This is a genomic window from Fructobacillus broussonetiae (genome assembly GCF_018437275.1).
Lineage (GTDB): Bacteria > Bacillota > Bacilli > Lactobacillales > Lactobacillaceae > Fructobacillus > Fructobacillus broussonetiae.
This window is the reverse complement of record NZ_JAAMFK010000001.1, coordinates 172,660-288,002: the sequence shown is the minus strand read 5'-3', so window position 1 is coordinate 288,002 and position 115,343 is coordinate 172,660. Positions and strand designations below refer to the sequence as shown.

Annotated in this window: 118 protein-coding genes, 1 tRNA gene, 2 pseudogenes, 1 riboswitch and 1 other annotated feature (2 of these 123 only partly in view); of the genes and pseudogenes, 97 read left to right on the top strand and 24 right to left on the bottom strand. The window is 46.2% G+C overall.

Annotated elements, in window-relative coordinates; genetic code table 11:
* The 3 genes in view from G6R29_RS01415 to trmB are tightly spaced (at most 14 nt apart) and all read left to right on the top strand, a layout consistent with a single transcriptional unit that may run on beyond the window.
* Positions 1-645, top strand: the 3' portion of a protein-coding gene (locus tag G6R29_RS01415; protein ID WP_213808572.1) for an ABC transporter ATP-binding protein. Its footprint begins 66 nt before the window's first position; 645 of the gene's 711 nt are visible here — the last part of the coding sequence; its start codon lies off the left edge, out of view; the stop codon is at positions 643-645.
* A complete protein-coding gene (locus G6R29_RS01410) occupies positions 642-1,892 on the top strand; it encodes an ABC transporter permease (RefSeq protein WP_213808571.1) in 1,251 nt (416 codons plus the stop codon). Before G6R29_RS01415 ends, G6R29_RS01410 begins: the two co-directional genes overlap by 4 nt.
* Before the next feature lie 14 nt (positions 1,893-1,906).
* Positions 1,907-2,566 carry a tRNA (guanosine(46)-N7)-methyltransferase TrmB gene (trmB, locus tag G6R29_RS01405; protein WP_213808570.1) on the top strand — a complete coding sequence of 220 codons (660 nt, stop codon included), beginning with the start codon at positions 1,907-1,909 and terminating at the stop codon, positions 2,564-2,566.
* A gap of 52 nt (positions 2,567-2,618) precedes the next feature.
* Here trmB and G6R29_RS01400 read toward each other — a convergent pair whose 3' ends face one another.
* Entirely contained in the window at positions 2,619-2,873 is a 255-nt protein-coding gene (locus tag G6R29_RS01400) for a hypothetical protein (protein WP_213808569.1), read from the bottom strand.
* A gap of 320 nt (positions 2,874-3,193) precedes the next feature.
* Positions 3,194-3,267, bottom strand: a tRNA-Arg gene (locus tag G6R29_RS01395).
* 184 nt (positions 3,268-3,451) lie between these two features.
* On the opposite strand from G6R29_RS01395, the gene G6R29_RS01390 reads away from it, so the two are divergent.
* The 19 genes from G6R29_RS01390 (at position 3,452) to G6R29_RS01300 (ending at position 22,474) form a co-directional block, all read left to right on the top strand.
* Entirely contained in the window at positions 3,452-3,778 is a 327-nt protein-coding gene (locus tag G6R29_RS01390) for a DMT family transporter (protein WP_213808568.1), read from the top strand.
* Positions 3,779-3,821: 43 nt separating this feature from the next.
* A complete protein-coding gene (gene pnuC, locus G6R29_RS01385; RefSeq protein ID WP_213808567.1) occupies positions 3,822-4,592 on the top strand; it encodes a nicotinamide riboside transporter PnuC in 771 nt (256 codons plus the stop codon).
* 363 nt (positions 4,593-4,955) lie between these two features.
* Positions 4,956-5,384, top strand: a complete 429-nt coding sequence (locus G6R29_RS01380) for a hypothetical protein (protein ID WP_213808566.1) — start codon at positions 4,956-4,958, stop codon at positions 5,382-5,384.
* A gap of 52 nt (positions 5,385-5,436) precedes the next feature.
* Positions 5,437-5,513: a sequence feature (ribosomal protein L21 leader region), on the top strand.
* A 13-nt stretch (positions 5,514-5,526) separates the two neighbouring features.
* Positions 5,527-5,826: a 50S ribosomal protein L21 gene (gene rplU, locus G6R29_RS01375; RefSeq protein WP_010690655.1), complete on the top strand. Its 300-nt coding sequence runs from the start codon at positions 5,527-5,529 to the stop codon at positions 5,824-5,826.
* Positions 5,827-5,853: 27 nt separating this feature from the next.
* Positions 5,854-6,165, top strand: a complete 312-nt coding sequence (gene rpmA, locus G6R29_RS01370; protein WP_274381040.1) for a 50S ribosomal protein L27 — start codon at positions 5,854-5,856, stop codon at positions 6,163-6,165.
* 123 nt (positions 6,166-6,288) lie between these two features.
* Positions 6,289-7,392 carry a M24 family metallopeptidase gene (locus tag G6R29_RS01365; protein ID WP_213808565.1) on the top strand — a complete coding sequence of 368 codons (1,104 nt, stop codon included), beginning with the start codon at positions 6,289-6,291 and terminating at the stop codon, positions 7,390-7,392.
* A 106-nt stretch (positions 7,393-7,498) separates the two neighbouring features.
* Positions 7,499-8,848, top strand: a complete 1,350-nt coding sequence (locus G6R29_RS01360; RefSeq protein ID WP_213808564.1) for a bifunctional metallophosphatase/5'-nucleotidase — start codon at positions 7,499-7,501, stop codon at positions 8,846-8,848.
* Positions 8,849-8,864: 16 nt separating this feature from the next.
* On the top strand, positions 8,865-9,836 hold the full coding sequence (locus tag G6R29_RS01355; RefSeq protein WP_213808563.1) for a YutD family protein: 972 nt from the start codon (positions 8,865-8,867) through the stop codon (positions 9,834-9,836).
* Positions 9,837-9,950: 114 nt separating this feature from the next.
* Positions 9,951-10,508, top strand: coding sequence for a biotin transporter BioY (locus tag G6R29_RS01350; protein ID WP_213808562.1), 558 nt, complete (start codon positions 9,951-9,953; stop codon positions 10,506-10,508).
* 29 nt (positions 10,509-10,537) lie between these two features.
* Positions 10,538-11,560: a biotin--[acetyl-CoA-carboxylase] ligase gene (locus G6R29_RS01345; protein WP_213808561.1), complete on the top strand. Its 1,023-nt coding sequence runs from the start codon at positions 10,538-10,540 to the stop codon at positions 11,558-11,560.
* Positions 11,561-11,624: 64 nt separating this feature from the next.
* Positions 11,625-12,224, top strand: a complete 600-nt coding sequence (locus G6R29_RS01340; protein WP_213808560.1) for a non-canonical purine NTP pyrophosphatase — start codon at positions 11,625-11,627, stop codon at positions 12,222-12,224.
* A 177-nt stretch (positions 12,225-12,401) separates the two neighbouring features.
* On the top strand, positions 12,402-13,433 hold the full coding sequence (locus G6R29_RS01335) for a tRNA dihydrouridine synthase (RefSeq protein ID WP_213808559.1): 1,032 nt from the start codon (positions 12,402-12,404) through the stop codon (positions 13,431-13,433).
* 178 nt (positions 13,434-13,611) lie between these two features.
* On the top strand, positions 13,612-14,760 hold the full coding sequence (locus G6R29_RS01330) for a cation:proton antiporter (RefSeq protein ID WP_213808558.1): 1,149 nt from the start codon (positions 13,612-13,614) through the stop codon (positions 14,758-14,760).
* 202 nt (positions 14,761-14,962) lie between these two features.
* Entirely contained in the window at positions 14,963-16,498 is a 1,536-nt protein-coding gene (gene murE, locus G6R29_RS01325; protein WP_213808557.1) for a UDP-N-acetylmuramyl-tripeptide synthetase, read from the top strand.
* Between the two features lie 3 nt (positions 16,499-16,501).
* Positions 16,502-17,737 carry a bifunctional phosphopantothenoylcysteine decarboxylase/phosphopantothenate--cysteine ligase CoaBC gene (gene coaBC, locus G6R29_RS01320; RefSeq protein WP_213808556.1) on the top strand — a complete coding sequence of 412 codons (1,236 nt, stop codon included), beginning with the start codon at positions 16,502-16,504 and terminating at the stop codon, positions 17,735-17,737.
* A gap of 40 nt (positions 17,738-17,777) precedes the next feature.
* Positions 17,778-18,029, top strand: a complete 252-nt coding sequence (locus G6R29_RS01315; RefSeq protein WP_213808555.1) for a hypothetical protein — start codon at positions 17,778-17,780, stop codon at positions 18,027-18,029.
* 218 nt (positions 18,030-18,247) lie between these two features.
* Positions 18,248-19,939, top strand: coding sequence for an arginine--tRNA ligase (gene argS, locus G6R29_RS01310; protein ID WP_213808554.1), 1,692 nt, complete (start codon positions 18,248-18,250; stop codon positions 19,937-19,939).
* Between the two features lie 66 nt (positions 19,940-20,005).
* Positions 20,006-22,075: a PBP1A family penicillin-binding protein gene (locus tag G6R29_RS01305; protein ID WP_213808553.1), complete on the top strand. Its 2,070-nt coding sequence runs from the start codon at positions 20,006-20,008 to the stop codon at positions 22,073-22,075.
* 42 nt (positions 22,076-22,117) lie between these two features.
* A complete protein-coding gene (locus G6R29_RS01300; RefSeq protein WP_213808552.1) occupies positions 22,118-22,474 on the top strand; it encodes a YlbF/YmcA family competence regulator in 357 nt (118 codons plus the stop codon).
* Between the two features lie 115 nt (positions 22,475-22,589).
* On the opposite strand, the gene lexA is transcribed toward G6R29_RS01300, so the two are convergent.
* Complete coding sequence (lexA, locus tag G6R29_RS01295) at positions 22,590-23,222, bottom strand: transcriptional repressor LexA (protein ID WP_213808551.1); 633 nt, start codon at positions 23,220-23,222, stop codon at positions 22,590-22,592.
* Positions 23,223-23,417: 195 nt separating this feature from the next.
* Here lexA and G6R29_RS01290 point away from each other — a divergent pair, with 195 nt between their 5' ends.
* Positions 23,418-23,639: a YneF family protein gene (locus G6R29_RS01290; RefSeq protein WP_213808550.1), complete on the top strand. Its 222-nt coding sequence runs from the start codon at positions 23,418-23,420 to the stop codon at positions 23,637-23,639.
* Between the two features lie 118 nt (positions 23,640-23,757).
* Here G6R29_RS01290 and G6R29_RS01285 read toward each other — a convergent pair whose 3' ends face one another.
* Entirely contained in the window at positions 23,758-24,387 is a 630-nt protein-coding gene (locus G6R29_RS01285) for a lysophospholipid acyltransferase family protein (protein WP_213808549.1), read from the bottom strand.
* A 63-nt stretch (positions 24,388-24,450) separates the two neighbouring features.
* Here G6R29_RS01285 and G6R29_RS01280 point away from each other — a divergent pair, with 63 nt between their 5' ends.
* The 23 genes from G6R29_RS01280 (at position 24,451) to G6R29_RS01170 (ending at position 49,149) form a co-directional block, all read left to right on the top strand.
* Positions 24,451-25,218 (top strand): tRNA1(Val) (adenine(37)-N6)-methyltransferase, encoded by a 768-nt coding sequence (locus tag G6R29_RS01280; protein WP_213808548.1) that lies wholly within the window; start codon positions 24,451-24,453, stop codon positions 25,216-25,218.
* A gap of 14 nt (positions 25,219-25,232) precedes the next feature.
* Positions 25,233-25,526, top strand: a complete 294-nt coding sequence (locus G6R29_RS01275) for a GIY-YIG nuclease family protein (RefSeq protein ID WP_213808547.1) — start codon at positions 25,233-25,235, stop codon at positions 25,524-25,526.
* Between the two features lie 153 nt (positions 25,527-25,679).
* A complete protein-coding gene (rpsB, locus tag G6R29_RS01270; protein ID WP_213808546.1) occupies positions 25,680-26,453 on the top strand; it encodes a 30S ribosomal protein S2 in 774 nt (257 codons plus the stop codon).
* Between the two features lie 91 nt (positions 26,454-26,544).
* Positions 26,545-27,423, top strand: a complete 879-nt coding sequence (gene tsf / locus G6R29_RS01265) for a translation elongation factor Ts (RefSeq protein WP_213808545.1) — start codon at positions 26,545-26,547, stop codon at positions 27,421-27,423.
* Positions 27,424-27,523: 100 nt separating this feature from the next.
* Positions 27,524-28,249: a UMP kinase gene (gene pyrH, locus G6R29_RS01260; RefSeq protein ID WP_213808544.1), complete on the top strand. Its 726-nt coding sequence runs from the start codon at positions 27,524-27,526 to the stop codon at positions 28,247-28,249.
* Between the two features lie 2 nt (positions 28,250-28,251).
* The gene (gene frr, locus G6R29_RS01255) at positions 28,252-28,797 is read left to right on the top strand and encodes a ribosome recycling factor (protein ID WP_213808543.1); all 546 of its coding nucleotides are present in this window, start codon (positions 28,252-28,254) and stop codon (positions 28,795-28,797) included.
* 282 nt (positions 28,798-29,079) lie between these two features.
* Complete coding sequence (locus tag G6R29_RS01250) at positions 29,080-30,456, top strand: DUF2130 domain-containing protein (protein ID WP_213808542.1); 1,377 nt, start codon at positions 29,080-29,082, stop codon at positions 30,454-30,456.
* 67 nt (positions 30,457-30,523) lie between these two features.
* Positions 30,524-31,471 (top strand): glycine--tRNA ligase subunit alpha, encoded by a 948-nt coding sequence (glyQ, locus tag G6R29_RS01245; RefSeq protein ID WP_213808541.1) that lies wholly within the window; start codon positions 30,524-30,526, stop codon positions 31,469-31,471.
* Entirely contained in the window at positions 31,471-33,528 is a 2,058-nt protein-coding gene (gene glyS, locus G6R29_RS01240) for a glycine--tRNA ligase subunit beta (RefSeq protein WP_213808540.1), read from the top strand. Before glyQ ends, glyS begins: the two co-directional genes overlap by 1 nt.
* A gap of 197 nt (positions 33,529-33,725) precedes the next feature.
* Complete coding sequence (locus G6R29_RS01235; protein ID WP_213808539.1) at positions 33,726-35,486, top strand: DUF262 domain-containing protein; 1,761 nt, start codon at positions 33,726-33,728, stop codon at positions 35,484-35,486.
* Positions 35,487-35,590: 104 nt separating this feature from the next.
* Positions 35,591-35,845 carry a hypothetical protein gene (locus tag G6R29_RS01230; protein ID WP_213808538.1) on the top strand — a complete coding sequence of 85 codons (255 nt, stop codon included), beginning with the start codon at positions 35,591-35,593 and terminating at the stop codon, positions 35,843-35,845.
* A 1,265-nt stretch (positions 35,846-37,110) separates the two neighbouring features.
* Entirely contained in the window at positions 37,111-38,964 is a 1,854-nt protein-coding gene (gene lepA / locus G6R29_RS01225) for a translation elongation factor 4 (protein ID WP_213808537.1), read from the top strand.
* A gap of 210 nt (positions 38,965-39,174) precedes the next feature.
* Positions 39,175-40,380 carry a zinc-binding alcohol dehydrogenase family protein gene (locus tag G6R29_RS01220; RefSeq protein ID WP_213808536.1) on the top strand — a complete coding sequence of 402 codons (1,206 nt, stop codon included), beginning with the start codon at positions 39,175-39,177 and terminating at the stop codon, positions 40,378-40,380.
* Between the two features lie 148 nt (positions 40,381-40,528).
* The gene (gene prmA / locus G6R29_RS01215) at positions 40,529-41,416 is read left to right on the top strand and encodes a 50S ribosomal protein L11 methyltransferase (protein ID WP_213808535.1); all 888 of its coding nucleotides are present in this window, start codon (positions 40,529-40,531) and stop codon (positions 41,414-41,416) included.
* Positions 41,417-41,418: 2 nt separating this feature from the next.
* Entirely contained in the window at positions 41,419-42,159 is a 741-nt protein-coding gene (locus G6R29_RS01210; protein WP_213808534.1) for an RsmE family RNA methyltransferase, read from the top strand.
* A 132-nt stretch (positions 42,160-42,291) separates the two neighbouring features.
* Positions 42,292-42,684 carry a hypothetical protein gene (locus tag G6R29_RS01205; RefSeq protein WP_213808533.1) on the top strand — a complete coding sequence of 131 codons (393 nt, stop codon included), beginning with the start codon at positions 42,292-42,294 and terminating at the stop codon, positions 42,682-42,684.
* A 98-nt stretch (positions 42,685-42,782) separates the two neighbouring features.
* The gene (locus G6R29_RS01200) at positions 42,783-44,408 is read left to right on the top strand and encodes an ABC-F family ATP-binding cassette domain-containing protein (protein ID WP_213808532.1); all 1,626 of its coding nucleotides are present in this window, start codon (positions 42,783-42,785) and stop codon (positions 44,406-44,408) included.
* Between the two features lie 53 nt (positions 44,409-44,461).
* Positions 44,462-45,655, top strand: a complete 1,194-nt coding sequence (locus tag G6R29_RS01195; protein WP_213808531.1) for a hydroxymethylglutaryl-CoA synthase — start codon at positions 44,462-44,464, stop codon at positions 45,653-45,655.
* 176 nt (positions 45,656-45,831) lie between these two features.
* Positions 45,832-46,275, top strand: coding sequence for a nucleoside 2-deoxyribosyltransferase (locus tag G6R29_RS01190; protein ID WP_213808530.1), 444 nt, complete (start codon positions 45,832-45,834; stop codon positions 46,273-46,275).
* Between the two features lie 82 nt (positions 46,276-46,357).
* A complete protein-coding gene (locus tag G6R29_RS01185) occupies positions 46,358-46,624 on the top strand; it encodes an ACT domain-containing protein (RefSeq protein WP_213808529.1) in 267 nt (88 codons plus the stop codon).
* Positions 46,625-46,653: 29 nt separating this feature from the next.
* Positions 46,654-47,997: a PFL family protein gene (locus G6R29_RS01180; protein ID WP_213808528.1), complete on the top strand. Its 1,344-nt coding sequence runs from the start codon at positions 46,654-46,656 to the stop codon at positions 47,995-47,997.
* Between the two features lie 236 nt (positions 47,998-48,233).
* Entirely contained in the window at positions 48,234-48,812 is a 579-nt protein-coding gene (locus tag G6R29_RS01175; protein WP_213808527.1) for a hypothetical protein, read from the top strand.
* Positions 48,805-49,149: a type II toxin-antitoxin system RelE/ParE family toxin gene (locus tag G6R29_RS01170; protein WP_213808526.1), complete on the top strand. Its 345-nt coding sequence runs from the start codon at positions 48,805-48,807 to the stop codon at positions 49,147-49,149. The genes G6R29_RS01175 and G6R29_RS01170 overlap by 8 nt, the downstream gene beginning before the upstream one ends.
* A gap of 53 nt (positions 49,150-49,202) precedes the next feature.
* Here G6R29_RS01170 and G6R29_RS01165 read toward each other — a convergent pair whose 3' ends face one another.
* Positions 49,203-49,451 carry a hypothetical protein gene (locus G6R29_RS01165; RefSeq protein ID WP_213808525.1) on the bottom strand — a complete coding sequence of 83 codons (249 nt, stop codon included), beginning with the start codon at positions 49,449-49,451 and terminating at the stop codon, positions 49,203-49,205.
* Positions 49,452-49,599: 148 nt separating this feature from the next.
* On the opposite strand from G6R29_RS01165, the gene xerC reads away from it, so the two are divergent.
* From xerC to G6R29_RS01140, 5 genes are all read left to right on the top strand, one after another.
* Positions 49,600-50,514, top strand: a complete 915-nt coding sequence (gene xerC / locus G6R29_RS01160; protein ID WP_213808524.1) for a tyrosine recombinase XerC — start codon at positions 49,600-49,602, stop codon at positions 50,512-50,514.
* An 81-nt stretch (positions 50,515-50,595) separates the two neighbouring features.
* Positions 50,596-51,471, top strand: coding sequence for an aldose 1-epimerase family protein (locus G6R29_RS01155; RefSeq protein WP_213808523.1), 876 nt, complete (start codon positions 50,596-50,598; stop codon positions 51,469-51,471).
* 52 nt (positions 51,472-51,523) lie between these two features.
* Positions 51,524-52,408 carry a type I 3-dehydroquinate dehydratase gene (locus G6R29_RS01150; RefSeq protein ID WP_213808522.1) on the top strand — a complete coding sequence of 295 codons (885 nt, stop codon included), beginning with the start codon at positions 51,524-51,526 and terminating at the stop codon, positions 52,406-52,408.
* 240 nt (positions 52,409-52,648) lie between these two features.
* Positions 52,649-52,891 carry a type II toxin-antitoxin system Phd/YefM family antitoxin gene (locus tag G6R29_RS01145; RefSeq protein ID WP_213808521.1) on the top strand — a complete coding sequence of 81 codons (243 nt, stop codon included), beginning with the start codon at positions 52,649-52,651 and terminating at the stop codon, positions 52,889-52,891.
* Complete coding sequence (locus tag G6R29_RS01140; RefSeq protein WP_420798069.1) at positions 52,891-53,133, top strand: Txe/YoeB family addiction module toxin; 243 nt, start codon at positions 52,891-52,893, stop codon at positions 53,131-53,133. Before G6R29_RS01145 ends, G6R29_RS01140 begins: the two co-directional genes overlap by 1 nt.
* 59 nt (positions 53,134-53,192) lie before the next feature.
* Here the strand turns inward: G6R29_RS01140 and G6R29_RS01135 are convergent, their stop codons facing one another.
* On the bottom strand, positions 53,193-54,041 hold the full coding sequence (locus G6R29_RS01135; protein WP_213808520.1) for an N-acetylmuramoyl-L-alanine amidase family protein: 849 nt from the start codon (positions 54,039-54,041) through the stop codon (positions 53,193-53,195).
* A 112-nt stretch (positions 54,042-54,153) separates the two neighbouring features.
* Between G6R29_RS01135 and G6R29_RS01130 the strand changes: the two genes are divergently transcribed.
* From G6R29_RS01130 to G6R29_RS01115, 4 genes are all read left to right on the top strand, one after another.
* Positions 54,154-56,067 (top strand): ABC-F family ATP-binding cassette domain-containing protein, encoded by a 1,914-nt coding sequence (locus G6R29_RS01130; RefSeq protein WP_213808519.1) that lies wholly within the window; start codon positions 54,154-54,156, stop codon positions 56,065-56,067.
* Positions 56,068-56,146: 79 nt separating this feature from the next.
* Positions 56,147-57,037 (top strand): DNA-processing protein DprA, encoded by an 891-nt coding sequence (gene dprA / locus G6R29_RS01125; protein WP_213808518.1) that lies wholly within the window; start codon positions 56,147-56,149, stop codon positions 57,035-57,037.
* 130 nt (positions 57,038-57,167) lie between these two features.
* On the top strand, positions 57,168-59,270 hold the full coding sequence (gene topA, locus G6R29_RS01120) for a type I DNA topoisomerase (protein WP_213808517.1): 2,103 nt from the start codon (positions 57,168-57,170) through the stop codon (positions 59,268-59,270).
* Positions 59,271-59,348: 78 nt separating this feature from the next.
* Positions 59,349-60,164 carry a hydroxymethylpyrimidine/phosphomethylpyrimidine kinase gene (locus G6R29_RS01115; RefSeq protein WP_213808516.1) on the top strand — a complete coding sequence of 272 codons (816 nt, stop codon included), beginning with the start codon at positions 59,349-59,351 and terminating at the stop codon, positions 60,162-60,164.
* Between the two features lie 53 nt (positions 60,165-60,217).
* On the opposite strand, the gene G6R29_RS01110 is transcribed toward G6R29_RS01115, so the two are convergent.
* Both G6R29_RS01110 and G6R29_RS01105 read right to left on the bottom strand, forming a co-directional pair.
* A complete protein-coding gene (locus G6R29_RS01110; protein ID WP_213808515.1) occupies positions 60,218-61,003 on the bottom strand; it encodes a glucose-1-dehydrogenase in 786 nt (261 codons plus the stop codon).
* A gap of 77 nt (positions 61,004-61,080) precedes the next feature.
* Complete coding sequence (locus tag G6R29_RS01105; protein WP_213808514.1) at positions 61,081-61,629, bottom strand: helix-turn-helix domain-containing protein; 549 nt, start codon at positions 61,627-61,629, stop codon at positions 61,081-61,083.
* 175 nt (positions 61,630-61,804) lie between these two features.
* Here G6R29_RS01105 and G6R29_RS01100 point away from each other — a divergent pair, with 175 nt between their 5' ends.
* From G6R29_RS01100 to pepT, 13 genes are all read left to right on the top strand, one after another.
* Positions 61,805-63,067: a tetratricopeptide repeat protein gene (locus tag G6R29_RS01100; RefSeq protein WP_213808513.1), complete on the top strand. Its 1,263-nt coding sequence runs from the start codon at positions 61,805-61,807 to the stop codon at positions 63,065-63,067.
* Between the two features lie 121 nt (positions 63,068-63,188).
* Positions 63,189-64,394, top strand: coding sequence for a CCA tRNA nucleotidyltransferase (locus G6R29_RS01095; protein ID WP_213808512.1), 1,206 nt, complete (start codon positions 63,189-63,191; stop codon positions 64,392-64,394).
* Positions 64,391-64,915 (top strand): dihydrofolate reductase, encoded by a 525-nt coding sequence (locus G6R29_RS01090; protein WP_213808511.1) that lies wholly within the window; start codon positions 64,391-64,393, stop codon positions 64,913-64,915. Before G6R29_RS01095 ends, G6R29_RS01090 begins: the two co-directional genes overlap by 4 nt.
* Positions 64,902-65,756 carry a DegV family protein gene (locus G6R29_RS01085; protein WP_213808510.1) on the top strand — a complete coding sequence of 285 codons (855 nt, stop codon included), beginning with the start codon at positions 64,902-64,904 and terminating at the stop codon, positions 65,754-65,756. The genes G6R29_RS01090 and G6R29_RS01085 overlap by 14 nt, the downstream gene beginning before the upstream one ends.
* A 12-nt stretch (positions 65,757-65,768) precedes the next feature.
* Positions 65,769-66,344 carry a YpmS family protein gene (locus tag G6R29_RS01080; RefSeq protein ID WP_213808509.1) on the top strand — a complete coding sequence of 192 codons (576 nt, stop codon included), beginning with the start codon at positions 65,769-65,771 and terminating at the stop codon, positions 66,342-66,344.
* Positions 66,334-66,561, top strand: a complete 228-nt coding sequence (locus G6R29_RS01075) for a YozE family protein (RefSeq protein WP_213808508.1) — start codon at positions 66,334-66,336, stop codon at positions 66,559-66,561. The genes G6R29_RS01080 and G6R29_RS01075 overlap by 11 nt, the downstream gene beginning before the upstream one ends.
* Positions 66,562-66,577: 16 nt before the next feature.
* On the top strand, positions 66,578-67,426 hold the full coding sequence (gene ylqF / locus G6R29_RS01070) for a ribosome biogenesis GTPase YlqF (protein WP_213808507.1): 849 nt from the start codon (positions 66,578-66,580) through the stop codon (positions 67,424-67,426).
* Positions 67,419-68,189 (top strand): ribonuclease HII, encoded by a 771-nt coding sequence (locus tag G6R29_RS01065; protein ID WP_213808506.1) that lies wholly within the window; start codon positions 67,419-67,421, stop codon positions 68,187-68,189. Before ylqF ends, G6R29_RS01065 begins: the two co-directional genes overlap by 8 nt.
* 139 nt (positions 68,190-68,328) lie before the next feature.
* Positions 68,329-68,550 (top strand): hypothetical protein, encoded by a 222-nt coding sequence (locus G6R29_RS01060; RefSeq protein ID WP_213808505.1) that lies wholly within the window; start codon positions 68,329-68,331, stop codon positions 68,548-68,550.
* Between the two features lie 2 nt (positions 68,551-68,552).
* Positions 68,553-68,975 (top strand): type II toxin-antitoxin system PemK/MazF family toxin, encoded by a 423-nt coding sequence (locus G6R29_RS01055; RefSeq protein WP_213808504.1) that lies wholly within the window; start codon positions 68,553-68,555, stop codon positions 68,973-68,975.
* A 38-nt stretch (positions 68,976-69,013) separates the two neighbouring features.
* The gene (locus tag G6R29_RS01050) at positions 69,014-69,706 is read left to right on the top strand and encodes a tRNA (adenine(22)-N(1))-methyltransferase (RefSeq protein WP_213808503.1); all 693 of its coding nucleotides are present in this window, start codon (positions 69,014-69,016) and stop codon (positions 69,704-69,706) included.
* The gene (locus tag G6R29_RS01045) at positions 69,699-70,490 is read left to right on the top strand and encodes a Nif3-like dinuclear metal center hexameric protein (RefSeq protein WP_213808502.1); all 792 of its coding nucleotides are present in this window, start codon (positions 69,699-69,701) and stop codon (positions 70,488-70,490) included. The genes G6R29_RS01050 and G6R29_RS01045 overlap by 8 nt, the downstream gene beginning before the upstream one ends.
* Positions 70,491-70,608: 118 nt before the next feature.
* Positions 70,609-71,850 carry a peptidase T gene (gene pepT / locus G6R29_RS01040; protein WP_213808501.1) on the top strand — a complete coding sequence of 414 codons (1,242 nt, stop codon included), beginning with the start codon at positions 70,609-70,611 and terminating at the stop codon, positions 71,848-71,850.
* A 150-nt stretch (positions 71,851-72,000) separates the two neighbouring features.
* On the opposite strand, the gene G6R29_RS01035 is transcribed toward pepT, so the two are convergent.
* Positions 72,001-72,186 carry a YjzD family protein gene (locus G6R29_RS01035; RefSeq protein WP_213808500.1) on the bottom strand — a complete coding sequence of 62 codons (186 nt, stop codon included), beginning with the start codon at positions 72,184-72,186 and terminating at the stop codon, positions 72,001-72,003.
* Positions 72,187-72,388: 202 nt separating this feature from the next.
* Between G6R29_RS01035 and G6R29_RS01030 the strand changes: the two genes are divergently transcribed.
* The 17 genes from G6R29_RS01030 (at position 72,389) to G6R29_RS00950 (ending at position 90,567) form a co-directional block, all read left to right on the top strand.
* A complete protein-coding gene (locus tag G6R29_RS01030; RefSeq protein WP_213808499.1) occupies positions 72,389-75,853 on the top strand; it encodes a DNA polymerase III subunit alpha in 3,465 nt (1,154 codons plus the stop codon).
* Between the two features lie 94 nt (positions 75,854-75,947).
* Positions 75,948-77,327: a pyruvate kinase gene (pyk, locus tag G6R29_RS01025; RefSeq protein WP_213808498.1), complete on the top strand. Its 1,380-nt coding sequence runs from the start codon at positions 75,948-75,950 to the stop codon at positions 77,325-77,327.
* 93 nt (positions 77,328-77,420) lie between these two features.
* Positions 77,421-78,422 carry a PhoH family protein gene (locus G6R29_RS01020; RefSeq protein ID WP_213808497.1) on the top strand — a complete coding sequence of 334 codons (1,002 nt, stop codon included), beginning with the start codon at positions 77,421-77,423 and terminating at the stop codon, positions 78,420-78,422.
* A complete protein-coding gene (gene ybeY, locus G6R29_RS01015; RefSeq protein ID WP_213808496.1) occupies positions 78,422-78,904 on the top strand; it encodes an rRNA maturation RNase YbeY in 483 nt (160 codons plus the stop codon). Before G6R29_RS01020 ends, ybeY begins: the two co-directional genes overlap by 1 nt.
* Positions 78,882-79,412 (top strand): diacylglycerol kinase family protein, encoded by a 531-nt coding sequence (locus tag G6R29_RS01010; RefSeq protein ID WP_238476844.1) that lies wholly within the window; start codon positions 78,882-78,884, stop codon positions 79,410-79,412. Before ybeY ends, G6R29_RS01010 begins: the two co-directional genes overlap by 23 nt.
* Before the next feature lie 3 nt (positions 79,413-79,415).
* Positions 79,416-80,327: a GTPase Era gene (gene era / locus G6R29_RS01005; protein WP_213808495.1), complete on the top strand. Its 912-nt coding sequence runs from the start codon at positions 79,416-79,418 to the stop codon at positions 80,325-80,327.
* A gap of 80 nt (positions 80,328-80,407) precedes the next feature.
* Positions 80,408-81,193 carry a DNA repair protein RecO gene (gene recO / locus G6R29_RS01000; protein ID WP_213808494.1) on the top strand — a complete coding sequence of 262 codons (786 nt, stop codon included), beginning with the start codon at positions 80,408-80,410 and terminating at the stop codon, positions 81,191-81,193.
* Positions 81,194-81,196: 3 nt separating this feature from the next.
* On the top strand, positions 81,197-82,162 hold the full coding sequence (locus tag G6R29_RS00995) for an asparaginase (RefSeq protein ID WP_213808493.1): 966 nt from the start codon (positions 81,197-81,199) through the stop codon (positions 82,160-82,162).
* A 175-nt stretch (positions 82,163-82,337) separates the two neighbouring features.
* Positions 82,338-83,570 carry a serine hydroxymethyltransferase gene (gene glyA / locus G6R29_RS00990; protein ID WP_213808492.1) on the top strand — a complete coding sequence of 411 codons (1,233 nt, stop codon included), beginning with the start codon at positions 82,338-82,340 and terminating at the stop codon, positions 83,568-83,570.
* A 24-nt stretch (positions 83,571-83,594) separates the two neighbouring features.
* Complete coding sequence (locus G6R29_RS00985) at positions 83,595-84,191, top strand: 5-formyltetrahydrofolate cyclo-ligase (protein WP_213808491.1); 597 nt, start codon at positions 83,595-83,597, stop codon at positions 84,189-84,191.
* A gap of 110 nt (positions 84,192-84,301) precedes the next feature.
* Positions 84,302-85,651 (top strand): Y-family DNA polymerase, encoded by a 1,350-nt coding sequence (locus tag G6R29_RS00980; RefSeq protein ID WP_213808490.1) that lies wholly within the window; start codon positions 84,302-84,304, stop codon positions 85,649-85,651.
* Complete coding sequence (locus G6R29_RS00975; protein WP_213808489.1) at positions 85,644-86,045, top strand: hypothetical protein; 402 nt, start codon at positions 85,644-85,646, stop codon at positions 86,043-86,045. The genes G6R29_RS00980 and G6R29_RS00975 overlap by 8 nt, the downstream gene beginning before the upstream one ends.
* Positions 86,029-86,289: a hypothetical protein gene (locus G6R29_RS00970; RefSeq protein WP_213808488.1), complete on the top strand. Its 261-nt coding sequence runs from the start codon at positions 86,029-86,031 to the stop codon at positions 86,287-86,289. The genes G6R29_RS00975 and G6R29_RS00970 overlap by 17 nt, the downstream gene beginning before the upstream one ends.
* An 88-nt stretch (positions 86,290-86,377) precedes the next feature.
* The gene (gene spxB, locus G6R29_RS00965) at positions 86,378-88,195 is read left to right on the top strand and encodes a pyruvate oxidase (protein ID WP_213808487.1); all 1,818 of its coding nucleotides are present in this window, start codon (positions 86,378-86,380) and stop codon (positions 88,193-88,195) included.
* Between the two features lie 119 nt (positions 88,196-88,314).
* Complete coding sequence (locus G6R29_RS00960; RefSeq protein WP_213808486.1) at positions 88,315-89,034, top strand: 2,3-bisphosphoglycerate-dependent phosphoglycerate mutase; 720 nt, start codon at positions 88,315-88,317, stop codon at positions 89,032-89,034.
* A gap of 103 nt (positions 89,035-89,137) precedes the next feature.
* Positions 89,138-89,794 (top strand): nitroreductase, encoded by a 657-nt coding sequence (locus G6R29_RS00955; RefSeq protein WP_213808485.1) that lies wholly within the window; start codon positions 89,138-89,140, stop codon positions 89,792-89,794.
* A gap of 119 nt (positions 89,795-89,913) precedes the next feature.
* Positions 89,914-90,567, top strand: coding sequence for an SDR family oxidoreductase (locus G6R29_RS00950; protein ID WP_213808484.1), 654 nt, complete (start codon positions 89,914-89,916; stop codon positions 90,565-90,567).
* Between the two features lie 77 nt (positions 90,568-90,644).
* On the opposite strand, the gene G6R29_RS00945 is transcribed toward G6R29_RS00950, so the two are convergent.
* Entirely contained in the window at positions 90,645-91,343 is a 699-nt protein-coding gene (locus G6R29_RS00945; RefSeq protein ID WP_213808483.1) for a YjjG family noncanonical pyrimidine nucleotidase, read from the bottom strand.
* 186 nt (positions 91,344-91,529) lie between these two features.
* Between G6R29_RS00945 and G6R29_RS00940 the strand changes: the two genes are divergently transcribed.
* The 4 genes from G6R29_RS00940 (at position 91,530) to G6R29_RS00925 (ending at position 96,086) form a co-directional block, all read left to right on the top strand.
* Positions 91,530-92,525 carry a YeiH family protein gene (locus G6R29_RS00940; protein WP_213808482.1) on the top strand — a complete coding sequence of 332 codons (996 nt, stop codon included), beginning with the start codon at positions 91,530-91,532 and terminating at the stop codon, positions 92,523-92,525.
* Between the two features lie 338 nt (positions 92,526-92,863).
* Positions 92,864-93,055: a hypothetical protein gene (locus G6R29_RS00935; RefSeq protein ID WP_213808481.1), complete on the top strand. Its 192-nt coding sequence runs from the start codon at positions 92,864-92,866 to the stop codon at positions 93,053-93,055.
* A gap of 167 nt (positions 93,056-93,222) precedes the next feature.
* Positions 93,223-93,471, top strand: coding sequence for a hypothetical protein (locus tag G6R29_RS00930; protein ID WP_213808480.1), 249 nt, complete (start codon positions 93,223-93,225; stop codon positions 93,469-93,471).
* The gene (locus G6R29_RS00925) at positions 93,468-96,086 is read left to right on the top strand and encodes an AAA domain-containing protein (protein WP_213808479.1); all 2,619 of its coding nucleotides are present in this window, start codon (positions 93,468-93,470) and stop codon (positions 96,084-96,086) included. The genes G6R29_RS00930 and G6R29_RS00925 overlap by 4 nt, the downstream gene beginning before the upstream one ends.
* Positions 96,087-96,191: 105 nt before the next feature.
* Here the strand turns inward: G6R29_RS00925 and G6R29_RS00920 are convergent, their stop codons facing one another.
* On the bottom strand, positions 96,192-96,500 hold the full coding sequence (locus G6R29_RS00920) for a heavy metal-binding domain-containing protein (RefSeq protein ID WP_213808478.1): 309 nt from the start codon (positions 96,498-96,500) through the stop codon (positions 96,192-96,194).
* A gap of 257 nt (positions 96,501-96,757) precedes the next feature.
* On the opposite strand from G6R29_RS00920, the gene G6R29_RS00915 reads away from it, so the two are divergent.
* The gene (locus G6R29_RS00915; RefSeq protein ID WP_213808477.1) at positions 96,758-98,176 is read left to right on the top strand and encodes an MDR family MFS transporter; all 1,419 of its coding nucleotides are present in this window, start codon (positions 96,758-96,760) and stop codon (positions 98,174-98,176) included.
* Positions 98,177-98,261: 85 nt separating this feature from the next.
* Here the strand turns inward: G6R29_RS00915 and G6R29_RS00910 are convergent, their stop codons facing one another.
* The gene (locus G6R29_RS00910; protein WP_213808476.1) at positions 98,262-98,687 is read right to left on the bottom strand and encodes a MarR family winged helix-turn-helix transcriptional regulator; all 426 of its coding nucleotides are present in this window, start codon (positions 98,685-98,687) and stop codon (positions 98,262-98,264) included.
* A 192-nt stretch (positions 98,688-98,879) separates the two neighbouring features.
* Complete coding sequence (locus G6R29_RS00905; RefSeq protein WP_213808475.1) at positions 98,880-100,427, bottom strand: multicopper oxidase family protein; 1,548 nt, start codon at positions 100,425-100,427, stop codon at positions 98,880-98,882.
* Between the two features lie 150 nt (positions 100,428-100,577).
* Here G6R29_RS00905 and G6R29_RS00900 point away from each other — a divergent pair, with 150 nt between their 5' ends.
* Positions 100,578-100,739 carry a hypothetical protein gene (locus G6R29_RS00900; RefSeq protein ID WP_213808474.1) on the top strand — a complete coding sequence of 54 codons (162 nt, stop codon included), beginning with the start codon at positions 100,578-100,580 and terminating at the stop codon, positions 100,737-100,739.
* Positions 100,740-100,952: 213 nt separating this feature from the next.
* Here G6R29_RS00900 and G6R29_RS00895 read toward each other — a convergent pair whose 3' ends face one another.
* Positions 100,953-101,420 (bottom strand): DUF2798 domain-containing protein, encoded by a 468-nt coding sequence (locus tag G6R29_RS00895; RefSeq protein ID WP_213808473.1) that lies wholly within the window; start codon positions 101,418-101,420, stop codon positions 100,953-100,955.
* Positions 101,421-101,609: 189 nt separating this feature from the next.
* Here G6R29_RS00895 and G6R29_RS00890 point away from each other — a divergent pair, with 189 nt between their 5' ends.
* Both G6R29_RS00890 and G6R29_RS00885 read left to right on the top strand, forming a co-directional pair.
* A complete protein-coding gene (locus G6R29_RS00890) occupies positions 101,610-102,263 on the top strand; it encodes an NAD(P)-dependent oxidoreductase (protein WP_213808472.1) in 654 nt (217 codons plus the stop codon).
* 20 nt (positions 102,264-102,283) lie between these two features.
* Positions 102,284-102,424: a hypothetical protein gene (locus G6R29_RS00885; RefSeq protein ID WP_213808471.1), complete on the top strand. Its 141-nt coding sequence runs from the start codon at positions 102,284-102,286 to the stop codon at positions 102,422-102,424.
* A gap of 339 nt (positions 102,425-102,763) precedes the next feature.
* Here G6R29_RS00885 and G6R29_RS06505 read toward each other — a convergent pair whose 3' ends face one another.
* The 9 genes from G6R29_RS06505 to lysA form a co-directional block, all read right to left on the bottom strand.
* Entirely contained in the window at positions 102,764-102,979 is a 216-nt protein-coding gene (locus tag G6R29_RS06505) for a hypothetical protein (protein WP_238476843.1), read from the bottom strand.
* 157 nt (positions 102,980-103,136) lie between these two features.
* Complete coding sequence (locus G6R29_RS00875; RefSeq protein ID WP_213808470.1) at positions 103,137-103,340, bottom strand: hypothetical protein; 204 nt, start codon at positions 103,338-103,340, stop codon at positions 103,137-103,139.
* A gap of 134 nt (positions 103,341-103,474) precedes the next feature.
* Complete coding sequence (locus G6R29_RS00870; protein WP_213808469.1) at positions 103,475-104,533, bottom strand: aspartate-semialdehyde dehydrogenase; 1,059 nt, start codon at positions 104,531-104,533, stop codon at positions 103,475-103,477.
* Between the two features lies 1 nt (position 104,534).
* Positions 104,535-105,719 (bottom strand): aminotransferase class I/II-fold pyridoxal phosphate-dependent enzyme, encoded by a 1,185-nt coding sequence (locus tag G6R29_RS00865; RefSeq protein WP_213808468.1) that lies wholly within the window; start codon positions 105,717-105,719, stop codon positions 104,535-104,537.
* A 24-nt stretch (positions 105,720-105,743) separates the two neighbouring features.
* Positions 105,744-106,496, bottom strand: a complete 753-nt coding sequence (gene dapB / locus G6R29_RS00860; protein WP_213808467.1) for a 4-hydroxy-tetrahydrodipicolinate reductase — start codon at positions 106,494-106,496, stop codon at positions 105,744-105,746.
* On the bottom strand, positions 106,493-107,377 hold the full coding sequence (dapA, locus tag G6R29_RS00855) for a 4-hydroxy-tetrahydrodipicolinate synthase (RefSeq protein ID WP_213808466.1): 885 nt from the start codon (positions 107,375-107,377) through the stop codon (positions 106,493-106,495). The genes dapB and dapA overlap by 4 nt, the downstream gene beginning before the upstream one ends.
* Positions 107,370-108,533: an N-acetyldiaminopimelate deacetylase gene (locus tag G6R29_RS00850; RefSeq protein WP_213808465.1), complete on the bottom strand. Its 1,164-nt coding sequence runs from the start codon at positions 108,531-108,533 to the stop codon at positions 107,370-107,372. The genes dapA and G6R29_RS00850 overlap by 8 nt, the downstream gene beginning before the upstream one ends.
* Positions 108,534-108,539: 6 nt before the next feature.
* Entirely contained in the window at positions 108,540-109,244 is a 705-nt protein-coding gene (dapD, locus tag G6R29_RS00845; RefSeq protein WP_213808464.1) for a 2,3,4,5-tetrahydropyridine-2,6-dicarboxylate N-acetyltransferase, read from the bottom strand.
* A gap of 185 nt (positions 109,245-109,429) precedes the next feature.
* On the bottom strand, positions 109,430-110,752 hold the full coding sequence (gene lysA, locus G6R29_RS00840) for a diaminopimelate decarboxylase (protein ID WP_213808463.1): 1,323 nt from the start codon (positions 110,750-110,752) through the stop codon (positions 109,430-109,432).
* Between the two features lie 109 nt (positions 110,753-110,861).
* A riboswitch (Lysine riboswitch) is annotated at positions 110,862-111,040 on the bottom strand.
* Between the two features lie 176 nt (positions 111,041-111,216).
* Between lysA and G6R29_RS00835 the strand changes: the two genes are divergently transcribed.
* The 4 genes and pseudogenes from G6R29_RS00835 to G6R29_RS00820 all read left to right on the top strand — a co-directional run bounded on the left by G6R29_RS00835 (position 111,217) and on the right by G6R29_RS00820 (position 115,188).
* Positions 111,217-112,590: an aspartate kinase gene (locus G6R29_RS00835; RefSeq protein ID WP_213808462.1), complete on the top strand. Its 1,374-nt coding sequence runs from the start codon at positions 111,217-111,219 to the stop codon at positions 112,588-112,590.
* Positions 112,583-113,587: a diaminopimelate epimerase gene (dapF, locus tag G6R29_RS00830; RefSeq protein ID WP_213808461.1), complete on the top strand. Its 1,005-nt coding sequence runs from the start codon at positions 112,583-112,585 to the stop codon at positions 113,585-113,587. The genes G6R29_RS00835 and dapF overlap by 8 nt, the downstream gene beginning before the upstream one ends.
* A gap of 172 nt (positions 113,588-113,759) precedes the next feature.
* Positions 113,760-114,931: pseudogene (locus G6R29_RS00825) on the top strand (ammonium transporter).
* Between the two features lie 68 nt (positions 114,932-114,999).
* Positions 115,000-115,188 (top strand): DUF2798 domain-containing protein, encoded by a 189-nt coding sequence (locus tag G6R29_RS00820; protein WP_213808460.1) that lies wholly within the window; start codon positions 115,000-115,002, stop codon positions 115,186-115,188.
* Between the two features lie 9 nt (positions 115,189-115,197).
* On the opposite strand, the pseudogene G6R29_RS06630 reads toward G6R29_RS00820, so the two are convergent.
* Positions 115,198-115,343: pseudogene (locus G6R29_RS06630) on the bottom strand (transposase); its annotated part runs 223 nt beyond the window's last position; the annotation flags it as partial.

Sequence of the window (115,343 nt, the reverse complement as noted above, 5' to 3'; positions counted from 1 at the left end):
TTTTCAGTACCAAACGGCCAAATTGTTGCGCTGGTTGGACTAAACGGCGCAGGGAAGTCCACGACCTTGAAGCAGGTCATCGGACAGGGCCGCCTCTTGGGTGGTTCAATCAGCCTTGATGGCCGTGACCTGACCAGTCAACCATTTGAATACAAGCAACTGTTGGCTTACATTCCAGAACAACCCATCCTATACGATGAGTTGACGCTGGCTGAGCACTTGCACTTGATGCTTGAAGCACATGGGCAAGACGACAAGACTCACTGGTCACGTGTTGAAGAGCTTCTTTCGATGTTCCGCTTGAATGGTAAGGAACACTGGTTGCCCATCCACTTCTCAAAGGGGATGAAGCAAAAGGTCATGCTCGTTGCCGCCTTTGCGGTGGATAGCCAACTCCTCGTCATTGACGAACCATTCCTCGGATTGGACGTCTTGGCACAAAAGCAGTTGATTGCTTTGATGAAGGAAAAGGCTCAAAACGGTACCGCTGTCTTGCTCACAACGCACTTGTTGGATCAAGCAAAGCAATACGTTGACTCCTTCCTCCTATTGGAAGAGGGGCGGGTGAGTTTTGCGGGTTCAGCAGAAGAACTTGCTCAGTCTAAAAATAAGACGAACGATTCACTGGATGACCTCTTCTCATGAAAAAGGCAGATTTCACAATTAAACTACACGAGCTCTACGCGAGTCGACGTGATAAAAGCCTGAAAGAAACAAAAAAGTATTTGAAGTTGCTCTTCAACGACCACTTTTTAATCTTTTTGATGATTGCTTTTGGGGGAGCGGTGCTCGTTTACCGTTCTGCCATGGACCAGGATTTGTCCATTCTAAACACTGACTGGACATACTGGCAATTGGCCCTTTTCCTTTGGTTGTCAGTTGGTTTGCTCTTTGGAAACCTTCAGACCTACTTTAAGAAGGCAGACACGGTCTTCTTGGCTTCCGCGGATGGTTTGCTCGTTCACGGTTACTTAAAGCAGGCAAAGCGATTTTCACTTCTTCTCGCTTTGATCTGGCAGACTGCATTCTTTTTGATTAGTCTGCCCATCATCGCAAACACGGACCTTTCCTGGGTGTCGGCCTTCAATCTTTTCCTTGTCATCATCTTCGTCAAGACGGCGATGTTGGAAGGGGAGGTTGCACGATTAATCTCAGCCAAGCTCGCCGAACAGCCAAAGCTCTTTGCCCGCATTAACTGGACGATTGCCATCATCACCGTCTGGTGTTTCATCTACTTGAACGTTTGGGTGGAAGCCATCGCCTTGTTCTTCGCCTTTCTCTTTGCGTTCTTGCGTATCTATCAGACACGCTACATGAAAAAGTCCGGGACGGTCGTGTTCGATAATGCCGTCGCTCAAGCTGAAAAAGAAGAGAGCAAGCGCTACCGATTCTTCTCACTCTTTGCGGAAGTGCCGGGTCAAAGTAACCAAAGCAAGCGCCGTCGCTACCTTGATGGCTTATTGAAGTTCCTGGGACAAAAGTCAGCGTACAAGCAACTGATGATTCGCCGCATGGCCCGTTCAACTTCTGGCTTGAACCTCGTGTTCCGTCAGTTGATTGTAGGCGCCGTCTTACTCCTTGCCGTTGACCCATCAGCACATTGGTTGTTTGCCGGCATCACGGCCTTGCTCATCTACTTGATGAACCGCCAACTCTTGCCATTCTATGGCAAGGCGGAAGCCGTCTTGTGGACGGACTTACTCTTTTCTGATAAAGCCACTAAGCAAAAGGACTTCAGCAATATCTTGCTTGCTTTGTCCTCACTCTTTACGTTAGCCTTAACCATCATCTTAGTGATTTTCAAAGGTGATGAGGCTGCTACTGTTCTTTCAACAGGATTCATTACGAACCTGTTCGTTAATCGACTTTACATTCAAAAACAAATCAAATAAATAAGGACCTTACTATGCATTTACGCTCAAAACCATGGGCCAAACCTTGGCTTGAAGCCCACCAAGACCTTGTCATCACTCAAAACCACGCTCAGGAATTGAAGGGCCACTGGCAAGAAATCTTTGACAAAAAACAACCCATCCACGTTGAAATCGGTTCCGGTAAGGGACAGTTCATCTTGGGGATGGCCTTAGCTCACCCAGAAATCAACTACATCGGTATGGAAATTCAAGAAACGGCCGTTGCCATTGCCGGTCGTAAGTCATTCGACCAGGTCGGCATTTTGCCTAACCTCCGTTACATCTACGGTAACGGTTCTGGTGTTGAAACTTACTTCGAAAAGGCTGAAATTCAAAAGATTTACTTGAACTTCTCTGATCCATGGCCAAAGACTCGTCACGAAGCGCGTCGTTTGACCTACAAGTCATTCCTTTCATCCTACAAGGCCGTTTTGCCTGAGGGTGGGGAAGTCGAATTCAAGACAGACAATCGCCATTTGTTCGAATACTCCATGGTTTCCTTCATGGACTTCGGTATGCGCTGGACGCCTGAGGACTACACGCTCGATTTGCACGCCGACGCGGACAAGGTCGAAGGAAACATCAAGACCGAGTACGAAGAAAAGTTCTTGGCTAAGGGTCAACCAATCTACAAGATTAAGGCTCACTTCTAATTGAAGATACAAAAAAGGACCGCCGTTTTGGCAGTCCTTTTTATTTTGATTATTAATCGACTTCGATGAAGTTTCGCATGTTGCGGAAGCCATCAATCGCAAGCTTCGCTGACAGTTGATCAGGGAAGCGTTGCACGTGGAGGTTCACGACTTCTGAGTTGGCGAACAACTCAACGCGGTGAACGAGGTAGTGGGGCGTTGAAACGCCCGTCGTCAGTGAAATGACGTCGCCCATTTGGGGCGTGATTGGTAGTGACACGTTGGTCTCCACTCGAGCGGAAGCGACAACGAAATTGTATTGAACCATAATTTCCTCTTCTGTCTGTGATTTTTATCTACGTTAAATTCAAATGAATCTTCTCCCTTATTGTATGGGAGTTAGAAAAAATTGCAAGGCAGGGGCGTTATTCTGATTTGGAATAAGCACTGGCTAAAGGATGGAGGTAATTATATAGTGTAGGTAGGTCAAGTTCCCAGGCATTGAGTCTGGGATTTTTTTATGCCCTAAATGAGGTGGAAAATGACTAGTGGATTATCGGCTGACGACCTTCTTAACTTGTTAAGTGAGAAAGGCATGGTAATTGATGACGAAAAAAAGCAGCCAGGCTAAAGCCTGACTGCTTTCTATGCACTGAGGGGGAGTCGAACCCTCGACCTGCCGGGTAGAAACCGGCTGCTCTATCCAGCTGAGCTACCAGTGCAATTGAATCTAGTACGTCCATTAGTTTAGCAGAAAGAACAACGCTTTTCTAGTCTAAATGAGCGCTTGGTTAGGCTTTTAAAACTGCGTTGCCGACGCTTTTTAATAGCGGTCTAGGTTCAAATGTTATTCTTGTTAATTTTTGGTAAATCAAGGATAATATTTCGGTAGTAAAGGAGATTGAAATGTTACCGTATTTTTATCTATTTTTGGCTGTTGCCGCTGAGACCAGCGGTACCATGCTTATCGGTATGACAGACGGTTTTACAAAACTGTTACCGACCATTCTAACTTTGGCTTGTTACGGGCTTTCGTTCTTTTTACTGGCCATTGTCGTTCGTAACATTCCAGTGCACCTGGCATACGCTATTTGGTGTGCGAGTGGTATACTTATAATCACGAGCTTGAGTGTGCTTGTCTTCAAAGTTTCTTTGAACTGGCAAACAATCGTTGGCCTCATACTACTAATTATTGGAGTGGTTCTGGTTAACCTCTTCGGGCGCGTACATTAGTTTTTGCGTAGATAGCCATTTCTACGCGATATAGGAGGAATACATGGCAGAAAATAAAACAAAATCTGGTTTTACTTGGCCGGAAGTCAAGCAAAACATGAAGCAGATTTTCACTTGGTCATACTATAAGGAAGGGTTCTCAGGATGGGACCGTTCATCATACGTATGGCTCGCAATTGGTCTAATTGTCATCATCGCAACTGGTTTGGCCCACGGCTTGAACTACTTGTCCGTGATGTCAATGCTCGGTGGAGCCATCGGTTTCACTTGTACGTTGGCCATTACGGCAAACCGTCGAATCAACGGTTTGTTGGGATTCATTTCCGCCATCTTGATCTCAATTGTTGCCCTTCACTCACGTAACTACTCAGACATCGTGATGCAGATGATCTACCTTGTTACCTTGGACTTGAACTTCATGCTCTTTGGTAACGCTTGGCAGAACCGTAAGATCAAGGCCATGGACAAGAACGGATGGGTGATCGCCGTTGTAACGGCCATCGTTGCCTACATCTTGTTGTTTGCAATGGATGCTTACGTCTTCAACGCTCCACGTCCTGAAATCGATGCTGCTGCGGCAACCATCGGTATCGTTGGCGCAACGTTGACGATTTCAAAGTACCGCGCACAGTACTGGATGTGGACGTTGCAAGGTTTGATGTCTGTTACCCTTTGGGGACTTACAGCATTGCAAGGGGACGCCAACTGGGTTCTCTTCGCAACGTACATCTTGTACTTGGGTAACGATGTTCTTGGTTTGTGGTTCTCACCATGGGCCCGTTCCGTTAAGAAGGAAATCGCCGAACGCGTTTAATTACCCATTAACTTAATTTTGAAATTAAGGGAATAAAAAGAGGTCAAAAGTGTCGTTTAGGACACGCTTTTGACCTCTTTTGCCATTTAGGTTGCAAAAAAGAGCCTTTTGTTATGGCCCTTGCTATACTCAGCGTGAATTAATGTTGTTGATGCAACAGGAATAAAATGCGATGGGAGATAGCTCATGGAAAAATTAATGGACGCCCGCGTCTTGCGCTCAAGACAAGTTTTGCGCAGCTCGGCGATTGCCTTAATGACAAAGAAGGAAAAATTTTAAATTTCGGAATTGCTCGTTCACACCCATATCACACGGGGGACCTTTTACCGGCACTACAACAACAAAGAAGATCTTATTTTTGATGTGAACAGTCACTTGGTTGATCAACTACTGCAACACAGCGAAGGTTCTTTCTCCTGCTATGCCATGCTTTTAGAGGTGAAGGATAAGGGCGCTTTTTACCACGCGATCTTTAACCATAATAAGGACACGGATTTGCTGTTCTTACTACTGGAGCGTCTGCGCAAGCGTCGCGATATCGCGCTCTTAGACATGGTACCCGGCACGATGAAGACACGGATTATCTTCCAGTGGGAGATGATGGTGGCCGCTTACTTTGCGGCAGTGTCGCTCTGGCTGGAGGAGGGGATGCCCCTTGAGGAAGAAGAGGTCGTCGAAAAATTTAAGGCCCTCTGGCGCAACTCACAGGGACGTACTAAAAAATCAGCCCAGGCACTCTTTGACTTTTCATGCGAACTGGGCCAAAATGAGGGAGAAGAAATGGCGGAATAAGCCTCATTTCTTGCAATTTTTTAAAGCCCCTGCTATACTTAATGAGTTGTTAGCGCAGCTACAACCACACGATTCAGGTATAAGCTAGTTCTGATGAACCGCCTCGGATTGGTGAGTCTAAGTATAAAAGGAGAATTCAATAATGGCATACGCAATTATTGTTACTGGCGGCAAGCAATACAAGGTCGCTGAAGGTGATACCATCTTTGTTGAAAAGTTGGACGCCCAAGAAGGAGACAAGGTTGTCTTCGACCAAGTAGTCTTGACCGACTCAAAGATCGGTACACCTTTTGTTGAAGGTGCTAAGGTTACTGCTACTGTGGAAAAGCAAGGTAAGGAAAAGAAGGTTGTTACTTTCAAGTACCGTCCTAAGAAGCACTCCCACACGAAGCAGGGACACCGCCAACCATACACGCGCGTGACGATTGATTCCATCGCGTAATCATCACTGTAAAAGGAGAATAGACTTATGTTGATGAATCAAGATAACTTACAACTCTTTGCCCACCACAAGGGAGGTGGATCATCTGCCAACGGACGTGACTCAGCAGGTCGTCGTCTTGGTACGAAGGTTGCCGACGGACAAGCATTGACGGCTGGATCAATTATCTACCGCCAACGTGGAACGCACATCTACCCAGGTGCTAACGTTAAGCGTGGAAACGACGATACGTTGTTTGCACTTACTGACGGTGTGGTCAAGTTCGAACGTAAGGGTCGCGAAAAGCGCCAAGTTTCCGTTTATACTCGGGAAGAATACAACAAGATGTTGAATGCATAATTGTTGATTGAAGCAGCCTTCAGGCTGCTTTTTTTGTTCCTTTAAAAAGCTTTTGGCGATTATATGAGAAAAAGATGAGAAACTATGCTACAATAAGCAAAACACGTCAATTGGAGGTCTATCATGGGATATTTTGAAAAGCGCATTGAAAAGCGCATTGAAAAGCTGCAAAAGTTGTTGAAGAACTTGGAGTTGGACGGCTTGATCGTCACGAACGGTTCCAACATGGACTACTTGACTGGTTTCTCCGGAGGAAACGGTGATGGTGTTCTGGTCGTTTCATTGGCCGACGCCGTTTTGATTACGGACGCCCGTTACGAAAACGAGTACGTTGATACTTTGCCACAGGGGGTTGGTCTTTCCATCACCCGCGGTTATTACGAAGAAGCCGTTCGTAAGGTACAAGCCATGGGCATCAAGAAGCTTGGCTTTGAAGCGGACATGCCATTTGCCATTTACGAACAAATTGAAGACCTCCTGCCAATGAAGGTGACATTTGATGCCATTCCAGGTGCCGTCGAAGCTTTGCGTGAAGTAAAGGACGAAAAGGAAGCCGAGGCTTTGCGTAAGGCTGCCGAAGCGTCAACGATGGCCTTCAACCAATTGATGAAGGAAATTAAGGTTGGCATGACCGAACGCGAAGTGGCTAACCGCTTGGATGCCTTGCAAAAGGAATACGGCGCAGACAAGCCATCCTTTGACACAATCGTTGCTTCTGGTGCCCGTTCAGCGATGGCTCACGGTACTGCGACAGACAAGAAGTTGGAAAAGGGAGACTTGGTCACCATCGACTTTGGTTACTACGTGGACGGTTACACGTCTGACGTCACGCGTACCATCGCCATGGGCGACATCGACCCTGAATTGAAGAAGATTTATGACATCGTTTTGCAGGCCAACAAGGACGGCATCGACGTCTTGAAGCCTGGATTGTCCACCTCTGAAGTGGATGCGGTCACTCGTGACTACATCACAGAAGAAGGTTACGGTCAGTACTACAACCACTCAACTGGTCACGGTGCTGGTTTGGACATCCACGAGGGACCAATTCTTTCAACGCGCTCATCCGATGAAGTCGTTGCAGGTAACTTGTTAACCATCGAACCTGGTATCTACTTGCAGGGCAAGGGTGGTGTCCGAATTGAGGACGACGTTCTTGTAACAGAGGACGGTCATGAAGTTTTGACGTCAGGGATTCCAAAGGAACTCTTGATCATCGAACGCTAAGAAGTTTGAGTCGCGCCCTCGGGTGCGACTTTTTTAGTCCATAAAAGCTGATTTTATCAGTGAGTGTCAGTAAAATAATGTTAAGATAAAAGTTAAGGAGGGCAACATGGAAACACTCGACATCAGACACACCAATGACATGCACTCGCACTTCGGCCCATGGCCAAAGATTAAGCGTTTTTTGCTGAAGGGAACCGACCAAAACGGGACCATCTTCCGCTTTGACATTGGTGATGCCATCGACCGTTTCCACCCGTTGACCGACATCACGCTTGGTAAAGCAAACATCGACATCTTAAACGACGCCCACTACAACGCCGTTACCATCGGTAACAACGAAGGGCTCGTCATGCCCCACGAGGAGTTGAACCACCTCTACGACAGGGCTAACTTTGACGTCTTACTCGCCAACATGAAGGACGGTGCCAAGCGCACCCAACCAAGCTGGGCCAAGCCTTACAAGATTTACAAGTCTGAAAACGGAACAAAGGTCGCCGTCATCGGGATGACCGCGCCTTACTTTCAGACCTACAACACGCTCGATTGGTACCCAGAAGAGCCAACTGACGTCTTGGACAAGTACTTGCCCGAGATACGCAAAAAGGCCGACGTCGTCATCTTGCTTTCCCACTTGGGTCTGCCAACCGACCGCGATTTGGCGAAGGACTACGACATCAATCTCATTATCGGTGCGCACACCCATCACCTACTTCCAGACGGTGAGCTCAACAACGGCACCTGGTTAGCCGCTGCCGGTCGCTACGGCGCAAACGTCGGTCAGGTCAAGATGACCTTAGACGACAACCACAAGGTGACAGACGTCTGGGTCAAGGCCTTTAATACCGACGATTTACCAGCAAAAGACGGTGACGACGAATGGGTGGCAGACGTTAACCAGGCTGGAATCGACCAAGAAGAAACCATCATGGCCACGACGTATGAGCCGGCCGTGTCAAAGGAAGAACAAGCAGAGGACTGCTTAGACGCGCTAAAGGACTTCATGGACCTGCCCGTCGCCATTGCGTCGACCGGGCTCTTCTTAAACGACTTACCCGCTGGTCCGAAGTCCAAGTACACCTTCTTAAAGGACATTCCGCACTCCATCCACCCCATGCGCCTCACGTTAACCGGTAAGGATTTGAAGGCCTGGGTTGCCGAATGGGAACACAAGGCTGACAAGTTACTGACCGAAAAAATCAAAGGTTCCGGTTTCCGGGGCAAAGTCTTTGGTAAAATGGTGACAGCCGGTCTTGGCGTGTCTGAAGCAGGGGACTTGCTCTACGACGGACAAGTTGTCAAAGACGAAAAACAGTACGACATTGCCACCTTGGACCACTATCGCTGGCTCGACTTCTTTACCATGGTCGACGAAGCGCCTGCCAAGATTTACTTGGCCACTCTCCTGCGCGAAATGCAGGCAGACTACTATCAAAAACGACAGGAAACACAGCTCTAAGCTGTTTGAATAATCCATGGATCACGTAACCTTAAAAGATAAGACAATTGAACAGCAACAACGACGCCAGGCCGAATTTGAAGTGTCTCGTTTTGGGGATGAAATCGGAATTGACGGCATGAAGCTTTTGCTGGTTGATGACTTCAAAGAAGCCTTTTCTGAAGAGGGGCTCGCGCTTCGCTACACGCCGTTGTTAAAGCAATACGACTACATTGTCGGCGACCTTTCAGCAGGCCAGCTCCGCCTTCGTGGCTTCTACCACGAAGAGCGTGACGTCTCAGCCGACCAAAAGATCAACACGTTGGCCGACTACTTGTACGAAACGGTGAACTTCGGTGCGCCGTACTTCATCTTGCAAAACGAAACTGTTGCCTTCCGTCCGCGGGCAGCCAAGGACTACTTGGCTTACTGGGAAGAAGAGCAGGAAGAAAAGCGCAAGGAAAAGGAAGCCAAGCAAAAGAAGCACAAGAAGTCGTCATCCCGCGGAAACGGTCATAACGGTGGCAATTCCAACCGTAAGAACCGTCCAACGGGGAAGCGTCGCGCGCAGAAACAAGAAGAAAAGCAGGACGCCCAAAAGAAGCAGGGTAAGGGAAATTCTTCTTCAAAGCGTCGCCACCGCTTCACCACAAAGGAGCGCGGGGAAGAAAAACAGCAGAATCAGTCGGCCAAGCCAAACAAGCAAGCGCCTAAGAACGCAGGTTCAAGCGACGGGGAGGCCAAACCTAAAAAGCGCCGTCGCCGCCGGAACAACCGCAATAAGAAGCCTGGTGAAAAGCAAGGACAAGCACCAAAGCAAGTTGCTTCAAAGCCTTCGAATAATGCGTCAAGCAAGGGGACCAAAAATTCCGCTAAGCAAGCGCAAAACGCTTCTTCTAAAGCAAAGCCAAACAACAAACAAAAGCAGGGCAAGCCAAACCAAAATAACGGTGAGAAAGCCAAATCTGCTCCAAAGAAGCGTCATTTTAAAATTCAAGAACGAAAGTGAAAACGCTGAAACAAAAGGAATCCAAAAGGGTTCCTTTTTGTTTTTCTTAAAGAGCGCTTGACTTTAAGTAACCCTTATAAATATAATTAGGTTACTTAATTTTAAGGAGAGAAAATGATGCAACATTCTAAAGTACGTAACTTAACCATGGATGCGGTCTTTTTGGCCCTCCTCATTGTCTTTGCGATGGTGCCAGCGATTCCGCTTGGCTTCATCCCCGTTCCCATCGTTCTACAAAACGTCGGCGTTATGCTGATTTCATTGCTCTTGGGCGCACGTCGCGGAACGGCTGTCATGGCCGTCTTCGTCATCATGATTGCCTTGGGGTTGTCAGTTTTGACTGGTGGTCACGGAGGCCTTGCCATCTTGGCTGGTCCAACGGCCGGTTACATCTGGGCCTGGTTGCTTCAACCGGCGGGATTCGCCTTGTTGGCACGCTTTGTGCCTAAGACGGACGGGGCAGTGATGCCAAACTTCTTCTTCTCATTTGCCTTGATCTTCATCTTGGACTTCTTCATGGTCTTTGGTCTTGGTTCTGCTTGGTTGGCCCACGTTGCCCACATGGACTTCATCAAGGCCTACCTTGGCAACATGGCCTTTGTACCTGGTGATTTGATTAAGGTCTTCTTGGCAACAACAGTTGCGACGGCTATCCAAAGTCGTGTAAAGTAAGGATAACCAATTTCTTTAGGAGTCTTTTCATGGCAGAAGAAAAGCTGAAAACAAAAGACCGGGTCCTGTTGGACCTCTTGGACCACGTGGGTTCCCACGTTTCGGGTGACCAACTGGCCCAGGACTTAGACATCAGTCGTGAATCCGTCTGGAAGGCCGTGAAGTCCTTGCAAAAAGACGGGCACACCATCGTTTCGAAGAAGAAGACGGGGTATGCCTACCTGTATTCAGACCACGTCGATGAGATGGTGACGAGTCACTATTTGAAGTCCTTGTCCGAAGGCAAGCAAGCCTTTGATAAGATTCAAATTACAGAGGGACGCACGTCAACGCAAACCGATGCCAAGGAATTCTTGGCCATGCATCCCGGCGTGAATCCGACGCTCTTTGCCGCACGTTCCCTGGCAGGTGCCTATGGTCGTCGCGGCCGGGCCTTCTTTGCACCGCGGGACCACGGCCTGTACTTCTCGCTGTCTTTGCCTATTACAAACAAGGAGGAGGTCGTGGCCAGTCTACTCACGACCTCAGCAGCGGATGTGATTGCAAACGTTTTGGAGGAAAGCTTTCCTGGCGTTACCGTCGACCTGAAGTGGGTGAACGATTTGATTGTTGACCGTCACAAGGTCGGTGGACTCATCACCGAAGCGGTCTTTGACATGGAGACCCAGCAGTACACGGCCCTGGTGCTTGGCATTGGGTTGAACGTTTTGCCTTCTGATTTCCCTGAAGACATCACGCAAAAGGCAGGTACGGTGCTGTCAGAAAAGACAGACGGTGTTGACCTCAACTTCCTCTTGGCCCGCTTGATCTTAGCCTTGGTTCAGATGGGGGAGGATTACGCGGATGGCCGCTACCTCGACGACTACCGCAAGCGCTCGCTTCTGATTGACAAGACGGTTTCTGTTCAGGTTGGACAGGATGTCGTGGCCGGTGAGGTACAGGGCGTTTCAAAGCAGGGCGGTCTGGAAGTGAAAACGGCGGACGGCGATGTCCAGACGCTATACGCCGGAGAGGTTACCAAGGTCAAATTGCTCGAAAATTTGAATTTGTAAGTTTAAACTGACCCAAGTCCAACCCGCACCATCCCCATTTTCTAGCACCTTCTAGGAGAAAGTCATGCAGATCGTCTTTGCGACAAACAACAAGAAGAAAGTCATGGAGCTCAACAAGTTTGGTTCTTTGCTTGGCTTTGACATTATCGGCTATCAAGATCTAGTGGGGGAGCGCTTGAGCTTTCCCTCTGAATCGACGGATGATCAGTCCGAAAACGCCAAGCAAAAAGCGCTGTTTATCCACGCGCACTTACAAGATGAGTGGGTGTTAGCCGATGATACTTCCTTTAACTTGGAAGCCTTTCCCGACCGATTCGGCGTGACGGCTTCCCGTGAGTTTGAATCGCTTGGACTCTCGGGTTCAAAGGAAATCAATGATTACCTGTTGGACTTGTACAAGGACGTGCCAGACGACAAGCGGGGTGCTTACTTCCTATCCACGATGGCGATTTGTTCGCCGGACGGTGAGGTGACCATCGCGTCTGCGCGCGGTGGGGTCGCCATTGCTCATGAGGCACATGGCGGACCAGACTTCGGCGGAATCACCGACATCCTATTAGGTGAAAACGGCAAAACATTGTCGGCGATGCCTTTAGCCGAGGTCAACGACTATCACGACCGTTCGCGGGCATTGCGTTTAGTCGTTAGAAAAGCAGGATTGTAATATATGGTGTTCGGCCAGTCGACTCAGTCGGCTGGCTTTTTTCATACCCAAAAAGCCCCTAGAAAAGTCTGACCCGAACATCCTCCGGTCTAGTCCTCTTTTGATTGACCCGGCAAATCGTGCTAAACTATATAGGTTAATCTGACGAAAGCCCATCCGGGCGATAAAGGAGTTCTTATGCGACAGGCAAAGTCAGCATACTGGCAAAAGGTGGTTGATTCCGCCAAAAATTCTGACGGCACACCACGCCCATTCTTCTCCATGGCGCCCATGGAAGCCGTCACCGACACCATCTTCCGACGCGTCGTCGCCAAGGCCGGTGGTCCAGACATCTACTACACCGAATTCACGAACGCCGCTTCCATGGTTCACCCCGAAGCCAAGTTCTCCGTTCAAGGCCGTTTAGCCGTTGCCGATGGCGAAGAAATGCCCATCGCGCAAATCTGGGGCTCCAAGCCCGAAGCCATTGCCGGCGCCGCTAAGCTTTTACCTGATCTCGGCTACGAAGCCGTCGATTTGAACATGGGCTGCCCCGACGGCACGGTCATCAAGAACTCCGCCGGTTCCGATTTGATCCGCCACCATGACACGGCCATCGCCTTAATCGAAGCCGCCAAGGAATCCGGCCTTCCCGTTTCCGTGAAGACCCGTCTTGGCTTCTACCGCATCGACGAGTACGAAGAATGGCTCACGACCATCTTGGAGCAAGACATCCAAGTCCTGACCATTCACCTTCGTACCCGGAAGGAAATGTCCAAGGCCGACGCCCACTTCGAACTGATCGACGACATCGTCGCTCTCCGTGACAAGTACGCGCCGAACACGCTCCTTCAAATCAACGGGGACATTAAGAACTTCAAGCACGGCCTTGAACTCGCCGCTGCTCATCCTGGCGTCGACGGAATCATGATCGGTCGCGGTGTCTTGGAAGACCCATACGCTTTCAACCACGAAGAGAAAAAGCACAGCTTGTCCGAGTCCATCGACTTGCTCAAGTACCAGCTCGATTTGTACGACGAAGTGAACAACTCCGTCACGCCAAAGCACTTCGAAGCCTTAAAGCGCTACTTCAAGATCTACCTCCGTGGCTTTGCCCACGCGGCTAAGCTCCGTCAGGCCTTGATGGAAACGCATGCAACGGACGAAGTTCGTGCTTTGCTTGCTGAACACGAGGATGATTTGGTGCGATGGGAGAAGGAACAGCGGTAATCGAAATGATGGGTTCGATTCCTATCAGCGGCATTGCATGTGCGCCGACGCAAACACTTTATGTTAAAATAGAATTATTGAAATAATGATTTTGGTTGAGGTTGTACTCAAGGCTCAGTCTAACGGGGGAGTTAGACAGTCTTTTGGACGTCTCTTTTTTATTTGAACGGAAAGGATAATGATGACGGGAATACTCTTAGCAAGCATGCTCTTTTGCGCCCTCTTGATGGGCTATCTCGCTGAAAAGGTCGGGTTGCCAGCGGTGGTTGGACAAATTGCTGCCGGCCTGGTGCTCGGGCCAGCCGGCTTTGGTCTCATTCACGCTGGTTCCACCATTGAGCACTGGGCTGAAATCGGTCTCTTACTGTTAATGTTTTTGGCAGGAATCGAATCCGATTTTGGCTTGCTCAAGCGACACCTGAAGCAGGCAAACGCCGTCGCTTTGTCCGGTGTCGTCGTGCCCTTTGTCGTCTTCTTTTGCTTCGGTCACCTAATGGGCCATGGAAACAAGACGGCACTGCTGTGGGCCGTGCTCTTTTCGGCCACGTCGGTTTCCATCACCGCCCAAATTTTAACGGAGTACGGCCAGATTAAGTCCGATGCCGGCGCCACGATTCTTGGTGCCGCTGTCCTAGACGACCTGATTGCCATCTTCATGTGGACCGTTTTCCAGACGATCTTTGGTGTGGGGGAGACGTCCAAGCTTGGCCTCGGATTATTAGGTTCAACGGTCGTGATGCTAGCCTTTCTTGTAAGTATGCTTACAATTTTAGCTCTTGCCTTGCAAAAGGTCCTGCCAGTGATTGGGCGAATTCCACAACCGGGACTCATGCTGACGCTGGTCTTTTCTTTGATCCTTTTCTTGGCCTTTTCTGCCGAATGGCTCGGCCTATCCGGCGCCATCGTTGCGTTTTTAATCGGTGTTATTTTCTCCCGGCAACAAGAAGAGCAGGCGATTGAACGCGGGATGACCCTGATTGGAAACACGGTCTTCATTCCCATCTTCTTCGTGAACATCGGACTGAAGGTTTCGCTGCACGGACTAGCCAAGAGCTGGCTCTTGATCCTCGCTTTGACGATTCTCGCCATTTTGACCAAGTACCTTGGTGCTTCTCTGGCGGCGCGTTGGACCGGTCTACAAGAGTCCGAGGCGAACCTGGTTGGCATTGGGATGGTCTCAAGAGGGGAAATGGCCTTGGTCATTCTTGATCTGGCTTTGGCTGCTTCCTTGATTGGTCAAAGTTTTTACGCGGACATGGTGTTTGTCATCCTCTTGACCACCATCTTTACACCAATTGCCTTGAAACCGTTGATGAAAAGGGGATAAGTTGCTTGGTGCGCGCAACTAATGCACTGCTCTTCGCGCAGATGGACATGATCGGTAAAAGCGTTCATTAACTGCGGGGGCTAGTCGATACAGAAAGAGAATAGATGTTTTAAAAAAGACGGCTGTGATGCCGTCTTTTTTCTGGTTCGGGTCGGACTTTTTAGGGCCCATTATAACGGGCCTATGCTATAATGAAGGCACTATGATATTATCTTCAAAACAAGTCACAAAGCTCTTGGATGAGCACCATTTACTGCTCGAGGCGCCCGCCTTCGACCACGATTTTGCCTTCATGCACTACGATTCCCGTCAGGTGCAAGACAACACGCTTTTCGTTGTGAAGGGGGCCTTTAAGAAGGCCTACCTCGACGGTGTTGCCGGTGTAACCGGAATGGTTTCCGACCGCGACTACGGTATTAACGCGCCACTCTGGCTCGTGTCCGACACGCAGAAGGCGCTCGCTGTTTTGTCAACGGCCTACTTCGACTACCCACAGGACAAGCTCTGGATTGGGGCCTTCACTGGTACCAAGGGGAAGACGACGGCGGCCTACTTCGCTTACACGATTCTAAACGAGGCGACGCGGGGAAAGACGGCGCTCTTTTCAACGGTTGACCGAATCGTCGGTCCAAATCCGGAGGACAAGAAGAAGTCCGATTTGACGACGCCTGAATCCTACGAGCTCTTCAAGGACATGGCTCGTGCTGTTGAAAATGGCATGACTCACTTGGTCATGGAAGTTTCTTCCCAGGCCTACTTGAAGAATCGCGTGTACGGATTGCGCTACAAAGTCGGCGCTTTCTTGAACATCTCACCCGACCACATCGGGCCAAACGAGCACCCAACCTTTGCCGATTACTTGGCACACAAGGAAATGCTCTTGGACCATTCCGACGCCGTTATTTTGAACGCGGGAATGGACCACTTCGAAGAAATCTTTGACCGTGCCGCTTCAAAACACGACCAGGTCTTAACTTATAACCGGAAGGGCGCAGCATGCCAGAAAGCGAATTTCCAGCCAACGGTGCTCTTCCAATCCGAGAAGTCCGAGTTGCACGACTCCTACTTTGAAGCGAAAGCTGAAGCAGACGTGAAGGATCTGTCACAGATTGACGGTTCTTACCGCTTGAACCTGCCAGGCGACTTCAACGAAGAAAACGCCGTGGCCTCTTTGATGATGACGGCGCTGTCTGGTGCCAAGCAAGCCGCGATGAAGAAGGGCTTGGACGAGGTCACGATTCCAGGCCGCATGCTGTCAATGGCACTGCCAGGTCACGGGGTTGCCTTTGTCGACTACGCCCACAACTACACGTCCTTGAATGCGCTCTTGGCCTTTGCTAAGAAGCAGTCACCGAAGGGACAGGTCATCGTGGTCTTGGGTGCTCCTGGAAACAAGGGGGTATCTCGTCGTTTGGACTTCGCCAAGGTGTTGTCCAAGCAGGCGGACACCGTTTTCTTGACGGCCGACGATCCACAGTTTGAAAAGCCAGAAGACATCGCTAAGGTGATTGCGGATGCGATGACGAATGACGATGTGACGATTAACTACCAGATGGACCGTATTAAGGCCATTAACGAGGCGATTGCCTTCGCTGGCCCAGACGACCTCGTTGTCGTGGCCGGTAAGGGTGAGGATCCTTACCAGAAGGTGAACGGGGTGGACACGCCGTACATCGGTGACTTCGCCGTGGTTGAAAACGCCAAGAAAGCAATTGAAGAAGGAACTTTTGAAGGATAAGTCATGAAAAAGACTTTGTCAGACAAAAACATACTTTTGGCTGTGACCGGTGGGATTGCCGCCTATAAGGCAACCGAGCTGGTGCGTGCCTTCGTAAAGCGTGGGGCGAACGTGAAGGTTGTGATGACGCCGAGCGCGGAGACTTTCATTCCGGCAAAGACACTGGCCATTTTGTCGAAGCAAGACGTGTTGACGGATGAGACCCAGGAGGCTTCGTCCGAAGTGGCCCACGTCAAATTGGCACGCTGGGCGGATGCGCTGGTGGTAGCACCGGCGACGGCAAACACGCTCGCAAAGATGGCAAACGGCCTGGCGGACAACGTGCTCACCGAGACGTTGTTGGCGTCTGCCACTCCTGTAAAAATCATCGCTCCCGCGATGAACGACCAGATGTGGGGAAACGCGGCTACACAAAGAAACGTCAAGCGCTTAAGGCAAGACGGCTACTCGCTTGTCGAACCGGCGACTGGCTTTCTCGCCGAAGGCTACGAAGCCAAAGGCCGCTTAGCTGAAACTAAGGACATCGTTTCTGAAGTTGAACGGCAGCTGGTTGAAAAGACAGCCCTTGATAACGGCCTAGCCCATCTGGCGGGGCAAAAAATCGTGATTACGGCTGGTGGGACACGCGAGCCCATTGACCCGGTTCGCTTCTTAACCAATCGATCCTCTGGAAAGATGGGTTATGCGTTGGCAGAGGCAGCAAATACCGCTGGTGCGGATGTGACTTTGATAGCGACAGTGCAAAGAGACTGTAGTGCAAACATCAACGTCCGTATCGCCGAGAGCGCAGAAGCAATGCTTCAAGCCGTGCAAGAAGAGATGGTAGACACCAACGTCTTCATCTCCGCTGCGGCTGTTTCTGACTACCGCTTGAAGGAACCCTTTACCGACAAGGTGAAGAAGCAGGGGGATGACGATGGCTTGACGCTCAACCTCGTGCAAAACCCAGACATCCTAAAGACGGTGGGAATGGCTAAGAAGCCTGGACAAATCGTTGTTGGCTTCGCGGCTGAGACGAAGGACCTCTTGGCAAACGCCAAAGCTAAGCTCTCAAAGAAGAACGCCGACATGATCGTCGGAAACGACGTCACGAAGGCTGGCGCGGGTTTCGACCAGGACACCAACGTGGTCACAATGGTCCGTCCTGAACAAGATCCTGTTGAAGAAGGACCAGCATCAAAGTTGAACATTGCAAAAGCCATCCTAAATCAGGTGGTTAAGATTCAAGAAATGCAGTAACTGTGGTATAATAAGTACCTAATCGATAAGGGAGGCTGACATGGCTAAGACAGACGAAGAAAAAGCAGCAAAGTACCATGTAGGAGATGTCTTATTGGCACCCGCTTATGGCAATTTGGAAAAGCCCTTTACTGGAAAGGTCGAAAAGGTGTACGACAACGCCTTGCTCGTTGAAATCATCGAAAACGACCCAGCTGACCAGCCTGCTGTTAACGAAATGAACCACCGTGGTGTTGTGAAGATGGACGACATCGAAGTGATTCAAGAAGCAGCACCTGAAGAAGACAAATAACAGTTAAAGAAGAAGGCAGGAAGGCCTTATACAGTGACCAAGCGGTTGGTGAAAGCTTGGAAGTCCTCCTGACCCGCGCCACTTTTTCTGATACATAAACAAATTCATAAAAAGTGGTTGGGCAACCGACTATTAGAGTGGTACCGCGGGCAGGGCTCGTCTCTTCATGACAATGAGGGGGCGGGTCCTCTTTTTAAACAGAAAGATAGGAAGAAATTATGGCAGAAAATCAAACAGTGATTGCAGCGCTTTCAGCTGTACTACCAGATTTATCAAAGGAAGACATCGCATCAAAGCTTGAAGCACCAAAGAAGGCTTCGCTCGGGGACGTCGCTTTTCCAACCTTTACCTTGGCTAAGGTGTTAAAGAAGGCACCGCAAATGATTGCCGAAGAATTGGTTGCAAAGATTGACCAATCAGCCTTCGATAAGGTTGTGGCCACTGGTCCTTACATCAACTTCTTCTTGGACAAGAAGGAAGTCACGGCCGACACGTTGAAGACGGTTTTGGAAGCCGGCTTGAACTACGGTCAAAACGAAGACGGAAAGGGCCAAAACATCGCCTTGGACATGTCTTCACCAAACATTGCCAAGCCAATGTCCATGGGACACTTGCGTTCAACCGTTATCGGAAACGCCTTGGCGAACTTGTCAGCGAAAAACGGCTACAACCCAGTGAAGATTAATCACTTGGGGGACTGGGGAACACAGTTCGGTAAGTTGATTTACGCTTACAAGACTTGGGGTTCTGAAGAAGAAGTGAGAAACGACCCAATCGCCACACTCTTGAAGTACTACGTGGAATTCCACGACAAGGCAAAGGAAAACCCATCCTTGGACGACGAAGGTCGTGCCTGGTTTAAGAAGTTGGAAGACGGTGATCCAGAAGCCCACAAGCTCTGGGCCTGGTTCCGTGAAGAATCATTGAAGGAATTCACTGAAATCTACGACCGTTTGGGCATTACCTTTGATTCATACAACGGGGAAGCCTTTTACAACGACAAGATGGACCGCGTCGTAAAGGCCTTGGAAGACAAGAACCTCTTGGAAGAATCACAGGGTGCACAAATCGTTGACCTCTCAAAGGTGAACGAAAACTTGACGCCTGCCATGATTAAGCGGACCGACGGTGCCACACTTTACATGACTCGTGATTTGGCCGCTGCGATGTACCGTAAGGACACTTACGACTTCGCGAAGTCACTCTACGTGGTTGGTGGCGAACAACGCGAGCACTTCCAGCAATTGAAGGCTGTCTTGTCACTCCTTGACTTGCCATGGGCCGACGACGTGGAACACATTCCGTTTGGTTTGATTACCTTTAACGGTAAGAAGATGTCCACTCGTAAGGGTGACGTGGTCTTGTTGAAGGACGTGTTGGATGATGCCCACGAACTCGCTTTGAAGCAAATCGAGGAAAAGAACCCAACGCTTGCAAACAAGGATCAGGTTGCTGAAGAAGTTGGTGCCGGAGCCGTTGTCTTCCACGACTTGATGAACGACCGAACGAACAACTTTGACTTCAAGATTGAAGAAGTGGTTCGTTTCGAAGGAGATACTGGACCATACGTGCAATACACCAACGCCCGTGCCCAATCCATCTTGCGTAAGGCAGGCGTCGAAGTTGATCAAAAGAACATCAGCTTGGACGATGCGGCAACGTGGGATACCATCACGACGTTGAACGAATTCCCTAAGACGGTTCGTCGCGCCTTTCTAAACCGCGAACCTTCTATCATCGCAAAGTACGCTTTGCACTTGGCCCGTACCTTTAACAAGTACTACGCCAACTCAAAGATCTTGGCTGATGATGAAAACAAGAATGGTCGTTTGGCCTTGGTCGCGGCTGTTTCAGACACGCTTACGGCTTCTTTGAAGATCTTGGGCGTTTCTGCACCTAAAGAAATGTAATTCGAGATAGTTTTCTTAGCATAGTCTGTTTCAGACGTTTTGGCCGTATGGCTGTTAGGAATCGAGATGAAAACAACATTTTCACTTAAAAACACGGCCTTTTGGAAGAAGGTCGCACCGGTTTGGAACCGTTATCAAATCGGCCGTCTTCTCATTGTGCTATTTATGGCTTTCGTTGCGTCAACCTCCATTTATGGAGTCGTGAACGCAAAGAACGCCCACGTGCAAAACTTGCAGTCGTCTTTGTCACAGACAACAGACGTCTACGATAATTCAGGAGATAAGGCTGGCTCACTTTATTCCCAAAAGGGAACGTACGTGAAGTACAACCAAATCTCACCAAACTTGCGTAACGCCGTTTTGTCCATTGAGGACCGAAACTTCTATAAGGAACACGGTTTCTCCATTCGAGGATTAGCACGAGCAGGTTTCCTCTTGTTTAAGAACAAGTTGACGGGGTCAAACATCATCTCTGGTGGTGGTTCGACGCTAACACAGCAACTGGTTAAAAACGCCTACTTGACGCAAGATCAAACCTTTAGCCGTAAGTTCAAGGAACTCTTCTTGTCCATCCAGGTTGAAAAGAACTATTCAAAGGATGACATCTTGACGATGTACATGAACAATGCCTGGTTTGGTCACGGTGTCTGGGGTGTTGAGGATGCTTCTGAAAAGTACTTCGGTGTGCACGCCTCTGAACTGAACACGGAACAAGCGGCTACGTTGGCGGGAATGCTGACGAACCCATCTGGTTTCAACCCAATTGATAATCCGGAACGGTCAAAGAACCGTCGTAACCTGGTTATCCAAACCATGTACGAAAACAAGAAGATTTCAAAGGCCGAAGCGCAGAATGCGAAGGCACAAGGGATTGTCTTGAACGACAACTATACCGGTGATGAATCTTACCGCTACCCATGGTTCTTTGATTCTGTTATCAACGAAGCCATTAACAAGTATGGCTTGTCTGAAAAAGACATCATGAACAAGGGTTACAAGATTTACACGACCTTGAACCAAAAGGATCAAGAGAACTTGCAAAAGGACTACGAGAAGGGCAGCCTTTTTGGTAATCAGTCCGAGGCGGAAGCTGCCACGATTGTCTTGAATGCCAAGACCGGTGGTGTTCGGGCCATTATCGGTGGTCGAAACGCCCAACACACGTACCGTGGTTTCAACAGGGCCAACCAGTCACAGTTGCAACCGGGTTCCATCATCAAGCCGTTAGTTGTTTACACGCCAGCCATCATCGCTGGTCACTCCATTAACGAGAAGCTGCCAAACAAGAAGATGAACTTCGGTACGAACAACTATTCACCAAACAACGCCTTGAACGTACAAACAAATGACATTCCGATGTACGAAGCCCTGGAACGTTCTTATAACATTCCGGCCGTTTACTTGTTAAACAAGATGGGCGTAAATACGGGTTATTCTTGGGGTAAGAAGTTCGGCTTGAACCTTTCACCAAACGATAAGAACTTTGCCCTTGCACTTGGTGGTTTGACAAACGGTGTTTCACCTCAGCAAATGGCCTCTGCCTACACGGCCTTTGCTAACGGCGGAACGAAGTCCGATGCCCACTACATCACGAAGATCGTGGATGCTTCAGGAAACGTGATTGTCGATAAGCCAAAGGCCAAGCAGGAGAAGTTGTTCTCGAAGTCCGTTGCCAACAAGATGACCAAGATGATGCTTGGTACTTATTACAAGGGAACGGGTGCCGGTGCTGCGCCTGATAAGTACAAGATTGCCGGTAAGACCGGAACGACTGAAAACCCAAACACACCAAATAACTCGAACTCATCAAAGGATTCATGGGCTGTTGCCTACACCAACGATGTGGTACAAGTTTCTTGGGAAGGTGTTGAAGATAACCATTCTTCATTGCCAATTGGTTTGATGTCAACCATCGGTAACTTGGTCAAGACCTCAATGGGTCAAATTATTCCAAACACGGAAGAGACCAGCTTTACTGTCGCTGACGCAAGTCAGGAAGGGCAGAAGGATAAGCAACAAGACAGTGAGAATACCTGGGCCGATAACGCCAAGGAAAATATTCAAAATGGCATTAACACAACGGTTGCCGGTGCTAATAAAGTGTGGGATACTATTAACGGATGGTTTGGTAACTAAGGTTAGCTAAACCCATTGTTCGATTGGAAAGGATCTTTAAATATGTCAGTAAATATCTACGATAACGCCAATGAAATGGCAAACGTTTTGAAGGAAACGGAACAGTATCAATCATGGAAGACGGCCTTTGACGCCGTTCAAGGTGATGAGGCCGCTAAGGATTTGTTCAAGCAATTCCAAACGATTCAAATGACGGTTCAACAAATGATGCAAGCACAGCAAACGCCTACTCCTGAACAAGAAAAGGAATGGGACGCCGTTGCAAAGGACGTGCAAGCAAATGACAAGATCAAGTCATTGATGGCAGCAGAACAAGTTTTGAACACGTTGCTCGGTGAAATCAACGACATCGTGACAAAGCCTGTCTCAGAAAGCTACGCTGCAGTTCACAAGGCCTAAGCAAAATAAAAAAGGACCAATTGCTTGGTCCTTTTTTTATTTGCACTAGAAGAGGGCGGTTGGCATCACGGCATAAAAAAAGCGGACCCGAGGGTTCGCTTTTTGTTTTTACATTTTAATAAATGGCATCGCGGTACAGTGACACGACCTTACCCAAGATCGACACCTGATCCAAAATAATTGGCGCCATCGTATCGTTTTCAGGCTGCAAGCGGAAGTGGTTTCCTTCTTGGAAGAAGCGCTTCACCGTCGCTTCGTTATCTTCGTTCATCGCCACGACGATGTCACCGTTGTCGGCGTTTTGCTGGCGACGGACAATTACTTTGTCGCCGTCCAAGATACCAATGTTAATCATTGATTCCCCGCGGACGTTCAACATGAACAAATCGCCGTCGTATGGAATCAAGTTCTCTGGGATAGGGAAGAACTCTTCGGCTTTTTGCTCGACCGCCAAGATTGGCTGTCCGGCCGTCACCAAACCAAGAACCGGAATCTTTCCGGCGTTTGATGAAATACCGAGCATTTCAAATCCCTTGGCCGTCACTTCAATGGCACGGGCCTTGGTCTTTTCGCCCTTCTTAACAAGGTAACCATTCTTAATCAATCGTTCGATGTGACCGTGAATGGTTGAAGAAGAGGACAAGCCCACGTGTTCACCAATCTCACGAATCGTTGGCGGGAAGCCGTTCTTCGATTGATATTCGTGAATGAAGCGGAGTACTTGAATTTGTTTTGAATCAGATCCCATAGTGTTTTTCCCATCTCATTAATACTGCCTTAATTTTAGCGAAAATAAGGCGAAAAAGCAAACGCATGTTCGTAAGATTTCCTTAAGATAGCGGGCTTTTCTTTACTTTTCTTTGACCTTTTCGAAATTGGTGAAAAGTTCCCTCATCGCTTGTGTTATACTTATCCTTAGATTTTAGTCATAAAGGAGACCACTATGCTTGTACTAGTTGGTATTTTGGGCTTGGTTGTTGGTTTGCTTGGAGGATTCTTCTTGGCACGCTTCACAATGAAGTCATACTTAGCAAAGAAACCACCAATTTCAGAAGAGATGATGAAGTCCATGATGATGTCAATGGGCCAAAAGCCATCACAAAAGAAGTTGAACCAGATGATGAGCCAAATGAAGGCCCAGAATCAAAAGGCTCAAAAGAAGTAATAAAAACGGCAGCGGACGACGGTCTGCTGTTTTTTTATTTGCATCGTACTAAAAAAGCACTGAGCATTTTGCCCAGTGCTTTTTGTTTTCTTAATATAAAATTCAAACCCGTACGGAATTACTTCTTCGCCTTTGGATCAACGTAGCGCCAATTTGGATCGATTTCGGCGTCCAATTTCTTGTAGGCTTCTTCAATTTTTTGGTTGTACTCTTCGACGATCTCGTCCGTGAGTTTTCCCTTAACATCCACGTGGATTGGTTCACCAAAGTTCATCGTGACACGCTTACGCAAGAAGAGGTGAGAGAACTTCACGGGTCCTTGGTAGACGGCGGGAACGATTGGCTTACCTGAAAGCTTAGCAATCAGGATGGAACCAGACTTCAACTTCTGTGAGTGACGTGAACCAGAAGGGAACATGATGAGGGAACGGTCGCCCTTCTTCAATTCAGAAACTGGGATGCGAATCACATCCGCACCAGCGTTCTTCCGGTCGACCGGGAAGGCCCCAAGTGACGTAATCAACCAGTTCATGAATTTGTTCTTAAACAATTCCTTCTTAGCCATGAAGATAAACTTCTTCGGGTAGGCCGCCATGGCGAACCAGACGGGATCCCACCAAGTACGGTGGGTGGCTGCTAGGATGTAGTTCGTATCTTTTGGTAGACGATTCTTGTTCAAATAATACGTCCGTCCGTTTATAATAGAAACCAAGGTCACAGTAAAGACCCGGATAAAGCGATATAACATATGCTTGTCCCTTTCTGTATGACTTAACTTTCTAATTTTACTTGTAAAAGGGGACAAAGGCAAATGAATCAAGCGGACTTAAAAGAGGGTGAGCGCCTCGACGGCCTGCCTTCACAGGGCGTAAACATCATTCAAAATCCAGACATGTTTTCCTATTCATTGGACGCCGTCTTGCTTGCCTACTTTGCCAACCCGAACAAGAAGGGCCGCGGCCTGACCGTGGACCTTGGTGCCGGAACCGGTGCTGTTGGTTTGTTCTATGCTAAAAAAGTCAAAGGCGAGGTAGCACTTGTCGAAATCCAGGAAGATTTGGCAAAGATGGCTGCCCGTTCAACGGCGCTCAATGCTTTGAATGACCGAGTTTCCGTTATTCATTCGGACATGAAAAACGTCTTCGACCAGGTAAAACCTGGATCTGTGGATACGGTTTTGTGTAATCCGCCGTACTTCCCAGTCAAGGAAACGACCAAGCAAAACGAAGACGAGCATTACCAGATTGCCAGGCACGAAGTAGCCATCGACTTGCCAGCTTTAGCACAGGTCGCAAACAAGCTGTTGAAGAACAAGGGAAAGTTTTTCATGGTTCACCGTCCAGAACGGTTAGATGACATTTTTGCCACATTGACGGCCCGGGGCTTACAGGTGAAGCACGTCCAGTTTGTATACGGGAAGGCCGACCGAGAGGCAAATATGGTCTTAGTCGAGGCCATTAAACAGGGGCGACCAGGTGGCGTGAAGATTCTACCTCCGATTGTTGCTTACACGGACCAAAACGATTACACGAAGCAGGTGCAAGAAATCCTTTATGGAGAACCTTGGACTTTGGATTAAACAGTAGGTAGAACATGACCGAAGAAAACAAAACATACGACTTCTACGTCTTATACACCGCTGATGGCTTTTTCTATGGCGGCTACTCCGATGATGCCAAGCGCCGCTTCAAAGTGCACGTGTCGGGCAAGGGGGCAAAGTTTACACGGGTGAAGTCCCGTCATCCCTTGCAACTGATTCACTTTGAGACCTTTGACAACAAGCACGACGCGATGCACGCGGAAGCGACTTTTAAAGCCCTATCAAAAGCGAAAAAGGAAGAATATTTAAAAGAAGCTGGCGTTGATGAAAAAATCTGGCGGAAATAAGTAAAAATGCTTGTCAGGGTAGGGATTATCCTGTAAACTATTAACCGTTGTGAAATGCAACAAAAAAATACACACGACCGAGGAGAACGCATAGGTGCAGGAATGTTCATGCGAACCTTGAATCGGTCGGAGGTTTAACCTAGGAGGCCAAACATGGCAGTTATTAGTATGAAAGAACTCCTTGAAGCAGGAGTTCACTTTGGACACCAAACTCGTCGCTGGAACCCAAAGATGGCACCATACATCTTTACGGAACGTAACGGAATCCACATCATCGACTTGCAAAAGACGGTGAAGATGGTTGATGAAGCTTACAACTTCATCCGTAACGCATCAGCTGACGGCGCTAACATCTTGTTCGTTGGTACGAAGAAGCAAGCTTCAGACGCAATCGCAGAAGAAGCTTCACGTGCCGGACAATTCTACATCAACCACCGTTGGTTGGGTGGAACTTTGACGAACTGGAACACGATCAAGACTCGTGTACAACGTATGAAGGACATCGAAAAGATGTCACAAGACGGAACGTTCGAACGTTTGCCTAAGAAGGAAGTTGTCTTGTTGAAGAAGCAATACGCAAAGCTTGACAAGTTCTTGGGTGGAATCGAAGACATGCAAGACTTGCCTGACGTTTTGTTCGTTGTTGACCCTAAGAAGGAAGAAATCGCTGTTAAGGAAGCAAACATGTTGAACATCCCAGTTGTGGCTATGATCGACACGAACGCTAACCCTGATGACATCGATGTTAAGATTCCTGCAAACGATGACGCTATCCGTGCCATCCGTTTGATCACTTCAAAGATGGCAGACGCTGTTGTCGAAGGCCGACAAGGTCAAGACCAATCAGCTGAAGATGCTTTCATCGAAGGTGACGAAAACACTGAATCAATCGAAGAAATTACTGACATTGTCGAAAAGGACAACTAAGCAATTTAGTATCTGATTTGCCGTTCCGGTGGACCTGCTTGGGACGCTGGAATGGCTTTTTTTATAGCATATTTTAAAGGAGCATTTTCTTATGGCTGTTACAGCAAAGATGGTAAAGGAATTACGTGATAAGACGTCTGTTGGAATGATGGACGCCAAGAAGGCCTTGGTTGAAGCCGAAGGTGACATGGGAAAGGCAATCGACCTTTTGCGTGAAAAGGGTATGGCAAAGGCTGCCAAGAAGGGTGACCGTGTCGCCGCTGAAGGTATGACTTACGTAATGGAAGATGGTAACAAGGCTGCTATCATCGAATTGAACTCTGAAACGGACTTCGTTGCCGGAAACAAGGAATTCAACGACCTTTTGGTTAAGGTTACAAAGACGATCTTGGATGCAGAACCAGCTGATGTTGAAGCTGCTTTGGCATTGCCAGTTGAAGAAGGTCGTACGTTGAACGACTTGATTATCAACGTTTCACAAATCACTGGTGAAAAGATCACGCTCCGTCGCTTCGAAACGGCTACTAAGTCAGACGACGAAGTATTCGGTTGCTACTCACACATGGGTGGATCAATCTCAGCATTGGCCGTATTCACTGGTTCAAACGCTGACGCCGCTCGTGACGTTGCCATGCACATCGCAGCCATCGCACCACAATACGTTTCAGATCAAGACGTTCCTGCAGAAGTTGTTGCAAAGGAAAAGGAAGTTCAATTGGCTTCTGAAGACTTGAACGGAAAGCCTGACAACATCAAGGAAAAGATGGTTGAAGGACGTATCAAGAAGTTCTTGGCTGAAATCTCATTGTTGGACCAACCATTCGTTAAGAATGGTGACCAAACGGTTGCACAATTCGTTGAAGCAAACAACATGACGGTTAAGTCTTTCGTTCGTTACCAAGTTGGTGAAGGAATCGAAAAGCAAAACACAAACTTGGCAGATGAAGTTGCCAAGCAAATCGGTCAATAAGGCCTTAAAAAAGAGTGTCCAAGACTAATTTTGGACACTTTTTTTACGGACGTTTTCTAAAAGCTTTGATATAATGGATGTTAAGAAAAAAGGAGACACCATGACTGATAAGAAGTACAAACGTGTTTTGATGAAGCTTTCTGGAGAAGCTTTGGCAGGTGCTAAGGGTCAAGGAATTGACTTGGAGACGGTTTCTTCAATCGCCCAAGAAATTAAGTCCGTTCACGATATGGGAACGGAAATCGCCATCGTCTGTGGTGGCGGTAACCTCTGGCGTGGTGAACCTGCTTCAAAGGTTGGAATGGAACGCTCACGAGCAGACTACACTGGTATGCTTGGAACAACCATGAACGCTTTGGTATTGCAGGATGCTTTGGAACGAGCTGGTGTACCAACTCGTGTCCAAACGGCCATTACCATGCAACAAATCGCTGAACCTTACATCCGTGGCCGTGCCATTCGCCACTTGGAAAAGGGACGTATCGTGATCTTTGCTGCTGGTGTTGGTTCACCTTACTTCTCAACGGATACGACGGCCGCATTGCGTGCCAACGAAATTAACGCCGATGCCATCTTGATGGCCAAGAACGGTGTTGATGGAGTCTATGATTCAGATCCACGTACAAACCCAGAAGCACAAAAGTTTGAACACTTGACGCACTTGGATATCATCAAGAAGGGCTTGAAGGTCATGGATGCCACGGCATCAACCATGTCTATGGATAACAACATGCCTTTGGTCGTCTTCAACTTAAACCAACCAGGTAACATTCAAAAGGTTATTTCCGGTGAAGAAATCGGAACGACCATTACAGGAGAAGAATAATCATGGCGATTGATTTTAATCAAACAAAAGAAAAGATGCAAAAGGCCCAAGACGCCTTGCAACGTGAATTGGCTGAAATCCGTACCGGACGTGCCAACCCACGTATCTTGGACCGCGTTCAAGTGGAATACTACGGTGCCATGGTACCGTTGAACCAAGTGGCTTCCATTTCTGTACCAGAAGCACGGATGCTCTTGCTTACGCCTTTTGATAAGAATGCTTTGGATGCCATTGTTCAAGCCATTAACATGTCTGACTTGGGCTTGAACCCAGCTTCTGATGGAAACATCGTTCGTTTGGCCATTCCACAAATGACGGAAGAACGTCGTAAGGAATTGGCAAAGGACGTGAAGGCCGAAGCTGAAAAGTCAAAGGTCGCTATCCGTAACGTCCGTCGTGACGCCATGGATACGATTAAGAAGGACAAGGACCTCACGGAAGATGAAGCCCGCGACCACGAAGACAAGATTCAAAAGTTGACGGACGAAAACATTAAGTCCATCGACGAAATCGCTGCCCAAAAGGAAGCGGATTTGATGAAGATCTAATTCATTTATTAAAAGGCTCAACCTTCATTGGTTGGGCCTTTTTTATGTAAAATGATAAAAGTCCCTGGATTTTGCCTTGCCTTTTTTTCTGATAAATAGCATAATATGGATAAGCATTCGACGATGATTCGGTTTGGCACCCGGGGAGTTGAATTCAACGAAAGTGTCAGAGCTTTTAGAAGTTCTGGAAATCAGGTGGAACCGCGCGCAAGCGTCCTGATGTCAATTAACTTTGGCATTGGACCGTTTGGCGCGGTTTTTTGTCTAAAAAAAGGAGGCGTTATGGCAAAACTTTCCTACCACTTGGCATCGGAAACGACGCTGGTCTTAGACCAAGCCGGTCAGGTGGGTGACACCATTGATCTAAAAGATGAGCAAAAGGTTGATACCGAAGGCTTATCAAGCGCCGTACAGGCCGCTTTTGAACAAAAGCTGGCCAGCGAGAAAGCAACCTGGGAAAAGAGCCAAGAGCAGCTCTTAGAGGCGCGCTTGGAAAAAGAAAAGCAAAGCGCGGCTTTGACTTTGACAGAGGCAAAACAAGCTGAATCAAAGAAGGCCGAAGAAGAGACGAGCAAGTTGAAAGATGAGCTCGCCAACCTGAAGGCCGAGTTAAAGAGTCAACAGGAACAAGGTGATTCCAAAAAGGCCTTAGCCTTGGCCGAACAAAAAGAGCAGCTTCAAAGTTCTTATCAAAAAGAAAAAGAAGCGCTTCAGGCCGAACTGAACAAGCAAAAAGAAGAGGCGGGGCAGAACAAGCAGCAGCTTGAACAAAAGGTCTTCGAGCTGGATAACCAAGTAAAGAACCAGGACCGCGACCGCGAGTTAGCTTTGGCGAACACGAAAGCGGAGTTCGAGGCCCAACTGAAAGCCGCCAAAGAGCAGGTTGAGTTCTACAAGGACTTCAAGGCCCGCCAGTCCACGAAAGAGATTGGTGAGTCGCTCGAAGTATACGCTCATCAAGAATTTAACAAGATTCGTCCCTACGCCTTTCCAAACGCCTACTTTGAAAAGGATAACGAGGTGTCAAAGGAAACGGGATCAAAGGGGGACTTCATCTTCCGCGATTACGTCGACGACGTTGAGTTCATCTCCATCATGTTTGACATGAAAAACGAGGCCGACACGACCGAAAAGAAGCACCGAAACGAGGACTTCTTCAAGGAGCTGGATAAGGACCGCAGGGAAAAGGGGACGGAGTACGCCGTGCTTGTCTCCATGCTAGAAGCCGATAACGACTTCTACAACACCGGAATCGTCCAAGTGCCAAACTACGAGAAGATGTATGTGATTCGACCACAGTTCTTCGTTCACTTCATCGGTCTCTTACGAAACGCCGCACTCGATTCCGTCGAGTACAAGCGTCAGTTGATCGATGAGAAAAACAAGAACATCGACATTACGAACTTCGAGAACAACATTAACAACTTCAAGGATAAGTTCGCCAAGAATTATCAGTCTTATTCCAAAAACTTCGGTGAGGCCATTGACGAAATCGACAAGGCCATCCGCCGAATGGAAGAGGTCAAAAAGAAGTTGCAGACGTCGGAAAACCAACTCCGTTTGGCCAACGCCAAGCTGGATGACGTCTCCGTCAAGAAGTTGACGCGCGGAAACAAGACGATGCAAGAGAAGTTTAAAGAGTTGGACGCTGATAACTAATTGATTTAACAAATCTCTTTCCATCAGCCTTAGTCAAATAAGTATAGTTATAAAAAGGAAGATTATTATGGCAAATGATGCACTATCTGTACAAGATATTATCTTAACCTTGCAAGAGTTCTGGGCCGAAAAGGGTGCCAACCTCATGCAAGCCTATGACAACGAAGTCGGAGCTGGTACGCAAAGCCCATACACGTTCTTGCGTGCTAATGGTCCAGAACCATGGAAGGCTGCCTACGTGCAACCATCCCGTCGTCCGGCCGACGGTCGTTACGGGGACAACCCAAACCGTTTGTTCCAACACCACCAATTCCAGGTAGTGATGAAGCCATCACCGGATAACATTCAGGAATTGTACCTCGCTTCTTTGGAAGCCTTGGGCATTAAGCCTTTGGAACACGACATTCGTTTCGTGGAAGATAACTGGGAAAACCCTTCAATGGGTGCCGCTGGTATCGGTTGGGAAGTTTGGCTTGATGGAATGGAAGTCACGCAGTTTACTTACTTCCAACAAGTCGGTGGAATCGAAGTTGATTCTGTTACCGCCGAGATCACGTATGGGTTGGAACGTTTGGCTTCTTACATCCAAGACGTCCCAACGGTTTACGACCTCGAATGGGGACACGGTGTTTTGTACGGTGACATCTTTAAGGAACCGGAATACGAACACTCAAAGTACGCCTTTGAAGAATCAAACCAAGAAATGTTGCTCCGCCACTTCGACGACTACGAAGCAGAAGCCAAGCACAACTTGGAACTCGGATTGGTTCACCCGGCCTACGACTACATCTTGAAGTCATCCCACACCTTTAACCTCTTGGACGCCCGCGGAACGGTTTCCGTTACGGAACGTGCTGGCTACTTGCACCGCATCCGTTCAATGGCCCGTCAGGTCTCACGCGTCTTCATCGAAGAACGTGCAAAGCTCGGCTTCCCATTGTTGAAGGATGAAGCATTGCGCGACAAGTACCTTGGTGAAAAGGGTAAGTACACGAAGAAAGAGGAGCAAAACTAATGGCAGATTACATCTTAGAAATTGGTTTGGAAGAAATGCCAGCGCACCTGGTGACGTCTTCTGAAAAGCAATTAGTAAAGCGCGTTCAAGACTTCTTGGACGAACATCGTTTGGCCGTGAAAACGATCAAGCCTTTCTCAACGCCACGTCGTTTGGCCGTTTCTTTGCAAGGCTTGGCCGACGGTTCAGAATCAATCGCTGAAGAGAAGCGTGGACCCGCTGTTGACCGCGCTAAGGATGACGAAGGAAACTGGTCAAAGGCTGCCCAAGGGTTCGCCCGCGGTCAGGGAACAACGCCTGAAGAACTGACGGAAAAGGATGGCTACCTCTGGGCCAAGAAGGAAATCGCTGGTGTTCCTGCCAAGGAAATCCTCGCCCTTATCGGTAAGGAAGTCGTTGAGCAAATGACCTTTACCACTTACATGAAGTGGGGAAACCACAGCTTCCACTACATCCGTCCAATCCGTTGGATCGTGTCACTCTTGGACAACGAAATCGTGCCATTCTCCGTACTTGACGTTGAAGCAGGAAACACCACGCGTGGCCACCGCTTCTTGTCAAACGAAGATGTTCAAATCGCAACGGCACAGGATTACGAATCAACCTTGGAAGCTGCCTTTGTGATGGTTGACGCTGACAAGCGCAAGCAAACCATCAAGGATCAGCTCATGGCCATTGCCACAAAGGAAGGCTGGGTCTTGGACCTCGAATCCGACATGGCAAAGGACCTCTTGGAAGAAGTGAACAACATCGTGGAATGGCCAACGGCCTTTTCCGGTAACTTCGACAAGAAGTACTTGGAATTGCCTAAGGAAGTTTTGATTACGTCAATGCGTGACCACCAACGCTTCTTCTTCGTGACAAACGAAGCTGGCGACCTCTTGCCACACTTCCTTTCTGTCCGTAACGGAAACGCCGACCACATCGAAAACGTTGCCCGTGGTAACGAAAAGGTCTTGGTTGCCCGTTTGGAAGACGCGGCCTTCTTCTACAAGGAAGACCAGCAAAAGACCATCGCCGATTACATGGAACGCGTGAAGAAGTTGGTCTTCCACGAAAAGATTGGAACGGTTTACGAACACATGGAACGTGTTGCTGGCTTGTCAGCTAAGATGGCCGACAACTTGAACCTTTCTGACCAAGAAAAGAAGGACTTGGCCCGTGCGGCTCAAATCTACAAGTTCGATTTGATGACTGGAATGGTCGGTGAATTCGACGAGCTCCAGGGTGTCATGGGTGAACACTACGCCAAGATGATGGGCGAAGACGACGCCGTCGCCAAGGCCATCTACGAACACTACTTGCCAACGTCAGCCGACGGTGAAGTGGCGCAATCAACCATTGGTGCCGTTTTGGCCATCGCCGACAAGTTGGACTCCATCGTAACCTTCTTTGCCCACGACATGATTCCATCAGGTGCAAACGACCCTTACGGTCTCCGTCGTGCCGCTGCCGGTGTTGTGAAGACATTGCAAGCCTTCAACTGGCACTTCAACTTGCTTGATCTGCTCACGGAATTTAAGCAGGCAAACGGGGATGTGACCGATGCGAACTTGGACTTGGTTCTCTCATTCTTGACTGACCGTGTCCGCAAGCAAGCTTTGGACGCTGGTATCCGCAAGGACATCGTGACGGCTGGAACGGCAAACGTGGTCATCGGTGACTACGTCTACGTGGCTGACCGTACGAAGGTCCTTTCAAAGCACAGCACTGACGCGGACTTCCGTGAAGTGATGGAAGCCTTGTCACGTGTGGCTCGCTTAGCTAAGAAGGTGCCAGTTGAGGCACCGGTTGATCCGGCATTGCTTGCAAACGACCAGGAAAAGGCCTTGTACGAAGCAACGAAGGACATGTCACTTGACACCTTGAAGGCAGAAGGGGCCGAAGCGCTTTACGAAGTACTCGCAAAGCTCCAAGCACCAATTTCTGCTTACTTCGATCACACGATGGTTAACGACGATGACGAAGCGGTCAAGAACAACCGCTACGCACAGTTGAACGCTATCAACACGCTCATCAACGCCCTTGGTGACATCGAAGAAATCGTCATCAAGTAATTTACTCAATATGAAAAAGTCGGACCCGTACCGGGCCCGGCTTTTTTGATTGGATGGGAGTGCCTCACTAACTGCTGGAAAAGAGGAGGCATATTTTGTGTTTAATATTACAATTAGACAAAAAGTATCTATTTTTTATTTACTACTTTGATTATTCATGATCTAATGTATATTAGATTAAATTGGGAGAGCTGAAGATGAAAATTGATTCCGACTCATTAAATTTTGAAGATGTTCTTCATAAAAAACGTTTAATAATACCTGAGTATCAGCGTAGTTACTCATGGAAGAATGAGCAAATTGATGAATTGTTCACGGATATAATTGATGAACCAGCAGGTTACTATGTTGGAAATATGATCGTAAATCCTGAAGATGGGGATGATGATATTGAAAATATAGTTGATGGTCAACAACGCATTACAACACTTAGCCTTATGCTTTTAGCTATGTATTATAAGATTTCTGAACTTCGTGAGGCTGAGAAACTTTCTCAAAAGATGAATGATCATATTGCAGTTCAATTGGACCGCATCCAAAAGCAATTAATTTCTGATCAAGATTCTTTTATGACTAGAGTGGAATTGTTGCAAAAGGATCAATTAATTTGGAAGAAGCTAATACAATCAGTAATTGAGCCAAAATCGAGTGTGAATATCGATGGTAGAATACTTTTTTATAAGCGGTATAAATTTATAAGAGATACTTTGTTAAAGGGTCTAAGTTTGACGAAAATTCTCGATATTTATGAAAATAAAATTTGTAATTTAACTATTCTAAGAATTTCGTTAACAACATTGAACGATGCTTATCAGGTCTTTGAAAGCTTAAATAGTAAGGGGTTGCCATTAACTCCTTTAGATTTATTGAAGAATATGTATTTGAAAAATGAAGGATGCAATATTCGCAAATGGGAAGAACTCATTGATATATTCACGCATGATGAAAATATTGATGATAAAAAGATGACTCGTTTTGTAACTTACAATTATGATGCTTTTGAACAAGATGGATGGTCAAGCATCACAAAAGGGCAGATTGTTAAAGAATATGAAAAACTATTAGATGGACATCCTGAATATATATACGAATTAATTGAACGTGCTGACGAGTACAACAAAATTGATTTGACTAGTGATAAGTACACCTATGACTTAAACGGATTATCTCAATTGGATGCTACGACATGTTATCCATTTTTGTTAAATATTTATATGAATAGGGAAAAATACAAACTTACTGACGAGCATCTGGATGATTTGATAACTATGATTATTAATTTATTCATTCGTCGTAATTTTGTAAGTATTCCAAAAGCTTCTAATTTACGTGGTTTTTTCAATCTTTGGCGTTACAATATTGAAAAGAAAAAACTCAAGGGCGACGAGTTGATGGCTTACGTGGAAAGCCGAATTAATGCAGAGGCTCCTTCGGATACTGCATTTTTGGCAGCAACAGAATCTGATATGTATCAGTCTAATAAGCGGACTACACGCTTTGTTCTCATTAACTTGGAAAGAAAGTTTGGTAACTTCTTCGATCACAGTAATCCTGATAATCTGGATGATTTTAATGGAAAGAATTTGAGATGGACGATTGAACATATTCTTCCCAAGGGAGGTCTTCCACCACATTGGGTTAAGGCAATCGCAAACGGCGATGAAAGTCTTGCTAAAATGAAGCAGGAACAAAATGTCCATAAGCTTGGTAATTTGACGTTAACTCCTTATAATTCTGCCCTTAGTCAAAAGAATTTTCAGGCTAAGGTTGATTATAAGGACCCAGATACACAGAATCTAGTAGGGTTAAGCTTACCCACATTTTTAAATAGTTCTATCGATACTGAATCTGAAACTTTTGATATAAATTCAATCAATGAGCGTGATGAAAAACTGAAGAAAAAGTTACTAGAGATGATTGCTTTTTCTACGAAGTACGCTGATAAGGTAGATCACTAGATCCAATTTGTTTGTCCTAAACGACCGTAAAGGTCGTTTTTTTATTTGTTCGAGAGTATGATTCCAGTAGATAAATTCCGAATTAAAAATAAGGAGGAAGTAGCATGAAAGATAATAATGAGTTTATTGATGAAAAATTCGAGTTGGCCAAAAATCGGAAAATAGAAATACTAGCTGGCGATTTACTGGATACAAGAAAAATTGCGGACTTGATTTTATTTCATTTCTTAGACAACGATAAAGAGAAGTACCCTGATATTTGGAATGATGATCCAGAAGAGATTGCAGCCTTCAATCGAGAAATTGGATTGTTTGTTGATGAGAAAGAGTATGGTCGTGAGAAATGGCAATATGATTAAGCTAAAAAAGACGAGCCAATTAGCTCGTCTTTTTTGTCCTTTTACTTAGAATAAGTTCTAAAAGTTGTGTAAGTAAACCTTTCAAAATGTCTTATAAACCGCTTAACAGCGCTATTTTTAGTGCTTTTCATCTTTCGAAAACCTGCTATAATGACCGTGTAGCAAACAGGCAACGATGGTGGCTATCCTTTTCTAACCATGGAGGAGGTAACTTATGGAAAAATGTAAGTTAAAAATTTCGTGGAAAGGAGGATAGATCTTGATTTCGGTTCCAGAGCTTATTAACATTCTCATTGCGTTTGGCATGTTCCTAATCATGTTGATTGGGTTGCTAATTGGGTTTATGTTTAAGCTAATCAACTCAATCAACAAAAAATAACCATCTCTGCTTTGCACGCCTGAGATGGTTATTTTATAACTCAATCGGGTAGCCACCACATTGTGGGTTTGCTACGGAAGCAGGAGAGTTACAGCTCTTCTGCTTTTTCTATGCCTTTATTATAAGCACTGAGAACGTGATTGGCAAGTGAATGGAAGACAACATAAAAAAGACAAGCGCGAAATCGTCTTTTAAGCTAATCAACTCAATCAATAAAAAATAACCATCTCTGCTTTGGACGGCTCGAGATGGTTGTTTTTCATTAAATAACTTGGGTAGCCACCACTTTGTGGGTTTGCTACGGAAGCAGGAGAGTTGGAGTTCTCCTGCTTTTTCTATGCCTCTATTATAGCACTGAGAACGGGGTTGGCAAGTGATGTAAGACAACGTAAAAAAGACGAGCCAAAGCCCGTCTTTTCGAAAGGAGGTGAGACCTATGTTAAAAACACAGCGCCATCGCCCTAGAAAGGAGGTGATGCGTATCGGAGTGAAATATTCCAAATATAATAAAGAAAGGATGGATACCATCACCGGTTGAAAAGGAGGCACATGGGGATGCCGAGCCGCCCACCTGTTTTCCGCCAACTGGACGCTTCCTCTTCAACAACGTCATTATATACCGAAAGCAAGGCTTTTCTTATGCTGATTAGGAATAGTACAGCAATAATTCCAATAAGGAATTTGATAGGGCGATTAGCCACCGATAAAAGTAATCGGGGTGTTAACTTTGAGGATGGTTCGGGTCTGACTTTTACAGCAGGAGAGTTGTGAGGATGATGCTTCAATGGAATGATTGTTATTGCCCAAACGGGGATGAACGCTTTATTTAAAGGGCAATTTCCTGTAAACTAGAGAAGACTAATAACTCTTAAAAAGTAGGATATACATGGCAGATTTTACGATTGACCAACTAAAAGAACGACAAAAGCGGATTCGAAATTTCTCAATTGTGGCGCACATCGACCACGGGAAATCCACGATTGCCGACCGAATCTTGGAACAGACCAAGACGGTGGCCGAACGTGACATGCAAAGCCAACTGCTCGATACCATGGACCTCGAACGTGAGCGTGGGATCACCATCAAGCTGAACGCCGTTGAAGTGAACTACAAGGCAAACAACGGGGAAGAATACATCTTCCACCTCATTGACACGCCAGGGCACGTCGACTTCTCCTATGAAGTTTCTCGTTCTCTCGCCGCTGCCGAAGGAGCCATCTTGGTTGTCGACGCCGCGCAGGGGGTTGAAGCCCAGACGTTGGCTAACGTTTACTTGGCCATCGATAACGACCTCGAAATCTTGCCCGTCTTGAACAAGATTGACTTGCCATCCGCAGACGTTGACAAGGTCAAGGGCGAAATCGAAGACATGATTTGCTTGCCTGCAGACGACGCCGTCTTAGTTTCCGCAAAGAAGGGAATCGGTATTCCTGAATTGTTGGAACGCATCGTTTCAGACTTCCCAGCACCTGACGGTGACTTGGATGCACCACTACGTGCACTTATCTTCGATTCCCAGTACGACCCATACCGTGGGGTTGTGGTTAACATGCGTGTCCGCGAAGGTTTCGTTAAGCCAGGGGACAAGGTGCGCATGATGAACACCGGGGCCGAATACGAAGTCACAGAAGTCGGTGTGATGTCACCGAACGCCCAAAAGCGTGACTACTTGATGGCTGGAGACGTTGGTTACATGACGGCCGCCATCAAGGATATCTCCACGACCCACTCTGGTGATACAATCACGCTCGTGGACAACCCCGCCGCTGAACCATTGCCTGGTTACCAACCAATGACGCCAATGGTGTACTCCGGTTTGTACCCGGCTGACAACGCTAAGTACGGTGATTTGCGTGAAGCCTTGGAACGCTTGCAACTAAACGATGCCGCTTTGACCTTCGAACCCGAAACTTCCCAAGCCTTGGGATTCGGTTTCCGTGTTGGATTCCTAGGCCTCCTGCACATGGATGTCATTCAAGAACGTTTGGAACGTGAATTCGACCTTGAGCTCGTGACGACCGCGCCTTCTGTTACCTACGAAGTCGAAACGGTCGACGGCGAAACGCTCATGATTGAAAACCCCTCTGAATTGCCTGAATCACCACAGATTAAGCAGATTCAAGAGCCATTCGTTCACGCCCAGTTGACGGTGCCAGAAGAATACGTTGGTCCCGTCATGGAACTCGCTCAAGAAAAACGTGGGGAGTTCGACACGATGGAGTATTTGGACGACAACCGTGTGAACGTGAAGTACTACATTCCGTTGTCTGAAATCATCTTCAACTTCTTCGACCGTTTGAAGTCATCCACGCGTGGTTTTGCGTCATTGGATTACGAATTGGACGGCTACCGTCCAGCCGACTTGGTTAAGATCGACATCCTCTTGAACGGGGACAAGGTCGATGCCTTGTCATTCATCGTTCACCGCAACAACGCAGCCGAACGTGGCCGTGTCATCACGTCGAAGTTGAAGGAAATCATTCCTCGTCAAAACTTTGAAATTCCAGTTCAGGCCGCTATTGGAAACAAGATTTTGGCCCGTACCAACATCAAGGCTTATCGTAAGGACGTTACCTCAAAGATTCACACGGGTGACCCTGATCGTCGTGCCAAGCTCTTGGACAAGCAGAAGCGTGGTAAGGCCCGCATGAAGTCCGTTGGAACGGTAACGGTGCCACAAGAAGCCTTCATGGCCGTTTTGAAAACGGATGAAGACGAGAAGTATGCTCGTGGACATTAAGAATTATTCTAGTTTAGAATAAATATAAAAGTCAGACCCGGTGCGGTCTGCTTTTTTATTTTCTAAATTAACGCTGTGGATTAGCATGCTAGTCCGGTTTTGACTTTTATATATTTAAAAGAATTCAGATATCTAAGAGGTAAGATTGAAAAATCGATAAAACTGATTTAGAATAAAACTAAGTAAAGAAATTCAGTTAGGAGTTTCACTATGCCATTTAAATCAGTAATTGGTGCAATTTCAGATCACTTTCATCCAAAAATGGACGCTGTTGGGATAACCCACAACGGTCCTTTGGAGGCTGAAGACGCCTTCATCGAACGTACCGTTAACAAGCCCATGCCTCGCGATAACGAAGTCCTCGTCCAGGTTTTGGCCTCTGCGGTTAACCCCGTCGACACCAAAATGCGTGCCGGCTACACCAACACTGGTGTCTTCCGTATCTTTGGGTTAGACGTCGTTGGACGTGTTGCCGCCGTTGGCTCATGTGTTACCCGTTTTTCAGTGGGGGACCGTGTGTTTTACGCTGGTAAGCAACGCCAAGCAGGTGCGGATGCTGCCTATCAAGTGGTTGACTCGAACTTGATTGCTCACGCGCCAAGCCGCCTGGACGATGTGGCAGCCGCTGCAATGCCTTTGACATCCGTCACGGCCCACGACATCATGCACCACGGTTTCCACTTACCAGTGGAACGGAACGCCGCTCGTGAAAAGGCTCTTCTCGTGCTTAACGGCGCCGGTGGTGTTGGTTCTGTTTTGATTCAATTGGCGAAGTACATGGGCATGACCGTTTTGGCCACTGCCGGTAACCCTGAATCAAAGAAGTGGGTTCACAAGATGGGTGCGGACTTCGTCTTGGACTATCACCTTGATTTGGTTAAGCAAACAAAGGCCGCTGGTTTCGACCAGGTGGACTACATTGCCAACTTGCAAGACACCACCGGTTACTGGGACCTCATGGTTCGCTTGATTCGTCCTTATGGACAAATCGCTTCCATCGTGGACACCACGGTACCTGTGGACTTAGGTGAACTAAAGTCCAAGGCCGCTTCCTTTAGTTGGGTCTACATGCTTGCTCGTGGTAACGAAAACGTCTACCTCGCTGAACAGGGACAAATCTTGGAAAAGATTTCGCAGTTGCTTGAAAGCGGGGACATCAAGTCCACCGTCACAAAGGTCTACCACGGCCTTACGGCAAACAACATTCGCCACGCCAACCTAGATGTCGCTGGCCACCACGTATACGGTAAAGTTGTCGTAGATTTTGCGCCAAACATCATGGCCGACGGTGATAATCTTGGTCCCGAAGGGAATTCCAAGTCTGACTTCGAGGATCGACCTGACGACGTCAAGGAAGTCGATGGTTTGACCGAAAAGGAAGACCAAGGTTCTGTTAGCGAAAAAACAGACGAATAACGATTGTTGGGATTGAAGAGTGGGTGACCACTTGGTAAGATTAGTTGGACGCGTCTTTGACGCATGTGATTTCGGCTTTCCCGACGCCAAAATTTAAAGAAGAAAACCGGGAACTTGTTTCCCGGTTTTTTATTGAAAAGGATATCAAATGACAACTTATCAAAAAGTAAGCTGGACGGTTGCGCCTGAGTTACAAGACCTCGTGGTTTCCGTCTTAATCGAACTCGGTGCAGACGGTGTCGAGCAGGGCGACCAGTCCTTAACCATTTATGAAGACCAGGCCAACGAAGGCTGGGAAAAGCGCCTGGCAACCTACACTGCCGGCCTTGCCATTCTAAAGGAGCAGGGAGTTTCTCTTGATCCAACACCTGTGATTAACGAAAGCCTAAGCTCTGATACTTATGAAAACGAGTGGAAGAACTTCTACCATGCCTCACGTGTGACGAACCGCTTCACGGTTGTGCCAGCCTGGGAAGACTATCAGAAGGAACAAGAAGACGAGAAGCTCATTGTGATGGATCCCGACCAAGCCTTTGGAACAGGAACGCACCCAACGACTTCTTTGATGTTGCAAGCCATCGAAGCTGTCGTGCGCGGCGGTGAAAAGACCATCGACGTTGGAACGGGTTCCGGGGTCTTAGCGGTCGCTGCCAAGCACCTGGGTGCCGGTGAGTTGCTGGCCACCGACATCGACGAGGACGCTGTGAAGACGGCCGAGGAGAACTTGGCATTGAATCCGGTGGCGTCTGACGTGAAGGTTATGGCGTCCGATTTGATGAAGGACGTGCCAACGTCCTTCAGCGCCGGGGGCGTGGACCTTGTCATGGCCAACATTTTGGCCGACGTCATCACGCCGTTGATTCCACAGGTCGCACCAATCGTGAAGCCTGGCGGACACTTCCTGGTGTCTGGCATCTATGATGACGTGGCACAGGGGATTGAAGAGGCCTTGGTCGGGGCTGACTTTATTATCCAGCAAAAGATGGTGAGCGGAACCTGGCACGCGTACATCTGCCAAAAGCAGCAGGAGGGCTAAGCATGCACCGTTATTTCTTAGATCAAAACGTGGACTCGCACTTTGAGCTGGCAGGGGATTCAAACACCTACCACCACCTGGTTCGTGTCCGTCGTTCCAAAGTCGGTTCCAAGGCAGAGTTCGTGGATGCCTCGGAGCGCTTAGTAGTAGCCGAGTTAAAGGATATCAATAGCGATTCTGCTTCATTGGAAGTGCAAGAAGAACTCGACCAGAAAGTTGAATTACCGGCCAAAGTGACCCTAATCGTGTCACCCGTTAAAAACGACCGCACCGAATGGTTCGTTCAAAAGGCAACCGAACTCGGTGTCGACCGCATCGTCTTAACCAAGATGGAACGAACGGTTGTCGACTGGGGCAAGCAGGCCGAAAAGAAGATGACTCGCTTGGAAAAAATCGCCTTGAACGCCGCGGAACAGTCCCACCGTTTGAAGGTGCCAGACATCGTTTTTGAGGATTATTCCAAAGCGCTTGCCGAAGACAAAGACTTCGGGCTCGTTGCCTGGGAAGAATCCGCTAAGCAAGGGGAGAAGGCCACGCTCGTGAAGGTCGCCGAAGAGGTCAAAGCTGGTCAACGCTTGGCCGTGCTCTTTGGCCCAGAGGGTGGTTTGTCAGAGGAAGAGATCAACGGCTTGAAGGAGGCGGGATTTGCTCCTGCCGGACTCGGACCACGTATTCTCCGTGCCGAAACGGCTCCTTTGTACACGCTTTCTGCACTCTCAACAATTTGGGAGCTAGGGCTTTGAGAATGGTGCGACTTGGACTGAAAAAGACATCCTAAGCCTAATGCAAAGAGGGCGCTCATGAGCGCCAAATTGCTTGCCAGTATTTTTAAAAACAACTATAATGTGAATAGATTATTTTTAGGAGATACGACCATGAACCGATTCAAAGAATGGGTAAAAAGACCAGTTTACTTTTGGTCAGCGATGATTGTCCTCGTGACTGTCATCTTGCCTATGATTGCCTCCTGGTTGAACCTGAGCACGTTGACCAAGGTCATCGCTCTCTACTTTTTGATCAACGGCCTCTTCGCCTTGGCCTTTGGTGCAGCAGTTAAGCACCAAGGTTGGAAGTTACCCGTTCTATTGGCACAGCCATTGACCTTCGGTCTTTTGGGAACGGCACTCTTTGGCTTTGTTAACGACACGTATGGTTACTACTTGGCGCTCTTGTACCTCGTCTTAGCTATGTTTACTTACTTGAATGCCGAACCCTTGGAGCCCTCACTGGACGAATTGCCAGTGGACGGTGGCTACCAGGATGTCTAACAATTGATTTCACTAAAAGCGCCCATTTACGGGCGTTTTTCTGTTAGACTGTTATAAGGTAATTCTCGCATTTTAATGAAATTCGGAGGAGAAACACTTTGATTACAGTTTCAGATATGAGCTTTTCATTCTCTGGTAAGAAGCTCTACCAGGACGTTAACTTAAAATTGGTTCCCGGCCACACGTATGGAATCATCGGAGCCAACGGAGCAGGTAAGTCAACTTTCTTGAAGTTGCTCCAAGGACAACTCGAACCAACTGAAGGACAGATCAACATCACCACGGGTGAGCGGATGTCTTCATTGGAACAGGATCACTTTAAGTACGACGACTCAACGGTCATGGACACGGTTGTTCAAGGTCACAAGCGTTTGTATGAAGTGAAGACTGAAATGGATGCCATCTACGCTAAGCCTGACTTCTCAGACGAAGACGGTGTTCGCGTTGGTGACTTGTCTGCCGAATTCGAAGAACTCGACGGTTGGAACGCCGAAGCCGAAGCGGCGCAGTTGCTCACAAAGCTTGGCATCGACGAAGGTATGCAATACACGTTGATGGGTGAAGTCACCGAAAACGACAAGGTGAAGGTCCTCTTGGCCCAAGCCTTGTTCGGTAACCCCGACATCTTGGTTCTAGACGAACCAACCAACGGTCTTGACGTGCAAACCATTGCTTGGTTGGAAGACTTCTTGGCCGATTTCGAAAACCTTGTCATCGTCGTATCCCACGACCGTCACTTCTTGAACGTTGTTTCGACAAACATTTTGGATGTTGACTACGGTAAGATCACGCCGTTCGTTGGTAACTACGACTTCTGGCGTGAATCAGCTGAATTGGCCCAACGTTTGGCTTCTCAGCAAAACGCAAAGAAGGAAGAACAAATCAAGCAGCTTCAAGAATTCGTTGCGCGATTCTCAGCCAACGCTTCCAAGTCCAAGCAGGCCACTGCTCGTAAAAAGCAGTTGGACAAGATTACTTTGGATGATATCAAGCCTTCATCACGTAAGTATCCTTACATCTCTTTCCCTATGAACCGTGAACTCGGAAACGACATGGTGAAGGTTGAAGGCATTTCAAAGACCATCGATGGCGAAAAGGTCTTGGACAACATTACCTTCACTGGTCGTCCTGGTGACAAGATCGCCATCCTGTCTCGTTCAGATTTGGCAACCACGAACTTGATGCAAATCTTGGCTGGTACCATGGAACCGGACGAAGGAACGGTTACCTGGGGTGTGACGACTTCACAGTCATACTTGGCAAAGGATTTGAACGACAACTTTGACAACCAAGAAGACGTTATCTTGGACTGGTTGCGTGAATACGCCGAAGAAGAACAAAAGGACAACACATCACTCCGTGGTATGCTTGGTCAAATGCTCTTCAAGGGTGACGACGCCTTGAAGCAAATCAAGGTCCTCTCTGGAGGAGAAAAGGTTCGTATCGTTTTGGCCAAGATGATGTTGCTGAAGGCAAACGTCTTGCTCTTGGATGACCCAACCAACCACTTGGATTTGGAGTCCATCCAATCAATGAACGATGCCGTTGCGGACTTCAAGGGTTCTGTTATCATGACTTCTCACGATCACGAGTTCTTGGAAACGACCGCAAACCACATTGTTGAAGTTTCAAACAAGGGTGTGGTTGACCGTTTGGATACGACCTACGATGAATTCATCTCATCAGAATCCATCCAAGCCAAGGTCAAGGCTTTGTACGATTAATGTTTCAACCAAAGCGCTGAAAAGCGCTTTTTTGCTTAAAAAAGGAGTGTTATATGGCAGTTGGAATTGAAGGAATTTCGTTTTACACGCCAGGTTATTCCTTGGACATGGTCGATTTGGCCAATGCCCGCGGTGAAGAACCCGACAAGTTCACGATTGGCATTGGGCAGTCCGTGCAGACGGTCATCCCCAACTTCGAAGACGTTGTCACCATGGGTGTCAACGCGGCGTCAAAGCTTTTAAAGTCGGACGCGGACCGCGCCGCCGTCGAGATGCTTTTGTTTGCCTCTGAATCCGGAGTCGACAACTCCAAATCCGGTGCGATGTTTGCAAAAGACCAGCTCGGCTTGCGTGATAGCATCCGTGCCATTGAAATGAAGCAGGCCTGTTACGCGGGAACCTTTGCCTTGATGCAGGCCAAGGACTTCGTCACGCTTCACCCAGACAAGAAGGTCTTGGTGATCGCCTCTGACATTGCGCGCTACGGTTTGAAGACACCCGGTGAAGTCACCCAGGGTGGTGGGGCCGTTGCCATGTTGATTTCAACTGACCCTAAGGTCGCTGTTATCAACGATGACTCCGTCTACGAATCAAAGGACGAAAAGGACTTCTGGCGTCCAATCGATTCCGACATTGCCTTAGTCGACGGTCACTTGTCGACCGACATCTATAAGGAAATGTTCATGGACTTGTGGAATGCCTACAAGAAGAACACGGGCTTGCACTTGCCTGACTTCAAGGGCTTTGCCTTCCACTTGCCATACACGAAGATGGGGAAGAAGGCCCTCGAACAAATCCTTGATGAAGTGACGTCAACAAAACAGGCCTACTTCATGGAACAATTGGCTGCCTCACAGTTTTACAACCGTTACGTTGGAAACCTTTACACTGGATCTGTTTACCTGTCACTCATGAGCCTCTTGAAGGAGGCCAAAGGTTATCAGGCTGGCGACCGTGTCGGTGTATTCTCCTTTGGCTCAGGTGCCGAAGCCGAATTGTTCTCTCTTACGCTCACTCAGGGCTATGAAGACGTTTTGGCAGAGCAGGACGTCCAAGGTATGTTGGACGCTCGTATGAAGCTCTCAGTGACCGAATACGAGAAGGTGTTCGAAAGTCAGAAGCTGGATTCATCCGATGATAGTGAGACGGAAGGTGTGGCTTTGGCTGCTGAAGGGAAGTTGGCTGCTGGCCAATGCTACTTTGCCGGTTGGAAGGACCACTACCGTTTGTATAAGACGGCGAAGTAAACGTTCTGTTTTTAATATAAGTGCTGGGAGCACCAGTGCCTTCGAATTGTGTTATTCCTGGCCAGCAAGCCGATGCAAATGATTCCAATTTGTACTTTAAAATAACGAAGAAAAAGACCCCGTTTGGGGTCTTTTTTGATAAACTATAGAACAAGTACAAAACAAAAGGAGTTCTTATGGCTAAGAATGTGTATCTCGCAGGACCTTTTTTCTCTGAAAAACAGGTCGATCAGGTTGCTCGTTTGGAGAAGGTGTTAGCTGACCATCCCCAAGTTGGTGATGTTTTTTCACCACGACAACACCAACACGAAGAGTTTGAGATGTTTTCACCCGAATGGCAGGTTGCCGCTTACACCTCTGATGTGGAAGCCATCGACAATGCCGATGTGATGATTGCACTCTCGGATTTTGACGGTGCCGACGCTGATTCAGGGACTGCCTGGGAAGTGGGATACGCCTATGCCAAGGACATTCCTGTTGTCATCATCAAAGAAGACGATGTGACGTTGAACCTGATGTTAGCGAAGTCTTTGACGGCCTACCTCCACAAGGTGGAGGCCGTCAGTGATTACGACCTCGATAAGATGGAAGAAATCCCATACGACGGGTCAGTTATCTAAGGTTTAGTAGTGCAGGGCCGTTGGCCTCACGTTTGAAGGCCCCGAAGGGGCCGTTTTTACAGAAAGAAAAAGAGGAATACTTATGCAAGCTGTTGTTACTGCTGTCGGAAAAGACAAGGCCGGAATCGTTGCTGGAATTGCCACGTGCCTTTCCGAAAACAATGCCAACATTTTGGATCTCTCACAAACCATCATGGGCAGCACCTTCACCATGTCCATGCTCGTCAACATCGAAAAAGACGATAAGTTTAACGATGTCCACGAAGCCCTGAAAGCCGCCGGAGACAAGCTTGGCGTGACTGTTCACGTTCAACGCGAAGAACTCTTCGACTCAATGGCCCGGGTTTAAGCTACCCCAGCACAATAAAGGATAGCCTAATGGAAACAAATCAAATTCTCGAAACAATCAAGATGGTCGAAGAAGACAACTTCGACATCCGTACCGTCACCATGGGAATCTCTCTTCTCGACACCATCGGTGGCACGGTAGAAGAAACTGCTAAAAATGTATACAAAAAAATCACCACTTACGCCAAAGATTTGGTTGCCGTTGCAAAACAAATCGAACGCGAATATGGTGTGCCCATCACCAACAAGCGTATCTCCGTCACGCCAATTTCCATGATTGCCGGCTCCGCCAACGAAGAAGAAATCTTGGTGCTTGCCCACGCCTTGGACGACGCCGCCAAAGAAGTTGGCATCGACTACATCGGTGGATACGGTGCATTGGTCCAAAAGGGCTTCTCACACGGTGACTTGGCCTTGATTAAGTCCCTGCCACGCGCCTTGACCGAAACGGACCTCGTGATGTCATCCGTTAACATCGGATCATCAAAGGCCGGCATGAACCTGGACGCCGTTAAGCTCATGGGTGAAACGGTCAAGCAGATCACGGATTTGTCAGACACTGCCAACGCCAAAATGGTCATCTTCGCAAACGCCGTCGAGGACAACCCATTCATGGCCGGTGCCTTCCACGGCGTCACGGAACCTGACGTTGTCATCAACGTTGGTGTGTCCGGACCTGGTGTTGTAAAGCGCGCCCTGGATAAGGTGAAGGGTGAATCCATCACGACGGTTGCTGAAACCATCAAGAAGACCGCATTCAAGATTACCCGTGTTGGTCAACTCGTTGGTTCACTCGCCGCTGAACGCTTAAACGTACCATTCGGTATCGTCGATTTGTCTTTGGCACCAACGCCTGCCCGTGGTGACTCCGTTGCCGAAGTGCTTGAAGCCATCGGTTTGGAACAGGTCGGTACACACGGAACAACCGCTGCCTTAATGATGCTAAACGACGCCGTTAAAAAGGGTGGTGTCATGGCCGCCCAAGGTGTTGGTGGCTTGTCCGGTGCCTTCATCCCCGTCTCAGAAGACGCCGGCATGATTGACGCCGTGAAGGCCGGTACGCTTTCATTAGCCAAGTTGGAAGCCATGACGTCTGTTTGTTCCGTTGGTTTGGACATGATTGCCATCCCTGGTGAAACGCCAGCCACGACCATCGCTGCGATGATCGCCGACGAAGCGGCCATCGGTATCCAAAACAACAAGACGACGGCCGTTCGTATCTTACCTACAAACGGGGCTAAGGTCGGCGACATGATCGACTACGGTGGCTTGCTCGGAACTGCTCCTGTTATGCCTGTCGTTGAAAAGTCATCCGCGGACTTCATCAACCGTGGGGGACACGTTCCAGCGCCAATCCACTCCTTTAAGAACTAATAAGAAATAAGTTTTTAGACAAGTGGGACCCTCTTTGTTCAGTAATTTTCTGACACTGGGTTCAATACAAAATTAGATATTAAATATAAAATCGCTCAAAGTGTTGATATTAGACATTTTGGGCGATTTTGCTATATGCAGACGGGTTTATTTTGTATGCTTTGGTCGAAAACAAAAGGCCTTGGTACAGCAGGCTTTTTCGCACATGCAGAATAAGACAGGAGGTATTTTTACCCATGCCAATTGCACTGACCCACAACACGTTAAAAGAGGACTTACAAGCCTATTTAGATGACTTAAAAGCCCAGCAGGGCGGACACCTAAACATCCCGTGTTCCCATAACGAGTACCCCTACATTCACCGCGACTCCATGGAGCTCATTAAAATCGTGATTGATGGAAAAGATGGCTCGCTTGATTCGTCAATTGCGGCAGAAGTTTTGGAGGAGCGGGACATCTTGCCATCGAGGAGGAACGGGTTGGACTTAGCCCGTTACCTAAAAAAGCTAAATGAACGAAAAGAGGGGGATGGCCGCCCCATTCCGATTACTCACGATAAATTGAAGGACGATTTGAGGGCCTATCTTGAATCTGAAAAATCTAAACAGAATGGGGAGCTGATCATCCCTGTTTCTGACGCTGATTACCCGCTTATTTACCGTGATTCACTTGAATTAATGCAGATTGCAATTGATAGTCCGGAAGAATCCATCGACTATGCGATTGCCTGTGATCAGTTAGAGGAACGGGGTTATCTCCCTCACGATGACGCCGTTTTTGATAAGGAAGCCTTCTGGGCTGACATCGATGTATAAGTGCAAACCGACTAAAAAGTTTCAGTCCCAGCTCAAACGTTTAACGCGTTTGGACCGTGAGATTAAGGGTGAAGTTTTAGAGGTGATTGAGATTCTCTGTGAGGGGCAGGGTCTTCCTGTTGAGTTCAACAATCACCGTTTAAAACGAAAGCTATCAAGCTACTACGAATGTCATATTCGAACTCCTATGAAGGGCCAACGCCCATGTGGTGTCGATGATGTTTTACTGCTCTATCGCATTAGGGAACAACCCAAGCTTTTGATTCCATCAAAGATTGGATCACATGATGAGCTTTTTTCTGGTCAAAACAAGGGACGGCAATCGAAAGTTAAATAAGACATAAAAAAGCCCTTCGCATAAAGCAAAGGGCTTTTCTTATCGATTAAATTTTAGTGACGCTTTTCTGAACGGAAACCGTATGCGTAGCGGTCGTTTTCTGCAATGACACGCTTTGTAAGCAAGTCATCTGCTTGGTGGTGTTGCTGTTCGAATTGACGACCTTCTTCCATTGCAACGCGCTTGTCGCGGTTGTTTAGGATGTTGTCGCGGAAACGGAGGAAGAAGGCTTGAATCTTAACCTGCTTTAACTCCAAGTTGTGACGCATGTAATCTGCTGTTGAATTCATTGGTAAGTTCATGTTGTTGCCTCCTAGCACTTGTTTAATAACTATCTATACTATACTGCCCGTTTTGCTGTAATAGTAGGGCTTTTGCTGAATCGTAAGGGTCTTTACTTCTTCTTAAGATTTGCCTTAAACAATGGAATTCTTATCGTATAATAAAAGTATGATAAAAGAAGTGGCACAATATCGATCATATTTACTGGCTGAACGTGGGTACTCCCGTTTGACCATCGAAGCCTATATTAAAGACATTGAGGCATTTGTAAGTTACCTCAATGAGAATGGTGGTTTTTCGACTTTTCAAGCCGTTAAACCATTAGACGTTCGCGTCTATTTAGGTTCCTTGTATGATGCCACCTTAGCTCGGACAACCATCGCTCGAAAGGTCTCTTCTTTAAAAAACTTCTATGCGTACTTAGTTAAAGAAGGGCAGGCGCTAGACAATCCTTTTGAAGGAGTCGCGCTTCGAAAGCACGAGGCCCACTTGCCTGAATTCCTATACGAAAACGAGCTTCAGGAACTTTTTAAAGTCGCTTATGACAAACAAGATCATCCTCTTTATCGACGTGATGCTGCCTTACTGGAGTTTTTGTTTGCGACCGGTACGCGTGTTTCTGAAATTGCCGGGCTTGCCGTTTCGCAACTTGATTTAAACAATCAACTTGTCTTGATTCATGGAAAAGGAAATAAGGACCGCTACGTACCTTTTGGCTCTTATGCCAAGAAGGCTTTGGTTGACTATCTAGAAAACGAACGTCCTGAACTCCTTGCCAAAAACAAGGAAAGTGAAAAGCCTGATGAAGTTTTCTTAAATTCAAAGGGCGGGGCTTTAACCACCGCCGGGATTTCATACATCCTAAACCAGTTAATGAATAAAACTTCTTTAACTGCTAAGATTCATCCCCACATGCTTCGACATACCTTTGCGACAACTTTGTTAAACAATGGGGCGGACATGCGAACGGTTCAAGAGCTACTGGGGCACTCGAATTTATCAACGACACAAATTTATACGCACGTTTCTAAAAAAATGCTGCAATCGTCATATGATAGCTTCTTCCCACGGGCTAAGCGTTAGGAAGTGTGTTACCGCTTTCAATTCCCGTTTAAAGGCGTTTTTACCGTTGTCAGAAATTTAAAATGGTAGTAAGATAGAGATATGATTACGTTAGAAAATGACCAATTGATTGTAAAAATTGACGAGCACGGTGCCGAGCTCGTTTCTGCCTGGAATAAAGAGGCTGAGCTGGAATACATCTGGTATGGTGATCCGAAATACTGGGGACGTCACGCGCCAAATCTCTTCCCAATTGTTGGACGATTGCAGGGCGATCAGTTTAACTTGGCTGGTGAGACATACTATATGAACCAGCACGGTTTTGCTCGAAACATGGATTTTGACATTATCGAAAATGATGTGGACCATGCACGCTTCCGTCTAGTTGATTCAGAATCAACATGGCGTGTTTACCCTTTTAAGTTCCAATTCGACGTTGTCTTTGATTTGAAGGGAACGGAACTCTTTATGAAATATGAGGTCCATAACCCTGATAAGACGAACTCGCTTTTCTTCTCAGTCGGTGGACACCCAGCGTTTAACCTTCCGCTAGACGGTGGAAAATTCTCGGATTACTATCTGTCTGTAAAGCCTGAAAAGGTTTACGATCGAATTCGATTAGTTGGTCCATATTCAAATCCTAACGTACCTTCACCATTTAACGCTGACATTCCATTACGTTTGCGCCAAGAAGACTACCATGACGATGCCATTATCTTGAAATTGGATCGTCAAAAGGCAACGTTCCTTTTGGCACGTTTGGCCAACCAACACGGAATGGAAATGACGGTGGACAACGCCCAGTTCCTAGGTGTATGGACACCAGCTGGTAAGGATGCGCCATTCATCGCTATTGAACCATGGTGGGGAATTGCGGATACAGTGGATGCAACCGGAAACTTCAAAGAGAAATTTGGAAACAATGTCTTAGCTGCTGGTGATACGTTTACCGGTTCTTACTCAATGAACTTTTTCTAAAACAAATAAAGGAAAGCCAGTTGCTTAGCAGCTGGCTTTTGTGTGATTATTTATGGATTTTAAAACACTCATTCAAGAAAAACAAAACATTAATCAGGCAGCCTTGGCCGTTCCAATGGCACTTGGACCAAATGATAAATTTACGCCATTTAAACATGCTTTGGACGAACAAAACCCAGATGCTGTCATCTGGCAGGCCGATGCAATCGCCGATGACTTCTCAAAGGAGGTCATTTGGGACCAAGTAAAGCAGGGTGGCGCAAACGCTGTTGATGAAGGTGACATGTCTGCGATGAAAAAGGCTTCCATGAAGGCTGAACTCGATAAGGCCTATGAGGAATTTATCGGTAACTGGCCCGAAATTCAAAAGCAGATTGTTCAAGAACTTGTTCAAAACGCCGCACAAACAGTAAACGGTCGTTACCTTTTCTTGTCTTATTCAAACAAAGAAGAAGGGGGACTGGGGGAAATGACTCCCGCTGACCAAGCCTTCTTCCTCGTGACTGCTTTAAAGGTTTCAAACGGTGCTTTCTCAGCTGTTTACTTGCCAGAGACACTTGATGAAAACCTGCAAGAAAAAATTCGTGAAGCGGCTAAGGAAGCCGGCGTGATGGTTATTGAAACGATGACGATGCCTGATTTAGACGAAGATACGATTCAGTCTACTTACAAGGCTTTCGATGAAGCAGGATCAGACATTGTAAACATGCAAGTTTCAACGGATGTGTTGGGTGCTGCAGAAGTCTCGGATGTGGAAGCATACTTGTCTGAATTACAAAATGATATACCGGTGATGGTGACCATGACCGGTGAATTAACAAAGGACCAAGTTGAAGCTTGGTTAGTATTCCCGTCTGCGTTGGTGACGTTGGCACTAGGTGAAAACTACCAGACGCCAATTATTAAAAGTACGGTACGCGAGTTAGGCTGGGCCTGAGTTTTTATAAGATAAATGAATTGATTTGATTCTTTTTCTTTATAAAAAAGCATGCTATACTAGTTCTTGACCAACTGGGTAGTATCTATCTACCTACCCGGCACCCGAAAGGGTGTCGTTTTTTTTATGCTTAAAAATGCGTGCCCTAAATGACATCAGAAATTGACTTTTTATTTTGACCAGGCAATACTGAAAGCGACGTTAGAACATTTTCGAATTTTATGGGTAAAGGAGAAAATTATGCAAGCAGTATCGTATGTCAAAGCGCAGAATCAATTGAGCCGTTTTATTGAACAGGTAAATGAGAAATCAAAGCCAATATTGATTACTTCGAAACGGAGTAAAGAGAAGGCTGTCTTGGTCAGTAAAGCAGAATACGACAACATGGTTGAGAATATTTATGTGCGGTCGGATGAAAACTTGGAACGAATTCGAGAGTCATTGGAATCCTTCCGACATCATGATGAGAGGTGGCACTCTTGATTTTTGAAAATTATATTTGGTCGCCAATCTCTTGGTCAGATTTTGAGTGGTGGCTTGACCATGATAAGGAAAAAGTGAAGAGAATAAGGCGAATGATTAAAGAAATCGTTCGGGATCCGTTTATTGGAATAGGGAAGCCAGAGCCACTAAAGGAGCACATGGCAGGAATGTGGTCTCGAAGAATCACTGATGAACACCGGTTAGTTTATGTTGTTTGCGATGGCGAACTTCGAATCGTTTAAGCTCGAGGCCATTATAAATAATAAATAAAAAAAACCAGCTTTTCGAAGCTGGCCTTTTTTTAGTTATTTTCGAGGTATTGGTCGAGCCCGACTTTGATATCCATCGCTGCTTTCTTTTGATAGCTTTCTGATGTGATGTAGGAGAGGTCCTTGTCTGAGTTTATGAAGCCAAGCTCTAGAAGAACTGCGGGACGGGAAACGTCCTTAATCACGAGGTAGGGAATCGATTCGTAACCACGATTTTCAAGTGGTAGATTATCTAGCGATTTGTTTAGCGCTTGTGCCAACGGTAGTGAGTTGTCATTGTAGTAGAACTGAGAAATCCCGGAAGCTGAATTGTGTGAGTCAGATGAATCGAAGTGGAACGAAATTTGAGCATCTGCCTGATACTTTTCAGCTGTGCGAGGAATGTGCAAGAGCGGAACAATGACGTCTTTATCACGAGTGAGGAAGACACGAGCACCAGCCTGTGTCAGTACCTTTTCGGTTTGTTTAGCCGTTTGAAGCGTGTACGTCTTTTCGTACTTCTTCTTGTTGTAGGCCATGGCCCCAGTGTCAGAACCGCCGTGACCAGGATCCAAAACAATTGTGGCTTCAGAAAGCGCCGTTGGCTTCTTCAACCAAGTGTTGTTAGCCAACCATGAAGCAACCCATCCTTCATTATCGTTCTTACTATCTCTGACACGCCACCATCCGTTTTTACGCTCTAACACGGTCAGCTTCGTACCAGATTTAAGAGTCGTAAGCTCCTTAGCTGTTCGACTAGGGCCTTTACGAAGCGGGACACCATCCGGTCGTGTCGTTAATTGATTCTGTTGTGAAAGGGAAAAGACTAGCAGGAAAGTCGTGAGGGCAATGAGGCCTAAGACCGTTATGCCGACTTTGTTCTTTTGAATCCAATCAATCATGGCAATACTCATTTTTTCTTTTTGTTTTATATCTCTTATATTTTATCATGAGAGACGAATTATTTTACGATGAGAGCCGACAAATACACTGATTTTCAGTATAATAGGAGGCATGAAACAATTTCGAGTCGACAATTTAACTTCAGTTTACGGTGAAAAGGTTCTTTTTGACGACCTTTCTTTCATGATTGCCTCCGGGGATCGTGTCGGTTTGGTTGGTGTTAACGGTTCTGGAAAGACCACTTTACTCAACGCCTTATCTGGAAAGCATCCAGCAGATAAAGGAACCATCACCACGCAAAATGATTACCGCATTGGTTACTTAGAACAAGAGCCACCTCTTGACGGACATCTGACGGTTTTGGATGCCATCTACGCTGGTGATCAACCGGTCTTTAAGACCATTCGTGCTTATCAAGAAGCCTTGGACTACTTCTCTTTACACCCGGAAGAAGAGAAGGCTGCAACCCGCTTTGAAAAGGCACAAGCAGCCATGGACACAGATGATGCTTGGACGATTGAGTCGCAAATTAAGACGATTCTAACGCAGCTACATTTGACGGACTTAAAGGCTGAAGTGAAGCACTTATCAGGTGGACAGAAAAAGCGTGTTGGAATGGCCCAAGTCTTGATTGAAGAACCAGACTTACTCATTTTAGACGAGCCTACCAACCACTTGGATTTTGATTCCATCGCCTGGTTGGAACAGTATTTAGCTAAGTACAAGGGGGCACTTTTGACAGTGACCCACGACCGCTACTTCCTTGACCGAGTTACTAATCGTATTTTCGAACTCTCCTTTGGTAAGCTTTATGAATATGATGGTAACTACCAGGATTACTTGGAAGGAAAGGCCGAGCGTCAGGCTGATGAAGCCCTCGCTGAACATAAGCGTGAAAAGAAGTACGAGCAAGAAAAAATTTGGATGAATAAGTCCGCGCGTGCTCGTACAACCAAGCAAACAGCTCGCGAAAAAGCTTTCGCTGACTTGGAAGCTTCAATGGGTCAAGTGAAGCAAGACGAAGATATCGAGCTTTCTTTGGGACAGTCACGTCTTGGTAAAAAGGTCATGGAGTTGGACCATGCCACTTTGGCCTTTGGCGATAAGTTGATCTTTAAGGATTTGAGTTTAATCCTTGGTCAACGTGACCGTATTGGTATCACGGGTCCAAACGGGGTTGGAAAGTCATCCTTGCTTAACGTCTTAGCTGGTAAGCTGCCGTTGACCGACGGTACTTACGAGATGGGGCAGACCGTTAAGATTGGTTACTATACGCAGGTTACCGAAGAGATTCCGGCAGACAAGCGCGTCATTGAATACCTCACGGATGTGGCTTCAACGATTAAGAACCAAGATGGTGAAACGCTGTCTGCAAAGGATCTCTTGGAGCAGTTCCTGTTCCCATCCTTCATGCATGGAACGCTTGTACGGAAGCTTTCCGGAGGAGAAAAGCGTCGTTTGTACCTCTTGAAAATTCTCATGCAGGCTCCAAACGTGTTGCTACTAGATGAGCCAACGAACGATTTGGACATTGGAACCTTAACGGTTTTGGAAAATTTCTTGCAGACTTTTGCTGGAACGGTTATCACGGTTTCCCACGATCGTTACTTCTTGGATTCTGTGGCTGACTTCGGTTACTACCTTGAAGGTGATGGGGTTGTTGACCGTTACAACGGTTCCTTCTCGGCCTACTTGGACGAAGTGGTTTTGCCAAAGGAAAGTGCTTCTTCAAAGCCAACTTCAACTGAAGGTGATAAAGTCAAACCCGAGGGAGATGCAGCTGTAGAGAAGCAAAAGGCTCGTAAGTTAACTTACAAAGAAAAGCAAGAATGGGCGGTTATCGAAGATGAAATCGCTGAATTAGAAGAACAAGTCGAACAGTGCAACGAAGAAATTGTTCAAAATGGTTCCGATTATGAAAAAATTGCCTTAATCCAAAAGGATTTGGAAAAGGCACAAGCAGAATTAGACAATAAAATGAATCGCTGGGAAGAGCTTTCAGAAATCGTCGAAGAGCAGGGCTAGTCGCTTTGCTCTTTTTTTGTTGCCATAGAAATGATGTAAATTTGTCTTTCTTCCGTATTACTTATAAAGGAGGAAGAAAATGCTTGAACGAGATTTTTTACTAGCGCTGCATTTGACTCCCGGAATTGGAAGAGTTCGTGAGCAGCGTGTTATTGCAGCAATTGAATCGGAGCGTGTGCCACGTTTTTATCCATGGTCGCGTTTTGATTTTGCCTATGCTTTGAGGGAGGATGAATCAAAACTGGCTTTCATCGAATTATTTGATGATTATCAAAAGACGGTTTCGATGGTGGAAGAATCCCTTGTAATTGGAGAAGAGCAGGAACCCTTTATCACTTACTTTGATCAGTCATATCCACCATTGCTTCGGGAGAGTTTTCAGCCACCACTCATTTTGTTTTATCGCGGTGATTTACGCGCGCTGGATTTACCATTGTTGTCTGTCGTTGGTACGAGAAACTGCACCCAGTACGGGCTTGATGCGATGCGCCATTTACTTCCAGAAGTCATTGAAAAAGGCGTGGGCGTGGTTTCTGGCTTGGCGAAAGGGATTGACGTCATGGCACACCAAACAACCTTTTCTGCTGGCGGTGTTGCCATTGGCGTTGTGGCAGCCGGGTTAAAGCATGCTTACCCGTATGAGAACCGTTTCATGCAAGAAGAGGTGAGCCAGCGGGGACTGTTATTATCCGAGTATCCTGGTGAATTGTTGGCTAACCGTGGCCACTTTCCAGAAAGAAACCGGATAATCGCCGGGCTATCGGCAGCGACTTTGGTAGTGGAGGCAAGGAAAAAATCCGGATCGCTCATAACGGCCAACTTGGCGTTGCAAAATAACCGGGACGTTTTAGCAGTACCTGGTTCAATCCTGTCTTTAGAATCAGAAGGGTGCAATACTTTGATTGAGGCCGGTGCCTTGCCAGCCTGTTCACCCAGTGCTATTATGAGAGCAGTAAAACTCATAAATTAGAAAATACGCTTATTCTATAGAAGAAAAATGCTTTTCTCGGCTATTTTTTAAGAATTGCTGGTACTTTTATGTATCATTTGATATTCTGAATGCTATGAGATTTTGAAATCGAGAACTGTGAGGAACCGTCGTGGTAGAAAAGAAGACCCGCAAAACGACTACTCGTAAAAAGACGACTAAGTCTGCTAAAAATAAAAAATTAGTGATCGTGGAGTCACCTTCAAAGGCAAAGACCATTGAAAAGTACCTAGGTTCAACTTACCAGGTTGTGGCTTCTATTGGGCACGTTCGGGACTTACCCAAGTCTACTTTGGGTGTCGATGTCGAACAAAATTACCAACCAAAATACATTAACATTCGCGGTAAGGGCCCTGTTATTAAGGACCTAAAGAAGGCTGCTAAAGCTGCTAAGCAAGTTTACCTCGCATCCGACCCGGACCGCGAAGGGGAAGCCATTGCCTGGCACTTACAATACATTTTGGGATTGGACCCAGAAAAGGCGAACCGTGTTGTCTTTAACGAAATTACGAAGGACACCGTTAAAAACGCCTTTAAAGAACCACGTACGATTAACCAAGATTTGGTCGATGCCCAACAGGCACGCCGAATCATTGATCGCTTGGTTGGTTACTCCATTTCCCCCGTCTTGTGGAAGACGGTAAAACGCGGTTTGTCAGCTGGACGTGTCCAGTCCGTCGCTTTGGGTTTGATTATTGCTCGTGAAAAGGAAATTCAAGCTTTCCAGCCCGAAGAATATTGGACACTTGATTCAGAATTCAAGAAGGGACGCTCAAAGTTTAAGGCAAACTTCTACGGCTTTGATGGCAAAAAACAAAATTTGCCGGACAATGCTGCTGTTCAAAGTGTGATGTCTGACTTGGACACGACTAAGCCATTTACGGTGTCATCTGTGAAGGCGAAGGAACGTAAGCGCCAGCCACAACCACCGTTTACTACATCTACGATGCAGCAAACGGCTAACACGCAGTTGAAGTTCCGTACCCGTAAGACAATGATGACCGCTCAACAGCTTTACGAAGGAATTAACCTTGGTAAGGGATTGGGTCAGGTCGGATTAATCACTTACATGCGTACCGACTCGACTCGCTTGTCATCCGTTGCAAAAAACGCGGCTGCTCACTACATCCACGATACATGGGGTGAACAGTACTCAAGTCACAAGCCAGTGGCTGGTACACCACAAGAAGGAGCACAAGACGCCCACGAAGCCATTCGTCCTACGGATGTTACGAAGACGCCTGACTCGATCAAGGATAAGTTAACGCCTGACCAATTCAAGCTCTACTCATTGATCTGGTCACGATTCGTTGCCTCATTGATGACACCAGAAATTCTGGACACAATGGCCGTAACGGTTGAACAAAATGGTGTGCTTTTCCGTGCTAACGGTTCAAAGACAAAGTTCCCTGGTTTCACAAAGGCTTATCCAGCCGCCAAGGAAAAGGACAACTTGTTGCCTGAATTAGTAGAGGGTGACAACGTTGATTTGTCAAAGACGAATCCAGAACAGCACTTTACGATGCCACCGGCACGTTATTCGGAAGCCGCTTTGATTAAGGCTTTGGAAGAAAACGGTGTTGGTCGTCCATCAACTTATGCACCAACCTTGGATACCATCCAACGCCGTAATTACGTCCGTGTGGATGCGCGTAAGTTTGTGCCAACCGAATTGGGTGAAGTTGTCCAAAATATTGTGGATGATAAATTCCCAGACATTACAGACACAAAGTTTACGGCCCAGGTTGAACACTCACTTGATGACATCGAAGTCGGAGAAAAGAAGTGGGTGCCGGTTGTTGACGAATTCTATAAGCCTTTTGCAAAGGAAGTAGAATCCGCTGAAAAGACACTGGAAAAGATTACCATGCACGATGAACTCGCTGACATGGACTGTGAAGTCTGTGGTGCGCCAATGGTCATTAAGATGGGCCGTTATGGAAAGTTCTACGCATGTTCTCGTTTCCCTGATTGTCGAAACACAAAGGCCATCGTCCAAGAAATTGGAATCGAGTGTCCAAAGTGTCATAAGGGTCAGGTGGTTGAACGTAAGACAAAGCGTGGAAGGAAGTTCTACGGTTGTTCACGTTACCCAGACTGTGACTTCGTTTCATGGGACAAGCCAAAAACACCAGACGAAGAAGAAAAAGATGAAAAAAAGACTTCAAATAAGAAGTCTACTAAGAAAACGACAAAGAAAACAAGCAAGATGTAAGTGTGCTTAAATCATTTGATCGTTATCGTAATAAGGACTGGCTCGATCGCCGGTTCTTTTTCGTAAAGGAGGACAACAATGGTTAAAAAAATTTTGACCATCGCTGGTTCCGATTCGCTTTCAGGCGGTGGACTCCAGACAGATTTAGCAACATTTACAACAATGGGCATGGCTGGCTTTGCCGTCATCTCATCCATCGTTTTAATTAAGGATAACAAGGTTCGCATTGATCCTGTTCCAATCGACATCTTCCAGGCTCAATTAGACAGTGTTGAGCAAGTGGAGCGCTTCTCAGCCATTAAGGTTGGCCTTCTTCAATCTCCTGAACAAATAGAAGTCGTTGCCAATTTCTTGAAAGACTTTATTGGACCGGTTGTTATCGATCCGGTTCTGTCTTTTAAAGAGGGTAAAACGGAGTTGAACCATGATGTCTTGAAGGCATACCGTGAGAAGTTACTACCGTTGGCTACCGTCGTGACGCCAAATTTGAAAGAAGGGATGCTCCTTCTTAACGATGAAAAGCGCGAAGCACCAAAAAGCCGTAACGGCGTGTTGGTCATGGCTTCTGATTTGAGTCACTTACTTCGTTGCTCCGTTTATTTGAAAGCTGGTAAGGGCATTCAAGAGGGGCAGTACACCGATGTTTTGATTGATGAAAGTAACCACGGTGTAGTTTTGCACTACGACGCCTTAGACGATGCCTTTAACCATGGATCTGGTTGTGTCTTAGCAGCTTCGATGGCTTGCTTTTTAGCAGACAACATGGATCTTAAGGAAGCAAGTCGGGCCGCTGCTGACTTTACCAGACATGCCATTGTGCATTCATACTCCTTAAAACGTCATGCAGAGGATGGCAATGCCTTTCCAAACTGGCGGGTTCAAACATGGAACTAAAAAAGACGAACAGTTAATCGCTGTTCGTCTTTTCTTTTGCTTTATTTTATTAATTATCCCTTACCGTCTTTAAAAGCGGGGTAGAGTTTCATACCACCGTCAACGTAGAGGGTTTCTCCGGTAACGTACTTCGATTGATTAGAGGCGAGCCAAACGGCTGCGTTTGCCACGTCTTCTGGATCACCAATCTTAGCCATTGGAATCATGTCCTGAGTTTCTTGGTACTGTTTAGGATCGGCGAATTTTTCTGCGTTGATTGGCGTATTAATCGCACCAGGCGCGATGTTGTTTACTCGAATGTTTTGTGGGGCGTATTCCATTGCGAGCGTTTCAGTGAAAAGCTTAACGCCACCCTTAGCCGTCGCATAAGAGGCGAAAGTTGGCCATGGGATTTGCTGGTGGACGGAGGACATGTTGATGATGCTTCCTTCTTGCTTCTTAGGCAACCAGTAATTTAACGCTGCTTTTGCTCCAAGGAAGACACCAGTTAAGTTGATGTCCAAAACCTTTTTCCAGTCTTCGAGTGATACTTCGTGGGTAGGTGATTTAATCTCCATCCCCGCGTTATTCACCCAAATATCCATACCTCCGAAATTATCCTCGGCAGCTTTTAATAGGGCGTTGACACCTTCTTCTTTTGACACGTCAGCTTGGATAGCAACCGCGTCACCACCATTTTCCTTGATAGCGTCAACGGCTTTATCAGCGCCGGCTTTATCTGAGTGGTAATTGATGACCACCTTCATTTGTTCTTGGGCAAAGCGGAGGGCGATGCTTTGTCCGATTCCCTTTGAGCCACCGGTGATGACGGCGACTTTTCCAGTCAAATCTGTATACATAAAAACCTCCTTTAAATGCAAAAATCCCATTCACAAGTCCACTTTAGGACAATGTGAATGGGATTGCAAATGGCTGCTTAGCCTTGCTTACGGTATTGTACGGCAGTCATGCCGACCTGTTGTTTGAAGACCGTGTTGAAGTAGGAGAGGTTTGGAATTCCAACCTTTAAGCCGATGATGGCAACACCTTCGTTTGTTTCCTTAAGACGTCTTTTTGCATGGAACATGCGAAGGCGAACTAAGTATGCCTGTGGACTTTCATCGGTTTTTGTCATGAAGGCCCGGTGCAAGACACCAGTTGAGACATTAAATTCCTCGGCCATTGACTCTAAAGTTAAGCGCTTTTGGTAGTTGTGAGCCAAATATACTTTCACTTTGTATACGAGCTCGGCCTTTTCAGTTAATTCACCAAAGGGGTGACATTCCGGACAAGGAATGAAGCCTTCGAATAGGGCTTCATCATTTGTCTTAAAGATTTCAACTTCTTCTGGAACACAGTCTTGTTCTTTTGGACAGGAAGGGCAGCAGACCCGGTGATCAGCTCCAATCCCGTAGATGAACTTACCGTCGAAAGAAGCGTCTTTATCATGAATCGCTTGCCAACGTTTTTTTGTAAGTGAGTACATCTTTTGTCCTTTCTAGAATGAAATGATTTTGGTTTATTGAAAAACGCCAATGTTTTTATTCTAGCACGAATTGGTCTATTGCGAAATTGAAAATATAAACGTCTTTATTTTGTGCTTTTTAACGGCTCTTAGTATAATAGAGTATTGATTAAACATAGTATGGAAAGGTGTTTTCATGACGAATTACGCAGAAGAAATGTTGGCCGCTTTACGACTCGGCCAAGTTGAAAAAGCCAAGACCGCCTTTGTTTCATCGTTAAAGGAAGACGATGACGACATGGTGTTCTCATTGGCAGAAGATCTTTACGCCATGGGTTTTGTGGACGAATCCAAAACCGCATACAAGCACCTCTTAGAAAAGTATCCAGACGAGGACCAGTTGAAGTCTGCCTTAGCTGAGATGGCCATTGAAGAAGACAATATGGAAGAAGCCCAGGACTACCTTGCACAAATTCGTCCTGAATCTGAGGCATATCTTCAGGCCTTAATGGTGAAAGCCGACTTGTACCAACAGGAAGGTTTGAAGGAATCAGCTGAGCTCTCATTGAATAAGGCGCGCGAGATTGCTCCGAACGAACCAATTGTTGCCTTTGCACTCGGAGAGTTCTACTTCTCAACTGGGGAGTACAACAAGGCCATTGCACTTTACCGTGGCCTTTTGCTCCAAGGGCAGCGTCACATCGCACAGGTGGACTTGGCTGCACGTATTGGAACGGCATACGCTGCCGTTGGTAACGTGGATAATGCCATTGCTTACCTTGAACAGATTAAAGCTGTCGATATGACAATTGACACGAAGTTCCAGTTAGCGTTCCTATACCAAGAACAAGACAACGTGGACCAGGCCATTGAAATCTACGAAGATATTCTTGACCAAGATCCACACTACACATCGGTTTATCCATTACTCGGACAAGCCCAAGAAAAGAAGCAGGAACAAAAGCAAGCGCTTCAAACCTATCAGGCTGGTTTGTCATACGATCAAACCAATCCCTTGCTCTTCCGTTTGGCTGCCGGTTTAGCTTTCCGTTTGCAAGAAGACGAATTGGCAAAGGAATATTACGAGAAGTCCCTGGCTTTGGATGATATGGACATAACGACAATCTTGGCCTTTGCGGACTTCTACTTGGCTCTCCATGACATGGATGCCGTCATTGCTTTGATTAATCAAGCAAAAGAAAAGGACCTCGTTGATCCAAAGTTTAATTGGGACCTTGGTCGTGCCTACCACGCAAAGGAAGATGACGTGAAAGCAAAGGAATTCTTCGAGAATGCCAAAGTGGACTATGCAGATGATGTTTCTTTCTTAACTGATCTTGCAGACTTCTATCATGAAATCGGAGCGGTCAAGGAAGAAAAAGCAACCTTGCAGAAGGTTGTCGAATTAAACCCGGATAACTTTGATCTTGCGGAGCGTTTGGCTGACCTAGAAGTCTAAGAAAGCGGGCATGGTGTTTTAAGGCCCTGGAAGGGCCGTTTTTACATTGGCTGAAACGTGCATTTAACTAGAATTCTTGCTAAGATAAAAGGTAGTGTAATTTCCAGCATGAGGTGACCAAATGCACTTTGATCAAGTACCGAGTGAATTAGAGGCTGCAAAGCCCATCCTAGAAAAAATTAACGAAGCCGGTTTCGAGGCTTATTTTGTCGGCGGATGCGTTCGGGACATGATCTTGGGACAGGCCATCCACGACGTGGATATCGCCTCATCCGCCTATCCCGAAGAAGTTAAAGACATCTTCGAAAAGACGGTCGACACGGGTATCCAGCACGGAACAGTCATGGTCTTAGACCACGGAGAAGGGTATGAAATCACTACCTTCCGAACGGAATCCACCTATACGGACTTTCGTCGCCCTGATTCGGTCACCTTTGTTCGCTCCTTATCCGAGGATTTGAAGCGACGCGACTTCACCATCAACGCTTTCGCGCTTTCTTCAAACGGGGACGTCATCGATCACTTCGATGGCCTAAACGATTTGAAGAAAAAGCAAATTAAGGCCGTCGGCGTTGCCCGCGAGCGTTTCTTAGAAGATGCCTTGCGAATGATGCGTGCATTGCGTTTTGCTTCGAAACTTGATTTCACTATCGAAGATAAGACTCGGGCAGCCCTGAAGGAACTCGCACCCAACCTTGAGAAAATTGCAGTCGAACGCATTCAAGTGGAATTCGAGAAACTCCTGATGGGTCAAGCGGCTGGGGATGCCCTACGCGACATGGTAGACGTTGACCTACTTGGTCACATGCCTGGCGAGAAGGGGATGATTACCGCTGAGCATGTTTCACATCTAGCTAATCTCCTCGACAAGAAACAGCCAACCACCTTGCCAGTTGCTTGGCTTTTGTACCTTGGGACCGCGAGTTTGTCTTCTGAAGAGCTTTCAAAAGAACTCCAGGGATACAAACTCTCCCGTGAAATCATGGGGACGGTTAAGCGCTTAGCTCCTATCGTTCAGGCGCCCGATAAAGCAACAGTTTGGGATTTGTACCAGGTTAACGATTTGAGCGATTCACTGCTTCAAGCCTTAGACATCTTAGAAGTGGACGAAGCTGTTCAAACACACGTTGCAAACACGCTGCGCAATTTGGCCATTCGTTCGCCACGTGACCTCGCGTTAAACGGGGGACAGTTAATCAAGGAAGGGTTGGCCACGCCAGGACCTGCCTTAGGAAATCTCTTAAAGCAGATTGAACACGCGGTTGTCTTTAACGAATTAGACAACAATGCAGAAGCAATTCGTGCCTTTACAAAGGAGGTCGAATGAAGACAGTACGTATGGTTTGGGCAGAAGATGATAAGCATGCCATCGGGAAAGATGGCAGCCTCCCTTGGCGCTTGCCAAAGGACTTAGCCCACTTTAAAAAAGAAACCGTTAATTCTACAATGGTAATGGGACGCGCCACATGGGAATCCATCGGTCGTCCACTTCCTAAAAGAAAAACGGTGGTGTTAACATCTCAGCTCGACTTCAATCCGGGCTATGACGACGTTACGGTGGTTCACTCCTTAACCGAGTTGCAAAACCTTATCGACGCGGAATTAACGTCCGAACGACTGGTGACGGTCGCTGGTGGTGCTACTTTGTATAAGGCGCTGATGCCAGTTGCCACCGAACTTTCGGTAACGAAGGTGGAAGGAGACTTCGACGGCGACACTTTCGTCGAACCAGTAAACACCAACCTTTTCGAACTCGTTTCAGAAGAAAAAGACGAGGACGAAGGGCAAGCCATTAAATTCTTATTGTATAAACGAAAGCCATTAGGAGGCAGTCATGACGAAGGTTAAAATTGTTACCGATTCTGGTGCAAAGTTCACAAAAGAAGAGTTGGAAAAGTACGACATCAAGGTTGTCCCTTTAACAGTTCAAATCGATGACACCATCTATCAGGACGGTGTAACGATTACGCCTGAGGAATTCTTGGAAAAGATGGAGAAGAGCCAAAACTTGCCACAGACTTCCCAACCATCACTTGGTGTATTTCAAGAAACATACGAAGAATGCTTGAAGGAAGACCCAGAAGCAGACATTTTGTCTTTGCACATTTCATCAGGTTTGTCTGGAACGGTTAACGCCGCTCAACAAGCGGGGGCCTTGGTTAAGGGAAACGTGACAGCATTTGATACCCGTCAAGCCGATCAAGCCCAAGCATTTGTTGTTTTGGCTGCTGCGAAGGCTGCTTCTGAAGGTAAGAATATCGATGAAGTTTTGGCAGCCGCTGAACGAGCCCGTAAGGAATCACACGTGTACTTGTCATTCCGTTCACTCGACAACATGGTTGCCGGTGGCCGCTTGTCAAAGACGCAAGGACTCATTGGAAATGTCTTGAACATCAAGGTCGGTGCCAAGGTCGATGAAGAAGGCTTGGTCGATGTTGTTGTAAAGGGACGTGGTTTGAAGACCATCAAGGCCTTTAACAAGAGTGTTATCGAAGAAATGAAGAGCAAGTCAAAGATGCTTTCAATCGGTGTTACGCACGCTGGTGTTCCAGAAGAAGCCGAAACATTGGCTGAAGAATTGCGTGCTATCTGGCCAGACATTAACATTGCCGTTATGGTCGCATCACCATTGATTTCAACACACACGGGACTTGGTGCGCTCGCTATTTTGTTTGAAGCAGAAGATTAAAAAGAGGCTATCATGAAGAAACGTCGTTCAATTTGGTTTTTCCTATTTTGGTTATTAATTATTGCCATTCTCGCTGGTGGTGCCTACACGGCTTACTTGGTCATGGTGCCAACGCGCACGAACTTCGTGTCCCAGCCTAAGCAAAGCGAAACGACGGTCGACTTGTCACTAAACCGTGATCAGTTGAACGCTCTAGCTAAGACTTACTTAACCGAACAGTCTAACGGACAATTCGACTTCAAAGTAAACGATGACAACGTGACGGCATCAGGTACGGTCAAGATTTATGGTCAAAAGTTGGATACGAAGTTGACCATGCAACCTAAGGTCGCCGAAGGCGGAAATGTCATTATGGACGTTCAAAAGGTTGAACTTGGTAAGCTCGACTTACCAGTTGATGTAGCCATGGGTTACGTTAAGCAAATGTATTCTGGTCCAAAGGGTGTGCAAATCCAGCCTGATCAGAAACAAATTGCCTTAGATTTGACCCAGTTAACCAAGAAGAACTCTTGGTCAGTTCGCGCTGATGAGTTGAACTTGAAGGATAATAAATTTAACTTTACCGGAGTAATGAAGAATGCCCAGTAAATCACGGAGCTTTTACGGCTGGTTAATGACCAACCGCAACGCCGTTGCCGCAACAGAAATTCAACAATTTGCCAATAACGCATTCTTGGACCCCTCGTTTCCAAAACAGTCCATGGATTTTGACGAATTATCTGAATACCTCGAAACATCCGCATCTTACTTGATGTCGATGACGATTTTTGATGAAGCTTGGTCTGAGTACCAGGCTTCTCGTTAGTTAGAAAGGAATTTCTATGGGAAAGAATATTCAATGGTATCCAGGCCACATGGCCAAGGCTTTCCGCTTAATGCGGGAAAACCTTTCTTTGGTCGACATTGTCTTTGAATTGGTTGACGCCCGTTTACCACTCTCATCAAGAAATCCTGAAGTGGATAAGTTAATTGTGAACAAGCCCCGGATGCTTGTTTTGACGAAGGCTGATTTGGCCGATCCGAAGGAAACGACAGCTTGGAAGGGCTACTTTGAAAAGCTTGGTTTACCAGTTGCTGTTCTGGATACACGTGGGCCAAAGACGGCCCAGGTGATGACCAAGAAAGCGAAGGAAGTGCTTGCTGATCAAATCGCTGCTCAGGAAGAAAAGGGAATCAAGAATCGTCCCATTCGTGTCATGCTGGCCGGAATTCCTAACGTAGGAAAGTCAACGCTGTTGAATCATTTGGTTGAGAAAAACGTTGCCATCACGGCGAATAAGCCTGGTGTGACGAAGAAGGTAGCCTGGTTGAAGACAGCTACTGGATTGGAAATTCTGGATTCACCAGGTGTGCTCTGGCCAAAGTTCGAGGATCCAACGACTGGACAACGTTTGGCTTTGACTGGTGCCATTAAAGACACCATTTTTCCTAAGGATGACGCTGCTTTGGCGATGTTAGCCTTCTTCCGGGGCTACAAGCCACAGGCCATCGTGGACCGCTACCACTTGCAAGACGATGTCTTTGATAACATGACAGACGTTGAAGTTCTCTTAGAGATTACTTCGAAACTGGGCTTCAAAGATGACTATGACAAGGCAGCCGTTCGGATGTTAAACGACCTTCGCTCAGGAAAACTGGGCCGCTACACTCTGGATCACGAACATGACTGAGACAATCGCAGCGATTAAGGCTGCCTTAAAAGCAGAAAAAGTTGATGAACAAGCCTTAACAAATTGGCGAAAAGATGAACGGGCCGGTGTAAAAGCAGCGCTCGCTTCATATGACAAACGATTGGCTAAAGAAGCCAAGTTGAAGGCGGATTTTATGACCCGCTTTTCTTTTGAATCCGAACTCTGGGAACAGGGTTTTCAGGCCATTGCTGGAATTGATGAAGTTGGTCGGGGGCCACTTGCAGGTCCGGTAGTTGCGGCTGCTTGTATTCTTCCTGCCGACTTTGACGTATACGGCGTGATTGATTCGAAGCAATTGTCTGAACGTGTGCGAGACGACCTTGTTTCAAAAATCAAGGAGCAAGCTGTGGACTACGGAATCGGAGTCGTTGATGCAGCACGTATCGATGAGATTAACATCTACCAGGCTGCACGTGAGGCCATGAAGAAATCAGTTCTAGCCATGGATGTGCCGGCTGACTATTTGTTAGTTGATGCGATGCAAGTGGACTTAGAACTTCCCCAACAATCACTGATTAAGGGCGATGCCCGTTCGAATTCAATTGGTGCGGCGTCCATTCTTGCGAAAGTGACCCGTGATGCCATGATGAAAGGCTACGACGTGGAATATCCAGGGTATGGTTTTGCACAAAACGATGGATACGGAACAAAGGCGCACATGGAGGGCTTGGCTAAGTTAGGACCATGTCCCATTCACCGTCGGACCTTTGCACCGATTAAAAAGCTACTTGAAAACGATTAAAGTCCGAAGAGGGCTTTTTTATTTTGCACTTTTCGAGAATGGAAAAGTTTTTGCTGATTTTGATGTCATTTAGGACACGGCTATTGGGGATGGGCCGGGCCTGACTTTATAATAAAAGAAAAAAGCAGGAGGATTCAAAATGACAGTAACAACACTACACGAGCATGGTGATGTGTATTCTTTGACGTTACCTGAGGCGATGGGATTGAGCGACGGACAACAATACGCTGTTTTCCAAGAAGACAATGGGACGATTATCTTGTCTCCTAAACAACCAAATAAATTCGAGGGAGCTGCTGCGGGAAGTGAAGCGGAATCGGATACGGAATACGCCTACGCGGCGCTCGAATTTGGAGTATAGTCATGTATCGGCCGAGACAGGGTGATATCATCTGGTTGGATTTCGACCCTGCATTAGGAATTGAGATAAAAAAGCGGCGACCAGCGCTTGTTGTATCCTCAAATAAGTTTCATGTCATAACAAAAATGGTCCTCGTTGTTCCGATTACGAGTCAGCTAAGGAAGTGGAAATCACGATTTCTATTGAACGGCTACCAGGTTAAGGGACAGGTCAACACGAATCAGCTTTATTCCTTCGATCTGAGTCAGAGACGTCCAATTTTCATTCAGAAATTTAAAAAGCAAGACTTCTATCAAGTGATGGATTTGATTCACGGAAACTTCGACGATTCATCAATTCATAAAAAAAAGCCCCTAGGGCTTTTTTTATTTCACTTGAACACGTTGCCGAATAAGAGTGGAACCCGTATAATTAGAGTAATCTAATAATTCTTTTACAACCTTTTGATTATAAGGAGTCTTTCATGTCCCAAATAAAGCTCACACCACGCTTAGAAGCTGTTGCCAACTTGGTTGACGATCAGGTTAAGATGGCTGATATCGGTTCAGACCATGCTTATTTAGCCACTTATTTAGTGGAACAGAAAAAGAGTCCAGAAGCTATTGTTGGTGAAGTAGCCAAGGGGCCGTTGAACAATGCGAAGCATACGGTACAAGCACAGGGTGTAAGTGCACATATTGAATGTCGCTTAGCTGATGGCTTGGCCGCGTTGACGCCTGAAGATAAGGTCCAGTCAGTCGTCATTGCCGGAATGGGTGGTTTGCTTATCAAAAAGATTCTGGACGCCAAAAAAGACTTAGGTCCATTTCCTCAGTTGGTCTTGCAGCCAAACACGGATCAAGACGCCTTGCGTGCCTGGTTAATTGATAATGGGTACGCCATCAAACACGAAGAAATGGTTGCTGAAGGAAGGCACCGCTACGAAATCATCGTGGCTCGGCCAGGGGCGCAAACCTTATCGCGTGCGGATTTGACTTTTGGCCCAGTATTGAGAAAAGAACAGGGCGACATCTTCAAAGCAAAGTGGCAACATGAACGTGCCCGATACGCCCAAGTTGTCGACCGTTTGGAGCAAAGCGGGCAAACGAACTTGCCAAAGTATCAAGAGGTCAAAGACTGGATTAAGGCCATTGACGAGGAGGTATTCCATGGTTAAAGCAGCAGATTTAATTGCAAAGATTGAGGCGTTTGCGCCGAAAGCATTGGCCGAGAAGGGCGACCCAACCGGTCTACAGATTGGTGATCCTAACCAGGAAATTCATAAGGTGATGACGGCGTTGGACGTCCGTCCAGAAACGGTTCAAGAAGCCATCGAAAACAAGGTGGACTTCATTTGGGCGCATCATGAACCAATGTTTTTCCCTGCAAAAAACCTCGATTTGTCTAATCCTCAAAATAAGATGTACGCCGATTTGATTAAGCACGACATCGTGGTTTACTCATCACACACCAACTTGGATGCGGCAGAAGGCGGGTTAAACGACATGCTCTGCGAGAGCTTTGGTATTGAAAAGGCGATGCCTTTACTGCCGGATGAAACCGACAAGAATGCCGGACTTGGTCGGATTGGTCACTTGAAGAATCCGATGAAGTTAAGTGATTACGCTAAGCAGGTAAAGAATGCTTGTGCCGTTGATCAGGTTCGGTTGATTGCAAATGATCCGGATAAGATGATCGAAAAAGTCGCCGTCTTAGGCGGCGACGGCGGCAAATTCTGGCGGCGTGCCCAGTCGCTCGGGGCCGACCTCTACATCACCGCCGACGTTTATTACCACGTGGGACATGATATCCTGGCCGAAGACTTTTCGGTGCTCGACCCCGACCATCACATGGAGGCGCTGGCTAAACTTCCAATGCAGCACCTTGTAGAAGAATGGTTCAGCGATGGCGTGACCGCCATCTCAAGCCAAGTAAACACCGACCCGTATACTTATCTCTAAAGGTGTCAGCCGGGCGGCTCGCATTATAATACAAACTCATCTCTTAAATGCCGGCATAAAAATTGCGTTTAAGCGTAAATTCAGCCGTCATTCACACTGTTATATCAAGGAGGCCATTATGTCTGAAAAATATCCAAAACTCATCACACGTTTTCTACGTGATGTGAAGGTTAATACTCGTTCAAACGAAGAATCCGACACGATTCCTTCTGACCCGAAGGAAGTTGCCTTCCTGAAGAACTTGGCTGCTGAATTGAAGGAAATGGGGGCAGAAGATGTCCAGACAATGAAGGATGGCTACGTCTTTGCCAAGTTGCCAGCTAACGGTGTGGAAGGTGCACCGACGGTCGGTTTCATTTCACACGTGGATACCGCTGACTTTAACAGTGAAAACGTTAACCCACAGGAGATTTCAAACTACGACGGAAAGTCCGTTATTGAACTGGGTAACTCTGGTTTTAAGTTGGATCCAAAGGTCTTCCCAAACATGCGTAACTACGCTGGGCATGATTTGATTACAACCGATGGAACTACGTTGCTGGGGGCAGACGATAAAGCCGGAGTGGCTGAAATCATGGCGCTCATCGATTACTTGGTGGCCCACCCTGAAGTGAAGCACGGGCCTTTGGCCTTTGCCTTTGGGCCAGATGAAGAAATTGGCCGCGGAGCTGATCACTTTGATGTTGAAGCATTCGGCGCGAACTTTGCCTACACGGTTGATGGGGGACCACTCGGTGAGCTTGAATGGGAGACCTTCAACGCTGCTGGAGCCAAGATTGAAATTAAGGGTCAAAACGTTCACCCAGGAACGGCTAAGGATACGATGATTAACGCTTTGCAAGTGGCCATCGATATTCAAAACGCTTTACCTGAAGATGAGCGTCCAGAAAAGACGGAAGGTCGAGAAGGGTTCTACCACCTGATTTCAATGGCTGGTACACCGGAAGAGGCCGAGATGGCATACATCATCCGTGATCATGACAAGAACGCCTTTGAAGCAAAGAAAAAGCGTCTGCAATTGATAGCAGACGAGCTAAACGAAACTTTTGGGCAGGAACGTGTATCAGTACACTTACAAGACCAGTATTACAACATGGGCGATGTCTTAAAGGATAAGCAAGAAATCGTCACATTGGCCGAAACGGCAATGAAGAAGCAAAACATTGAGCCAATTGTCGAACCCGTTCGCGGTGGAACGGATGGATCAAAGATTACTTTCCTCGGTTTGCCAACACCAAACCTCTTTGCTGGTGGCGAAAACATGCACGGTCGCTTTGAATTTGTTTCAAAGCAGGTGATGGAACAAGTTGTCGACGTTTTGGTTGAAATTGTTCAAGAAGCAAGCGAGATGAAGAAGTAAGAACAAAACAATTACCCGATTGACTCTTAGACAACAGAGGTCGTTTTGCTGCGATACGGAATTTAAGGCCGGAACGGCCGTTTTCATATAAAAAAACACAACACACAAAAAACGCACCCGAAACAGGTGCGTTTTTCTTTTTATATTGAATTATTTAGCGGATTCTGTCTTATCCTTTGACAAGGCTGGGACAACAATCAATGCGGCTTCACCAACAATGACCGTGACCAAAGCAGAAAGGGCTGGGTTGAAAGCAACGGAGGTCATTTGACCAACCAAGTAGCCGATCAAAAGCCCAAAGAGGGCAGACCAGAGTGCGGTTACGATATAGCGCATTTTTTCACCACCTTTTTTATTTACTGATTATCTTACGCCTTTTCGTATAATCTTCAAGGAGTATGTGAAGGTTTTTCTAAATAACCATCATGATTATTAAATTCGTTGGCTAAAACTCGCGAATAAATCCACGATTTCGTCCCTAATGAGAACAAATTTTCGATATAATGCTAGTAGCAAGAAAGATTCTTTGGAGGTAACGATGTATTCACCCCTACAAGTTAAAAGTGGCTATTCCTTACTCCAAAGCCCAAGTAGCGTCGAACAAATCGTTTCGACAGCGAAGGCTCGCGGCTACCAGGCTGTTTCCATAGCCGAACAAAACGTACTCTATTCACTGGTTGACTTCTACAAAGCGGCCAAGAAAAAAGACATCAAGCCAATTTTCTCCCTTCAGTTACAGGTGAACGGCCTGATCAACTTGGCAACGCCTTTTTCGGTTTTGCTGACGGCAATTGACCAGACCGGTTACCAGAACCTGGTACAACTGTCCTCTAAGAAGATGACGCTCGATGACGAGCCCATGACCTTTGCGATGTTGAAGGGGCATTTAGATGGGATCGCCTTGACGTTGACGGCTGAATCCGAAATTGGCCAGTTGATTTCTTCCTCTGATGCCTCGGCTAAAAACTACCTTGATCTACTTAAAAAACAGGTTGGTGACGTTGAGCGTCTTTACTTAGGTTTTAATCCAAGCCTTTCTTTCGTTCAGCAGAAGTCCCTTGCGGCCTTTTCAAAGGAGCACAGCTTACCACTTCTGGCATGGGACCGAGCGGACTACATGGATCCCGATGACGCCTTTACGGCCAAGGTGTTGCGCGCGATTAACGCGGGTACGACCCTAACAGACGGCTTAAGCCGAATGGCCCATGAAAAGGGTGAACTCTACCTAAGAGACGAGACGGAACTTCGCGCTCTTTACCAGCAGACTCCGGAACTCAAAGAGGCCTACGATAATAACGTCGCCTTGATGGATGAAGTGGATGTTGAACTGGTCTTTAAGAAGCCGGCTTTGCCAGCTTTTCAGCAGGACTCTGGCCTTAATTCGGCCACTTACTTGACAAATCTGGCACAGGCCGGACTCAAACGGCGTCTTCAAATGGAAGGAGTCCAAAACGGCAGCGAATACCTCGCTCGTCTTCAAAACGAATTAAAGGTCATTATTGATCTCGGATTCTCTGATTACTTCCTCATTGTTTGGGACATTTTGAAGTTTGCCCGTGATCACCACGTTCAGACTGGGGCGGGACGTGGTTCTGCTGCTGGTTCGTTGGTGGCATACTGCCTTGGAATCACAAACGTGGATCCCATTAAAAACGGTTTGCTCTTTGAACGGTTCTTGAACCCAGACCGTGCACAGATGCCTGATATCGATATCGATTGGCCCGATGACCGACGGGACGAATTACTCGCTTACTTGCACGATAAGTATGGCCACGCTGATTTCGCACAGATTATTACTTTCGGTACATTGGCTGCCAAGCAGGTACTTCGTGATGTCGGGCGTGTCTTCGGCCTCGATGCCAAGGAACAAAAGAAGTTGACTGACTGTATTCCCGCAGGAAAGAACGGTCGCAAAGTGAGCCTTGCGCAAACATTGGAAGATCCAAAGAACCGTTTGGAAGTTGCTTTGTCAAAGATCGACTTTGGTGACTTGCTGTTGAAGACGGCTCGAAAGATTGAAAATCTGCCACGAAACTATTCAACCCACGCAGCCGGTGTTGTTCTTTCAGATCAACCGTTGGTTGATACGTTGCCGGTTCAACGAGGAAACGATGGTTACTTGATGACCCAGCTACCAAAGGGGCCAGTTGAGGAGCTCGGACTCTTAAAGATTGATGTGCTGGGACTAACAACGTTGAAGATTCTCGCCAAGGGAATCGAGCTGGCGCGCCCCATCCTCGGCGATGACTTTGACATCAAGAAAATTGCCATGAACGACGAGAAGACCTTGCAACTTTTCGCATCTGGTCAAACGAACGGTGTCTTCCAGTTTGAATCAGCTGGGATGCAGCGGATGTTGAAGCGCTTGAGGTTGGACAATTTCTCGCTAATTGTTGCTTCAACGGCCTTGTACCGTCCAGGTCCAAGCCAGCACATTGAAACCTTTATTAAGCGACGACTGGGGCAGGAAGCCGTTCCTAAGTCTGACCCAGTTGTTGACCAAATATTGGCTGAGACCTACGGCATTCTGGTCTACCAAGAACAGGTCATGAAAGTGGCGCAAGCCTACGCCGGCTTCTCACTTGCCCAGGCCGATTCGCTTCGTTCAGCGATGTCGAAGAAGAAGCTGAAGCAGATGGAGGAGTCCAAGGTCGCCTTTATCAAGGGCGGGATGGCCAACGGCCACTCCAAGGAAGAAGCCACGCAGCTTTTTGCTTACATCGATGAATTTGCAAACTACGGATTCAACAAGTCCCACGCCGTGGCATACGCGACGCTTTCTTATAGCCTCGCTTATTTGAAGGCTCACGCACCGCTTGCTTTCTATACAGCTTTGCTAAACGCCCAGCAGGGTTCTGCTAAGGCATACGGTTACCTGTCGGAAGCAAAGCGTCGTTCTGTGAAGGTCCTTGGACCAGATATCAACCGTTCCGAGGCGGAGTGGTCCATTCAAGACGATTGCCTTTTGATGGGCTTATCGAACATTTCAGGTCTGTCCACACCGTTTATTAAGGACCTTTTGGAGCTTCGAGAAAAGGTCGGCAGCTTTAAGACGATTCAGGACCTACTGTTGGTCTTGCCCGAAAAGTGGCTCCGCGAAAAGGAACTGTCCTTGCTCGTTTACGCCGGCGCACTCGATCGCTTCGGTTACAACCGTCGCGAGTTAATCGAAAATTTGCCGGACATGCTTTCAGCCGCCGCCTTTGGAGATGGCGTGTTGAAGGAGACTAAGATTAAGCAGTTTAATGACTTTGGTCTTGTTGAACGCTTACAAAAGGAAAAAGAAGTACTTGGATTTAATCTATCCGGTCACCCAACGGAAGCCTTCCAGGCAGATTATGACCAGAATAAAGTGCAGGCGATTGCTGGCTTGAATGAGAACATGCAAGCGGCCATCTACGGATTGGTCAAGCAGGTGAAGGTCATCAAGACGAAGAAGGGCGACCAAATGGCCTTCTTGTCTGTTTCAGACATGACAGGCTCCATTGACGTCACCATTTTCCCTAAGCTTTACGAGCGTTTTGTAGATCAACTAAAGGTCGGTTCCGTCTTCCTTTTGAAGGGAAAGACTGAGCACCGTCAGGGACTGTCACTCATTGCCAATTCACTGACACAAGTGAACCCAAACGAGGGGAACCGTGAGCGACAAACTGAAGCCTTAGTATCCGGCCAAGCAGGCTCGCCTGCGAGCCAATCACTTTCAAAGTCCAACCCGACCCAGGCTCAAGGTTTACAGTCCAAATTAGCTAAGGACGAAAGTCCTGCCAAAGGAACTTGGTTCCTCCGCCTGAACAAGAGTGAAGGGGATGAACAGGAGAAAAAACAACTCTGGCAAATCATGCAGCGGTATCCTGGAAAAAATCCGGTCACTTTATATTGGCCAAATGAGAAAATTCGGAAGAATCTGCCAAAGCAGTACGGCTTAGCGGATTCTAAAGAACTTTTTAAGGAATTATCTGACTTTTTGAGCGAAAAAAACGTCGTTTTTAAAGAAAAAGACTAAATTCTATCTTGTGAACTGGTTATAGAGTGTATTACAATGTTTGTAGGAAGTTGTGTGTCGCAACTCACCAAGATCTCAAAGGAGCAATTTACCCATGAAAAAGACGAAAATCGTCTCAACACTTGGTCCCTCATCATCTGATGTTGAAACCATTGTGAAGTTAATCGAAGCTGGTGCGAATGTTTTCCGTTTCAACTTCTCACACGGTGATCACGAAGAACAGCTTGGACGTATGAAGAACGTTGCCGAAGCTGAACGTATTACTGGTAAGATTGTTGGACGTTTGCTTGATACGAAGGGTGCGGAAATCCGTACTACTAAGCAAGCTGACGGAAAGATCAAGTACGCTACTGGTGATGTATTCCGTATCTCAATGGATTCATCTTTGGAAGGTACGCACGACAAGATCGCCGTTACTTACCCTGGTTTGTTCGACGACGTAAAGGTTGGCGGACAAGTGCTCTTTGATGATGGTTTGCTTGCTACGACTGTCATGGAAAAGGACGAAGCCAACAAGGAATTAGTTGTTAAGGCTGAAAACCACGGTTTGCTTGGTTCACGTAAGGGTGTTAACGCACCTGGCGTTTCAATCAACTTGCCAGGTATCACTGAAAAGGATGCCGATGACATCCGTTTCGGTTGTGACCACGAAATTAACTACATCGCGGCTTCATTCGTTCGTAAGCCTGAAGATGTTTTGGACATCCGTGCCTTGCTTAAGGAAAAGAACATGGAACACGTTCAAATCATCCCTAAGATCGAATCACAAGAAGGTATCGACAACTTGGATGCCGTCTTGGACGTATCTGATGGTTTGATGATTCCTCGTGGAGACATGGGAGTTGAAATTCCAGCCGAAAACGTTCCTTTGATTCAAAAGGAAATGATCGTCAACATGAACAAGCGTGGATTGCCAGTTATCACTGCCACTCAAATGCTTGACTCAATGGAAGACAACCCACGTCCTACGCGTGCCGAAGCTGCCGACGTTGCTAACGCTGTCTTTGATGGAACTGACGCAACGATGTTGTCAGGTGAATCAGCTAACGGTGAATACCCAGTTGAAGCCGTTACGATGATGGCTAAGTTGGACGAAAAGGCAGAAACTGCCTTGCCAATTTACGCACGTCACAAGGAAACGTTCTACCACAACGACGCAATCGAATCAGTTGCTTCTGCTGCTGCACGTTTGGCTGACTCAGTTTCAGCTAAGGCAGTTGTTGTTGCTACTGAATCAGGTTACGAAGCACGTATGGTATCAAAGCACCGTCCAAACGCTCCAATTATCGCCTTGAACGATAACGACCGCGTATTGCACGGATTGACTTTGAACAACGGTGTTGTTCCAGTTAAGTCTGCATCAGCAGACGAAGCCGCTGCTAAGTCAGCTGCTAAGGACCAAGGTTTGGCCCAAGCTGGTGACAAGATTGTTATGGTTTCAGCTGACCACGAAGTATCAGTTGTTACCCTCTAATTTAAGTCATTTAGACTGAAAAGTCCGACATTGTCGGGCTTTTTTTGTGTTAAAATTAAGGAAGTTAAATACTTTAATTGAGGGATTCCATTCTTGACAACGCAAGCTGAAAAAATCTTTACTTTTCAAAACATGGAGCAGCAAACCAAGCTGACCGGACCAAAAGACCAGCTCCTCATGCTGATTGAAGAAGGCCTGTCAGTGAAGCTGCACGTGCGTGGCTCACAGGTCACTATTAACGGAGAAGACGAGGCGCTTTCTAAGGCCTATCAGGTTCTAGACGTTTTGTCTCAATTAGTTAAAAAACAAATCACGGTTGGACCGGCTGATGTGGTGTCAGCCACCACGATGGCACAAAAAGGGACTTTGCAGTACTTCTTGGACTTGTACCAAGGCTCTATCATCAAGGACAAGAAGGGCCGCTCGATTCGTGTGAAGAATTATGGTCAGCGCCAGTACGTGTCAGCGATTAACCATAACGATTTAACCTTTGGAATCGGTGCTGCTGGTACTGGTAAGACCTTCTTAGCTGCTGCGATGGCTGTTGATGCATTAAAAAAGGGTGAAGTTGAGCGAATCATCATCGCCCGTCCCGCTGTTGAAGCGGGGGAGTCACTAGGATTCTTACCTGGAGACCTGAAAGAAAAGGTTGATCCTTACATGCGTCCAATATACGACGCGATGAACACCTTGATTGGCGCCGATCACGTCGAGCGACTCATTGATCGTGGTGTTTTGGAAATTGCACCTTTGGCCTATATGCGTGGTCGAACGTTGGATGACGCTTTCATCATAGTCGATGAAGCCCAAAACACAACGAATGCTCAGATGAAGATGGTTTTGACCCGTCTCGGCTTTCAGTCTAAGATGGTCGTAAATGGCGATCCATCTCAGATTGATTTGCCAAAGGGCGTTCGTTCGGGATTAATTGCCGCACAAAAAATATTAAAAGACGTGAATCGAGTGGGCTTTGTCCGCTTTGATTCAGCCGATGTTGTTCGCCACCCAGTGGTTGGACAAATTGTCACCGCATACGAAGAAGCCGACCAGAAGTTGGCCGAGTTAAAACAAGCACGTGAAGAAGGACGAGCATAATGGATTTAGCTTTAATTGATCAAACAAAAGACGGTGTGACACAGTTCCATCAGGACTTAGTCACTTACGTTTTGGACTATGCGGGTAAGTACATTAACTTGCCTGATAACACGGAAATGTCCGTGACTTTCATGAACAATGATGCCATTCAGGCATACAATCGCGATTACCGTGGCAAGGATAAGCCAACGGACGTTATCTCCTTTGCCATCGAAGAGGATGGTGACGATACACCAGTGTTAGCCGACCCAGAAATGGATGCTGAAATCGCTAAGAACATTGGCGATATCTTGGTGTCCGTTGACATCATTGAATCCCAAGCAGAATACTTGGGCCACTCTTTTGAACGCGAGCTTGGTTTCCTCGTTGTGCACGGTTTCTTGCACTTGAACGGTTATGACCACATGCTCGGTGATAAAGAAGAAAAAGAAATGTTTGATTTGCAAAGGAATATCTTAGATGACTATGGACTCCGACGCTAAAGTGCCTGTACAAAAAGATGAATTGGCTACGTACCAAGACGAACTTGACTCAACCTTAGGTAAAGAGCAGCAAGCTCACCAAGATAAGCACCAAGTGACAAAGAACCGTAACTTTTTCCGCTCGATGTTTAACGCTTTGAAGGGAATCTTCTTGGTTGTTATCCGAGAACGTAACATGCGTTTTCACATTGGTTTTGCCATTTTTGTCCTTGTGGCCGGTTTGTACCTTGGATTGAACCGTTCGGAATGGCTCTGGGTCGTAATCGGTGTCTTCTTGGCCGTTTATGGTGAGTTCTTGAACACGGTTGTTGAAGCGGTGATTGATTTGATGGTCGATAAACGCTATCATCCCTTGGCTGGACTCGTTAAAGATGTTTCGGCCGGAATGGTTTTGGTTGCCGTTGGGGCAGAAATGATCATTTTATTCTTGATCTTCCAGCCACACCTCTGGCACTTTTTCGGAATTGAAACAGACTTCTCTCGTTTCATTCACCAATTGAAAGGATAAATTATGACAAAAGAAGGATTTAAGTCCGGTTTCGTGGCGATTATTGGTCGTCCAAACGTCGGTAAGTCAACCTTGTTGAACCGCATTGTTGGTGAGAAAATCGCCATTATGTCAAACAAGGCGCAGACGACGCGTAACAAGATTCAAGGAATTTATACGACGGATGACGCACAGGTTGTCTTCATTGACACACCTGGTGTTCACAAACCTCAGAATTCTTTGGGTGACTACATGGTGAAGTCTGCTTTTTCTGCTTTGCACGAAGCGGATGCCATCTGGTTTGTCATTGACGCGGATAAGAAGCGTGGTGCCGGTGACAACTACATCATTGACCGGTTGAAGGAAGTTAAGAACACGCCAATCTACCTCTTGATTAATAAAGTGGACTTGTTGAAGAAAGAAGACCTCTTTGAGGTCATCAACACCTACCAGGAAGATGCGCCAGAATGGAATGAAATCTTCCCAATTTCAGCGCGTGAAGGGGACAATGTTCCTGAACTTTTGGATACGGTTGTTGAAAGCTTGGACGAGGGGCCACAGTACTTCGACGCCGACCAGTTGACGGACCACCCTGAACGATTCGTTATTGCCGAATTGATTCGTGAAAAGGTTCTTCAGTTAACGCAACAAGAAGTACCGCACTCCGTTGCCGTTGTGATTGATAAGATTGAAACGGGTGACGACGATATCGTCCACATCCAAGCCTCAATCGTTGTTGAGCGTCCAACGCAAAAGAATATCGTTATCGGTCGCCAAGGTAAGATGATCAAGCAAATTGGAACGCGCGCCCGTAAGGACATCGAACGTTTGCTTGGTTCCCGTGTGTTCCTAGAAACCTGGGTTAAGGTTGAAGAACGTTGGCGTGATCGTCCACAAGCCCTCCAGTCATTGGGATACCGTAAGGACGATTTCTAAAATAGCATGGCAAGAACGGACGGCTAAGAACGTTTAGCCGTTTTTTCGTACATAAAATCATTAGGGAAAGGAGGTTGCCCATGGCTTTAATTGAAGGACTCGTGCTAAGTACAACGGCTTATCGAGATAATGATTTGCTCGTTAAGGTATTTACCAAAGACGAGGGGATTATCACGGTCATGGCCTGTGGGGTCAAGAAGTCCAAATCGGCCATGCGTCCAATTGGGCAACCTTACACCTGGGTGGTATTCGACGGAACTTATCCGAAGAACAAGCAGGGAATTGGTTTTGCAAACTCTGTTCAGGAGAGTAAGATTTACCGTCACGTGGTCGAGGATCTAACAACTGCTGCCTACGCTGCTTTGATTGCTAAACTAGTTACCGTTGCCTTTGAGGAGCATGTCAAACAGACCGAATGGTATAAAAAGCTTTTGGCCGCCTTTGCTCAGTTGAACGAGCAAAAGGATCCGCAGGTTGTGACCAACATTATTGAGTTACAGTTGCTTCCAGTATTTGGCGTTGCGCCAAACTGGCGAGCTGACCCACTAACAGGCCAGGTCGAAGGTGACTTTGACTATTCCGACAAGTACAACGGCATTATCGAGAAGTCTCATTTTGATATGGATGATCACCGTTTACACTTGGATCAGAAAACGGTTTATTACCTACGACTATTTTCGACAATCGATATCTCAAAGCTTGGATCTGTTACACTATCCGTCGTGACAAAGCGCGGAATCCAACGAGTCGTCGATTATTTATACGATCGACAGGTCGGTTTTCAACCAAAAGAAAAACGTTTTATTCAAAAAATGGCGGCCTTTGAGGGGCAGTTGGCCATTAAACCAAGAAAGAGAGAGGACTGAAGGATGAAAAAGATTTTGGTGCTGCACACTGGTGGAACGATTTCCATGCACGTTGCCGAAGACGGTGACGTCGAAATGGGTGCTAACAATCCCTTGAACGATGCGAACGTTGGCTTGAACGATGTTAACCTGACCGTTGAAAACATCTTTAACGTGCCATCTGAGCACATTAAGCCTTCACACATGCTCATGCTTTACAAGCGTTTAAAAAACGCTGACCAGGACTATGATGGCGTTGTGATTACACACGGAACGGACACTTTGGAAGAAACGTCTTTCTTCTTGGATAAGACGCTTGGTTTGGATATTCCAGTGGTGATGACGGGGGCTATGCGTTCATCGAACGAGCTTGGTTCCGACGGACTCTATAACTTTCAAATCGCGCTTCGGACTGCAATGGACGACCAGTCTCGTGGGCGTGGTGTGATGGTTGTCTTAAACGATGAGATTCACGCGGCCCGCTTTGTCACGAAGACCCACGCCACAAACGTAGCAACCTTCGCCTCACCAATCTCTGGCCCAATGGGCATGATCACGAAGAACCAAATCATTTACTTCTACAACCTGCCTGGAACCATGGTTTACCCAATGGAACAGGTGGAGAAGAAGATTCCCGTCATGAAAGCCTACGCTGGTATGGACGGACAGATTTTATCACTGTTTGCGAATAGCGAACACGTCGACGGAATCATCATCGAAGCCCTGGGTGCTGGTAACCTGGGGGAAGATGCCGCCCGCGGTGTCCAAGAATTGCTCGACGCTGATATCCCAGTCGTGATCGTCTCTCGTTCCTTTAACGGAATCGCTGAACCGGTTTACGATTACCTGGGTGGGGGAATCCAGCTTGAAAAGTCCGGCGCAATCTTCGCCCGCGCCGTAAACGGTCAAAAGGCTCGTTTGAAGCTCTTAATCGGGTTGGAAAACAACTTATCCCAGGATGAGTTAACGGACTTCTTGCACGAATTCTAAGCGGAATATGATGAACAAAGCAGCCTCGTGCTGCTTTTTATTTTGCATAAAACAGGCGAAATTATTCCACACTAATGTTAAGAAAGTTCGGTATACTAAAGACAATGCTTTTTAGGATTTTTGGATAATGGTATTCAAAAGCCTTCCGGATCACATATACGTAGGAGATAAAGCAATGACACAACAATTTAAAGACACCCTTATTTTCTCTGCTATTGAGCAGGAAGCCGCACGTCAAAATCGTACAATCGAGCTGATTGCGTCCGAAAACTTTGCCTCACCAGCCGTTCGTGCTGCACAGGGTTCTGTTTTGACCAATAAGTATGCCGAAGGTTACCCATACAAGCGTTATTACGGTGGAACCGAGTATGTCGACGTTGTCGAACAGGCTGCCATCGATCGCTTGAAGGAGCTCTTTGGGGCTGAATACGCCAACGTGCAGCCACACTCTGGTTCACAGGCGAACGGAGCCGTCTATATGGCTTTCTTGAAGCCGGGTGACACAATCCTTGGAATGGGTTTGGATGCCGGTGGGCACTTGACTCACGGGGCCAAGGTTTCGTTCTCTGGTAAGATGTACCATTCCGAAAGTTACGGCTTGGATCCAGAAACCGAAATGTTGGACTATGACGCTATCATGGCGCAAGCCAAGGAAGTGAAGCCACAAATGATTGTGGCTGGTGCTTCCGCATACTCCCGCGCCATTGACTTTACCAAGTTCCGTGAAATCGCTGACGAGGTCGGTGCTTATTTGATGGTCGACATGGCACACATTGCAGGACTTGTTGCGGCTGGGTTGCACCAGAATCCGGTGGGGATTGCAGACGTTGTGACGTCAACGACACACAAGACTTTGCGCGGGCCACGAGGGGGAATCATCCTTTCGCAAGAAAAGTATGCCAAGCAGATTAGTTCCGCTATTTTCCCAGGTTCACAGGGTGGGCCTTTGGAACACGTGATTGCCGCTAAGGCAGTGGCCTTTGGTGAAGCTTTGCAGCCGGAATTCAAGGATTACGCAGCTCAGGTAATCAAGAATGCAAAGGCGATGGCCGAAGTCTTTAACGAAGCAAACAACATCCGTGTTGTGGCCGGTGGAACGGATAACCATCTCTTCAACTTGGACCTGATGGAAACCGGTCTGACGGGTAAGGAGGCGCAAGAATTGCTCGATCGTGTATCGATCACGACTAACAAGGAAGCGTTGCCAAACGAAACGCGTTCGCCGTTTGTCACATCCGGTATCCGAATTGGAACGGCAGCCATTACCACGCGTGGTTTTGACGAAGAAGCCAGCCGGAAGGTTGCGCATTTGATCGCTGATGCTTTGAACAATGCCGCTGACGAGGCAAAGTTAAAGCAGATTAAGAAGGAAGCAGAACTCCTTGTTATGGCTCATCCAATGCCATAAGTTAACTTATAAAAGGAGGGCCATATGACTGATTTTCATCATTCCAAAGTCCCACCCGAACCCGGCACTTTGCTCGCCAAGTCTCTAGTTCGCAACCTCCAGAAAGAACGCCTCCAAACCCTAGCAAACGACAGCGCCTCCCTAAAACGACAACAGGAGCAACGGCTTTACGACCTCCTCTACCAGACAAAAGCCTGGCAGGCGGCACACACCATCGCTGTTACGTCCTCCTTACCGTTTGAGGTTAACACCATGCCGGTTATCAAACGTGCCTGGCAGGAGAATAAGCGCGTCACGTTAGCAAGGGTCGGGGACGCAAAGCGTTTGACCTTCCACCGCTACACCGAAGACACAAAGCTTGTGCCAACGAAACCTTTTGGCTTGTTGGAACCGGCCAACACGGCCGCGGTTCCACCATCAGAAATTGATCTCGTCTTGGCACCGGGTCTCGCATTCGATTCAGATTCGCACGTTCGACTTGGTTTTGGCGGCGGATACTACGACCGTTTCTTGCAGAATTACCAGGGGACTTCGCTGAGTCTGGCGCTTTCAGAACAGGTCATTCACGAACGCTGGCCAGTCGATGCATTCGACGTGCCGGTCGATATCATCATCCAATAACAGCTTAAAAATAACCTTTCCCAATTCTTTTGAGATCGGTTATTTTTTTGCTTGCATATACGAACATCTGTTCGTATAATGAAAAAGGAATGAACAAGAAGGAGGACATCATGGCAGCAAATTCGATTGAATCCGTCTACGAAAAGGAGTCACGACGGGTTGTCTTTCTCATTGATTCGAAGAGCTTTTACGCGAGTGTTGAGTGTGTTGAACGCCACTTAAATCCGCTGAAGGCGATGCTTGTTGTGATGTCCCACCAGGAGAACATTTCAGGGGGACTCGTTTTGGCCTCGTCACCGATGGCCAAGAAAAATTTAGGCATTTCCAACGTCACCAGACAAAAGGACGTGCCGGACATGCCGGGCTTGGTGAAGGCCGAACCGCGCATGAATCTTTACATTAAGAAGAATCTAGAAATCAACGGTATCTACCAGCAATACGTCGATGAAAAACACTTACTGCCGTATTCCATTGATGAATCAATTCTGGACGTGACGGATTTCTGGCGCTTATTTGGGGAGTCGCCAAAGGAAGTAGCGCAAAAGATTCAAAAACATGTATTGAGAGAAACCGGAATCTACGTTTCGGTTGGTATTGGCGAGAGTCCAGTGATGGCAAAGCTCGCCTTAGACCTCGCGGCTAAGAAGGATAAGCACTTACTAGCTGAGTGGCATTTCGAAGATCTACCCCAGGTGCTCTGGCCCGTTTCTGACTTTGGCAAAGTTTGGTCAATTGGTCGAAAAACGGCAGTGAAACTAAACCGCTGGGGCATTAACACAGTAGGGGATTTAGCCCACTACAACCCCTACATCTTGAAAAAGAAGTTGGGCCTTTTAGGTGAGCAACTCTTTGCTCTTGCTTGGGGCATCGATCGCTCGGACCTGACCGAAGACATCAAGCCAAAGGATAAAACCTATGGAAACTCTCAGGTTCTACCTTACAACTATGTGAAGCGGGCTAACCTCGAGGTCGTCATCATGGAGATGGCGGACCAAGTGGCTTCCCGCTTACGATCGCACAACGTACAAGCTTCTTTAGTGAGCCTTTATCTTGGCTTTGCAAAAGATTACGCCGCCTTTGATGAACGGCATGATCCAGAACGAGGCTTGAATAAAACGGTGCGCATCGAGCCAAGCAACAACAGCCAGCATTTAATGGCTGTTTTACGACGCGTTTTCAATGAACACTGGAACGGACAGCCAGTGCGAAACGTCGGCGTGTCGATGGGTGGACTGAACGAAGACAAGGTTCAAACCATCTCCTTGTTTGATCAGCCGGCCGAAGAAAAGAAAGAGAAACAAGTAGCCAAACAGTCGCCGTTAGACGAAGCAGTCGATCGGATTCGACGTCGTTTTGGTACGGCTTCCATCGTTCGTTCCATTTCGTTGGAACAAGGAGCGACCGCTATTTCCCGTGCTAACCTCGTCGGTGGTCACAACGGAGGAAACGCTTATGAGTAGTGAGTTTTTAAAAGAAGAGGAGTGGCTTTCGACAGTCAAAAGCTACTTTGAACACGACTACCGTGAGCGTGGAAAGGTGAAGTGGAACGGTTTTTTCTTGTCTGACCATACGGCAAAGCTTAAGGAGAAAGAACGTTTAGCAGCAAATCAAGAAAAAGCAGAATGGCTAGAGGAATTACCACTGGATGTCATCACGGACAGGGTGAATCAAGCAAAGGAATTTCTTCAGCCCATTCGCTTGCAGGAGAATCAATTAAACAAAGACGGTCAGATTCCACTCCCAAAAGAGGGAGCGGTTTCAGACTTTCACCGTGAGGGCTTCTACTTAGGTGATGAAAAAATTAATTGGGAGAGTATTCGTTTTGTGGAGGTGCTACATGGCAAACGAAACTGACGTTAGATCGATTTTGAAGACCATTGAGCCACTCTTTAGGAAACGACACAATACCTTATATGAAATCATTCTGGTGGACTTAGAAGAGCAACAAACCATCAATGTGCTCTTTGAATGGGGGCGCATTGGTCACGCCACGATTTCAAGACAGGTGAAGGCGGTTTCCTATCGAACGGAACAAGAAAAAGAAGCCTTCTTATCAACTTTAAAAGAAAAAACACCACTTCCAATTAGCTGGCAATGACGAACCGTGTCCTGAATTTCTAAAAAATTTAACAAAGTTAAAAACTAGGGCTATACTGATGTTAAATACTAGAACAGGAGATAGCTTTATGTCAGAAAAAACGGTGTCAGCAAGCGTCGCAATGTTACAAGTGTTGGAGAGTTGGGGTGTCGACCACCTGTACGGCTATCCTGGAGGTTCTTTTAACTCCACGATGGCTGCTCTCGCCGATGAAAAAGATCGGATGAAGTACGTCCAAATTCGCCACGAACAAGTTGGTGCGATGGCGGCTTCCGCCGATGCTAAGTTAACGGGTAAGATTGGTGTTGCCTTTGGTTCAGCCGGACCTGGTGCCACAAACTTATTAACGGGACTCTATGATGCTCGTGAAGATCACGCGCCAGTCTTAGCTTTAGTTGGACAAACCGGACAGGCCGTGATGAACAAGCACTTCTTCCAGGAATTCAACGAAGACCCAATCTTTGAAGATGTTTCCGTTTACTGCCGCACGGTGATGACCGCAAAGAGTTTACCTCAAGTGGTTGATCAAGCCATTCGTGAAGCATACAAGAACAAGGGTGTAGCCGTCGTTATTATTCCAAATAACCTTGGCTACGAACAGATTCCTGAGCGTAAGTACGCGTCCCACACAGCAAGTGACGACAAGGTTGCGCCAAAAGTGGAGCCATCCGACAAAGAAGTGCAAGAATTCTTGCACATGGTTAAAGAAGCAAAGCGTCCTGTTATCCATGTCGGACGTGGAATCCAAGATGGTGGTGACCAATTAATCGAGCTTTCAAAGAAACTCCAAATTCCATTGGTCATGACTGGCTTAGCAAAGGGATACGTGGATGAGGCCTACGAGGGAAACCTCGGTATGTCAAACCGTGCCGCGCATAAGGCAGCCGATGAAATCATGGCTTCAGCCGACCTTGTTATCGCCTTGGGAACGGACTTCCCATTCGCTGATTTGGTTTACCAGACTCACGATTTTAAGTTCATTCAAGTTGATAATGACCGTGTTGAACTCGGTCGTCACCACGAACTTGACCTCGGTATCTGGGCGGATGCAACGGCCTTCGTGGAAGCCGCATTAAAGGCCTCGAAACCCGTTGAAAAGCGTCCGTTCATGGAAGCTGCCATTGCCGATAACCGTAACTGGCAGAACTACATGAAGGAGCAGGAAAACAACACGGATACGCCAATTCGTGCCGAAAGCATTTACAAGCAAATCAATCGAATTGCTGAAGACGATGCCATTTTCTCAATTGATGTCGGAGACAACATCATCAACGCCTTCCGACACTTGCACGTATCAAAGAAGCAAAAGATGGTGATTTCAGCGCTCTTCGCTTCAATGGGTACCGGTTTGCCTGGTGCCTTGGCTGCTAAGATGTCTTACCCAGACCGTCAAGCCATCCAAGTAGCAGGTGATGGTGCTTTCTCGATGATCATGCAAGACTTGATTACGGAACGAAAGTACGGATTACCAATCATCAACGTTATTACGTCTAACGCTACGTTGAACTTCATTAAATCTGAACAAGATGATGTTTCAATGCATCACTCTGGCATTCACTTGGCAGATCAAAACTTTGCTAAGATTGCGGATGGTATGGGCGTTGAAGGTGTTGAAGTTCGTGACCCCAAAGATTTGCCAGCAGCCTTTGACCGGGCAGTCAAAGTGACGAAGGAAGGTCGTCCATTCTTAATCGATGTTAAGATTTCAGACGCCCGTTCATTACCAGTTGAAGAATTGCAGTTGAAAGAAGTGGGGGATCACTTCGAAGAAACCATCAATCCAACTTACAACAGCAACCTCGATTTAAAGCAACCAAAGACGGTTCGTGAATTCTTAGACTACTATGGTGGTCAGAAGTTAAAGACTTTGCCAGAATTCTTCGAAGAATATGGTGTTAAGCTTTAATTCATTAAGTTGACTTATAAGACAGTCACCGGTAACGGTGGCTTTTTTATTTATCTTAAATGCTTGAATTAGAGGGGCTAAAAAGGGTAGAATAGGTCTCAAGAAAAGGGAGGATTGCGATGCCAACGCTTGTTTTAATCCGTCACGGTCAAAGTGAATGGAACAAAAAGAATCGTTTTAACGGATGGATTGATACCAGGCTGTCCGAAAAAGGAATGACTCAAGCGCGTGAAGCCGGTCGCCTGTTAGCTGACCAGGAATTACGCATTGAGCGAGCTTATTCATCCGTCCTTTCCCGAACCATTATGACCATTAACCGGGTCTTGGAAGAAATGGGACAAAGCTATGTTTCTCAAGAAAAGACCTGGCGCTTGAACGAGCGCCACTACGGTATTCTTCAGGGCGAAGAAAAAGACGAAATGCGTGCGAAGTACGGGGAAGACCAAGTTCAAACCTGGCGACGTTCTTACTCCGTGTTACCACCAGCAGCACCAGGACTCTTTCCAAGTGTCGTTGTTGACGGTCAAACCTACCCAGCGTTTGATCACCGCTATGCGCAGGTTCCTTACGGACTACTTCCAAACAGTGAAAACATTCAAACAACGGAAGCCCGGGTAAAACCTTTTTACGAGAATAAAATTCTGGCAGACCTTAAAGCTGGTCGAGACGTACTTGTGGTTGCACACGGCACATCGATTCGCGCCTTAACGAAGTTGATTGAAGGCTTATCAGCAGATGAGGTTACTAAAGTGGAGATTCCAAACGGTGAGCCCATCTTATATGATTACAGTAATGATTTAACGATCCGTCAAAAGACGACGTTAACAACAAAAGATTAATAAAAAGGCCGCTTAAACAGGCGGTCTTTTTACATGGTTTGAAAGGAGTCTAATAAAAGTTCATAATGGATGTAAGTTATTGAAATACGCAAGGAGGTTTCACTTGGAATTTTCAAAAGTATTAGCAACACGTCAATCAAAACGTTGGTTTTCAGATAAAGCCTTGCCAACTGGGCTCTTGGAAGAACTCATCGCACAGGCTCAGCAGAGTCCTTCATGGATCAATTCGCAATCCATTCAGGTAACCATTGCGAAGGGCGACAAGCTTAATGCGATGCGTAAGCAACATGCGGAATTAAACCACGATGATAACGAACCAAGTCGTCCATACATTCCGTTCCGTCCAATTTCTGAATGGGAAGAACCAGCACAGTTCAACATGAAGGGCTGGTTTGGTGATGTGCAAGCAGCAATGGGTGACGAAGGCTCAGCCAAGTTGGCTGAAGCAGGTGATCAACTGTACAACGCTCAAGCTGTTGTTTATCTAACACTTCCTAAGAATTACTCTGAATGGGCTTTGATTGACCTTGGTTTGTTTGCGGACACTTTGTTACTTGCGGCAACGGATGCCGGACTCGGCTCCATCCCCGCATATCAATACGTCCAATATCCAGACAAGCTTCAAGAAAACCTTGGCTTGGATGAAAACCGTGTTCCAATTCTTGGAATCGGATTGGGTTACGCTGATGATCACGAAGGTTTGAACAAAATCCACTCACAGCGAATGCCACTCAAAAAGATGTTAAACATCTTGGATTAATGAATATCAAAAAAGACGCTTCTAAAGCGTCTTTTTTCGACTTTTTAATACAGGTTGCTCATTTAACATGGTTCTAAAAAAATGGTAAAATTGAGTAAAAGAGCAAAGGAGATTTTTAGATGGCAAATGTATTAGTTATTGGTGCCCACGGACGTGTGGGGCAACGAATTGTTGAACAACTGATCGCCGCTGATCAGAATGTCTTTGCTGGCTACCGTGATGAAAATCAATTCGAAACAACGCCTGTTTCAGACCATTGCACGCCAGTCCTGTTTGACTTAGACATGGACACGAAGAAGATGGTCGCTTTAATGACCGACTACAAAATTGAGCAAGTTGTCTTTACTGCCGGTGCAGGTGGTAAGGGTGGTGACGCTCGAACAACCCAGGTCGACCTCGATGGTGCGGTTAAAACGATGGAAGCAACGAAGCAAGCTGGCTTGAAGCGTTACCTCATGGTATCAGCTGCCGGTGCAGACGACCGCAATGTTTGGGTCAAGTCCGGAATTTACACGTACTTCATGATGAAGCACTACGCCGACATGATTCTCCAAGATTCTGGCCTTGATTACACCATCTTACGTCCAACGACGTTGACTGACGACGAAGGAAAGGATTCCGTTCAAGTGCTTGATCAAAGCCGTGAGGGTTCCTCATCTGTTTCGCGCAACGATGTCGCTAAGATGGCCGTTGCGGCCTTGGCTTCAAAGAAGGCCATTAAGCAGGTTGTCGAATTCACTGCTGGTGATACAGCAATTGATTCCATTTTCTAAGACAAAAATAATGAAAAAGTCGCAGGCTCAAGCTTCGAGTTCTGCGACTTTTTGTATGGAATGATTTAATTAAACGATTATGCTTCCGCTAATAAGGTTTGAAGTTCCGAGAGGGCGGTAACCGTTTGGCTTACTGTGATGTTCTCTGGCAATTGCTTGCCATCCAGATTTACCCAGATACGGTCGATGCCATAGCGTTGACCTCCAAGCATATCAGAAAAGATGCCATCCCCAATCATCACTGTGTTTTCCTTTGTCATGTCCGGGTTGTCTTCAAAGATTGCTTCGTAGAAGTCCGTGTCGGGCTTTGCGTGGCCGATTTGTTCTGACGTGTAAATCTTATCGAAGTATTGATCAAATCCAGTTTCTTTCAGTCGACGACGTTGCGTTTCGTCCTGACCGTTTGTACCAACCAAAACGGTGTAATGCTCAGCAGCAGTTTTTAAAACTTCCTCTGCGCCATCGAGTGTTCGATAGTTTTGGTCACGTAAAGTGGCATAATCATTTTCCATGGCTTCAGCGTCAGCCTTTAATCCAAGGGCAGCCAGAGTCTTTGGGTAACGAGTTTTAAAGATTACATCGCGTTCGATTTCCTCGAGTTCATACTGCTTCCAGAGAGCTTTGTTAATCTTTTGATAGGCTTTCAAAGCTTCTTCCACTTGCGCTTGGTCCAAGCCACAGTGTTTTTTGAAGACAGCTTTTACGTCTGCGATTTCACCGCCCTTGAAGTCCAAGACGGTGTCATCGAGATCGACGATAAGAAAACGTTTGTTCATGAGTTTATTTCCTTTTTTAAAAAATAACGACACAAATATCTTAGCATTTACTAGTTATATTAGGAATTAAAAAAGATTTAAGTGAACAAATTAATTAAACATCGGCCAATATTGTTGACATCAAAGAGAGACTAGTGTTTAATTAAAGTATTGTCTTAAATCATATTTGAAAGAGAGTTTGCGCCAATGCGTATTAAAAAAGAGCAGTGGTCAGGAATCGTACTCGTAGTGATTCTCTCCGTTTTGTCTTCTTACTTAGCTAAATTCTTCCCAAAAATTGGGGCCGAAGGCATCGCGATGATTCTCGGCCTGATTCTTGGAAACACGCTTTTAACTGCTGAAAGCTTTGCTTCAGGTGTAAAGTGGTCTGAGAAATATCCAATCGAAGTGGGCATCGCACTGCTTGGTTCGACTTTGACTTTTCAAACCATTAAAAGCTTAGGGATAAACGGCGTTGCTTTCATTGTCATTAACATGGTATTAATCATCGCTTCCGTCTTCTTGTTGGGCCGCTACGTGTTCAAGGTATCACTGAAGGAAAGCATGCTCATGGGTGCCGGAAACGCTGTGTGTGGATCGTCTGCCATCGCAGCCGTTGCACCAGTGATTGATTCCAAGGACGATGACCGCAGAACGGCCGTCGCCACGGTTTCATTGACCGGAATGCTCTTGCTTTTCATCTTGCCAGCGTTGACTGGAACATTGTTTGGTAACCACGATATCCTCCGAGGAGCCATGGTTGGTGGAACGGTTCAGTCAGTGGGGCAGGTAGTCGGAACGGCTGCGTTAATCAACCCAACGGTTGTGACGTACGCCACGCTTTTCAAACTCCTCCGCGTGATGCTGCTCGTCGTTGTGGTTTTGTCATTCGCGGCCATTAACAAGAAGAGTCAAAAGGACGTGGAAGAAGCGGAAAAGAAGAAGGTGACACTCTTCCCGTGGTATGTCATCACGTTCGTAGCATTGGTCGTCCTCAACTCCATAACGGCCTTGCCTGACGGCGCGCACCACGTAGCAAAGACACTTTCATCATTCTTCGGGGTGGTCAACTTGGCCGCCATCGGCTTGAATTTAAAGTGGACAGTTATCAAGAAATCGGGGGTTAAGTTCTTGTCATTCGGATTCGTTGTAGGCGCAATTCAGGTAATTTTGGCCTTTATCTTGATCAAGACATTGCTGTAAAAGTCAAACCCGTACCAGGCCCACAGGGCTATGCCATAACATATGGCAATCGTTATCAGATTGTCTCATAACTTATTCTGTAAGATGAATAAAAGCGCTGGAATTGCACTTATAAAAGTCATTCCAGTGCTTTTTTTATGCGAGTTATTTTACTTCCTTGTTAAATAACTGCAATATATTACTTATTCGATAACAGGTGTTATCAAAGGGAAAGAAACGTATTTTCTTATCAATGGGAATCGGACAAAGAGGGTGCTAATCTGAATGTAGTGATAGAAATTAGAGAGAATTTAGTTTAAGAGTCACCACCGAGGTTGACTCTTAAAAGGGGAGACAAGATGATTAAGGCATTGCCTGAAATTTTAGTTGGAACGTTCATCGTTTTCATTACGACGTTTCTTGCTTCATACTTTAACATGACACCTTCAAACATGATCGCTAGCGCGGCTTTTGAACTTGTGTTTTTCCGTTTGGTGTACATCGGTACGCGCTTCTTATTCTCTTTGAAAAAGCGCCGCTACCAATCATAAGAATCAACCGTTTGTCATGACAATTGTCATGGCTTTTTATTTAAAAGATGAGTACACACAACAAAAAGCACCTCGATGTTTCCGCATCGAGGTGCTTTTTTGCTGATGTATAAAGAGATGTAGAAGTGACACTAATATGTCTGTACAATGAAGGGGAGAGGATAGATATGGATAATAGTGTAAAAAATGTATTACAAACATGGGCTTTAGCCGAGTGTTTGGATGACGGTGCCATTGATCTTAATCGTAAAAACGGTAAGGTTCCGTTCTATCGAACGGCAGATAATTATGATGATTTTATTCATCGGGTAAACATATTAATCGATAAGAAATCTGCTAAGGCTGATTTAAAGGTAAATGTTTATTTGGATTTATTGGATACTAAAAAGATTTTAAAAAAATTCAGCAAGAAATGAACTTTGTCGAATCTTTTATAAATCCAGAAGATTCAAATCGCTTTCGTTTGAAGGTTTCTTTTGATGTTAATAAGAAGAGTCATGAATTGGAATTTGCTAAGTACAATGTTTACTTGTCTGCCTGCGGTTTACTTTATTACGAAACAACAGTGGAGAATTTTGTGAATGTTAGGGCTGATCAGTGTGAGAAAAGGCTCTGGAATAAACTAGCTAGCGATTTTGGTGACTTAGACTTTGAAGACGCGTTCAATCGAATGGTCACAAAGTATGCGAAGTCGTATGACAATATGCGTTTTTCTGTTGTTACAAAATTCGATAATGATGATCACATGCATTCGTTCTATTTAAATGATTTGAATTGGGGGCAAAGCTTACCAGATAATAAAAATTTATCAAAGTACATTAATGGAACATCTCAAAATGAGCCGTTTGTCGACTTTAACGATGAAGAAAAGGTCAAAGAATATACACAGCCTAAATATTATCCACTAGGCCGTTTTCCTTCCAATCCTGAATATTCATTAAGCCTAATGCAGCAGGTTGCTGTAAACGTCACAACGAACGTACTTGATAATGAAGCGATACAGGGTGTCAATGGGCCTCCAGGAACAGGTAAAACAACACTCTTGAAGGAAATCTTTGCTGATTACATCGTAAAGCAGGCTAAATTAATTGTGGATTCTCCTGAAACTGCTGTAAAGGGAGGAGAAGAAGTTCGGGTGTCTTACAAAAAAAGGGGAACGCTCGAATTTTTGGATAAGAAGATTTCTGATTTGGAAATCTTAGTGGCAAGTAGTAACAATGATGCTGTTCGTAATATCGTTGCGGAATTGCCTGATGCGGGAGCAATTCATGGAGAGTTCCTTTCCGCTGTAAGGGATATTGGTTATTTTAACGAGGGAGAAGACGACAACGGTAACAGTGAACCACGCTGGGGTGAATTTTCTCGTGAAGGTGGTAAAAGAGCTAATCTAAATGTTCTTGATTCGACTATTAGTACAATTGTTGAAAAATTGAAATCAGAAAACAGTTTAGATCAGACAAATATTTACCGTCAGTTTAAAGAACTTTATAACGATCTTTCTGGACAACGTGATGCGCTTCAGAAGAACTTCGATAAAAAAGCGAAATTAATAACGGAAAAAAAGGACAAGCAAAAACGTTTAGCAGAATTAGAAGATTCCGTAACATTAAAGAAAACAAAACAAGCTGATTTGACATTAGAACTGCATAGCATGGAAAGAGACCTATCCGAGCATGCAACTAATCATTCTTTCCTTACTAAATTTGCTTCTTCAATCTCTTTCTTAAGTTTTTTATTGCCTGAAGCAACTAAGCAACGTAAAGAGAAAGTTGAAAATATTAAGAGTCAGTTAGCAACCATTGAAAATGAGATGAAAGACTCAGTTCGAAAAGTCGAAACGTTAAGGTCTTCACTGGATTCCATTGAAAAAGACTTAGCTGTAATTATTTCTTTATCTGGTGATATTAATGGATACGATAATCAGTTATTTAATCGTGATTTAAATCGAGATGAGATTCAAATGGGAAATCCGTTCTTTAACCGTGAGTACCGAGTAAAGCAGACAGAACTGTTTATTTTAGCACTAGCTGTTCGTAAGCAGTTCTTGATTAAGCAATATAAGAATCTTGAGAATGCCCGCTTGGTTTTCAAACAGAAGAATCGCTTTTCCGAACATTCAGAAGTCCTAGCAGAAGCTTGGCACTGGATTAACTTCGCCATCCCTGTTATTTCAACCACTTTTGCTAGTTTCGGAAAGATGTTTGATCATTTCAGTGAAAACTCACTCGGCAATTTGTTTATTGATGAAGCAGGGCAGGCTGTTCCAGCTGCAGCTGTTGGCTCTATCGCTCGTGCTAAAAAAGTTTTAGCCGTTGGTGATCCACAACAGATTACACCAGTCCAAACAATGGACCAGAAGCTATTCGATTACCTTGCCAAATTAAATCAAGTCTCACAGAACTATGTGCAAGCTGACCTGTCTGTTCAAAACTTGATTGATGATGGAAGTAGCTTTGGCTTCACAATAGATGTTGAACGAATCGGAATTCCTTTGACAGTGCACAGAAGATGTTCTAGTCCTATGTTTGAAATTTCGAACAAGCTTTCTTACAATGACCGAATGGTACAAGGAAAGGTCGGATCTAAGGGAACTGCTAAATGGTTAGATATTTCTGGAAGGGCCAGTGATAAAGTCGTTAAGGAACAAAATCTGGCTGCCGTTCAGTTGGTTAAAAAGTTGACTCAGAACAACGAAGTTGCAGCTAAGGACATCTACATTATTTCACCATTTAAGTCGATTGTAGCTGCTTTAAGACGCAATAAGGAATTAACGACAATTATTCCAACAAACTCCATTGGAACAGTTCACACGTTCCAAGGAAAAGAAAATAAAATTGTTATTTTTGTTCTTGGAGCTGATTATGACAGCAAAAGTTCGGCTTCGTGGGCATTCAAGACAGCTAATATCGCAAATGTGGCTGTTACTCGTTCTAAAGAAAAGCTCTATGTTATCGGCGATCGTTCTCTTTATTCTGGCATTAAGAATTCAAAAATCATGATGGATATTATTGAACAATACAATAAAAGATAAATCTTATTTATTGAATAAGTACACACAACAAAAAGCACCTCGATGTTTCCGCATCGAGGTGCTTTTTTAACTTGACTTAGGGAGAGTTAGGATACAATATCCAAATTAGCGGCACTTTACGGCCGTTCCATAGGCCACAACAGATTGCATGTCATTGCCAATTGAACCAGATTCGAAACGCATCATCACAATGGCGTCGGCGCCCTTTGATTCAGCTTCTTCGGTCATGCGCTGAATGGCTTCTTCACGAGAAGTGTGAAGCATCTGCGTGTAGCCTTTGATTTCACCTCCAACGAGGTTTTTCAAGCTGGCACCAAAGTTGCTTACAAGGTCACGTGACTGTGTGGTTACTCCGAAAACTTCTCCAAGTACTTCGTAGTCCTTACCGATGTTTTCTGTGGTTGAGATAAGCATATAACATTGCCTCCTTATGATGTTTTTATTATAGAACAAAAGGGGGAGGGAACATGCTTACAAGTTTGTAAGAAAAAAGCCGTGGGCGAGGCGCCCGCGGCTTTGACTTTTGAAGATAAAAAATCTTTTTTATTATTTTGTTTGCATTTTTTTAATCGGGGTGTATACTTGTCAGAGCAAATTAGTTAACTAACTTGGTACGCAATAGTTAGCTAATTGATCTAATTTGCAGTAAAAAATAGATAGGAGTATGTTTTATGAAAAAGACATATAACCGCGCACTTCTCGCAACAGTAGTTGTGTTGAGTGCTTTTGTCGGGATGATGAACCAGACGATTTTGTCTGTTGCGCAACCAGCAATCATCGCGGATTTCAATGTTTCAGTTTCAAGTGCAAACTGGCTTTCAACAGTCTTTGCTCTGATTGGTGGAATCTTGATTCCAATTTCTGCTTGGTTAGCTGATCATTTCGATACGAAGAAGTTAGTTTCATCTGCTTTGGCTATCTTCTTAATTGGAACGACCACGGCATTCCTCTCAGGAAACTTCGGTATTTTGATGGCCGGACGTGTTATCCAAGCAGTCGGTGCTGGTATCTTATCCGGCCTTTCAATGACGATTCTTTTCTCTGTTTTCGACAAGGAAGAATCTTCAAAGCCAACGATGTTGCTTGGCCTTGTATTCGGTTTGTCACCGGCCATTGGTCCAACCTTGGGTGGTTACATCGTTGATACGGTTAACTGGCACTGGATTTTTGGTGTCACTTTGCCAGTCATTGTTCTTGCTTTGGTTTTGTCAGTCTTCTTTATGGCTGATGTTGTGCCTCACAAGGGAACGAAGTTGGACCCATTGTCCGTTTTGTTGTCGACTCTTGGTTTTGGAGGTTTGCTTTACGGAATTTCACAAATCTCTAGCTACGGCTGGGTAAACGGTCACTCAACGCCTTACGTTCTTGGTGGATTGGTTCTTGTTATTGGTTGGATTTGGCGTCAAATCGCTGTTTCTGATCCAATGCTTAACCTTAACATCTTCAAGACGCGTAACTTCGCAGCCACTTCTGTTATCGGTGCCATCGCTCAGATTTCAATGGTTGCCGTTGAATTCATCTTGCCACTGTACTTGCAAACGGCCCGTGGCTTGTCTGCCTTGGATTCAGGATTGACGCTTCTTCCTGGTGCCTTGGTCATGTTCTTCTTGGCTCCAATTTCTGGAAAGTTCGTTGAGAAGAACAAGGGCCGCCAAGTGGTTATCTTTGGTATCACTTTGATGACCATTTCTACTTTGGTGCTTTCATTCATCTCATTGACGACACCAATCTGGGTGGTTGTCGCCATCTACGCATTGCGTAACGTTGGTTTGACGTTCGCCTTGATGCCAGCTGGAACCATTGGTATCCAATCCCTTCCAAAGGACGATGTTTCTCATGGTTCAGCCGGTAACAACATGGTTCGCCAGGTTGGGGCATCAATTGGAACAGCTACTTTGGTTTCAGTTATGCAATCCGTGACAACAAACAACATGCCATCAAAGACCGAATTGGTTCAAAATGCCGGACAATACGTCACAGACGCTCATTCAGCTTTGATTGTCGGCGCACAAGCTTCTTTGTGGCTTGCAACGGCAGTTGGTTTCGTTGGTATTTTGATTTCTTTGCTCATTACAAAGAAGGAAAAGTAATAAATAACCGTATTTAAAATATTAATATAAATTTAGCTTACAAATAAAAAGGCCTGACAGGATAATCGATCTTGTCAGGTCTTTTTTATTCAACGAACTTTTGATTAATCTTTGTGAGCAGACGGATGAGCGCATCGATTTCTTCTTCGGTTAAACCGTCGAGAATGGTGTCTTCAATATTCGACAATAAACCACGAAGCTCATGTGAAAGGGTGAGTCCTTCATCGGTTATGTAAAGCTTGTTCGACCGGTCTTGAGAGCCACGACTAGCTTCTTTTTTTACGTACCCGCCTTCAACAAGTTTCTTAATAATGACTGACGTACTGGCACCGCGAATGTTGAAATGATCCGAGAGATCTTTTTGATTCACCCCCGGGTTGTTTTCGATATAGCCCAGCGTCCGTGCTTGCGAAGTTGAAAGAGGGTATTCCTTCGTGCTTTCACTGTACAAGCGCTGCTCATTGATTTGAATGTTTCGCATTAGGTAGTTTAATTCGTTTGCCTTGCTCATGCTCTTTTGTCCTTTGACTGAAGTCTACAACACATTATAATCAATCTTTTGTCTTAACGCCAAATAAAGGATGTTTGAATAAGAAAAGAAGGGGCGTTTTCAGTCACTAGAACAGAACACTAAACCAACATTTTCGCAGAAAAAAGCCGCGGGCGAGACGCCCACGGCTCTGACTTTGACATTAGCTAAACATTAGCACATATCCATGCCCATCTTCTTGTATGAATCAAGGGCTGAAATCTTTAATTCTTCAACCTTGCAGCCACGTTCTTCGGCCAAGGCATTCATCAAAACGTGCATTGGCATCAAATCGTACTTCTTGTATGGATTTTCTTGCGTGTAAACTTGCATCTGGGCCATCATACCGCCATCTTCGTGTTCGATGATGTGACAGTGGTACATGAAGACACCTTCGAAGTTGAAGCGCATCTTGATACGAACCGTTTCACCAGGGTTAACCGAAACCGTATCCTTCAATCCCATTTCGTTAGGGTAGGGCGCTTCACCGTTACGTGAAACGATTTGGAATGAACCACCGTGCATGTGGTAAGGGTGCAACATACCACCGCAGCAGTCGTTTGTGTTCGTGATGTCCCAGTATTCGGATTTGCCAAGTTCTTGGCGGTCATCGATACGCATCATACCGAACTTCTTCCCGTTGATACCAACTTCTTCGTCAGTTCCTGACAAAACGACTTGGTGGACCAAGTCGTCCTTGTTAGGTTCGGGGTAGTTGATTTCGTTCAATTGAGCAGGTAATTCAGTGTCATCTGCTGCAAATTCCTTGATGTTAAAGGTCAAGATAGGGCAGTCGTCTGAGTAAAGGGTTACCTTATCGCCGGCCTTGTAGTCCTTGAAGTCCAAGATCACTTCGGCACGTTCGGCACAGGTAATCATCAACTTCGTCATCTTGACTGGTTCTGGCAACAAACCACCGTCACCAGCGATTTGCGTCATCACGAGGTCATCTGACAAGTGCAAACGCCATTCGCGACGGTTTGATCCGTCTAAGAAACGAAGGCGGAGCTTTTGTGTCGTAACGTCGAAGGTTGGGTTAACCGTACCATTCAACATCGCAGTTGGACCAGCCGTTCCATCAGGATCGTAGTCACCATCGTAGTCCCACTGGTTGTCTTCGTGGAAACGACGGTCTTGCAAAACAACAGGAATGTCATCGACACCGTAGTTGCGTGGCAATGGCAATGATGCTTCGTGATCATCCTTCACGTAGGCCATGGCAGCGAGTCCGTGCCAGACATCCCAACCGGTCAAAGGACATGGGTGAGCGTGCAACCAAGTGGTTGAGGCCTCCTGGTTCACCGTAAAGGTAATTTCCTTTGATTCACCAGGGTAAACGGGGGCGTGGCAACCACCGTCGATGAAGGGACCAGGTACGTCCAATCCGTGCCAGTGGAAGGTCGTCAATTCAGGCAAACTATTCTTTAACGTAACGTGATAAGTCTTTCCGCTATGGAAAACAATAGTTTGTCCCAAGAGACTTTGGTTGTAACCCCAGGTCTTCGTTTTGGCACCAGGCAAGATTTGGGTTTCGCCAGGTTGTGCGTGAACCGTCATCCAGACTTCGTTTTCTGTTTCTTTGTCTGGTTGCAAAATCGTTGGGATGTTCAATGGTGAAGCAGGAGCTTCGTGTACTTCCAATGGTACATAACCACCGTCGTGGTAGTCATAAGCTGACTCATTGAAAAAGTAGTCGTTATAAACTTCTTGTTTCTCTGTCATATTTTTCCTCCAATTGGTCTATTGGTAGTATACATAATCGGCCATATTTTGTCATTACAAAATAGACTGATTCTGCTTTAAAGCCCTCTGAAATCATGGTATGCTTTTTATAGGCAGCGATGCCAATAAACCTAGAGGAGAGTTATGATCATGACGTTTAATCGTTTGTTCCACATCGTGATGGCCATCGCATGGGCCTACACGTTCTACCTCACTGCAACGATGCAAATGATGCTGGCAATGTACGTGATGGCCGGCGGAATGTTTGTTCAAGCCGTGTACGCCGCCATCTGCAACAAGCGTGGCTGCTAAACTGCCAATTATTTCACACCTGGAGTTAGGTATGCTCCATATAAGTATTGGCTACTTGTAAAAGTCAGACCCGAACGAAACCCATCATAAAAAGCCCACAGTATAATTAGACATGGATGACCATGAATAACGGTTCTGTGGGCTTTTTGTATGCTTATTTTTTGATTGTCATGACAAGCAATGAAACACTTCGTCGCCATTTACTTCAATTAATTAGGCGTTAACCGCATCGGCCTTTGCTTGTACCTTACCAAGCACTGCGCGTGCAATTGGGGCAACAACGATTAGCTGCAAGGGAAGGGCAACAATGAAGTTCATGATCCAGGCGTGACCGTACATGGTAACGGCTTGACCATTAATGAGGACACCGAAGAGTGACATGCAAGTGACCATTCCAAGGACCATCAAGACAGAAATCGTGAGCCCAATCTTGATTGGGCTCTTTTCCTTGTAGTTAGGGATAATGGCCTTGAAGGCGATTCCTTTAGCGATTGGACCAACTAAGAAGAAGTCCAACAACATGGCAACAATTAACGCGATGGGGTATCCAAAGATGATTTCATTCCAGAAACGATTGTCGATTCCTTGTGCAAGGTAGACGTTATAGATTGACATTCCAAGAACCATCAAGCCAGCCATGACCAGCATGAAGACAAGTTCTTCTTTTAAATTCCGTGGCATTTATTTTCTCCTTTTATCAAACGTTTTTTACTCTAGCACATAAAAATTTTCTTCGTAAGTAACAATTTAATTACATTAAAAAAGGGGCTGAGATAAGCTTTAAACACGACATTTAAGAAACTTATTTCTTCTATTTCTTTCATCGATTTTGATTAAGACTATAATAGAACTAAATGGAGGTTTTTATCGATGAAAGTACTTATTATTGGTGCAACGGGCATGGCCGGTTCAGAATTGGTACAGGAAGCTCTGAAGCAGAATTTAGAGGTTGTGGCCAACGGTCGAAACGTTGAAAAACTGAATCAATTGAAGGATCAGTATCCATCCGTTGAGTTGTTAGTTAAAGACGCATTTTACTTAAACCATGAGGATTTTAAGGGCATTGACGTCATTATCGATGCTTTTAGTTGCGAACCGAAGAAAGCGTACTTACAAGTTGACTTATCTACAAGATTGATTTCTTTGTTACGGGCAAGTCAGACCCGGATCGGATTCATTTTGGGTGCCGGAAGCCTGTACACAGATGAAAAGAAGCAGCAATTAGTCTATGATTTGATTAAATCAGACGATTCAACGAAACCATGGCGTGCAACACCAGAGAACCAACTGTACGAGCTAGAATTCCTTCGTAACGTTAAAAACGTCAATTGGTATGGTGTGTCACCAGGTGAAAGTTTTGTGCCAGGCGCTCAGAGCTCAAATATTTTGTATGGTACGGACATCCGATTAAAAAACGATCAAAACGTGTCTGAAACGACGTCTGGAACAATGGCATACGCAGTTATCCAGGAAGCTATTAAGAATCAGCACAATCAGGAACGATTTACGGTAGTAAATGGATAATTTAACGATAAGGAGTCTATATGAATATTGATAAGCTAAACAAAGTAGATCTTGAAGAGCTTCAGGATAAAAAAGATTATCAAGAAGCAATGTCAGTGATTCATGGTGAAGATTATAAGACCGTATCAGCCGAAACCATTAGAGCAATGGTCTTTGATTAGTAAGTAGTTAAAGTAAATAAAAAAAGCAGCGCATTAAGTGGATGCTTTTTATTTTGTCCTGTATCTTTATAAAGTTAGTAGAAATGAAGAGGGCTTCATAATATAATTGAAACATCTGTCATCGATAGGTAATATCTTTAGTTGATACTGATGTTACTTTCGATAATATATATTATGTAAAGTAACAAAGCGTTCGAAAATTGCAACCGCTAAATTAACAACGTTAATTAATAATCGCTCTGAGGCTTGGTATAAGGCTTTTTTTATTTGAAAATTTTTTTATTTTTTCTATGCTTTACTTTCAATTGGCTGAAGATTTTGATCAGGCTCTTTTGACTTTCATCCGTGAAAGAAGCCCTGGTTCGCTTGTTCCTTTAACTCATCGACCAGCTTTTTCGTACTCTCGCTTTTCTTAGAGCGTGGTTTGTAGGACCTGATGTAAGTTCGCTTCCAGGAAAGGTCTTGTAGATTCCAGGGTAAGTCCTGCAACTTCCAAGACTCGTAGCGCTTTTTGAGTTCGGCGGGAACTTGCTGATCGGGTTCCTTGAGCGTCATTACATGCCCCCGCAGATTCGCTAATTCAAAGTCATAATCGGCGATGTGACCACTTTGGCCCCCCCAGCGCCTTGGCGAAGTTTTTGCGGGCACTTGGCTTTTCAGTAATGATGATGTATTTCCCTTATCTTCTTTAAAAGTCAGTTCTTACCCTTCATTATATAAGAAAAACGATGCGGTTAACACTGCATCGTTGAGGGGCGTGAACGACCGCCATGGCATCTTGATAATCCTGATCATCTTGTTTTGCTTCTTCGATTAGATTGGCTAACAAACCAGTCATTGAAATGCCTTTAAAATCAGCTAGTTTCTTTGCCCATTGGATAGTTTCGTCATTCAGTCGAACACTCGTTACAACCATTATTAGCGACTCCTTATTGAGTTGTTTACATTTGTAGTATACAACCAACTACATGTGAATAAAGAGTTAGGATTTAGTAATTAATATTTTGAATAAAATAGACCGTTTTCATTACGAAACGGCCTTTTCTTCAATTATTTCACGTGAACTAAATCGCCTGCTACAAGCCGTTCGGCAATTTCAACAGTATTCCATGCCGCTCCCTTGAGTAAGTTGTCGGATACCACCCAGAGATTGAAGGCGCCCGGATTTTCTTTGTCGGCTCGAATTCGGCCAACGAAGGTATCGCGCTTCCCTTCCGCATTCAGGGGTTGCGGATAGACTTGGTGACTTGGGTCATCCTCTAGAATAATCCCCTCACCAGTGCCTAAGGCATTGAAAACATCTGCAACTGTCGCGTTTTTGTTGTTCAATTCAACGTAGACGGATTCTCCGTGTGAAATTGGGACTGGGACTCGCACGCAGGTGGCCGTGACTTTTAACTTTGAATCATTCATATCGTTTCGCATGATCTTCTTCGTCTCGTGAATCATCTTCCACTCTTCATGAGTATAGCCATCGTCTTCAAAGACGTCAATCTGTGGCAGTAAGTTAAAGGCCAGCGGATAGTGCTTCTTGTCGCCCTTCGTTGGTAAGATGTTCGCTTCCATCCGACGATTGTCTAGGTACGCTTGACTCTGTTCGAAGAATTCGTTCAAGGCCGATTGACCAGCTCCCGATGCGGCCTGGTACGTCGATACAATCACTTGATTCAGTCCAAAGCGCTCGGCCAAAGGCTTCAAAGCAACGACCATTTGAATCGTTGAACAGTTCGGATTGGCAATGATGCCGTGGTGGTGACGGAGCTGTTCAGGATTAACTTCGGGTACGACCAACGGCACATCGGGTTCCATTCGGAAAGCCGATGTGTTGTCGATGCAAACAGCGCCTCGCTTCACCGCCTCTGGTAGTAAGCGCTTTGAAACGGAGCCGCCAGCAGACGCCAAGACAATATCAACGCCATCAAAGGCTTCTGGTGTTGCTTCTTCAATCACCACGTCTTCTTCTTTAAAAGTCAATGTCTTTCCAGCCGATCCCTTCGATGCCAACAGCTTAACGCTGGAGACAGGAATTGTTGATTGTTCCAGTTGTTCCATTAAACGTGTTCCGACGGCGCCTGTGGCGCCAAGGATAGCGACTGTATAAGTTCTCATTTTAGTTTTCCCTTTCGTTTTTAAACTGTTCAATTCGTTCCAAGGCGCGTTTAATAACGGTCATTGAAGACGCGTATGATAAGCGCACGTATCCGTTTCCGCCTTTTCCAAAAGCACTTCCAGGGATGACGCCAACTTTCGCCTCTTGAGCTAACGTGATGGCAAAGTGGCGGTCATCCCCCTCGAATTCGGCTGGTACCTTCATAAATAAATAGAAGGCCCCGGCTGGCTTTAAGTATTCGAGTCCTAATCGAGTTAAGCCGCTGGCCAATACGTCGCGCCGTTCCTGGTATGAAGCGCGCATCGTCTCAATATCACTGTCACCATTTAAAAAGGCTTCCGCCGCGGCGGCTTGATCAATGGCGGATGGACAGGTCACCATGAACGCGTGGACCTTCCGGAGGCGTTTTAGAAAGGCTTCTGGTGCTGCCACAAAGCCGATTCGCCAGCCTGTCATGGCATAGGCTTTGGACACACCAGAAATGTAAATGGTTTGGTCTTGTGAATCACGGGCAATTGAGTATGGCTCGAAATCGTAGACCAAATCACTGTAGATTTCATCCGTGATGGCATAGACGTTGTGTTGCTTGATCACCGTTGCTAAGGCGTGCACTTCGTCTTCTGTCAAAGTCACTCCCGAGGGGTTATTTGGATAGGAAAGCAGGACCGCCTTGACCTTAAAATGCGTGGCTAACGTATCCTCCAAGACCGTCGGACTAAGCCTGAAATTGGTTGCTGAGGTATCAATATCGATCACCTCACCACCGAGGAGCGTGATGATTGGCTCGTACAGGGCAAAGGAAGGAGTCGGGAGAATGAATTGGTCGCCTGGATTGACGAGCGTTTTAAAAACGGCGTAGATGGCTTCAGTCGCGCCAACTGTTACGACAATCTCGGTGTCTGCTTGATAGTGGAGGTTGTGGTTCCGTTGCAAGTAGCCAACAATGGCTTCCTGGATTTTTGCTGTTCCAGCTTGCGCTGTGTAGTGTGTTTGGTCTTCCTCCATCGCCCGAATCGCTGCTTGCTTGATGTGCTCGGGTGTCTTGAGGTCTGGCTCACCAATGGTTAACTTGGCGAGGTCCGGAATCGCGGAGATTTCGTTATCGAACGAACGAATTTTGGATGCCTTCACCAAATCCAATCGGTGGTTATAGGTATTTTCTAATGCTTGTTTTAAGTTGGTCATCTTTTTCTCCTGTTATCGAATTGTTTACATGACCGTTTCTAACCCGACCTGCAACCCGTCGACCTGGTCGACCTTTTCTATGGCGAGCGCTACCCCACTCATGAAGGAGGAGCGGTTAAAGCTATCCTGACGAATGGTCAAGGCCTCCCCTTCACCACCAAATAGCACTTGCTCGTGAGCGACGTACCCTGGTAGGCGAACGGAGTGAATCCGGATTCCGTTATAATCGGCTCCGCGGGCACCTGGTAATGTCTCTTTTGAGTTGCCCTGTTCATGCTGCTTTCGAACGGCATCGATTCTCTTAGCAGTTGATAGCGCGGTTCCTGAAGGGGTATCCTTCTTGTCTTCGTGGTGCATTTCAATCACTTCGACGTCTTGGAAGTAGCGGGCGGCTTCTTTTGAAAACTTCATCAAAAGGACGGCTGACATGGAGAAGTTGGGCACGATTAGGCCGGAAACGCTGCGTTCTTTGGAATAGGCCTGCAATTCAGCAATCTGGTCGTCTGTTAGCCCGGTTGTCCCGATAATGGGCTTGAGCCCATTATCGATGGCAAAATGGGCGTTTTCATAGACCGCATCAGGTGTCGTAAAGTCCAACCAGACATCCGCCTCGACGTCGATGTCTTCCAATGATTGGAACACCGAAACGCCCTCCAAAACGTCATGCCGGTTTGGGCTGTACACACCAACTACTTCCATGGCTTGCTGCCGTGAAAGCATGTTCAGCGATGCGCGCCCCATCGATCCGTTATATCCAGCAACAATCACTCGAATCATGAAAAAACCTCCTCTGCATTCAAAGCCGCGTGCAACTGTTCTTCTTCCTCCTCATTCAGTGGCAAAATTGGTAAGCGACAACTCCCTACCTGATGACCCTCCTCGTTCAACAACGCCTTGACAGGTGCTGGCGATGGGAACATGAACAGCGCGTTCATTCGGGGCGTCAACCAGCGTTGCAACTTCCCCGCCCACTGATAGCGACCACTGTACAAGGCATCGTACATCGCGCGCATTTCCTTTCCGTAAAGGTGGGAAGCCACCGAAATAATCCCCGTTGCACCAGCAACTCGGGCAAAGAGCGCTTGCGCATCTTCGCCGGAATAGACGGCAAAGTTCTCAGCCGTATGATCAACGAGGTACTCCAAGTCCGACACGGACGTACACTGCTTAACACCAATGATGTTTGGGTGCTGTGACAACGCCACAATCGTGTCGTTTGCCATCGTCACTGCCGCTCGTCCCGGCACGTTGTAAATGATGACTGGCAGGTTGCCGCCGTCTGCCACCGCTTCAAAATGCGCCAGCATTTGGCGTTGGCTCGGCTTGTTATAGTAAGGAACCACGACCAACGCGGCGGAAATTCCTTCAATTTCACTGACTTCCTTTGTAAAAGCAATGGTGGCCGCCGTATTATTTGAACCCGTCCCAGCGATGATGGGCACGCGTCCCGCCACCATTTCAGCAAAACGCCGGTAGAGCTCGAGCTTCTCCTCGTGTGACAGCGTTGGCGCTTCACCCGTTGTTCCACCGATGATAAAACCTCGGTGTCCTTCCTTGATGTAGCGGTTCGTCAGTTCTTCCAAAGTTTCAAAGTCAATTTCGTTCATGTCGTTAAAAGGCGTTACAATCGCCGTGACTAAATCCATATTTTCAAACATTGTTTTCCTCTTTTTCTTGCATCCGATGGGTTAAAAAGTCCGCGATAATCTCAATTGCCGGTACAATCGCTGCTTCCTTTGGGTTAAATTGAACTGAATGGAGGGGATGGTCATCCTCAACTCCCAACCAAAACATCGTGCCAGGGATCTTCGATAGTAAGTAACCGAAATCTTCACCAGTCATGGCCGGTTCCGTTATCTCAAACTGATTGGGGTGGTGCTCCTCCATAAAGGAGATGAAGTCTTTTGTCTGTTTAGCCGCGTTTTCAACGGGTAAATAACCCCCTTGGCGGAACGTTACGTGGACTTGGCAGTCATACCCAAGCGCAATCCCATCGGCCACTCTTTGGATGTGCTTCATCAGCTGTTCCAGCGTTGCCTGTTCCAGGCCGCGGAGTGTTCCCTCGAGTCGAGCCTTGCCGGTGATGACATTGCGGATTGTCCCTGCTTGTAGGTGGCCGAAAGTGGCGACGGCGGCTTTTAATGGGTCGATCCGTCTCGCAATCACACTCTGTACCTGCATAACGAAGGCTGAGGCCGCCACCACCATGTCGTTGGCATCGTGTGGGTAGGCCGCATGGCCGTTTTGGCCGATAAAATCAACATCGACCTCGACTGTTCCTGCAAACAGCGTCCCCATTCTGCAGCTAATCTTGCCCACTGGCAACAGCGGGTTGTCATGCAGCGCGTAAATCTCGTCCGGTCGCCAATCGCCCTCAAACGCCCCTAGCTCATACGCCAACTTACCACCGTTCTTTTCCTCCTCTGCCGGTTGGAAGAAGAATAATAAATCATCTTTCGGCTGGTTTTCCGAAAAGTAATCAATCAGACCCAGCGCCACCGTCAGATGAATGTCGTGTCCACAGGCATGCATCAGTCCCTCGTGTCTCGAAGCAAAGTCAAAACCCGTCTCCTCCACGACTGGCAACGCATCCATATCCGCTCGGTAACCAATCGTTTTCTTCGCATTGGTGCCCGAAATTTTCACCATCAACGCTGTATCAAGACCTTCAATTCGGCAAATCACCATGTTTTCTTGATTCATTTGAGAAAGCTTCTTCAACAACAAATTCTGTGTTTCATGCTCCTCCAGCGCCAACTCTGGAATCTTGTGCAGCGCTCTTCGAATGTCAATTAACTCATCTTCTCGAAACATCTTCTCTCACAACTTTCTCAAATCATCTTCCAATCCCGTCTTTGATTCCGTTTTGGCATCCACGTCTTTCACTTTCCGGGCTGGATTTCCAGCAACGACCGTGTATGGGGCGACATCCTTCGTCACAATGGAACCCGCTGCCACCACGGCACCTTCACCGATTCGAACCCCCTCTATAATCACGGCATTCGCACCGACCAACACGTTGTCTTCAACCACCACCGGTTTGGCGGAGGCCGGTTCGATCACACCTGCCAAAACCGCACCAGCTCCAATGTGCGAATGCTTTCCGACAACCGCTCGGCCGCCCATTACAACGCCCATGTCAATCATTGAATCCGCGCCAATTTCACAACCGATGTTAATGACAGCTCCCATCATGATTACCGCGTTATCACCAATTTGAACCTGGTCTCGAATCGTCGTGCCCGGTTCAATACGAGCGTTAATGTTCCTCAAGTCCAAGAGTGGCACCGCAGAATTCCGGACGTTGTTCTCAATTTCGAAATCGTCAATACCGTCCTGTTCCAGCAGCGCCGCAATGTCGGACCAGTCACCAAAAACTGTTGCCACATGTTCATCGCCAAAGACTCGCAGTGCATTTGAATAAGTTAACTTACTTAAATCACCCTTTATGTAAGCCTTTGTTTCTGTTTTCTTCTTCGCTGAACCAATGTATTGAATAATTTCTTGTGCGGACATTTCTTTCATGTTGATCACCTTTTCTTTCATTAAATTTGTGCTTTTACCTTAGTCTAAAGTCGCTTTTACCATAGTCTAAAGTCGTTTTGTTTCTACTTCATCACGCGCATTTTTTGGGAACAAAAATTTCGTTTTCTTCTATTAACACGTGAACAAATCGTTCATGACTGTTTAGGATGCTTTTTGTTCCAAAGTTAAGAACGTTGGCTACCGTCTAGGTTAAAGTCGAGCCGTTCAATATCTTCAATTCGTTCTCTCCTTGTGACTAATGTCGCCCGGCCTCCTTCCGCAAAGACGATTGCCGGTTTAACGTTCAAATTGTAATTCGAAGCCATCGAGTAACCGTATGCACCTGTATTCAACACTGCAATAATGTCACCCGGCTTAGTTTCTGGAATCGCCTGTTCTTGAATCAAAATATCGCCTGATTCACAATACTTACCAGCAATCCGGACAATTTCACTCGCCGGTGCTTCTGGCTTATTGGCCAAAACTGCTTCGTATGCTGCGCCATAGAGAGCCGGTCGAATATTGTCTCCCATTCCACCATCGACTGCCAAATAGGAACGAATACCAGGTACGTCTTTTCGAGCGCCAACGGTATAAAGGGTATAGCCTGCTGGACCAACAATCGAACGACCAGGCTCAATCCATATGGCCGGCGTTCTTAAGCCAAGGGTTCGCGTTCTTTTCTTAATCGTTTGAATGATTGTAGCCACAAAATCTTGTGGCGCCAGTGGCTGATCGTCACTCACATAGCGAATACCAAAGCCACCGCCAACATTTAAGACCTGGGTTTCAAAGTCGTATTCTCTTTGCCAACGGGCTGCCAAGTCAACTAACTTTTCGCTTGCTCCTTCAAAGCCAGCGAGTTCAAAGATTTGAGAACCGATGTGGGCGTGAATGCCAAGCACGTTCATGTTTGGTTCTTGCAATGCTTTTTGAAGCGCTTGATCAACCTGCCCTGATTCAAGGTCAAAACCAAACTTGCTATCAACTTGTCCGGTTTGAATGTATTCGTGAGTGTGGGCTGAAATACCAGGCGTAATTCGAAGCAGCACGTCGACGCTTCGTTGCTGTTCTGCCAAAATCTGATGAAGCAAGTCAATTTCATGGAAATTATCTAAAGCGATGACGCCAATGCCAGCTTTAACGGCTAATGTTAATTCTTCTCGGGATTTGTTATTGCCATGAAAGGTCATCTGGCTTGCAGAAAAACCAGCGTGCAGGGCTAACTGAATTTCTCCAGCGGAAACGACATCGATGTGACCGTTCATTTTCTGAACTAATTGATACATCGCCGTGTTGGCAAAGGCTTTGCTGGCGTAAGACACGGCGTAATCAACAGCGTTTTCTTGGAAAACTTCTTGAAAATCTTGAAACTGCTGTTTGATTTGAGCGACATCATAAACAACAAGTGGCGTACCGAATTCTTTGGCTAAGGAAATGGCATCACAACCACCAATGATTAAATGATTTGCCTCGCTGATTTGGTTTGCTCGAATTTGTGTGTTCATTCTTCCTCTCCTCTAGTAAAAAAAACCATAAAAAAACTCCCGTACAAAGTGGTTTTACACTTTGTACAGGAGAATCCAATGGTTCGTCAAAAAACTTAAATTTGGTTTCAAATGTCGAAAGCGCAACACGATTAAATCGTGACAGTTCATCGCCTGTTAAGCGATGTCCCAGCTTACCTCAGTCTGTGTCCCTGAAGCGCTTCGGCAACCTTGCCTTTCAGTTAGTGTCATCGTTCACACAGGAACTCGACTAACTTACTCATCGTGGTCGCAACCTCTTCGATGACTAAATGTTACCCTAACTTTTGAAATCCGTCAACAACTTTTTATTAAAAATATTTAATTTTATTTTTTTCATCTATGGCCGAGAAAAAACGATTGTTTTAGACTAATTGGGCGCTTGCTTTAAAAAATAACACTGCTACAATGCAATCAAATTAGAAAAACAAAAGGAGTATGAGGAAATGGATAGAGTGGTTAAGTTTGGTGGTTCCTCCTTAGCAAATGGTTCACAATATGAAAAGGTTGTGGACATTATATTGGCGAATAAAGAGCGCCGGGTCGTAGTGGTATCCGCTCCTGGAAAACGCAACGAAAGCGACGAGAAAGTAACGGATTTACTAATTGAATACGCACATGAATCCTTACTAGACCAAAATACAAAAAAGATTCAAAAAAGATTGATTGAACGTTACCAAGAGATTGCCGATTATTTCCATGTTGATGCGCTTGATTTCAAAGATATTTTATATCGAATTGTTCATTTGAGCGATCAATTTAATGGTGAAAGTCAGTACCGACTTTCCTATTTCAAAGGGCATGGTGAGAAATTAAACGCGCTGTTAATGACCCTCGTTCTGAAAAAATTAGGTCACAACGCACGTTTTGTTTCCCCTGAGGAATTAGGGTTGATTGTAGCTGGAAATCCAGACAGCGCAGCCGTCACTGATCAAGCCTATACCAATTTGTCAAAATATGAATACGCTGAAGATGAAATTTTAGTTGTTCCTGGATTTTATGGCGTCACAAATAACGGGCAGATTTCAACTTTTGCACGTGGAGGTTCGGATATTACCGGATCAATTTTAGCCCGTGGCTTTGGCATTAAATTATACGAAAACTTCACGGATGTCTCGTCCGTTTATTCGGTTAATCCGCATATTGTGTCAAACCCTATCCCGATTGCAGAGATGACTTATCGCGAGATGCGAGAGCTTTCATATGCAGGTTTTTCAGTCTTTAACGATGAAGCCATTATTCCGGCGATTCAGGGACAGGTCGCGATTAACGTTAAGAACACGAATTGCCCTTCCGATCGTGGAACATTGATTGTTCCAGAACAAAACGTGCATGAAAAGCGTCCTGTTACAGGAATTACAAATTCTGAACACTTTTCAGCAATCTATATTCACCGTTATCTCTTAAATCAAGAGGTTGGGTTGACTTTGAAACTGTTGCAAATCTTCTATGATTTTGGCCTCTCATACGAACACATGCCGTCTGGAATTGACGACTTGACGATTATTTTCGACAACCGGCAACTGAATGAAGAAAAAATCACGGCCATTATTGCGGCCATTCAAGAATCGTTGCAACCTGATGAAATGCGCTGGATTGAGGATTACGCGATTATCATGATGGTTGGCGAAGGAATGTTTGATCAGCAGTCGACGGTTGCGGAAGCACTCGATGCACTGCGCGACAATGGTATCCCCGTTAACATGATTAACCAGGGGGCATCGCAAATTTCGGCGATGCTCGGTACGAATAAGGTGGATGGTAAAAGAGCAGTCGCGACCATCTACTATCACTTTTTTGAGGAGAATGTCCATGATTAATTTGATTCACGTCCACGGTTCCAAAAATCAGTTTTATCTACTTGACCAAACTCTTTTGGAAAAACGCCTGCCCTGCGAAACGCTGACCAGGCTAACGGTGCAAATTTGTCAACAGAGTGCTACTTGGAGTGGTGCCGACGGGTTATTGGTGGTTGACGCTCCGACCCATGATGGCCCGCTTGGAAAGATGACAGTGATCAACTCAGATGGGAGTATCGCTTCAATGTGTGGGAATGGATTGCGGACAGTCGCCCGTTATTTGTCCGAAAAATTTGATCAAAGTTCCTTTACAGTTGAGACAGAAAAGTCCGATCTAAGAGTCCAAAAAGAAAAAGATTTTGCCCCTGGTGTTCCTGCCTTCTCGGTTGAAATTTCGCCTGTTTCATTTCATCAAGAGGCCTTCCCCTTTACGGGCTTTCAAACGAATGAAATCATTAAACGGAAATTACCCGAGCTTGATTCGCACCTGACTTTTTCGGCCATTGCAGTGCCGAACCCACATTTGATTTCTTTCGTGACAACCGCCGGTGAATTGGATGAGACTTTGGGGTCGTTGGGAAAACGCCTAAACAGTGAAAATCCATACTTTCCAGACGGCGTGAACGTGAATTTCGGTAAAGTGTTGGGCCAAAACAAGCTTTTTGTCCGCACCTTTGAACGTGGCGTCGGCTTCACGAATGCTTGTGGAACGGGAATGTCTGCTACATCCTATGCCTATGCCATGAACCATTCGGACAGTTTCGATGCGAGTCAACCAATCATCGTTTACAATCTCGGTGGCATGGTGAAGACGAGAATTCATGACGAAGGTAATCGGCCCTGGATTGAACTAATTGGGAACGCAACCTTCTTAGACACGGTCTTAGTGTCAGAAGAAGCACTTCAGAGCGGCCAACTTGATTTGAGTACTTTGCAGACCGCTCCGACAAGGGAAGCAGCCAGCTACGACCAATTTGTCGCCGCATTGCCGAAGCTTAATCCCCTCGTTGAAAAATAATTAATAACAGCGCAAAAAGCCAGCCTTTGTTCTAGGTTGGCTTTTATCTTTGACTAATTTAACTAGGGTTATTTGCGTTAGTTTGTCTAACAACCTACCCAATTTTGTATTGTTTCTTGTTAATAAGCTTAAACTACTTTTTATAGTTGTTTGGAATAGAAAGGAAATCAATATGAACACAGGAGACACCGCATTTATTTTAATTGCCGCCTTATTGGTCTGGCTCATGACGCCAGGTTTAGGTTTATTTTATGCTGGAAATAGCGAAAGTCAGAACCGCTTGCCGATTTTAAAGGACTCGCTCATTATCATCGGGCTCGTCACGTTGCTCTGGTTTACGATTGGCTATGGTTTCGCCTTTTCCGGGCAAAATGGTTGGCAATCGATTGTCCACCACCTTTGTCTCAATGATATTTCTTTTGCGAAATCGAGTCGTGGCTTAACGATTTCAGATGCGACTTTTGCTTTGTTCCAGTCGATGTTTGCTATCATCACCGTTGCGATTTTCGCGGGCGCACTAATTGGTTGAATCAAGGCAAAATCCCTGCTTTTGTTCACGACACTCTGGCTGATTGTTGTGTATTCCCTCCTCGCCCACATGGTTTGGGACAACGGATTTATCGCCAAATTGGGCGCCATTGACTTTGCCGGTGGAACGGTCGTTCACATTTCGTCTGGTGTGACAGCACTTGTGCTGGCGCTGGTGGTTGGACCTCATTTGCAGAAAAAATCGGTAACACCAAAGGATTCATACGTTTTCATTGGAGGGCTCTTGCTGTGGCTTGGTTGGTTCGGCTTTAACGGCGAATCTGCCTTGGCTGCTAATGACCAGGCTGGGCTGGCAATGGTCAACACGTTCTTGGCTTCGGCAGCGGCTTTAATCGCCTTTTCCGCTTTAGCATATCGCTACAATGGGCAAGTTACGGTTACCGATATTTTCAATGGGCATTAGCAGGACTCGTTGTGATTACCCCTGCCGCTGGTTTCGTTGCACCCTGGGCGGCCATTGTAATGAGCTTCTTCGGTGCCCCAGCCATTCGTTTTGGAACGGTGACGTTGAAGCGCACTTTCAAATACGACGAGCCCTTAGACGCCTTTGGAATTCACGAAGTTGGTGGCATTACCGGGGCCATTTTGACCGGAGTATTTGCAAGTAAGCACTCTGAAACAGCTGTCGCAGGCTTGATTGACGGACACATTGAGTTGCTGTTCGGTCAGTTCGAAGCGGTCATCATTACCGTGGCATTCATAGCGGTTTTGACTTATTTGATTGCAAAGATTGTGCGGATTAAGGCACCGACTTTACCGCTTAAAAAACAGGCTAAAGAGACAATCAAATTGTAATCAAAATGTTACTTACGAAGAAAATTTATTTGTGCTAAATTGGATACTGTTTTTAAAGGAGAAACAGTATGCCACGTATTTTAAAAGAAAAACTTGTTTTTATGCTGGTGATGGCCGGCTTGATGGTGCTGGGGATGTCGACTTATAACGTCTATCTGGCACAGGGAATCGATGATCGTTTCTGGAACGAAATTCTCTTCGGCTACCCTATCGCGCTGGCGGTCGCTATGCTGTTTGCTCGTATGTCAATAAGTTAGACACTTTTTTTACATCACCGAGCTTGATTCGTATGTGTGAATGCGTTCATGATTATATCGGTGAATATACCGCGAAATCCGAGCCACTAGCTCAAATTTACTTTTAAATCGATTTGGATAAATCAATTCTCTCTTTAAAATTAAATGAAAAGCCT

Coding starts and splice junctions, on each gene's coding strand:
- pyrH (WP_213808544.1), top strand. CDS start 27,524: ATGACTGATAAGAAGTACAAACGTGTTTTGATGAAGCTTTCTGGAGAA.
- G6R29_RS01080 (WP_213808509.1), top strand. CDS start 65,769: ATGAAGAAACGTCGTTCAATTTGGTTTTTCCTATTTTGGTTATTAATT.
- G6R29_RS00935 (WP_213808481.1), top strand. CDS start 92,864: ATGATTAAGGCATTGCCTGAAATTTTAGTTGGAACGTTCATCGTTTTC.
- G6R29_RS00960 (WP_213808486.1), top strand. CDS start 88,315: ATGCCAACGCTTGTTTTAATCCGTCACGGTCAAAGTGAATGGAACAAA.
- G6R29_RS00885 (WP_213808471.1), top strand. CDS start 102,284: ATGAATATTGATAAGCTAAACAAAGTAGATCTTGAAGAGCTTCAGGAT.
- lepA (WP_213808537.1), top strand. CDS start 37,111: ATGGCAGATTTTACGATTGACCAACTAAAAGAACGACAAAAGCGGATT.
- G6R29_RS01230 (WP_213808538.1), top strand. CDS start 35,591: ATGAAAGATAATAATGAGTTTATTGATGAAAAATTCGAGTTGGCCAAA.
- rpmA (WP_274381040.1), top strand. CDS start 5,854: ATGTTGATGAATCAAGATAACTTACAACTCTTTGCCCACCACAAGGGA.
- G6R29_RS01105 (WP_213808514.1), bottom strand. CDS start 61,629: ATGTACTCACTTACAAAAAAACGTTGGCAAGCGATTCATGATAAAGAC.
- G6R29_RS01210 (WP_213808534.1), top strand. CDS start 41,419: ATGCACCGTTATTTCTTAGATCAAAACGTGGACTCGCACTTTGAGCTG.
- G6R29_RS01030 (WP_213808499.1), top strand. CDS start 72,389: ATGTATTCACCCCTACAAGTTAAAAGTGGCTATTCCTTACTCCAAAGC.
- G6R29_RS01330 (WP_213808558.1), top strand. CDS start 13,612: ATGATGACGGGAATACTCTTAGCAAGCATGCTCTTTTGCGCCCTCTTG.
- spxB (WP_213808487.1), top strand. CDS start 86,378: ATGTCAGAAAAAACGGTGTCAGCAAGCGTCGCAATGTTACAAGTGTTG.
- G6R29_RS01195 (WP_213808531.1), top strand. CDS start 44,462: ATGGCAGTTGGAATTGAAGGAATTTCGTTTTACACGCCAGGTTATTCC.
- G6R29_RS01170 (WP_213808526.1), top strand. CDS start 48,805: ATGTATAAGTGCAAACCGACTAAAAAGTTTCAGTCCCAGCTCAAACGT.
- G6R29_RS01285 (WP_213808549.1), bottom strand. CDS start 24,387: ATGTTATATCGCTTTATCCGGGTCTTTACTGTGACCTTGGTTTCTATT.
- G6R29_RS00895 (WP_213808473.1), bottom strand. CDS start 101,420: ATGCCACGGAATTTAAAAGAAGAACTTGTCTTCATGCTGGTCATGGCT.
- dapB (WP_213808467.1), bottom strand. CDS start 106,496: ATGATTCGAGTGATTGTTGCTGGATATAACGGATCGATGGGGCGCGCA.
- murE (WP_213808557.1), top strand. CDS start 14,963: ATGATATTATCTTCAAAACAAGTCACAAAGCTCTTGGATGAGCACCAT.
- G6R29_RS01085 (WP_213808510.1), top strand. CDS start 64,902: ATGACGAAGGTTAAAATTGTTACCGATTCTGGTGCAAAGTTCACAAAA.
- coaBC (WP_213808556.1), top strand. CDS start 16,502: ATGAAAAAGACTTTGTCAGACAAAAACATACTTTTGGCTGTGACCGGT.
- G6R29_RS01350 (WP_213808562.1), top strand. CDS start 9,951: ATGATGCAACATTCTAAAGTACGTAACTTAACCATGGATGCGGTCTTT.
- argS (WP_213808554.1), top strand. CDS start 18,248: ATGGCAGAAAATCAAACAGTGATTGCAGCGCTTTCAGCTGTACTACCA.
- G6R29_RS00850 (WP_213808465.1), bottom strand. CDS start 108,533: ATGTTTCGAGAAGATGAGTTAATTGACATTCGAAGAGCGCTGCACAAG.
- G6R29_RS01165 (WP_213808525.1), bottom strand. CDS start 49,451: ATGAACTTACCAATGAATTCAACAGCAGATTACATGCGTCACAACTTG.
- G6R29_RS00890 (WP_213808472.1), top strand. CDS start 101,610: ATGAAAGTACTTATTATTGGTGCAACGGGCATGGCCGGTTCAGAATTG.
- G6R29_RS00945 (WP_213808483.1), bottom strand. CDS start 91,343: ATGAACAAACGTTTTCTTATCGTCGATCTCGATGACACCGTCTTGGAC.
- G6R29_RS01400 (WP_213808569.1), bottom strand. CDS start 2,873: ATGGTTCAATACAATTTCGTTGTCGCTTCCGCTCGAGTGGAGACCAAC.
- G6R29_RS01205 (WP_213808533.1), top strand. CDS start 42,292: ATGAACCGATTCAAAGAATGGGTAAAAAGACCAGTTTACTTTTGGTCA.
- G6R29_RS01050 (WP_213808503.1), top strand. CDS start 69,014: ATGTCCCAAATAAAGCTCACACCACGCTTAGAAGCTGTTGCCAACTTG.
- G6R29_RS01305 (WP_213808553.1), top strand. CDS start 20,006: ATGAAAACAACATTTTCACTTAAAAACACGGCCTTTTGGAAGAAGGTC.
- pyk (WP_213808498.1), top strand. CDS start 75,948: ATGAAAAAGACGAAAATCGTCTCAACACTTGGTCCCTCATCATCTGAT.
- G6R29_RS01095 (WP_213808512.1), top strand. CDS start 63,189: ATGCACTTTGATCAAGTACCGAGTGAATTAGAGGCTGCAAAGCCCATC.
- era (WP_213808495.1), top strand. CDS start 79,416: ATGACAAAAGAAGGATTTAAGTCCGGTTTCGTGGCGATTATTGGTCGT.
- trmB (WP_213808570.1), top strand. CDS start 1,907: ATGCATTTACGCTCAAAACCATGGGCCAAACCTTGGCTTGAAGCCCAC.
- G6R29_RS00950 (WP_213808484.1), top strand. CDS start 89,914: ATGGCAAATGTATTAGTTATTGGTGCCCACGGACGTGTGGGGCAACGA.
- G6R29_RS01315 (WP_213808555.1), top strand. CDS start 17,778: ATGGCTAAGACAGACGAAGAAAAAGCAGCAAAGTACCATGTAGGAGAT.
- G6R29_RS01010 (WP_238476844.1), top strand. CDS start 78,882: ATGACTATGGACTCCGACGCTAAAGTGCCTGTACAAAAAGATGAATTG.
- G6R29_RS01155 (WP_213808523.1), top strand. CDS start 50,596: ATGATTACGTTAGAAAATGACCAATTGATTGTAAAAATTGACGAGCAC.
- tsf (WP_213808545.1), top strand. CDS start 26,545: ATGGCTGTTACAGCAAAGATGGTAAAGGAATTACGTGATAAGACGTCT.
- G6R29_RS01130 (WP_213808519.1), top strand. CDS start 54,154: ATGAAACAATTTCGAGTCGACAATTTAACTTCAGTTTACGGTGAAAAG.
- frr (WP_213808543.1), top strand. CDS start 28,252: ATGGCGATTGATTTTAATCAAACAAAAGAAAAGATGCAAAAGGCCCAA.
- G6R29_RS01290 (WP_213808550.1), top strand. CDS start 23,418: ATGCTTGTACTAGTTGGTATTTTGGGCTTGGTTGTTGGTTTGCTTGGA.
- G6R29_RS00980 (WP_213808490.1), top strand. CDS start 84,302: ATGGCAGCAAATTCGATTGAATCCGTCTACGAAAAGGAGTCACGACGG.
- G6R29_RS01045 (WP_213808502.1), top strand. CDS start 69,699: ATGGTTAAAGCAGCAGATTTAATTGCAAAGATTGAGGCGTTTGCGCCG.
- G6R29_RS01145 (WP_213808521.1), top strand. CDS start 52,649: ATGCAAGCAGTATCGTATGTCAAAGCGCAGAATCAATTGAGCCGTTTT.
- G6R29_RS01115 (WP_213808516.1), top strand. CDS start 59,349: ATGGTTAAAAAAATTTTGACCATCGCTGGTTCCGATTCGCTTTCAGGC.
- G6R29_RS01280 (WP_213808548.1), top strand. CDS start 24,451: ATGAATCAAGCGGACTTAAAAGAGGGTGAGCGCCTCGACGGCCTGCCT.
- G6R29_RS01340 (WP_213808560.1), top strand. CDS start 11,625: ATGCAGATCGTCTTTGCGACAAACAACAAGAAGAAAGTCATGGAGCTC.
- G6R29_RS01185 (WP_213808529.1), top strand. CDS start 46,358: ATGCAAGCTGTTGTTACTGCTGTCGGAAAAGACAAGGCCGGAATCGTT.
- rpsB (WP_213808546.1), top strand. CDS start 25,680: ATGGCAGTTATTAGTATGAAAGAACTCCTTGAAGCAGGAGTTCACTTT.
- G6R29_RS00920 (WP_213808478.1), bottom strand. CDS start 96,500: ATGCTTATCTCAACCACAGAAAACATCGGTAAGGACTACGAAGTACTT.
- G6R29_RS00910 (WP_213808476.1), bottom strand. CDS start 98,687: ATGAGCAAGGCAAACGAATTAAACTACCTAATGCGAAACATTCAAATC.
- G6R29_RS01180 (WP_213808528.1), top strand. CDS start 46,654: ATGGAAACAAATCAAATTCTCGAAACAATCAAGATGGTCGAAGAAGAC.
- G6R29_RS01275 (WP_213808547.1), top strand. CDS start 25,233: ATGACCGAAGAAAACAAAACATACGACTTCTACGTCTTATACACCGCT.
- dapF (WP_213808461.1), top strand. CDS start 112,583: ATGATTAATTTGATTCACGTCCACGGTTCCAAAAATCAGTTTTATCTA.
- G6R29_RS00820 (WP_213808460.1), top strand. CDS start 115,000: ATGCCACGTATTTTAAAAGAAAAACTTGTTTTTATGCTGGTGATGGCC.
- G6R29_RS01335 (WP_213808559.1), top strand. CDS start 12,402: ATGCGACAGGCAAAGTCAGCATACTGGCAAAAGGTGGTTGATTCCGCC.
- G6R29_RS00835 (WP_213808462.1), top strand. CDS start 111,217: ATGGATAGAGTGGTTAAGTTTGGTGGTTCCTCCTTAGCAAATGGTTCA.
- G6R29_RS01220 (WP_213808536.1), top strand. CDS start 39,175: ATGCCATTTAAATCAGTAATTGGTGCAATTTCAGATCACTTTCATCCA.
- dapD (WP_213808464.1), bottom strand. CDS start 109,244: ATGAAAGAAATGTCCGCACAAGAAATTATTCAATACATTGGTTCAGCG.
- lexA (WP_213808551.1), bottom strand. CDS start 23,222: ATGGGATCTGATTCAAAACAAATTCAAGTACTCCGCTTCATTCACGAA.
- G6R29_RS01365 (WP_213808565.1), top strand. CDS start 6,289: ATGGGATATTTTGAAAAGCGCATTGAAAAGCGCATTGAAAAGCTGCAA.
- G6R29_RS00930 (WP_213808480.1), top strand. CDS start 93,223: ATGGATAATAGTGTAAAAAATGTATTACAAACATGGGCTTTAGCCGAG.
- G6R29_RS01090 (WP_213808511.1), top strand. CDS start 64,391: ATGAAGACAGTACGTATGGTTTGGGCAGAAGATGATAAGCATGCCATC.
- G6R29_RS00915 (WP_213808477.1), top strand. CDS start 96,758: ATGAAAAAGACATATAACCGCGCACTTCTCGCAACAGTAGTTGTGTTG.
- dprA (WP_213808518.1), top strand. CDS start 56,147: ATGCTTGAACGAGATTTTTTACTAGCGCTGCATTTGACTCCCGGAATT.
- G6R29_RS06505 (WP_238476843.1), bottom strand. CDS start 102,979: ATGACGCTCAAGGAACCCGATCAGCAAGTTCCCGCCGAACTCAAAAAG.
- G6R29_RS01055 (WP_213808504.1), top strand. CDS start 68,553: ATGTATCGGCCGAGACAGGGTGATATCATCTGGTTGGATTTCGACCCT.
- glyA (WP_213808492.1), top strand. CDS start 82,338: ATGACACAACAATTTAAAGACACCCTTATTTTCTCTGCTATTGAGCAG.
- G6R29_RS01135 (WP_213808520.1), bottom strand. CDS start 54,041: ATGATTGATTGGATTCAAAAGAACAAAGTCGGCATAACGGTCTTAGGC.
- G6R29_RS00925 (WP_213808479.1), top strand. CDS start 93,468: ATGAACTTTGTCGAATCTTTTATAAATCCAGAAGATTCAAATCGCTTT.
- recO (WP_213808494.1), top strand. CDS start 80,408: ATGGCTTTAATTGAAGGACTCGTGCTAAGTACAACGGCTTATCGAGAT.
- xerC (WP_213808524.1), top strand. CDS start 49,600: ATGATAAAAGAAGTGGCACAATATCGATCATATTTACTGGCTGAACGT.
- G6R29_RS00940 (WP_213808482.1), top strand. CDS start 91,530: ATGCGTATTAAAAAAGAGCAGTGGTCAGGAATCGTACTCGTAGTGATT.
- glyS (WP_213808540.1), top strand. CDS start 31,471: ATGGCAGATTACATCTTAGAAATTGGTTTGGAAGAAATGCCAGCGCAC.
- G6R29_RS01075 (WP_213808508.1), top strand. CDS start 66,334: ATGCCCAGTAAATCACGGAGCTTTTACGGCTGGTTAATGACCAACCGC.
- G6R29_RS00870 (WP_213808469.1), bottom strand. CDS start 104,533: ATGAGAACTTATACAGTCGCTATCCTTGGCGCCACAGGCGCCGTCGGA.
- ylqF (WP_213808507.1), top strand. CDS start 66,578: ATGGGAAAGAATATTCAATGGTATCCAGGCCACATGGCCAAGGCTTTC.
- glyQ (WP_213808541.1), top strand. CDS start 30,524: ATGGCAAATGATGCACTATCTGTACAAGATATTATCTTAACCTTGCAA.
- G6R29_RS01150 (WP_213808522.1), top strand. CDS start 51,524: ATGGATTTTAAAACACTCATTCAAGAAAAACAAAACATTAATCAGGCA.
- G6R29_RS01100 (WP_213808513.1), top strand. CDS start 61,805: ATGACGAATTACGCAGAAGAAATGTTGGCCGCTTTACGACTCGGCCAA.
- dapA (WP_213808466.1), bottom strand. CDS start 107,377: ATGTTTGAAAATATGGATTTAGTCACGGCGATTGTAACGCCTTTTAAC.
- G6R29_RS00970 (WP_213808488.1), top strand. CDS start 86,029: ATGGCAAACGAAACTGACGTTAGATCGATTTTGAAGACCATTGAGCCA.
- G6R29_RS01065 (WP_213808506.1), top strand. CDS start 67,419: ATGACTGAGACAATCGCAGCGATTAAGGCTGCCTTAAAAGCAGAAAAA.
- G6R29_RS00875 (WP_213808470.1), bottom strand. CDS start 103,340: ATGGTTGTAACGAGTGTTCGACTGAATGACGAAACTATCCAATGGGCA.
- G6R29_RS00985 (WP_213808491.1), top strand. CDS start 83,595: ATGACTGATTTTCATCATTCCAAAGTCCCACCCGAACCCGGCACTTTG.
- G6R29_RS01175 (WP_213808527.1), top strand. CDS start 48,234: ATGCCAATTGCACTGACCCACAACACGTTAAAAGAGGACTTACAAGCC.
- pnuC (WP_213808567.1), top strand. CDS start 3,822: ATGGCAGAAAATAAAACAAAATCTGGTTTTACTTGGCCGGAAGTCAAG.
- G6R29_RS01410 (WP_213808571.1), top strand. CDS start 642: ATGAAAAAGGCAGATTTCACAATTAAACTACACGAGCTCTACGCGAGT.
- G6R29_RS00905 (WP_213808475.1), bottom strand. CDS start 100,427: ATGACAGAGAAACAAGAAGTTTATAACGACTACTTTTTCAATGAGTCA.
- G6R29_RS01190 (WP_213808530.1), top strand. CDS start 45,832: ATGGCTAAGAATGTGTATCTCGCAGGACCTTTTTTCTCTGAAAAACAG.
- prmA (WP_213808535.1), top strand. CDS start 40,529: ATGACAACTTATCAAAAAGTAAGCTGGACGGTTGCGCCTGAGTTACAA.
- G6R29_RS00865 (WP_213808468.1), bottom strand. CDS start 105,719: ATGACCAACTTAAAACAAGCATTAGAAAATACCTATAACCACCGATTG.
- G6R29_RS01250 (WP_213808542.1), top strand. CDS start 29,080: ATGGCAAAACTTTCCTACCACTTGGCATCGGAAACGACGCTGGTCTTA.
- G6R29_RS01110 (WP_213808515.1), bottom strand. CDS start 61,003: ATGTATACAGATTTGACTGGAAAAGTCGCCGTCATCACCGGTGGCTCA.
- G6R29_RS01360 (WP_213808564.1), top strand. CDS start 7,499: ATGGAAACACTCGACATCAGACACACCAATGACATGCACTCGCACTTC.
- G6R29_RS00995 (WP_213808493.1), top strand. CDS start 81,197: ATGAAAAAGATTTTGGTGCTGCACACTGGTGGAACGATTTCCATGCAC.
- G6R29_RS01235 (WP_213808539.1), top strand. CDS start 33,726: ATGAAAATTGATTCCGACTCATTAAATTTTGAAGATGTTCTTCATAAA.
- G6R29_RS01390 (WP_213808568.1), top strand. CDS start 3,452: ATGTTACCGTATTTTTATCTATTTTTGGCTGTTGCCGCTGAGACCAGC.
- rplU (WP_010690655.1), top strand. CDS start 5,527: ATGGCATACGCAATTATTGTTACTGGCGGCAAGCAATACAAGGTCGCT.
- G6R29_RS01355 (WP_213808563.1), top strand. CDS start 8,865: ATGGATCACGTAACCTTAAAAGATAAGACAATTGAACAGCAACAACGA.
- G6R29_RS00975 (WP_213808489.1), top strand. CDS start 85,644: ATGAGTAGTGAGTTTTTAAAAGAAGAGGAGTGGCTTTCGACAGTCAAA.
- G6R29_RS00900 (WP_213808474.1), top strand. CDS start 100,578: ATGACGTTTAATCGTTTGTTCCACATCGTGATGGCCATCGCATGGGCC.
- pepT (WP_213808501.1), top strand. CDS start 70,609: ATGTCTGAAAAATATCCAAAACTCATCACACGTTTTCTACGTGATGTG.
- G6R29_RS01035 (WP_213808500.1), bottom strand. CDS start 72,186: ATGCGCTATATCGTAACCGCACTCTGGTCTGCCCTCTTTGGGCTTTTG.
- G6R29_RS01060 (WP_213808505.1), top strand. CDS start 68,329: ATGACAGTAACAACACTACACGAGCATGGTGATGTGTATTCTTTGACG.
- lysA (WP_213808463.1), bottom strand. CDS start 110,752: ATGAACACACAAATTCGAGCAAACCAAATCAGCGAGGCAAATCATTTA.
- G6R29_RS01345 (WP_213808561.1), top strand. CDS start 10,538: ATGGCAGAAGAAAAGCTGAAAACAAAAGACCGGGTCCTGTTGGACCTC.
- ybeY (WP_213808496.1), top strand. CDS start 78,422: ATGGATTTAGCTTTAATTGATCAAACAAAAGACGGTGTGACACAGTTC.
- G6R29_RS01300 (WP_213808552.1), top strand. CDS start 22,118: ATGTCAGTAAATATCTACGATAACGCCAATGAAATGGCAAACGTTTTG.